The following is a 112,545-nucleotide window of genomic DNA, read 5'->3' on the forward strand; positions in this document are numbered from 1 at the left end:
TCTGAAGGACTGGCGCAGGGTCGCGACCCGCTACGATAGATGCCCAAAAGTCTTCCTCTCCGCCGTCGCACTCGCCGCAACCGTCATGTTCTGGCTATGATCCGAGAACGAGTCCTGACCCTAGCTTGGCCTCGGCAATCTCTTTCTCCACTTCGGCATGATACCGGGGATAGGCCGCAAGGGCCTCTCGCTCCGAATCTCCCAGCTTCCGCTTGAACTCCCGCTTGGGGATGGTCGCGGAAACTTCCTTGGGCACCCTCCGGCGATACTGCCAACTGCCCGCTTTCGTGCGTTCGACGTGCTTCAAAACAAGTCCCATGTGTGCCCCGTGTGTTCCTCGGTGTGTACCGGAAGGAACCGTAATGGCTTGAATTATCGAGAAAAAAGGCCAGGACAAGGGCCAAATGGAGCGGGTGAAGGGAATCGAACCCTCGTCGTAAGCTTGGGAAGCTTCTGCTCTACCATTGAGCTACACCCGCGCGTTGGCCCTGACCTAAGCGAAGCGCGGGCCGAGGTCAAGGCGGTTGCGGCAGGGAAGAAGCGAGGCCTGGCGACCGTCCGGTGGGGCGGGGATTGCGTCAGGTCCCGATCTTCATGGTCAGGATCACCGGGCCGGTCGGATGCCCGGTGGGGGAGCCGCCCGCGGGCTCGACCGAGACGGCCAGCATCCAGCCCGCCGGGGGCGCCGGAGAGGAGACGACGAGCGGCGCCTCCCGCAGCAGGCCCAGCGAGACCGGCGCCTCTCCGGGGGCGATCACCCAAAGCTCGTGCACCTGGCCCTCGACCGCCGGGACGCCCGCCACCCGCGCGACATGCAGCGTGTCGCCAAGGCTGGTCACCTCATAGGCCAGGCGCCTGTCGGCGGTGGCCAGGAGCGCCACCGGCAGCCGTTCGGGCGGGCCGAGCGTCACCAGCGCCGCGATCACCATGACGGCGGCGACGGTCATGCCGGAAAGCCGGCGCAAGAGGGGCAGGCCGCGCTTTGGGCGCAGGGTCGGCGCAGGTGCGGTCAACTCGGCGGCAGGGTCATCCATGCCGCGAGGTTACGGGTTCTGGCCCATGGTGCAAGGCCTGGTTCTGGCGGATGGCATCGTCGATGCATTGCATGCACTCCTCGCCGGGGCCAGCCGACGAGGAGACGCAGTCGAACGAGGAGGGCGAACGAGAAGGGCGAACGAGAAGGGCGAACGAGAAGGGCGAACGAGAAGGGCGAACGAGAAGGGCGAACGAGAAGGGCGAACGAGAAGGGCGAATGCGGAGGGGTCAGCCGCGCCGCCGCCTGCGCCCGCCCTCGTCGCCGCCGGACTTCGGATTGAAGCTGACCTCGGGCAGGCTGACGATGCTGCCCAGGTTCGGGAACGGATCGACCGCATGGGGAATGGCGTTCGCGTTGACGAAATGCTCCTGGAAGCGCGGCTCGATCGCGGTCTCGACCTTGTGGATCTCGTGCACCGTGGCCTCGATCTGGTCGCGCGCCGCGACGCTGCACAGCGCGATCCGCGCCCCGGTCCCGGCCGCGTTGCCCGCGCTGGTGACCTTCTCCAGCGGCACGTCGGGGATCATGCCCAGGATCATGGCATGCTTCGGGCTGATATGCGCGCCGAAGGCCCCCGCCAGCGTCACCCGGTCCACGCTGTCCACGCCCATCTCGTCCATCAGCAGCCGCGCGCCGGCGTAAAGCGCCGATTTCGCCAGCTGGATCGCCCGGATGTCGCCCTGCAGCACGCTGATCCGCGGCCCCCCCTCGGCGCTGCCGTCATGCAGCAGGTAGCCATAGGTCCGGCCATGCGGCTCGCAGCGCGCGCTGCCGGTCTGGTCCGGGCCGCCGATCAGCCCGCCGGGATCGACCAGCCCCGCCGTCCGCATCTCGGCCACCGCCTCGATGATGCCCGAGCCGCAGATGCCGGTGACGCCGGTCGCCTTCGTGGCCTCGGCAAAGGCGGGATCGTCGGACCAGACCTCGGACCCGATCACCCGGAAGCGCGGCTCCTTGGTGACGGGGTCGATCTCGACCCGCTCGATCGCGCCCGGCGCGGCGCGCTGGCCGCTGGAGATCTGCGCCCCCTCGAAGGCCGGGCCGGTGGGCGAGGAACAGGCAAGAACGCGCGTCTCGTTGCCGAGCAGGATCTCGGCATTGGTGCCGACATCGACGATCAGCACCATGTCCCTGGACTTGTTCGGCTCCTCGGACAATGCCACCGCCGCGGCATCCGCGCCGACATGGCCCGCGATGCAGGGCAGGACATAGACCCGGGCGGTGCGGTTCAGGTTCGTGAGGTCCAGGTCGCGGGCATCCAGCGACAGGCTGCCGGAGGTCGCCAGCGCGAAGGGGGCCTGGCCGAGTTCGACCGGATCGACGCCCAGGAACAGGTGGTGCATGACCGGGTTGAAGACGATCACCATCTCGTAGATCGCGGCCGGATCGACGCCCGCCTCCCCGGCGACCGCCTGCGCCAGCGTGTTGATCGCCTCGCGCACGACGCGGGTCATCTCGATGTCGCCGCCGGGGTTCATCATCGCATAGGAGACCCGGCTCATCAGGTCCTCGCCAAAGCGGATCTGCGGGTTCATCAACCCGCTGGAGGCCAGCACCCGCCCGTCGGTCAGGTCGCACAGATGCGCCGCGATGGTGGTCGAGCCGAGGTCGACCGCCATGCCCAGAAGCGGCCCCTCGTGGAAGCCGGGGAAGATGTCCAGCACGCGCGTCGTGCTGTCGTGGTTGCCCTTGTGCAGGACGACCGTCACCTTGAACTCGCCCTTGCGCAGCACGGGTTGCAGGCGGCGCAGGACGGACAGGTCGGCCTCGATCTTCTCGACCTGCCATTGCGCGGCCAGCGCGCGGGCCAGGCGCTCGAAATCGCCGGTCGGCTCGTGCATGTCGGGCTCTTCGACCTCGACATAGACGGCGCGGGTGGCGGGGTCCATGACCATGACCCGCTCGGTCGCCGACTTGCGGATGACCTGCTTGTGGACCTGGCTTTCCGGCGGCACGTCGATCACCACGTCGCCCATCACCTTGGCCTGGCAGCCCAGCCGGCGGCCGTCGATCAGGCCGCGGATGCGCTTGTAGCGGTCCTCGACCGCGTTCCATTCGCTCAGCGCATCCTCGTCGACGGTGACGCCATGCTTGGGAAACTCGCCATAGCCCGGCGTGATCTGGCATTTCGAGCAGATGCCGCGCCCGCCGCAGACCGAATCCAGGTCCACGCCCAGCTGCCGCGCGGCCGTCAGGACCGGGGTGCCCAGGGCGAAACGGCCCCGCTTGCCCGAGGGCGTGAAGATCACCAGTGCATCGTTCGTCTCGGCAGTCATTTCGGGCCCCGTCTGCTAGCGCCAGCCGGTTGTAAACCGGGACGGGCCGGATGCAAGGACCGGAAGCGGCAGGTCCGGCACCTAATCCGGCACGGCAGGTCGTTGACGCGGGGCGCGCGGCCCTCTACCTCGCGCCCATGGCACGCGCACCGCTTCTGCAACTGAACTCCGTCTCGCTGACCTTCGGCGGCAATCCCCTGCTGGACCAGGTCTCGCTGACCGTGCAGCCCGGCGACCGGCTGGCGCTGGTCGGGCGCAACGGCAGCGGAAAGTCGACGCTGATGAAGCTGATGGCCGGGATGGTCGAGCCCGACGCCGGAAGCCGCAGCGTGCCGCCCGGCGTGACCGTGGGCTACATGGAGCAGGACCCGGACCTGTCGCGCTTCGCCACGCTGGGCGATTTCGCGGCCTCGGCCCTGCCGGACGGGCAGGAATACCGGCTTGCCGTGGTGGCCGAGGGGCTGAAGTTCGACCCCGAGACCCCGGTCGCCACCGCATCGGGCGGCGAGCGCCGCCGCGCCGCGCTGGCCAAGCTGCTGGCCGAGGCGCCCGAGCTGATGCTGCTGGACGAGCCGACCAACCACCTCGACATCCAGGCGATCGAATGGCTGGAGGCGGAACTGCGCGGCACCCGCGCCGCCTTCGTCCTGATCAGCCACGACCGCGCCTTCCTGCGGGCGCTGACGAAGGCGACGCTCTGGCTCGACCGCGGCGTCCTGCGCCGGCGCGAGTCCGGTTTCCAGGGCTTCGAGGACTGGCGCGAGACCGTCTGGGCCGAAGAGGACGAGGCCCGCCACAAGCTCGACCGCAAGATCAAGGCCGAGGCGCGATGGGCGGTCGAGGGCATCTCGGCCCGGCGCAAGCGCAACATGGGCCGGGTCCGCGCCCTGCAACAGCTGCGCGCCGACCGGGCGGCGCAGATCCGGCGTCAGGGCACGGCGGCGCTGGCCTTCGACGCGGGCACCACCTCGGGCAAGAAGGTGATCGAGGCCGAGGGGATCTGGAAGACCTATGGCGACAAGACCATCATCCGCGACTTCTCCTTGCGCATCCTGCGCGGCGACCGGGTGGCCTTCGTCGGGCCGAACGGGGTGGGAAAGACCACGCTTCTCAAGCTGTTGACCGGCGAGGTTCAACCGGACCAGGGCCGCGTGACGCTGGGCACTAACCTTGAGATCGCGGTCTTCGACCAGACCCGCGCCCGGCTCGACCCCGAGGCGAGCCTGTGGGACAACCTGACCGGCGATCCGCTGATGCGCGTCTCGGGCGCGGCGGATCAGGTGATGGTGCGCGGCCAGCCCCGGCATGTGGTGGGCTATCTCAAGGACTTCCTCTTCGACGACATCCAGGCCCGCGCCCCGGTCCGCAGCCTGTCGGGGGGCGAGAAGGCGCGGCTCCTCCTGGCCAAGCTGATGGCGCAGCCCTCGAATCTCCTGATCCTGGACGAACCGACGAACGATCTGGACGTGGAGACGCTGGACCTTCTGCAGGACATCCTTGGCGATTATGACGGGACGGTCCTGCTGGTCAGCCACGACCGCGATTTCATCGACCGGGTGGCGACCACCACCGTCGCGCTCGAGGGGCAGGGCAGGGCGACGGTCTACCCCGGCGGCTGGTCCGATTATGCGGCACAGCGCCCCGAGCCAGCGCCCGCCGCCCCCCCGGATCGCCCCGCGCCGCGCCCTGCGGCCGCAGCGAAGGCCGAGGCGGCCAGGGCCCAGGGCCTGAGCTTCACCGAGCGCAAGCGGCTGGAGGAGCTTCCCGCGCTGATCGAGCGGCTGGAGGGCGAGATCGGCAAGCTTTCCAGCCTCCTGGCCGATCCCGAGCTTTTCACCCGCGAGCCGGTCAAGTTCCGCAAGGCGACCGAGGTCCTGGCCGAGCGCCAGACCGCGCTGGAGGCGGCCGAAGGCGAGTGGCTGGATCTTGCCGACCGGGCCTGAGCCCGGGGAACCGGCGAGAACCGGCCGACACCCCTTGAAACGATGCGCCAGATCCCGCGCAAGTTGAACGGGTGACTTCAACGCCGCGTGATCGGGGATTGTCCTCGACCGTCCGGCGTCCCACATCCTGCGCGAGCCGTCCGGACTTCATCGCCCGGACCGCCGGAACAAGGAGACAAAGATGAGATCTATCGCAGCACTTCTGGCCACCGTCGCCATCGCTTCGCCCGCCCTCGCCGGCGGCCCCATCGCCGTCGAGCCCGAGCCCACCGTGGCTCCGGTGGTGACGCCGGTCGTCGCCCCCGGCATCGACTGGTCGGGCGCCTATGCCGGTGTCCAGCTGGGCTATGCCGATGTCGATTCGAACGACGCCGGCCTTGACGGCAACGGTTTCCTCGGCGGTATCCACGGCGGCTACCTCTGGGATTTCGGCAACGTGATCGCCGGCGCGGAAGTCAGCTATGACTCGGCCGACATCGACTTGGGCGACGCCGGCGACACGCTGGACGACATGACCCGCCTGAAGCTGCTTGTCGGCACCGAGATGGGCCGCAGCCTGGTGTACGGCGCGCTTGGCGCAGCCCATGCCAGCGCGACGGATGGTACGACGGGTGCGGACCTGTCGGACACCGGCTGGTTCCTGGGCGCCGGGCTTGACTATGCCGTCTCCGACCGCTGGACCGTCGGCGCCGAGGTCCTGCACCACCAGTTCGACGATTTCGACGGCACGGGCACCGACTTCGACGTGAACACGCTGCAAGCCAAGGTCTCGATGCGCTTCTAAGCCATCCGGCACCGCATCAGGGGCCGCTCCCGGCAGGGGGCGGCCCTTTTCGTTACGCCAGCCGCTCGCGGATGAACTGCAGCGCCACGCCCAGCCCGTCGGGTGCGATCCCGTGGCCGGTGCCCTTCATCACATGGCCCCAGGTCCGGAACCCCGCCGCCACCAGCGCGTCGCCGGCCTTGGCCATGTCGGCAAAAGGCACCACCGGGTCCTGGTCGCCGTGGATCAGAAGGACCGGCGGCTTCACAACCGCTTCTGCCGCCAGCGCCTCGGGCCGCAGCATCCGCCCCGAGATCGCCACCACGCCCGCCACCGCCTCGGGCCGGCGCGGCGCGACCTCCAGGCTCAGCATCGCGCCCTGGCTGAAGCCCACCAGCACCAGCCGGTCGGGGGTCAGCCCCTCCTCGGCCAGGCGCGCGTCGAGGAACCCGTTCAGGTCCCGCGCCGCCGCCCGCAACCCCGCCTCCGCCGCCTCGGGCGAGGAGCCGTCGAGCCAGGGGATCGGGAACCACTGGCAGCCGAAACCGCCGCCCTGGCAGGGCTCGGGCGCGTCGGGGGCCAGGAAGGCCACGCCGGGCAGATGCGGCGCCAGCACATCCGCGAGGCCCAGAAGATCCGCCCCGTCCGCGCCATAGCCGTGCAGGAAGACCACCAGCGCCCCCGCCTTCGCCGGTCCCTTCCGGCCGAACCGCAATTCCCGCATCACATCACCCCTTCGCGTTCCTTCGCCACCCGGTAGTAGGCCCAGAGGATCCGCGCCGCAACCGAGCGCCAGGGCGACCAGTCCTCGGCCATCGCGCGCAAGCCCTTCTCCGAGGGCCGCGCCTCCAGCCCGAACAGCATCCGCGCCGCCTCCTGCAGGGCAAGGTCGCCGGGCGCGAAGACATCCGCCCGGCCCAGCGCGAACATCGCATAGATCTCGGCCGTCCAGACCCCGATCCCCGGCACGGCGACCAGCGTCTTCACGACCTCGGCATCGGGAACGCCGCGCAGGCCGTCGAAATCGATGCCGGCCTGCGCCAATGCCCGGCCATAGCGCGCCTTCTGCCGGCTCAGTCCCGCCGCCCGCAACTCCTCGTCGGTGGCCGCCGCCATGGCCGCCGCATCGGTCAGCCCCGCGCCCTCGAGCCGCCCCCAGATCGCCCGCGCGCTGGCGACCGAAACCTGCTGGCCCACGATCGCCCGCAGAAGCGCCGCGAACCCGTCCGCCTCGCGCCGCAAGGGCAGCGCGCCGACCAGCGGCAAGGCCCGCGCAAAGACGGGCTCCCGCGCCGCGAGCCATTCCGCCCCCTCGGCCACGCAATCCAGCGATGTGATGATCCGGCCCGCCATTTCTTCTGTTCCCAAATATCCCCGCCGGAGGCAACCGCCCTTTCCGCTTGCCGATCCGGTCGGCCGGTTCTACCGATACCGCCATGACCAGCGACTCCACCGCCCGCCGCAACGTCCTCGTCCTCGTCGCCGCCCAGGCCATCCTCGGCGCGCAGCTGCCGATGATCTTCACCATCGCCGGGCTGGCCGGGTCGCTCCTGGCGCCGAACATCTGCTGGGCGACGCTTCCGGTCACCATGATGGTCGTCGGCTCGATGCTGACCGCGACCCCGATCTCGGCCATCATGCAGCGTTTCGGCCGCCGGGCAGGCTTTTTCTTCGGCGCGGCCGGTGGCGCCGCCGGGGCCGCAATCGGGGCCTGGGGCCTGTCGGCCGGCAGTTTCCCGATCTTCTGCATCGGGGCGCTGTTCTCGGGCATCTACATGTCCGCCAACGGTTTTTATCGCTTCGCCGCCGTCGATACCGCGTCCGAGGCTTTCCGGCCCAAGGCGATCAGCTGGGTCATGGCGGGCGGCCTTCTCTCGGCCGTCGTCGGGCCGCAACTGGTGAAGTTCACGGCAGACGAGATGGCGGTGCCCTTCCTGGGCTCCTACCTCGTCGTCATCCTGCTGAATCTCGCCGGCTCCTTCCTGTTCCTCGCCCTCGACATCCCGAAGCCGAGACCCCCGGCCGAGGGCACCCCGATGGGGCGCACGCGCGGAGAGCTTCTGCGCAATCCGACGATCCTGGTCGCGATGATCTGCGCCACGGTCTCCTATGCGCTGATGAACCTGGTGATGACCTCCTCGCCGCTGGCGGTGGTCGGCTGCGGCTTCGACAAGGGCGACGCCGCCGACGTGGTGACCGCGCATGTGCTGGCCATGTATGCGCCCTCGTTCTTCACCGGCCACCTGATCGCCCGCTTCGGGACCGAACGGATCATCGCCCTCGGCCTGACCATCCTGGCCGGGGCCGGGGCCGTCGCCATGGCCGGGGTGCAGCTTGAGAACTTCTTCATCGCGCTGATGCTCCTCGGCCTCGGCTGGAACTTCGGCTTCATCGGCGCGACCACGATGCTGACCTCGGCGCAACGCCCCGAGGAACGCGGCCGGTTGCAGGGGCTGAACGACCTGGTGGTCTTCGGCGGCGTGACGCTGGCGAGCTTCTCCTCGGGCGGGCTGATGAACTGCTCGGGCGGCTCGGTTCAGGCCGGCTGGCAAATGGTCAACCTGGCGATGCTGCCCTTCCTGATCCTCGCCGGCGGGGCGCTGATCTGGCTCTGGCTGCGCCCGCAGGAGTCGCGCCGGGCCTGAGGCCTCGCTCCTCGTCGCATTTCATGCGCTCGTCGCCGCGACGAGACGACGAAGTCGCACGAGGAGCAGCTACCAGCGCCCGGTGAAGGCCTGCCACAGCAGCCGCCCGCGCTTGCGCGCCTCGGACGGATCGGATGAGCCTTGCCCCGCAACCACCTGACGCAAAACGCCTTCCGCCTGCCATCCTGCCAGAAGCGCCGGGGCAACGGCCTTCGGAACCGTCCGCCGCGCCGCCCGCGCCTCGGCCAGCCGTTCCAGCCCTCGCTGCGCCAGATCCTGCACGCCCATCCCCTGCGGCAAGGGCTGCCGCCCGCGCGCCTCCAGCTCCGGGACCGCCCGCAGATACCCCGCCGCCGCCGAGGCCCAGCCATAGGCCCGGACCGCGGTCTCGGCCCCGTCCGGCGCGCCCAGCGCCCGCGCCGCCAGCCACATCAGCCCGGCGCCGGTGTCCTCCAGATATTCCGCCAGCGCCTCCGGCCCCGCATGCGGGTCGCGATGGATGTCCCAGCGCCGGGCGGCGATCAGCCGGTCCAGCACATCGACCGGCAGGCCGAAATCCCGGATCAGCTCGTGCAGCGGCCCCGCCACCTCATGCGCCTTCGCGGCACCCGAGGCCGCGTTCTCCACCACGTCGCGCCACCATTGCAGCCGCATCTCGGCGATCAGCGGCTCTTGCGTCACCCAGGGGGCGCGGGCGACCTCGAGGTTGAAGGCATAAAGCGGCAGAAGCTGCGCGCGGGCGTCAAGGGGGGCGGCCATCACCGCCAGGAAGCGGTCGGGATCGCCGCGTTGCACCAGTCCCGCGCAGGCCTCGATACTCATGTCGGGGTTCCGATGTCGCGGATCAGCTTCCACTGGATCGCATCGAGCAGCGCCTCGAACGAGGCGTCGACGATGTTGGCGCTGACCCCCACCGTCGACCAGCGCCGACCCTGGCCATCCTCGCTGTCGATGATGACCCGCGTCACCGCCTCGGTGCCGCCATTGGTGATGCGGACCTTGAAATCCACCAGCTTCATGTCGTCGATGCAGGCCTGGTAGGGGCCAAGATCCTTCCCCAGCGCCTTCGCCAGCGCGTTGACCGGGCCCCGGTCCTGGCCGGTGTCGTCCATGCTGTCACTGACCGACATGTTCTTGCGGTCGCCGATCTTGACCACCACCACCGCCTCGGAGAGCGAGATCATCCGGTCGTACTTGTTCTTCCGCCGCTCGACCGTCACCCGATACCGCTTGACCTCGAAGAACTCCGGGCAGAGGCCCAGCTCGCGCCGCGCGACCAGCTCGAAGCTCGCCTGCGCGCCGTCATAGGCATAGCCCTGGTCCTCGCGTTCCTTCACCACCTCGATGATGCGGCCGAGGCGCGCATCCTTCGGATCGGCCTCGATCCCGGCGGCGGCCAGCCGGGCGCGCAGGTTCGACAGGCCCGCCTGGTTCGACATCGGGATGACGCGTTCGTTGCCGACCAGCGCGGGGTCGATGTGTTCGTAGGTCGTCGGATCCTTCAGGATCGCGCTCGCATGCAGCCCCGCCTTGTGGGCGAAGGCCGAGGCGCCGATGTAGGGGGCCGACCGCAGGGGAACGCGGTTCAGGATGTCGTCCAGCATCCGGCTGGTCTTCAGGAGGCCCGCCAGCGCCTCGCGGGTGACGCCGGTCTGGAAGCGGCTGGCGTAGGGTTCCTTGAGGAGGAGCGTCGGGATCAGCGTCGTCAGGTTCGCATTGCCGCAGCGTTCGCCCAATCCGTTCAGCGTGCCCTGGATCTGCCGCGCGCCCGCCTCCACGGCGGCCAGCGAGTTGGCGACGGCGTTGCCGGTGTCGTCGTGACAGTGGATGCCAAGCCTTTCGCCGGGGATGCCAGCGGCGATCACCTCGGCGGTGATGCGGCCGACCTCGGCGGGAAGCGTGCCGCCATTGGTGTCGCAGAGGACGACCCAGCGCGCCCCGGCGTCAAGCGCGGCCTGCAGGCAAGAGAGGGCGTAGCCGGGGTTGGCGCGGTAGCCGTCGAAGAAATGTTCCGCGTCGAACAGGGCTTCGCGGCCCCTGGCGACCAGGTGGCGGATCGAGCTGGCGATGGCCTCGCGGTTCTCCTCCAGCGTGACGCCTAGGGCGGTGGTGACATGGAAATCATGGGTCTTGCCGACCAGGCAGACGGCGGGGGTGCCGGCGTTCAGGACCGCCGCCAGCACGTCGTCGTTCTCGGCCGAGCGGCCGACGCGGCGGGTCATTCCGAAGGCGGTGAGGGTGGCGCGGGTCGCCGGAGGGGCGGCGAAGAAGTCGCTGTCGGTCGGGTTCGCGCCGGGCCAGCCGCCCTCGATATGGTCGACCCCGAGCCGGTCGAGGGCCCGGGCGATCTGGGTCTTCTCGGCGGTGGAGAACTGGACGCCCTGGGTCTGCTGGCCGTCGCGCAGCGTGGTGTCGAAGAGGAAGAGGCGGTCGCGGGTCATGGGCGTGTCCACGGTGGACAGGGTTTCGGGGTGAGCGATTTCAACGGGTTGCGCGGGCGCGTTAGGATGGTGTTAACCAGCGCCTGCCCTTGGAAGCAAAATCCTTGAGGAAGGATTTTGGCAAATTTCTTACTCAAGAAATTTGGTGTCGGCGCAGGAATTGTCACGGCAGCGCCTCCAGCTTCGCGGGGTCGAAATCGGGACCGGGGACAAGCTCTACCCCGGCCTTGGACATGCGGACCTCGACCCCGGCGGCGATCAGGGCGGATTTGAGGGCGTCGACGGCGGAGAAGTCCTTGGAGGCCATCGCGGCGGCGCGGAGAGAGGCAAGCTGTTCGGTCTGCACGCTGAGGTCCACCTCGGGGGTCGAGGCCCAGCCCCCCAGCGCATCGGACAACAGGCCCAGCAGGCCGGCAGAGGCTTTGACCCCGGCCCAATCGCCCGCGCCCGCTGCCGCGTGCAGCGCCGCGAGCGCACCGGCGGTATTCAGGTCGTCGGCCAAGGCCTCCACCACGCCGGGCAGCGGATAGGAGGCCGCGACCGCAGCCGTCGCCGCCCGCCACTTGCGCAGCGTCGCCTCGGCCTGCCGCGCCTTCTCGGCGGTCCAGTCCATCGGGCTGCGGTAATGCGTCATCAGCAGCACGAAGCGGATCACCTCGCCCGGGATGCCCTGGTCCAGCAGATCCCGCACGGTGAAGAAATTGCCCAGGCTCTTGGACATCTTCTTGCCCTCGACCTGCAACATCTCGTTGTGCAGCCAGTAATGCGCGAAGTCGCCATGGGGATGGGCGCAGGCCGACTGGGCGATCTCGTTCTCGTGGTGGGGGAATTGCAGGTCCAGCCCGCCGCCGTGGATGTCGAAGCTGTCCCCCAGCAGTTCATGCGCCATGGCCGAGCATTCGATGTGCCAGCCGGGGCGTCCCTTGCCCCAGGGCGAGGCCCAGCCGGGCTCCTCACCCGAAGACGGCTTCCACAGCACGAAATCCATCGGGTCTTCCTTGAACGGCGCGACCTCGACCCTTGCGCCGGCGATCATGTCGTCGACCGAGCGGCCGGAGAGCTTGCCATAGTCCTTGTAGGACCGCACCCGGAACAGCACATGGCCTTCGACGGCATAGGCATGGCCGGAGGCGATCAAGCCCTCGGTCATCGCGATCATCTGGCCGATGAATTCGGTCGCGCGGGGTTCATGCGTTGGCCGCAGGGCCCCCAGCGCATCCATGTCGGCGTGATACCAGGCGATGGTCTCCTCGGTCCGCTCGCGGATCAGTTCCTCCAGCGTGCCGGCGGCCCCCGCCTGCTGCCGCCGAAGGGCCTCGGCGTTGATCTTGTCGTCCACGTCGGTGAAGTTGCGGACATAAGTGACATGCCCCGTGCCGTAGACATGGCGCAAGAGCCGGTAGAGCGTGTCGAAGACCACCACGGGGCGGGCGTTGCCCAGATGCGCGCGGTCATAGACGGTGGGGCCGCAGACATACATCCGCACGTTCCGGTCGTCGATCGGAACGAAATCCTCCTTCCGGCGGGTCTTGGAATTGGTCAGGCGGATGGTCAGCATGTCAGTCGTTCCTGAACGCGCGGCCCTTGGCGCGGGGTTCACTCATCCATGGGAATGACGAAGCGCCCGCGCCCTTGGGTCAGCGGGTAATGCAGCAGATGCGGAGGTTCTGCAACGTCGTCATGCGCCGGGCCTAGCACGGCCGGGCAGCGGCGCGCAAGCCGGAGGGAGGGCAGGCGGGCGGGATCAATTGCCCTGGCGGTTGAATTCGCCGCGGTTGTCGGGGCCGATGCCCAGCCAGCCGGCCACGGTGCGGGCGACATGGTCGGTGATCATCGACTTCTGGGTGATGCCCCTTTGCCGCGCCTGGCGCATCTCCTGGCCTGCGAGGGCGGGAAGCTCGGCCCGGATCGGGCTGGGGGGAACCAGCACCTCGCCGGTGGCGGCGTCGGTGACCTGGGCGATGAAGTCGACGTTGTGGACGCCCCAGTTCTGGCCGCGGGTTTCGGCCTCGAAGGTGAGGGCGTGAAAGCGGGTCACGGTGACGTCGATACGGACCGGCCGCTTGCCGCGCAGGCCCTGGGCGCCACGGGTGACGGCGGCGTCGATGATCGCGGCCACCTGGGCATGGCGGTCGCCCATCGGATCCTCACGCCAGACGATGTCGGCGTCGGGCAGGAGCGTCTTCGCCTCGCTGACCGAAAGCGAGCGAGGCACGGTGACGCGGACATCGGCGAGACGCCAGGACCCGGAGGTGCTGGCGGGCAGCGGGTCGTAATCGGTCTTGAAACTGGCGCCCACGCAGGCGGAGAGCAGAAGTCCGGCGGCCCCGAGAAGGGCGAAGCGGCGGGTGACGAACATGGGCAACACCTTACTGGCAGATTCGACGATCATCGGCGCCCATCCTTAAGAAAGGACGATGGCCGCAACAAGGAGGCGGCGTGTCGGGATCAGGCAGGCGGTTGCGGTTTTGCCGTGATCATGCCTTGTTGCGCGCAAATGGGGGAAGACGAGATGGATCACGAGGACCTGCGGTTGTGGTCGAAGCGGGCGGCGGACTGGGCGGCGGATTACCATGCCGGTCTGCGCGACCGTCCCGTGCGCGCGCCGCTGGTGCCGGGTGCGGTGGCGCGGCAGTTGCCGGGCGCCCCGCCCGAGGCGGCCGAGCCGATGGAGGCGATCTGGGCCGATTTCGAGCGGATCGTGCCGGGGGGCATGACGCATTGGCAGCACCCGGGCTTCTTCGCCTATTTCCCGGCCAATGCCGCGCCGGCCAGCATGCTGGCCGAGCAGCTGGTCAATGCGATGGGCTGCAACGCGCTGATCTGGCAGACTTCTCCGGCCGCGACCGAGGTCGAGCAGGTGATGATGGACTGGCTGCGCCAGGCGGTGGGCCTGCCGGAGGGGTTCGTCGGCACGATCCATGACACGGCGACGGTGGCGACGCTGTCGGCGGTGCTGACGATGCGCGAGCGCGCGCTGGGGTGGAAGGGGCTGGAGGAGGGGCTGTCGGGCGGGCCGGTCCTGCGCTTCTACGCCAGCGCCGAGACGCATTCGAGCGTGGACAAGGCGATCCGGGTGGCGGGGATCGGGCAGCGCAACCTGGTGAAGGTGGCGACCGACGGCGCGCGGGCGATGACCGGGGCGGCCCTGCGCGCGGCGATAAGGGCGGACCGCGAGGCGGGGATGCTGCCCGCCGGGGTGATCCTCTGCGCGGGCGGCACGAGTGTCGGGGCCTTCGACCGGATCGCCGACTGCCTGGCGGTCTGCCGCGAGGAGGGGGTCCCCAGCCATGTCGACGCGGCCTGGTCGGGCTCGGCGATGATCTGCCCGGAGTTCCGCGGGCTTTGGGCCGGGATCGAGGGCGCGGATTCGGTGGTGCTGAACCCGCACAAATGGCTGGGGGTGCAGTTCGACTGCTCGGTCCAGTTCATGCGCGATCCGGGGGCGCAGGTGCGCACGCTGGGCCTGCGGCCGACCTATCTGGAGACGGCGGGGCGGGAGGAGATCGTCAATTTCAACGAATGGACCGTGCCGCTTGGCCGCCGGTTCCGGGCGCTGAAGCTGTGGTTCGTGCTGCGGGCCTATGGGCTGGAGGGGTTGCGCGCGCGGATCCGCAACCATATCGCCTGGGCGGCGGAGGCGCGCGACCGGCTGGCGGCGCTGCCGGGCGTCGAGATCGTGACCGAGCCGCGGCTGTCGCTGTTCAGTTTCGCGCTGGACACGGATGCGGCGACCGAGGCGCTGCTGGCGCGGATCAACGATGACGGACGGATATACCTGACCCAGACCAGGGTCGACGGGCGGTTTGCGATCCGGGTGCAGGTGGGATCGTTTGACTGCACGCGCGAAGATGTCATGCTGATCGCAAAGGTCGTCAACGAGTTGCTTGCCCGATGATTCTCCGTGCCCTTTTCCTCTGGATCGGCCTGGCCGCGGCCGCTGTTGCGCAGGACCTGCCGCAGCCGCTGAGCGACAAGGTCTCGGATTTCGCGGGCGTGCTGGACGCGACGGAGGAGGGGCGGATCGACCGGGCGCTGCAGGCGCTGCGGGACGAGACCGGGGTGCATATGGTCGTCGTGACCATGGCCTCGCTGGACGAGCATGGCGGCGCGGGGCGGCGGCTGGAGGATTACGCCAAGGCGCTGTTCAACGCCTGGGGCGTGGGCGATGCAGAGCGCAACGACGGCATCCTGATGCTGGTCGTCACCGGCCCGCGCGAGGCGCGGATCGCGCTGGGGTCGGGCTATGACGCCGTCTATGACGGGCGCGCGGCGCGGGTCCTGACCACCGCCGTCCTGCCGGAATTCCGCGCGGGCCGGCTGGCGGGCGGGATCGAGGCCGGGATCACCTCGGCCCGCGAGCGGCTGGTGGTGCCCTTCCAGGCGGGGCGTCCGGTCACCCTGAGCGAGGGATTCGAGCCCGAGGGCGGCGCGTTCGGCGCGATCGCCCCCTGGGCCGCCGGTTCGGGCGGGATCGGTGGCCTGCTCTCGCTGGTCCTCTGGCGCGCGCGCGCGCGGCGGACCTGTCCGAAATGCGGCGAGCAGACCCTGACCAGGACGCGCGAGGTGATCACGCCGCCGGGCAAGCAGTCCTCGGGCAGCGGGATCGAGCACATGATCTGCGGAAGCTGCGGCTTTACCGACCGGCGGACCTTCACGATCCGCGCCACCTCGCGCCGGGACAGGTCGCAGTCGGGGCGGAGCGGCGGAGGCGGAGGCGGGCGCAGCGGCGGCTTTGGCGGCGGGCGCTCCTCGGGCGGGGGGGCGAGCGGCAAATGGTAGGTGGTGCAAGGACTTCGGCGCTGATCCTGATGTGCCTTTCCGGGCCGGCGCTGGCGAAAAGCCCGACCGACCTGATGTTCCCCAGCGATGCGCGCTGCTATGCGCGGAGTTATACGGCCGATCATCTGGCCAGGCATCCGGCGCAACGGGTGACGGCGATGGCCCTGCGCCCCGACCGGCAGGCGGCCGCGCCCTTCCTTGGCCTCTGGCTGAGCGTGACCCTGCGCGGCGCACCCGGCGGCACGTTCGAGGCGCTGGCCTCCTGCGAGAACATCGAACACACGCTGTACTGCACGATGGAGGGCGATGCCGGGGCCTTCAGCATCGAGCCGGGCAAGGGCAAGGCGGTGCTGGTCAGCACCGGCAGCCGTGGGATCGGGCTGGAGAACGAGGCGGGCTTCGTCACGCTGGAGCGCGACCGGGGCGACGACCGCAGCTTCCTGCTGCGCCCGGTGCCCTGTCCCTAGCTGGTGGCGGCGAGATAGGCCGCACAGCCGGTGAGGGCGGCGTAGTCGTCCTCGACCACGGTCACGGAAAAATCCGACATCAGAAGGTCGACGCGGCGCGGCTCGCGGAAATGCTGTTCCAGGCCGAAGCGGGGGAAATGCGGGGTCATGGCGCGGGCCATGCCGCCGATCAGGTAGATCCCGCCATAGGGCAGGTGGATCAGCGCCAGATCGGCAAGCATCTGGCCCAGGATATGGACGTAGAGGCGGGCGGCATGGGCCGCGATGGCGTCGCCCTGGTCCAGCGCGGCCAGCACCTCGGAGGAGGAGAGGCTGGAAGGATGGCCGGCGGCATGGGCGGCGAAGGCGTGCAGGTTGGCAAGTCCGCGCCCGGCGAGGACCTCCTCGACCCCGGCATGCGGGGCCTCGCCCCCGGCGCGCAGCTTCGCCTCGACGAAACGGGCGAGGAGGAAGTCCTCCTCGGTGCGGACGGGCATGTTGACATGGCCACATTCCGAGGGCGGCACGACCCGGCCCTGCGGACCGGGGTGGACGGGGGCGGCGTTGACGCCGGTGCCAAGGCCCACCACCAGCATCGGGCCGGTGTCGGCGGGACCGGGGATGACGCGGCGCAGCTTCTCGGCCGGGATATGGCCCAAGGCCTGGCCCTGGGCCTGCAGGTCGTTCAGGATCGCGACGCGTGCGGCCCCGGTCGCGCGGGCAAGCTTGTCCGTATCGATCACCCAGTCGAGATTGGTCATCGTCGCGACCCCGTCCTGCACCGGACCGGCGGCGGCGACGCAGACTCCGGTCACCTTGGCGCCGGTCTGGTCGAGATAGTCGCGCAGGACATGGGCAATATCCTGTCCGCGCGCCTGATAATCGCCATTCGGGAAACGGCGGATCGAGTCGAGGCGGACCTGCCGCCCCTCGGCCAGGGCAACGCGGGTATTGGTGCCGCCGATGTCGGCAAGGATGGCAAGCGTCATCTGGGCGGTCCCCCGGGGTTCTGGACCCCCTGGTGATAGGGGGATTGGCGGTGCTGCGCCAGTGGTGCGGGGCCGGTGGACTGGCCGATGATCAACTCGGCCTCGAGCAGGCGCTCTTGCGGGCCGGTGTCGGGGTGGGCGATGAGGCCGAGCAGCATCTCGGCGGCCAGCCGCCCGGCCTCGCGCACGGAGGAGCGGGTGGCGGTGAAGATCGGCACCTCCTCGCCGTTCTTCAGGTAGGAAAGGTCGTCGTCATGGATGATGATCGAGACGTCGCGGCCTATGACGAGGCCCGCGCCTTCCACCGCGCGGCGGGCGCCCATGCCGGAAAGCATCGAGGAACAGAGAAGCGCGGTCGGCGGCCGGGGCAGGGCGAGCATGGCCTGCGCGGCGCGGAAGCCCGCGATCTCGGTCATCTCGCCCGAGGACATCAGCGCGGGATCGGGGGCGATGCCGCGCGCGGCCAGCGCGTCGAGATAGCCGGTGCGGCGGCGGATGGCGAAGTCCATGAACTCCAGCCCGTTGATCAGGCCGATCCGGGCATGGCCGAGGTCCAGCAGGAATTCGGTGGCGCGCTGGAAGGCGCGGCGGTTGTTCACGTCAAGCCAGGAATAGGCCCGGGTCGCGCCGGTGGCGCGGCCGTGGACGACGAAGGGCAGGCCGATCCGGTGCAGGAGCGGGATGCGGGGGTCGTCCAGCCGGGGGGCGTGGACGATGACGCCGTCGACATTGCCCTTCGCCTTCAGCGCGCGGTAGGTGGCTTCCTCGTCCTCGTCCGGGACGATGCAGAGCAGCATGTCATGGCCGTTGCGGGTGTAGACCTCGCCCGCGCCGGCGATGAAATCGGCGAAGACGGGGTTCACGATCTCATGCCGCGTGGCGATCGGGATGACATGGCCCACGGCCATGGCGCGGCCGGTGGCCAGGCGGATGGCGCGGGTGTTGGGGTGGTAGTCGTGCCGCCGGGCGGCGGCGATCACGCGCTCGCGGGTGGCCTCGTTCACCTCGGGGTAGCCGTTCAGCGCGCGCGACACCGTGGTGGGCGAGAGCCCCAGCCGGGTGGCGAGTTCCTTGAGGTTCATCGGCGCGGGTCCAAAACGGTTTCAATCGCGGCAGAGAGTAGCCGGTCGGGGCGGGGGAGGTCAAAAGGTTAACGCTGCCTGGGGGCGGATTCGACGGCGGTTCGGATTGACTTGCGGGGTGGGATCGGTGAGGGTGGCATATCCAAAGCGGTTTGGGGCGATTCCGGCCGGTCTTGGCAGGCGCCCGCCGGAGCCGCGGGAAATCGGGAGGGATGCAGATGCGGACGGACCTTCTTGCCGGCGCGGCGGTGCTGGCGCTCTCGGCCGGCGGCGCGGTGGCGCAGGAGCTGAAGTTCCCGGTGGGCGAGGGGGCCTTCAACTGGGAAAGCTACCGGGCCTTTGACGCGGCCACGAATCTTGACGGCCAGGTGCTGACCATCTTCGGCCCCTGGCGCGGCGAGGACCAGGTGCTGGTCGAATCCATGCTGGCCTATTTCGAGGCGGCCTCGGGCGTCGAGGTGAACTATTCCTCCTCCGAGGGCTATGAGCAGCAGATCATCATCGACGCCGAGGCGGGCTCGCCCCCCGATGTGGCGATCCTGCCGCAGCCGGGGCTGATCGCGGATCTGGCGGCGAAGGGGCATATCCTGCCCTTGGGCGAGGAGGCGCGGGCCTGGCTGGTCGAGAATTACGGCGCGGGGGAATCCTGGGCCGCGCTGGGAAGCTACCGGGGCAAGGACGGGGCGGATGCGTTCTTCGCCTTTCCCTACAAGGCGGATGTGAAGTCGCTGGTCTGGTATGTGCCGGAGAATTTCGAGGATGCGGGCTATGCGGTCCCGGCCACGATGGAGGAGCTGAAGGCGCTGACCGAGAAGATCGTGGCCGATGGCGGCACGCCCTGGTGCATCGGCCTGGCCTCGGGCGGGGCGACGGGCTGGCCCGCGACCGACTGGGTCGAGGACCTGATGCTGCGCACCCAGGCGCCCGAGGTCTATGACCAGTGGGTGACGAATGCGCTGCCGTTCGACAGCCCGGAAGTCATCGGCGCGATCGAGGAATTTGGCTGGTTCGCCCGGACCGACGCCTTCGTGCAGGGCGGGGCGGCGGCGGTGGCCTCGACCGATTTCCGCGACAGCCCCAAGGGCCTCTTCACCTCGCCGCCCGGCTGCTACATGCACCGGCAGGCGAGTTTCATCCCCTCGTTCTTCCCCGAGGGGACGGAGCTGGGAACGGATGCGGATTTCTTCTACTTCCCGGCCTATGCCGACAAGGACCTGGGCCAGCCGGTGCTGGGGGCGGGGACGCTGGCCTTCATCATGCGCGACAGCGCGGCGGCGCGGGCCTTCATCGACTGGCTGAAGACGCCGATCGCGCATGAGGTCTGGATGGCGCAAAGCGGCTTTGTCACCCCCTACAAGGCGGTGAACACCGATCTCTACGGCTCGGCCGCGCTGAAGAAGCAGGGCGAGATCCTGGCCAATGCCACCACCTTCCGCTTCGACGGGTCCGACCTGATGCCGGGCGCGGTGGGGGCGGGGTCGTTCTGGACCGCGATGGTCGACTACGTCGGCGGCAAATCGGCCGGGGAGATCGCGGCGGCGGTGCAGGCGAGCTGGCCGAAGTGAGGCGCGGAACGCGGGCGGAGGGCTGAATGGAGCAGGCGTTCCTCGCGCTCGCGACCATCGCCGTCGGGGTCGGCGGCTGCGTCGGCTATTTCTGGGCATCGAACCTTGTGCTGGACAAGGTGGTCTTTCCGGCGCGCGGGCCGCAGGCGGGGCGGAACATCGGCCGGGCCAACATGCTGCGGCCCTGGCTGTTCCTGCTGCCCGCCCTGCTCGCGCTGGGGCTTTACCTGGCCTATCCGGTCTTCGCGACGGCCTGGCTGTCGCTGAACCGGAACACGGGGGGCGCGCTGGTCTTTGTCGGCCTGGACAATTACCGCGCGATGTTCGCCGAGGCGAAGTTCTGGGAGAGCCTGCGCAACAACCTGCTGTGGCTGGTCGTGGTCCCGGCGCTGTCCACCGGATTTGGCCTGCTGGCGGCGCAGTTGACCGACCGGATCCGCTGGGGGAACCTTGCGAAATCGCTGATCTTCATGCCGATGGCGATTTCTTTCGTGGGCGCGAGCGTGATCTGGAAACTGATCTACGACACGCGCGAGGCGGGACAGGCGCAGATCGGGCTCTTGAACGCGCTCTGGCTGCGGTTCGAGGGCGGGGTCTGGTCGGTGATCCTGCTGCGGGTGCTGCCGGCGCTGCTGCTGCTGGGTCTGGCGGCTGTGCTGGCCTGGCTGCTTTGGGGGCAGGTCGGGGCGCTGGCGCGGCGAGGGCTGGCGGGCCGGGTGCTGCGGGGGCTGGGCATGGCGCCGGGGATCTGGCTGGTCTGGGTCGCGCTGTCCTGGGCCTGGGGCGCGGCGACGGCGCAGCTGCCCTATGGCCAGCCGCAGTTCTGGTTGCAGATCCCGTTCTGGAACAACTTCTTCCTGATGGCGGTGCTGGTCTGGCTGCAGACCGGATTCGCCATGGTCATCCTCTCGGCCGCGCTGCGCGGCGTGCCGGAGGAAACGGTCGAGGCCGCGATCCTGGACGGGGCGGGTCCGTTCCAGATCTTCTTCCGCATCAAGGTGCCGCAGATCATGGGCACGATCGTGGTGGTCTGGACCACGATCACCATCACCGTGCTGAAGGTCTTCGACATCGTGCGGGCGATGACCGGCGGCCAGCAGGAGACGCAGGTGCTGGCCAACTACATGTACGACAAGCTTTTCGTCGCGGTGGACTGGGGCGTCGGCTCGGCCGCCGCCATGGTCATCCTGGCGCTGGTTGCGCCGATCCTGGTCTGGAACGTCTGGACCGCGCGTCGGGAGATGCGGTGACATGACCTATGTCGCCGGCAGGAAACCCGCGCTGACCTGGGCCGTGCATCTTTCGGTGGGGCTGTTGGTCCTGCTCTGGGTGATCCCGACGCTGGGGCTTCTGGTCTCGTCCTTCCGGTCGGGGGACCAGATCACCGGCTCGGGCTGGTGGCAGGCGCCGTTCACGCAGGAGAGCCAGCTGTCGCCGATCCGGGTGGCGGGCGAGGAGGTCGAGAAGGACGGGGTCTTCGTGATCGAGGGGCGGCTGTTCGCGGGCGCGGCGCGGGTGAGCGCCTGGGGCACCTCGTCGCGCGAGCCGGCGGCCTATGCGCCGGGGGCGACGGCGGACCTGGGCGCGGGGATGGGCCTGAGGGTGGAGGAGGATGGCTTCTATGTCCTGACCTCGGCCAGGACGACCGAGGGGACGCGGCTGCCGCGCATCTTCACCACGGCGGCGACCCCGCCCGAGTTCACGCTGGCGAACTACCGGATGGTGCTGTTCAGCCCGATGGCCGGGCAGTCGATCCTGCAGGCCTTCCTGAACACCGCGACGGTGGCGATCCCGGCGACGGTCATCCCGATCCTGGTCGCGGCCTTTGCGGCCTATGCCCTGGCCTGGATGGAATTTCCGGGCCGGGCGCTGCTGGTGGCGGCGGTGGTCGGGCTGCTGGTGGTGCCGCTGCAGCTGGCGCTGATCCCGCTGTTGCAGGTCCATAACGCGCTGGGGATCGGCAAGGGCTATCTGGGGATCTGGCTGGCCCATACCGGGTTCGGCCTGCCGCTGGCGATCTATCTTCTGCGCAACTACATGGTCGGCCTGCCGCGCGACATCATCGAGAACGCGCGGGTGGACGGGGCGACCGAGTTCCAGATCTTCACGCGGATCGTCCTGCCGCTGTCCTTTCCGGCGCTGGCGAGTTTCGCGATCTTCCAGTTCCTCTGGACCTGGAACGACCTTCTGGTGGCGCTGGTGTTCCTGGGGACGGGCAACGACCAGCAGGTGCTGACCGGGAACATCGTGAACCTGATGGGCAGCCGGGGTGGCGACTGGGAGATCCTGAGCGCCTCGGCCTTCGTCTCGATCGCGGTGCCCCTGGTGGTGTTCTTCTCGATGCAGCGCTTTCTGGTGCGCGGGCTGCTGGCGGGGTCGGTGAAATGACTAGGACGAAAGGCAAGGGGCGGATGGTGCTGGCGGCGGACCCGGACTGGTGGCGCGGCGCGGTGATCTACCAGATCTATCCGCGCAGTTTCCAGGACAGCGATGGCGACGGGGTGGGCGATCTGGCCGGGATCACCGCGCGGCTGGACCATGTGGCGAAGCTGGGGGCGGATGCGATCTGGATCAGCCCGTTCTTCACCAGCCCGATGCAGGATTTCGGCTATGACGTGAGCGATCATTGCGGCGTCGATCCGCTGTTCGGGAGCCTTGCCGATTTCGACGCGCTGGTGGCGCGGGCGCATGGGCTGGGGCTGCGGGTGATGATCGACCTCGTCCTCAGCCACAGTTCGGACCAGCATCCCTGGTTCCGCGAAAGCCGGCAGGACCGCAGCAATCCGCGCGCGGACTGGTATGTCTGGGCGGATCCGAAACCCGACGGGACACCGCCGAACAACTGGCTGTCGATCTTCGGCGGCCCGGCCTGGGACTGGGACCCGAGGCGCGAGCAGTATTACCTGCACAACTTCCTGGCCAGCCAGCCCGACCTGAACTTCCACCATGAACCCGTGCAGGCGGCGCTTCTGGACGTGGCGCGGTTCTGGCTGAAGCGGGGGGTGGACGGGTTCCGGCTGGATACGATCAACTTCTATTTCGCCGACCTGCTTCTGCGTGACAACCCGCCCCTGCCGAAGGAGGAGCGCAATGACAGTATCGCTCCGGGGGTGAATCCCTATAACCACCAGCGCCACCTACACGACAAGAACCAGCCGGAAAACCTTGAATTCCTGCGGAAATTCCGCGCGGTGCTTGATCCTTTCGGTGCCGCCGCCGTGGGCGAGGTCGGTGATGCCCAGCGCGGGCTGGAGATCATGGCGGAATATACCTCGGGCGGCGACAAGGTGCAGATGTGCTATCCGTTCGAGATGCTGCAACCCGCAAGGCTGACCGCGCCCCGGCTGCAGGAGACCTTTGCCCGGATGCGCGCGGCGGCACCCGATGCCTGGCCCTGCTGGTCGTTCTCGAACCATGACACGGTGCGCCATGTCACGCGCTGGAGCCTGACGGCAGCGGCGGCGCGGACCTATGCCACGCTGCTGGTGTGCCTGCGCGGCTCGATCTGCCTTTACCAGGGTGAGGAGCTGGGCCTGCCCGAGGCGGAGCTGAGCCTTGCGGAATTGCGCGATCCCTATGGCATCCGCTTCTGGCCCGAGTTCAGGGGCCGCGATGGCGCGCGGACGCCGATGGTCTGGGTGACGGACAATGGAAATGGCGGCTTCAGCCAGGGTCGGCCCTGGTTGCCGGTCAAGCCGCCGCATCTGCCGCTCTCGGTCGCGGCGCAAGAGCGGGACGGGGCCTCGACCCTTGCGCATTACCGCCGGGCGCTGGCCTTCCGCCGGGCGCATCCGGTGCTGCGGACCGGCGCGATGGAGGAGATCCGGGCTGAGGGAGAGGTGGCAAGCTTCCTGCGTCGCGGCGCGGAGGAGCTGTTCTGCGGCTTCAATCTGGGCAATGCGGTGGCCGAGGTCGCGCTGCCGCCCGGCGACTGGCTGCGGATCGGGGCGGAACTGGGCAGCGAGGGTGCCAGCGGCGGGCGGGCCAGCCTGCCGCCCTGGGGTGTCGTGCTGGCAAAGCGGGTATAGGGGGGGACAGGATGGCCGATCTGGTCCTGAGGAAGGTCGCCAAATCCTATGGCGAGATCCGGGTGTTGCAGGACATCGACCTTGACATCAGGACGGGCGAGCTGATCGTCTTCGTCGGCCCCTCGGGCTGCGGCAAGTCCACGCTCTTGCGGATGATCGCGGGGCTGGAGCGGATCAGCGGCGGCGATCTTCTGATCGACGGGACGCGGATGAACGATGTCCCCCCGGCGCAGCGCGGCATTGCCATGGTGTTCCAGTCCTATGCGCTTTATCCGCACATGACGGTGCGCGACAACATGGGCTTTGCCTTGTCTCTGGCGAAGAAGCCCCGGGCCGAGATCGCGGCGGCGGTGGAGCGGGCCGCACGGATCCTGCAGCTGACACCCTATCTGGACCGGCTGCCCAAGGCGCTGTCGGGCGGGCAGCGGCAGCGGGTGGCGATCGGACGGGCGATCGTGCGCGACCCGAAGGTCTATCTCTTCGACGAGCCGCTCTCGAACCTGGATGCCGCGCTGCGGGTGGCGACGCGGATCGAGATCGCGCAGCTGAAGGAGGCTATGCCGCAGTCGACGATGATTTATGTGACGCATGATCAGGTCGAGGCGATGACACTGGCCAGCCGGATCGTGGTGCTGGCCGACGGCGGAATCGCGCAGGTGGGCAGCCCGCTGGAGCTTTACCAGCGGCCCGAGACCGAGTTCGTGGCGCAATTCATCGGCAGCCCGGCGATGAACCTTCTACCCGGCGAGGTGGCCGCCACCGGGGCCGAGACCACGGTGCGGCTGGAAGGTGGCGGGATCGCGCGCTCGGCGGTGCCGACGGCGGCGGCGGATCTGGGGCTGAAGGTGAATGTCGGCGTGCGGCCCGAGGATTTCCAAGTGACGGAGGGCGAGGCGATCCATGCGGGCGAGGTCGCGGTCACCGAGGCGCTGGGGGAGGTGACGCTGCTGCATTTTCGCAAGAAGGGCGAGCGGGCTGCGGTGGTGGCCAAGCTGCCCGGCATCCGGGCCGGGCTGCGTCACCGGCCGGTGCGGCTGACGGCGGACCCGGCGAAGGTGCACCTTTTCGCCGGGGGCAGGTCGCTTCTCTACCGTTGAACGAGGGCCACGAGGCCGAGCCAGGAAAGGCAAAGGCCGAAGGCAACAAGCAGCGGCACCCAGAGGGTGTAGCGTGGCGAGGGCGCAGGGATGCGGGAGAGGTGTTTCATGCCCGCATTAAGGGCATGGCAAGCTTTCCCGCCCGTTAATGGCCGCCATGGGATTCGAACCTTTGCAGCAAAGCGCGGCCTATGCGGCGGCGGCATCGGCCTGCGGCGCGCGGACCCGCTGGCTTGAGCTTGGCTGCGGCCGCGCGCTGGCGGTGGAGCGCGGGCCGCTGCGGCTGGTCTCACGCGGGCCGGTCTGGGAGGGCGAGCCCGCGCCAGCCGAGCGGCACCGCGCGATCCGGCGGCTGGCGCGCTGGCCGGGGGTGACGCTGGTCACCGCCGGGGAGGAGGTGGCGGGCTTCGGTCTGGTGCCGCTGGTGACGCCGCTGCACCATGCGCTTTGGGATCTGTCCGGCGACCTGCGCGCGGGGCTGGCGGGCAAGTGGCGCAACCGGCTGGTCCGGGCCGAGGCCGCGGTCAGGGTCGGGCGCGCCGGGCGGGCGGCGCTGGAGCGGCTGGTCGCGGCCGAGGCGGCCCAGCGCCGCGCGCGTGGCTATCGTGCGCTGCCCGCGGCCTTCACGCTTGCGCTTGATCCGGCGGCGCTGCGGATCTGGGACTGGCAGGGCGGCGCGGCGATGGCCTTCGTGGTGCAGGGGCAGTCGGCCAGCTATCACCTCGGCTGGACTTCGCCGGAAGGGCGGGCGGCGGGGGTGCACGGGGTGATGCTGCTGCGCGCGGCCGAGGCGCTGGCGGCGGAGGGGGTGCGCTGGCTTGACCTCGGGACGGTGGATACCGGGGCCGCGCCGGGGCTGGCGCGGTTCAAGCTGGGGACCGGGGCCGCACTGAAGCGGCTGGGGGCGACCTGCCTGGTCTTGCCGTGAGGCGCTGGCCGGGGCAGGGTGGCGCTAAACGGGAGAGCGCCATGGTCACGGTGACGGAAGAGATGGTCGCGGCCTACCAGCGCGACGGGGTGGTGCTGGTCAAGGGCCTGTGGGCCGACTGGGTCGAGATGCTGCGGGCCGGGATCGCGCGCAACATGGCGGCGCCGACGCATCAGATGGCGACGCTGAAGCCGGGCGAGCCGGGCTATTTCTTCGACGACTACTGCAACTGGCAGAAGGTCCCCGAATTCGCGGCGGTGATCCGGCAGTCCGGCGTGGCCGAGGTGGCGGCCAGGCTGATGGGCTCGGACCGGGTGCAGATGTTCCACGACCATGTGCTGGTGAAGGAGCCGGGCACGACGAAGCCGACGCCCTGGCATACCGACGGGCCGTATTACTTCGTCGAGGGCAGGCAGACGGTCAGCTTCTGGTCGCCGATGGACCCGGTGAAGGAGGCGGCGCTGCGCTGCGTCGCGGGTTCGCACCTGTGGGAGAAGGACGTGCTGCCGACGCGCTGGATGTCGGAGACGAACTTCTATCCCGGCGAGGACGACTACATGGCCGTCCCGGACCCGGAGGCCGAGGGGATGCGCATCCTGGAATGGGAGATGGAGCCGGGGGATGCGGTGGCCTTCAACTTCCGCACCCTGCATGGCGCGCGCGGCAACACTGCGGCGACGCGGCGGCGGGCCTTTTCCTTGCGGCTGGTGGGCGAGGATGCGCGCTATGTCGAGCGGCCGGGGCCGACCTCGCCGCCGTTTCCGGGGCATGGGATGCAGCCCGGCGAGCGGCTGCGCGAGGACTGGTTCCCGGTGCTGCGGGCGGGCTGAGGCGGCGCGCAACTGCCAAAGTTGCGCGGGTGGATCCTGCGGGAGCCTCCGGCGGGGATATTTTAGCCAGTATGAAAGCGCGAGGTGGCGCTGACCCCCCGCCGCGGGCCCGTCTTGCGGGGGGAGGCGGGGGGCCTTTCACACTGGACGGTCATCGGCGTCCCCGCCTGTACCGTGACTCCAGTCTGGACCCGATTCCTTTCATACTGGTTAAAATATCCCCGCCGGAGGCTCTGACCCTTTTGCCGGGTGCGGGGTCGGCAGAAGGGGGGCTGTCGCCGCTGCCGGGTGGTTGCTATGAAGGCGGCAGGAGATGCCCGCATGACCCAGCCCGAATTCCGCGCCGAAGCCCGGCCGAAACGCTATCCGCCGCCCGAGTTCCCGCCGCGCCGCCCGGCGCTGTTCGCGCGGATGCCGCCGGCGGTCTTTCCTTCGATCCTGGGGCTGCTGGGCCTTGCGCTCGCGGTGCGGCTGGCGCTGGGGCGGCTGGGCCGGGATCCGGGGCCGGGGGACCTGCTGGCGGGGGTTGCCGTGGCGCTCTGGGCCTTTGCGGCTTTCGCCTATGGCATGAAGCTCGTGCGGCGGCCGGGGGTGGTCGTGGAGGAGCTGCGGACCCTGCCGGGACGCTCGGGGCTGGCGGCGTCGACGATGGGGGGCATGGTCGCGGCGGGGCTGGTCGCGGCCTACAGCATACCGGCGGCGGCGGTCCTCCTGGTGCTGGCGCTGGTGTGCCACGGGGTGCTGGCCATCCTCCTTCTGCGCCTTCTGCTGGGCCTGCCGCCCGAGGCGCGGGCGGTGAACCCGACGCTGCACCTGAGCCTGGTGGGCATCATCGTGGGCGCCGCGCCGGCGCTGGCGGTCGGCTGGGGCTGGCTGGCGGAGGCTTTGTTCTGGGTGGCCCTGCCCATCGCGGCCGCGATCTGGGCGCTGAGCCTGCGGCAGTTCCTGGCCGCCGCGCCGCCGGCACCGCTGCGGCCGTTGCTGGCGATCCATCTGGCCCCGGCGGCGCTGCTCGGATCGGTCGCGGGCCTGCTGGCCAAGCCGGAACTCGGCTTCGTCTTCGCCGGGCTTGGCGTGGTCTATGCCATCCTGCTCGTGGTCGCGGGGCGCTGGCTTCTGGCGGCGGGGGTCTCGGCCTTCTGGGGCGCCTTCACCTTTCCGCTTGCCGCGCTTGCGACGGCGCTGATGGTCAATGGCGGGGTCTGGTTCTGGCCGGGGGTCCTGCTGACCGCTTTGGTGTTGGTGGTCATTCCGCTGATCACCTGGTGGGTGTTGAAACGCTGGCCGGGCGGCAGGTTGGCGGCGGCGACGAACGCGGCCGAGGCCTGAGGGGCCGGCCGCCGGGGGGGTCACCCCCGGACCCCGGAGCGTTCGTCCCAAGAGGAACGGGGGCGGTCAGGCGATCAGGCCGACCCAGGCGCGGGCGAGGGCGAGGCCGTGGGCGTCGGCTTGCGCGCCGCGGGTGGCGGCCAGCGCGTCGTGGCGGCTGGCCCAGCCGGGGGAGGTCTTCTCGACGAGGTCCGGGAAGGTGCGCGACCAGTCGCGGACCACGGAGCGGCTGGCCTCGAAATGGAACTGGGTGCCATAGGTCGCGCGGCCGAGGCGGAAGGCCTGATGCGGCGCCACCCGGCTGGTCGCAAGATGCACCGCGCCCTGGGGCAGGGTGAAGGTGTCCGAATGCCACTGGAAGATCGGGAAGGTCTCCGGCACGGCGGAGAGGACCGGGTCGGCGCGCCCGGCCCCGGTCAGGGTGACGTCGGTCCAGCCGAATTCGGGCGCGATGCCGAGGTGGTTCTCGCCGCCGAAGGCGCGGGCGAGGAGCTGGGAGCCGAGGCAGATGCCGAGGACCGGCTTGTCGGCCTGGCTGAAGGCAGCCATGAGGTCGGCGAGCCGAGGCAGGTAGGGATGGGTATGGTCGTCGGTCGCGGCCTGCTCGCCGCCGAAGACGACAAGGGCGTCGGCCTCGATCCTGTCGGGCAGCGGCTGGCCGGACCAGGGTTTCCACAGGTCGATCAGCGCCGCCGCCTCGTGCAGCGCGACGCCGAGCTGGCCGTGGTGGGTGATCCTTGTGTTCTCGATGATGGCGACGCGCATGGGATCCCTCGGGCTGACGGGGGTAATCTGCATGGGGCGCGGGTGCGTGCAAGGGGAGGATTTGCCCTTGCGCACAAGCGCGGGGCGTGAAATGGGGAACCGCCAAACGATGCTTGCTCCCGGAGGGAAAACCCATGGAGATTCGTGAGGCTCTCACCTTTGACGACGTGCTTCTGGTGCCCGGCGCATCGAGCGTCCTGCCGTCGGATGCGGATACCTCGACCTTCGTGACGAAGGCGATCCGGATGAACATCCCGCTGTTGTCGTCCGCGATGGATACGGTCACCGAAGGCCGGATGGCGATCGCGATGGCGCAGGCGGGGGGGATCGGGGTGATCCACCGCAACCTCGACCCCGAGGCGCAGGCGCGGGAAGTCAGCCGGGTGAAGCGGTTCGAGAGCGGCGTGGTCTACCAGCCGATCACGCTGACGCCGGACCAGACGCTGGCGGATGCCAAGGTGCTGATGGAACGCTACTCGGTCACCGGCTTTCCGGTGGTGGACGAGGTGGGCCGGGTCCTGGGGATCGTGACCAACCGCGACATGCGCTTTGCCAGCGACGACAAGACCCCGGTGCGGGTGATGATGACCGGCGAGAACCTGGCGATGCTGCGCGAGCCGGTGGACCGGGCCGAGGCGATTTCGCTGATGAAGGCGCGGCGGATCGAAAAGCTTCTGGTGACCGACGGGCGGGGCAAGCTGACGGGGCTTCTTACGCTGAAGGATACCGAGAAATCGGTGCTGAACCCCAATGCCTGCAAGGATGAGATGGGGCGGCTGCGCGTGGCGGCGGCCTCGACCGTGGGGGATGCGGGGTTCGAGCGGTCGCAGGCGCTGATCGACGCGGGCGTGGATCTGGTGGTGATCGACACGGCGCATGGCCACAGCGAAGGGGTCGCGAAGGCGGTCGAGCGGATCAAGAAGCTGTCGAACACGGTGCAGGTGGTGGCGGGTAACGTCGCCACGGCCGAGGCGACGCGGGCGCTGATCGGGGCGGGCGCGGATGCGGTGAAGGTGGGGATCGGGCCGGGCAGCATCTGCACGACGCGGATCGTGGCGGGCGTGGGCGTGCCGCAGCTGACGGCGATCATGGATTCGGCCCGCGCGGCGGGCGATGTGCCGGTGATCGCGGATGGCGGGATCAAGTTCTCGGGCGATTTCGCCAAGGCGATCGCGGCGGGGGCGTCCTGCGCGATGGTGGGCAGTGCGATCGCGGGCACGGATGAATCCCCCGGCGAGGTGATCCTGTGGCAGGGGCGGTCGTTCAAGGCCTATCGCGGCATGGGCAGCCTTGGCGCCATGGCGCGGGGCTCGGCCGACCGCTATTTCCAGAAGGATGCGGCGTCCGACAAGCTGGTGCCGGAAGGGATCGAGGGGCAGGTGCCCTACAAGGGCAGCGCGGCGGCGGTTATCCACCAGATGGTCGGCGGCCTGCGCGCGGCGATGGGCTATACCGGCTGCGCGACGGTGGCCGAGATGCGCAGCCGTTGCCAGTTCGTGCGGATCACCGGGGCGGGGCTGAAGGAAAGCCATGTCCATGACGTGCAGATCACGCGCGAAAGCCCGAACTACCGCATCGGCTGAGCGGGAGCCTGCCCGGGCGGCAGGCCCGCTCTGGCCGCTGGCCTTGGGCCCGGCGAGGATCTCGTCAAGCCCGGCCCGCAGGCTGCCTAGCCGCCCCAGGTGTCCGAGAGGGTGAAGCCCAGGGGGAAGGGGTCGGTCGGATCGAGGCCGATCTGGCTGATGCCGTAGATCCAGCCCTGGCCCGAGACGCGGTTGCGGGTGGCCTTGTAGGGGCCGACGCGGGTTTCCTCGACGAATTCCGTCACGAACTCGCCGCCGATGATCGAACGCGAGATCACCTTGTCGCCGGGTTGCGCCAGGCCGCGGGCGTGGCGGGTGGCCATGTTGGAATTCGATCCGGTGCCGCAGGGCGAGCGGTCGGCGCGGCCGGGGCGCAGCGTGGTGCAGGTGCGCAGGGCGCCGTCGGGCTCCTCGGCGCGGAACATGACATAGGAGAGGCCGTTCAGCGCCGGAGTGGTCGGGTGGAGCGCGGGTTCGACCGCGGCGATGCGGTTGCGCAGCTCGACCCCGATGGTGGCAAGCTGGCGGGCGTTTTCCGGCGCGATGGCCAGGCCGATGCGGTCCGCGTCGATCAAGGCATAGAAGACGCCGCCGAAGCAGAGGTCATAGGGCACGGCGCCCCATTCGGGCGTGTCGATCACCGCACCTTGTTTCGCGACGAAGGCAGGCGGCATGTCGAGCGTGACCTTGACCACCTTGCCGCCCTGGCAGGTGGCGGTGGCCCGCACCAGCCCGGCGGCGGTGTCGAAGGTGACCTGGCTTTCCGGCTCGGCCATCGGCAGCATTCCGGTTTCCAGAAGCGCGGTGGTGGCGCACATCGCGTTCGAGCCGGACATGGCATGCGCCTGGTCGGGCTGCAGCACGATGAAGCCCACATCGGCCGCCGGGTCGCAGGCGGGGGTCAGGAGGCAGAAGGACCCAGCCGGGCCCGAGCGCGGTTCCGAGCAGAGCCAGCGGCGCAGCGTGTCGTCGACCCGGTTCAGGTGGGCCAGCTTCTCGGCCATGGTCGCGCCGGGGATGTTCAGCACGCCCCCGGTGATGACGCGGCCGATCTCGCCTTCGCAATGGACGTCGACGGTCTGGATCGTGCGGCTGAAACGCATTCTCTCCCCCTCAGAACCTGTTGACCCGGTAGGGCGCGAGATCGACGGCGGGCTTCGCGCCGGTGATCAGCTCTCCCATCAGCCGGGCGGTGGTGGCGGCATGGGTGACGCCAAGATGCCCGTGTCCGGTGGCGTAGAACAGGCCCGGCGTGCGGGCGCTCGCGGAAAGGATCGGCACGGTGTCGGGCAGGGCCGGGCGGTGGCCCATCCATTCGGTGAAGTCCTCGCATGCCAGGTTGGGCAGGGCTTCCTTCGCGCGCTTCACGGTGATCCTCGCGCGGCGGTAGTCGGGGGCTGCGTCGAGGCCCGCCATCTCGACCGTGCCGCCGACGCGGATGCCGCCTGCGGTGGGCGTCACCATGAAGGCACGGGCGGGCCAGATGATCGAATGCCTCATCGTGATGCCGGGGGCCATGATCTGGGTATGGTAGCCGCGCTCGGTCTCGAGCGGGATCGGCTCGCCCAAGGCGCCGGCCAGCCGGGCCGAGAAGGCCCCGGCGGCGATCACCACCTCGTCGGCGGGCAGGCGGCGGCCATCCGCCAGCACCACCTCGCGGATGCGCTCGGAGCGGGTGAAGCCGGTGACCTCGCCACGTTCGATCCGCCCGCCAAGCGCGGTGAAGCGGTCGGCGAGGGCGAGGACCAGCCTGTAGGGGTCCTTCAGCGAGCGGTTCTGCGGGAAGAGGACGGCGAGGCCGATCCGCTCCGACAGTTCCGGCTCCAGCGCCTTGATCGCCTGCCGGCCGATGACCTCATGCGGGAAACCGAAGCGTTCGAGGATCTCGATATGGTCGCGGTCGGCCTTGAACTCGGCCTCGTCGGTGTAGAGGGAGAGACAGCCCTGCTGGCTGATCTGGTCCGAGAGCCCGGTCTCGCGCAAGAGGTCCAGCGTATCGTCCAGCGCGCGGGCGCAGAGGGCGGCGCCCTGCGCCTCCAGCTCCCGCAGCTTCGTGGGCCGCGAGGCGGCGATGAAGCGCAGGAACCAGGGCACCAGCTTCGGCATGTAGCCGGGGCGCACCCGCACCGGGCCTTCGGGATCGAGCATCCAGCCGGGGATCTGCTTCCAGACCGAGGGGCGCGAGGCCGGCATGAACTCGGTCACGGCGATGCTGGCCATGTTGCCGAAGGAGGCGCCCTTGCCGGGCGCGTCGCGGTCGAGGAGGACGACCTGACGGCCGCGCTTGCGCAGGTCGTGCGCGATGGCGGTGCCGATGATGCCCGCCCCGACGACGACGGTCGTCATGGCCTGTTCGCTCCGGCCAGCGTGACCATGGTCTATCTCCAGTTCAGGATCGGCTGCATCGCGGCGGCGAACTCGGCCTTCTCGGCCTCGGTCAGCGGGCCGAAGGGCATGCGGCAGTCGCCGACGGGATTGCCCTGCAACTCGCAGCCATATTTCAGCTTCTGCACGAACTTGCCGGATTCCAGCACGTTCATCGCCGGCCAGAGCGCCTGCATGATCTCTTTCGCGCGGGCGTGGTCGCCCGCCCGGAAGGCCGCATCCATCTCGCAGACCGGCCTGGCCATGCAGTTGGCCGGGCCGCAGATCCAGCTGTCCGCACCCCAGTGCATGAAGTCCCAGGCGATGTCGTCCGAGCCGGAGACGAGCTGGATGCGCCCCGCATAGCGCGTGGAGATGCCGATGGCCCGCTGCATCACGCCCGAGCTTTCCTTGATCCCGATCACGCGCGGATTGTCGGCCAGGGCATCCAGCGCCTCGTATTCGATCTCCACCCCGTCCTTGCCGGGGTAGGAATAGAGGACGATGTTCATCTCCGTGGCGTCGATCACCGCGTTGAAATGGCGGATGATCTCGGCCTGAGTCGGCTTGGTGTAGAAGGGCACGGCAAGGAGGACGGCGTGGTAGCCCATCTCCCGGGCCCGACGGGTGTTCGCGATCACCCCGGCGGTCGAGGGCGCGTTGGTTCCGGCGATCAGCGTCTCGCCCGGCCTGGCGAAATCCTTGACGAAACGCAGAACCTGGTCACGCTCGTCATCGTTCATCAGGTTGTATTCGCCGGATGAGCCGCAGGGCACCCAGCCCGAAACGCCCGCCGCGCGCAGCATGGTCAGGTGGCGCTCGAAAGCGGCGAAGTCGATCTTCCCCCCGGCATCGAAGGGGGTGACGAGTGCAGGCATCACGCCGGACAGTTTCATTCGGAGCCTCCTTCAGGGAATCGATATGTCGTCAGGTTGTCGACAGGATTCTGCCGACACTCTGCCGACAGGTCAAGAAGAACAATCTGTCGACAAGATCGGCGCCGGGGTCTAGGCAGGGCGCAAGGCGAAGGAGCGGGCGATGGACGAGGACGGCGAAGGCAGGCGGGTGCGGGGAACGGGGTCGCGGCTGTGCTACGACACGCTCAGGCACGAGATCCTGTCGCTGGTGCTGCAACCGGGGCAGCTTCTGGACGAGACGACGCTGGCGGAGCGGTTCGCCATGTCGCGCTCGCCGGTGCGCGAGGCGCTGATCCGGCTGGCGGGCGAGGATCTGGTGGTGATGCTGCCCAACCGCTCGACCATCGTGGCGCCGATCGACGTGCAGGCCTTTCCGAAATATGTCGAGGCGCTGGACGTGGCGCAACGGATGAACACCCGGCTGGCGGCGGAACTGCGGTCCGAGGCCGACCTGCAGGCCATCGCGGCGCGGCAGGCGGAGTTCGAGGCGGCGGTGGCGACGGGCGACCATCTGGCGATGTCGGGGGCGAACAAGGCCTTCCACATGGCCATCGCGGTGGCGGGGCGGAACCCCTATCTGGCGGCGTTCTACGAGCGGCTTCTGGATCAGGGGCGGCGGATGCTGCACCTGCATTTCGACTATCTGGAGCGGACGAACGACGGCTATCTGCTGACCGACGAGCATCGACTGATGCTGGAGGCGATCCGCGACCGCGACTCGGACCGGGCCGATGCGCTGGCGCATTCCCATACCCGTCAGTTCCGCGACAATTTCCTGCGCTTCATGCAGGAGAACCATCTGCAGGCCGTGCCGCTGGGGGCGGGGGCATGACGCCGGGGGCGCGGGCCGCTGCGGCGATCGGGGTGCTGGACCGGGTGCTGGCGGGCGAGGCGGCCGAGAAGGCGCTGACCAACTGGGGCCGGGCCAGCCGCTTCGCGGGGTCGGGGGACCGGGCGGCGGTGCGGGATCTGGTCTATGACGCGCTGCGGCAGCGACGCTCGGCGGCGGCGCTTGGCGGGGGCGAGACGGGGCGCGGGCTGGTGCTGGGCCTAATGCGCGCCAGCGGGCAGGAGGCCCTGTTCTCGGGCGAGGGCCATGCACCCGCGCCGCCCGCGGCGAGCGAGGCGGGCCGGGCGCCCGTGGGGGCCGAGGTGCTGGATCTGCCGGACTGGCTTGTGCCCGAGCTGGAACGGTCGCTGGGCGAGAGGCTGGCCCCGGTGGCCGAGGCCTTGCGGGCGCGGGCGCCGGTGTTCCTTCGGGTGAAGCTTGCGCGAGGGACGCTGGTCGGGGCGCAGGCGGCGCTGGCGGGGGAGGGCATCTTGACCCGCCCGCACCCTCTGGCCGACACCTCGCTGGAGGTGGTGGAGGGCGCGCGCCGGGTGCAGGCGTCGGAGGCCTACCGGACCGGGCTGGTCGAGTTGCAGGATGCCTCCTCGCAGGCCGTGGTGGCGGCGCTGCCGCTGGCGGAGGGGATGCGGGTGCTCGACCATTGCGCCGGCGGCGGTGGCAAGACGCTGGCGATGGCGGCGCGGGCGAAGCTGCGGCTTTGGGCGCATGATGCCGCGCCAAGGCGGATGGCCGACCTGCCCGAACGGGCGCAGCGGGCCGGGGTGAAGGTGACGCTGACCGAGCGGCCCGAGGCGAGCGCGCCTTACGATCTGGCGCTGGTCGATGCGCCCTGTTCCGGCTCGGGCAGCTGGCGGCGCGATCCCGAGGGCAAGTGGCGGCTGACGCCGGCGCGGCTGGCGGAGCTGGTGGGGATCCAGGCGGCGATCCTGGACCGGGTCGCGCCGATGGTCGCGCCGGGGGGGTGGCTTGGCTATGCCACCTGCTCGCTGCTGCGGGTGGAGAACGGCGATCAGGCGCAGGCTTTCCTGGAACGGCATCCCGGCTGGCGGCTGGAGGCGGAACGGTCGTTCACCCCCCTGGAGGGGGGCGACGGCTTCCATCTGGCGCTTTTCCGGCGATCCTGACGCTGCCGTCACAGCCTTGACGGGAAACCCGCCACTCACCATGCTCCGGTCAGGCTCTTGTTAAGCTTTGGTTAACCCGTTTTCGCCGATTGTCGCGGGGCAGGACGGCGAGAGGTAAGTGGTGGAGGCGCAGGTGGGGGAATTTCGGCGGCTGGGCCAGTGGACGGCCGGAAGCCTGGCCGTGCTGGTCGCCTCGGGGTTGGCGCTGATCGCGGTCGCGGGCTTCTCGGCGCCGGGCGAGAGTGGCGGGCTGGCGCTGATCGGGCTTACGCTGACGCTGGCAAGCCTGGTCGTGGGCGCGGTGATCTGGCAGCAGACCTCCGACAGCCGGGCCGAGCGCATGCGCGCCTTCAGCCTGGTCGCCGACGATGCCGCCCCCTGTTTCATGACCGATGCCGAGGGCGTGCTCCTGTTTCGCAACCAGGCGGCCGAGGCGGCCTATGGCCCGGATGCGCACAGCCTGCTGGCGGTGCTGGGCAACCGGGTGGTGGATCCGGCGGCGCTGCTTTACCGGCTGCAGAAGCGGGCCGAGGCCGAGGGCGCGGCGCGGCAGGACATCGCGGCGCGGGACGGCGCGTTGCGGATCGGCGTGCACCTGTCGGGTGCAGGCCACTTCTTCTGGCGGATCGACCGTTTCGGCGAGGCGCCGACGATCCTGAACCTGACCGAGCCGGTGGAGCGGCCGAAATGCGGCGGCACGGATCTTGAGGATGTGCCGGTGGCGCTGATGGTCTTCGGGCCGGACGGGGTCTTGCGGGTGGCCAACCGGGCCGCGCGCGACCTGATGTGGCAGGGCGAACTGCGCGCGGCCATGTTCCACGACATCTTCGAGGGGCTGGGCCGCCCGGTCTCGGACTGGCTGGCCGATGTGGCGGCCGGGCGCCATCCCGGCGGGGCCGAGGTCCTGCGGGCGCGGCGGGCCGGCGAGGAAAGTTTTCTGGAGGTCACCCTGCGGCGCTATGTCGATGGCGGTCGGGTCGGCGCGCTGGCGGTGCTGAACGACGCGACGCGGCTGAAGACGCTGGAGGCGCAATTCAACCAGAGCCAGAAGATGCAGGCGATCGGCCAGCTGGCCGGCGGGATCGCGCATGATTTCAACAACCTCCTGACCGCGATCTCGGGCCATTGCGACCTTCTGCTGCTGCGCCATGGCCAGGAGGATCCGGAATATGCCGATCTGGAACAGATCCGGCAGAACGCCAACCGTGCGGCGGCGCTGGTGGGGCAGCTTCTGGCCTTTTCGCGCAAGCAGACGCTGAAGCCCGAGCGGTTGGATCTGCAGGATGTGCTGGCTGACCTGACCCATCTTCTGAACCGGCTGGTGGTGGAGCGGGTGGGCCTGACGCTGGCCCATCGCGGGCAGGAACTGGGCAAGGTCCTGGGCGAGATCCGGGCCGACAAGCGGCAGTTCGAGCAGGTGCTGATCAACCTCGTGGTCAATGCCCGCGACGCGATGCCGAATGGCGGCAGCATCCGCATCGAGACCGAGCCGGTCACCCTGGCCGAGCCGCTGAAGCGCGACCGCGCCTCGGTTCCCGCGGGGGATTACTCGGTGATCCGGGTAAGCGACACCGGCATCGGCATCGCGCCCGAGCAGATCCAGCACATCTTCGAGCCCTTCTACACCACCAAGCGCCTGGGCGAGGGGACCGGGCTGGGCCTCTCGACCGCCTATGGCATCGTCAAGCAGTCAGGCGGATTCATCTTCGTCGATTCGGTGCCGGGGGTGGGCACGACCTTCACGCTTTACTTCCCGGTCAGCGACGGGGGCGAGCACGAGCTTGCGCCCGAGGCCCAGGTCCGTCGCCTGCCCTCGCGCCAGGGCGAGGGGGTGGTGCTGCTGGTCGAGGACGAGGCCCCGGTCCGCGCCTTCGCCAGCCGGGCGCTGCGGCTGCGGGGCTATACGGTGCTGGAGGCCGCGAATGCCGAGGAGGCGCTGAAGACGCTGGAGGACCCGCGGCTGGAGGTCGATGTCTTCGTCACCGATGTGGTGATGCCGGGGCTGGACGGCCCCTCATGGGTGAAGCAGGCGATCGAGCGGCGGCCGAACGTGCGGGTGGTCTTCGTCTCGGGCTATGCCGAGGATGCGCTGAGCGAGGACCAGTCGCGCATCCCCAATTCGGTCTTCCTGCCGAAGCCCTTCAGCCTGAACGAGCTGACCCAGACCGTGCAGGGCCAGTTTCACTGATGGCGCAGAAGCCGCGCGACCTCGGGGGCGAAATAGGTGAGGATGCCATCGCAACCGGCGCGCTTGAAGGCCAGGAGGCTTTCGACCATCGCCTTCTCGCCGTCGATCCAGCCGTTCAGCGCCGCGCCCCGGATCATCGCATACTCGCCCGAGACCTGATAGGCGAAGGTCGGCGCGCCGAAGGTCTGCTTCACCGCCGCGCAGATGTCGAGATAGGGCATCCCCGGCTTCACCATGACCATGTCCGCGCCCTCGGCCAGGTCGCGGGCCACCAGGCGCAGGGCCTCGTCGCGATTGGCGGGGTTCATCTGGTAGGTCTTCTTGTCGCCTTTCAGCGCCCCGGTCGCCCCCACCGCGTCGCGGAACGGGCCGTAGAAGGCAGAGGCGTATTTCGCGGCATAGGAAAGGATCGAGACGTCCTTGTGCCCCGCCCCCTCCAGCGCCTGGCGCATGGCGAGGATCCGGCCGTCCATCATGTCCGAGGGGCCAAGGATGTCCGCCCCCGCCTCGGCCTGCACCAGCGCCATCCTGACCAGCGCCTCGACGGTCTCGTCGTTCAGGATCACCCCGTCCACCACCAGCCCGTCATGGCCATGCGCATTGTAGGGATCGAGCGCGACGTCGGTCATCACCGCGATCTCCGGCACCTGGGCCTTGATCGCCCGGATCGCCCGGTTGGCGAGGTTCTCGGGATTCCAGGCCTCGCGGCAGTCGGCGGTCTTCTTCGCCGGGTCGGTATAGGGAAACAGGCAGATCGCCGGGATGCCGAGATCGGCCGCCGTCGCCGCCGCCTCGACCACCAGATCGACCGAAAGCCGTTCCACCCCCGGCATCGAGGCGACGGGCTCGCGCAGAGTGGTGCCGTCGCGGACGAAGACCGGCCAGATCAGGTCCTTGACGGAAAGCCGGACCTCCTGCGTGAGGTCGCGCAGCGCGGCGGTGCGGCGGGTGCGGCGGAACCGGGCGAGGGGAAACGGGGCTGAGGCGGGCAGCATCGGCTGACTCCTTTGGCGGGATGGCAAGGCAGGGCTTGCGACTTCGGGTTCTGCCTGCCATGGAATTGTCATCGCCTCAAGTGCGCGAATGTCACTGGCAGGCAAGGGAAGGGACTGGCGCGACTCGTGGACGTTCTGGATACGATTTTCGAAGTCATCGACATGCGGTCCTTTTCGAACCTCTGGTTCTGGATCGCGCTGGCGGTCATGTGGTCCTCGACCAGCCACTGGGTGCTGGGAATCCCGCATGACATGATCCAGCGCGCAAGGCGCGAGGGCGGGCAGGCGATGGAGGATGTCGAGGACCTGGCCCGGATCAACGCCGGGCGGCTTTTGAACATCGTCGATCGGGGCGCGCTGGTCCTGACGGCCCTGGGCTGCTTCTGGCTGACCGTCCTGGCGGGGCTCGGCTTCTGGTATGACGTGGAATTCGCCCAGGCGCTGTTCCTTCTGTCCTTTCCGATGTCGCTTGTCGTCTGGCTGAGCATCCGCGCCAGCCGGCGGATCGCCGCCGGCGAGAACCGGGGCGCGGCGCTCTGCCGCCGCCTGACCATCCACCGCCGCTGGACGCAAGGCATCGGCATGGTGGCGATCTTCGTCACGGCGATGTATGGCAGCTGGCAGAACCTGAGCGTTTCCATCCTGCACTGAGTGCCCATGCCAGCCGAACGCATCATCCTGGGCGGAGCGCCCGAGGGGTTTGACGCCCGCCTTCTGGCCCGCGAACTGGCGCGGGGCCGGACGGTGATCCATGTCGCGCGCGACGACAAGCGGATGGAGGCGATGCGCGCCGCCCTGGCGGTGATGGCGCCCGGGGTGGCGGTGCTGGACTTTCCGGCCTGGGACTGCCTGCCCTATGACCGCGTAAGCCCGAACCCCGAGATCAGCGCCCGGCGGATGGCGACGCTTTCGGTGCTGGCCGAGGGGCTGAAGGCGCCGGTCGTGGTCCTGACCACGTTGAACGGCGCGATCCAGAAGGTGCCCACGCGCGAGGTGGTCCATGCCGCATCGTTCCGGGCCACGGTGGGCGAGCGGGTGGACGAGGCGCGGCTGAAGGGGTTCCTCGCGCGGATGGGATTCTCGCCGGTCTCGACGGTGGCGGAGCCCGGCGACTATGCGCTGCGCGGCGGGATCGTGGACATCTACCCGCCGGGTCCGGGCGGGCCGATCCGGCTGGATTTCTTCGGCGACGTGCTGGACGGGGCGCGGCGCTTCGATGCCGAGACGCAGCGCACGATCGAGAAGCTGAAGCGGGTGGATTTCTCGGCCGTGTCGGAGATCGTGCTGGACGAGGCCGCGATTGCCCGCTTTCGGCAGAACTACCGTATCGCCTTCGGCGCGGCGGGGACCGACGATCCGCTGTATGAGGCGGTGAGCGCGGGGCGCAAGCACCAGGGGATGGAGCACTGGCTGCCCTTCTTTCACGCGCGGCTGGAGACGCTGTTCGACTATCTGCCCGAGGCCAGCGTCATGCTGGACGACCAGGTGACGCCGATGCGCCTGGCGCGGTGGGAGACGATCGACGACAGCTATGACGCGCGCCATGAGGCGATGGGGGCCAAGGGGCAGATCGACACGGTCTACAAGCCGGTCCCGCCGGGCGAGCTTTACCTTGACGATGCCGCCTGGGAGGCGGCGGTGGCCGGGCATCGGGTGGTGCAGCTTTCGCCGCTGGCGCAAAGTCCGGGGCCGGGGGTGCTGGACGCGGGCGCGCGGGCGGGGCGGAATTTCGCGCCCGAGCGGCAGCAGGAAAAGATCAACCTTTTCGGTGCCCTGGCGGATCATGTTCGCGCGCTTTCCCGCGAGGCGCAGGTGGTGCTGGCCAGCTGGTCCGATGGCGCGCGCGAGCGGCTGAAGGGGCTTCTGGCGGACAACGGGCTGGCTGGTGCGAGGGAGATCGCGGATTTCCGCGAAGTGCCGGAGGGCAAAGGCGGGCTGTATCTTGTCGTCTGGCCGCTTGAATCCGGCTTCGTCGCGCCGGGGTTGGCGGTGATCAGCGAGCAGGACGTGCTGGGCGACCGGATGGTCGGCAAGCCGCGCCGCAAGCGCAAGGCCGAGAACTTCCTGCGCGAGGTCGATACGCTGTCACCGGGCGATCTGGTGGTGCATGTCGAGCATGGGGTGGGGCGCTATCTGGGGATCGAGACGATCACCGCGCTGGGGGCGCCGCATGCCTGCGTGATGCTGGAATATGCCGAGAACGCAAAGCTTTACCTGCCGGTCGAGAATATCGAGCTTCTCAGCCGCTATGGCCATGAGGAGGGTCTTCTCGACAAGCTGGGTGGCGGGGCCTGGCAGGCGAAGAAGGCCAGGCTCAAGGAGCGGATCAAGGAGATCGCCGACCGGCTGATGCGGATCGCCGCCGAACGCGCGCTGCGCCACGCGCCGATCCTGGAGGCGCCGCATTCGATCTGGGAGGCTTTCGCGGCCCGTTTCCCCTATCAGGAGACCGACGACCAGCTGGCGGCGATTGCCGATGTGGTGGCGGATCTGGAAAAGGGCAGCCCGATGGATCGCCTCGTCGTCGGCGACGTGGGTTTCGGCAAGACCGAGGTGGCGATGCGCGCGGCTTTCGTTGCGGCGCTGTCGGGGATGCAGGTCGCGGTGATCTGCCCGACGACGCTGCTGGCGCGGCAGCATTATCGCAGCTTTGCCGAGCGGTTCCGGGGATTTCCCATATCGGTGAGGCCCTTGTCGCGGTTTGTTTCCACGAAGGATGCGAACGCCACCCGCGCGGGCATGGCCGATGGCAGCGTGGATATCGTCGTCGGCACCCATGCGTTGCTGGCCAAGGGGGTGACGTTCAAGCAGCTGGGCCTCTTGATCATCGACGAGGAGCAGCATTTCGGCGTCGCCCACAAGGAGCGGCTGAAGGAGATGCGCTCGGAGGTCCATGTGCTGACCCTGACCGCCACGCCGATCCCGCGCACGCTGCAATTGTCGCTTACAGGGGTGCGGGACCTGTCGATCATCGCGACGCCCCCCGTCGACCGGCTGGCGATCCGCACCTATGTCTCGGAGTTCGACAGCATCACCATCCGCGAGGCGCTGTTGCGCGAACGCTTCCGGGGCGGGCAGAGCTTTTATGTCGTGCCGCGCATCGCCGACCTGCACGAGGTCGAGGACTTCCTGAAGACCCATGTGCCGGAGGTGTCCTATGTCATCGCCCATGGCCAGATGGCGGCGGGCGAGCTGGACGAGCGGATGAACCAGTTCTATGACGGCAAGCATGACGTGCTTTTGGCGACGACGATCGTTGAAAGCGGGCTGGATATTCCGACCGCGAATACGATGATTGTCCACCGGGCGGATATGTTCGGGCTGAGCCAACTCTATCAGATCCGGGGAAGGGTCGGCCGCTCGAAGACGCGGGCCTATTGCTATCTGACCACGAAGCCCCGCGCGCCGCTGACGCCGCAGGCGGTGAAGCGGCTGCGGCTGCTGGGCAGTCTCGACAGTCTTGGCGCGGGCTTCAACCTCGCCAGCCACGACCTTGACCTGCGGGGGGCCGGGAACCTTTTGGGCGAGGAGCAGTCGGGGCATATCCGCGAGGTGGGTTACGAACTGTATCAGCAGATGCTGGAAGAGACGATCGCGCGGATCAAGTCGGGCGAATTGCAGGGTTTGTCCACGATTTCCGATGATTGGAGCCCGCAGTTGAACCTTGGGGTGCCGGTGATGATCCCCGAGGACTATATTCCCGACCTCGACATCCGGCTGGGTCTGTACCGGCGGCTCTCCTCGCTGACGACGAAGGTCGAGCTGGAGGGGTTCGCGGCCGAGCTGATCGACCGTTTCGGGCCGCTGCCGAAAGAGGTCAACACGCTGATGCTGATCGTGCGGATCAAGGCGATGTGCAAGCGGGCGGGGATCAGCCGGCTGGATGCGGGGCCGAAGGGGGCGACGATTGCCTTCCACAACGACAAGTTCGCCAATCCGGCCGGGCTGGTCGATTTCCTGAAGGCGCAGGGCCCGGCGGCGAAGGTGAATGGCAACCGGATCGTGCTGGCGGGCGAGATGAAGTCCGAGGCCGACCGGATCAAGGGCGCCTTCAACATCGCCCGCGACCTGGCCGAGATCGTGCGGGCCGGGAAGAAGGCCTAGTCCCGCGGCTCGCCCAGGGCCTTCAGCGACAGGAGCAAGGCCAGGCCGATCAGCACCGCGACTCCGACGAGAAGCGGGGTGGCGCTGCCGTCGAAGGCCAGCCCGACCGGGATCGCCAGGAGGACGGAGCCGACCGTCCCCAGCGCCGAGATGACCGAGGCGGCGAGTCCGGCGATATGGCCCACCGGCTCCATCGCCAGGGCGTTGAGGTTGCCCATGGTCAGGCCCATCATCGCGAAAAGGCCAATCGCCCAAAACACTTGCACGGCGAAGGCGAGGTTGCCGTCAAGCATGCCGAGCAGCGCCAGCGCCGCCAGCGTGAGAGCCAGCTGGGCCGCATAGCTGGCCCGGATCACGCGGCGCATGCCGAGGCTCATCACGATCCGGCTGTTCAGGAAGCTGCCGGACATCGAGGTGACGGCGATCAGCGCGAACCAGAGCGGGAAGCTTTCGGCGCGGTGGTGCACGGTCTCGAAGATCGGCTGGATCGAGGAGAGCGTGGCGAAAAGCGCGCCCAGCGTCAGGGCCTGGAGCAGGATCGAGACGAGGACGATACGGTGGCGGCCAAGCTCGCGCGTTGCGGCGACCAGGCTGCCGAGATGCAGCGCCCGGCGGCGGGCGGGGGCCAGCGTCTCGGGCTGGCGCAGGCCGAGCCAGAGCATGGTGAGGCCGGAGAAGGCGATGAGCGCGAGGAAGATCGCCTGCCAGTCCGCCAGCGCGATGATCCCCTGGCCCATCAAGGGCGCGATGGCGGGGACGGCGGTGAAGACCATCATCACGAAGCTCATCAGCCGCGCCATCTCGCGCCCGGCGAAGAGGTCGCGGATCATGGCGAGCGAGACGGTGCGGGGGGCGGCGGCGCCGATGCCCTGGACCAGCCGGGCGACAAGCAGGGTTTCCAGCGAGGGCGCGGCGTAGCAGGCGAGCGCGGCCAGCGCGAAGATGCCCGCGCCCGCCATGATCACCGGCTTGCGCCCGAAACGGTCGGAGAGGGGGCCGGTGAACAGCGTGCCGATCCCCATGCCGAGGACGAAGCTGGTGATGACCAGTTGCGCCGCGTTGGGCGCGCCGGGCGACAGCGTGGCGGCGATCTGCGGCAGGGCGGGCAGCATCGCGTCGATCGACAGCGCGATGGTGGCGAAGAGCATCGCCATCAGCGCGACGAATTCGGTCTGCGACAGGGGCTTGTCCGTCAATTCTCGCGCCCGGCCAGTTCCTCGATCACCTGGCCCCAGAATTCGGGCGGCTGGGCGCCGGTGACGACATATTGCTGGGCAACAAGGAAGGTCGGGACCGAGTTCACCCCCTTGGCGCGGGCATCGGCGTCGCGGGCGGCGATGTCGGAAGCATCGGCGTCGGAGTTCAGCAGGCGCAGGGTTGCCTCGCGGTCCATCCCCGTCTCGGCCGCGATGGCGGCGAGGGTCTCGGCATCGCCGATGTCGCGGCCTTCCACCCAATAGGCGCGCATCAGGGCGGTGACGAGGGCATCCTGGCGGCCCTCGATCCCGGCCCAGTGGATCAGGCGGTGGGCGTTCAGCGTGTTCGGCATCCGCGCGGGCCGGTCCGGGTCGATCTCGACCCCAGCCGCCCGGGCGACCTCGCGCAGGCGTTCGTGCACGGCATCGACGCGCGCCTTGCCGCCGAACTTCTCCTCGAGATAGGCGCGCTTGGCGACGCCTTCGGGTGGCATGTCGGGGTTCAGCTGGAACGGGTGCCACTGGATCTTGAACGGATGCGCAGGGTTGGTGGCAAGCGCCCGGTCCAGGTTGGCCTTGCCGAGATAGCACCAGGGGCAGACGGGATCGGAGAAGATGTCGAGGCGGATCATGGGTTTGACCTGTGGTATTGCGCGGCCAGCGCGCGGCGGACCAGTTTGCCGTTCGCGGTGCGGGGCAGGGTGTCGATATGCTGGTAGTGACGCGGCTGCTTCCAGCGGGCAAGGGCGACTTCCGCGCGCTGGCGCAGACTCGCCTCGTCCAGGGCGCAGGGTCCTTCGTAGAACAGCGCGATGATCCGGGTGCCGGGCTCGGGCTCGACCTCGGTTGCGGCGGCGGCGTGCAGGCCGGGGATGCCCTCGAAGGCGGCCTCGACCTCGGCCGGCGAGACGCGGAAGCCGCCGGCATTCAGGAGGTCGTCGCGGCGGCCGAGATGGGTGATCGCGCCGTCCGCGGCCATCAGGGCCATGTCGCCGGTGCGGAACCAGAGGCCCTGCGGCGGGTCCTCGCCGAGGTAGCGGCGCATGAGGCCGGGATCGGTGGTGGCGACGGAAAGCTCTCCGGGCTGGCCGCGCGGGACAGGCTGGCCGTCGTCGTCCAGCAGCGCCACATGGCGGCCGGGCTGGACATAGCCGGCGGTTCCCGACGGGGCGGGATGGGCGGGCGAGCCGGAGATGTAAGTGGAGATTTCGGTCATCCCCAGCGCCTCGTGGACCTGGGTGCCGGTCGCGGTCGCCCATGCGGCGCGGGTCGCTTCGGGCAGGGCCTCGCCGGCGGAAAGCGCGTGGCGAAGGTGGGGAAGCGCGGGGAAGGGCGCACGCAGCATCTGGCGGAAGACGCCCGGCGCGGCGGCGAAGATCGTGGCGCGGGCGCGGGCCAGAAGGCCGGGCAGGGCGGTGGCGGGGGTGCCGGGGGCGGGAATCAGCGCGGTCGCCCCGACCGTCCAGGGGTCGAGCAGCCCGGTGCCCAGGGTATAGGTCCAGTTCATCGCCCCGGCGTGCAGGAGGCGGTCGCCCTCGCCCAGCCCCTCCCATGCGGCATGCATCGCCTTGCGCGGCAGGATCGCGCGGTGGGCATGGCTGACGGCGGAGGGGCGGCCGGAGGTGCCGGAGGTGAAGATCACATAGGCCTCGCGGCCGGGGTCGCCGGGGGTGGGGTCGTGCGGGGGCAGGCTTTCCCAGAGCGCAAGATCGGGGGAGATGACCGGGGTTTCGCCCTCGGGCAGGGGGATGCCGGGATCGGCGAGGATCAGGCGGGGGGCGACGAGGGCGGCCAGCCTCGTGACCTCGGCCGCGGTCAGGGCGGCGGAGGTGGGGACGGGCACCAGGTCGGCGGCGATGGCGCCGAGGTAGAGGATCGGGAAGGCCGGGCCGTTGCCCAGCCGCATCAGCACCCGGTCGCCGGGTGCAAGGCCCTGCGCCAGAAGATGCGTGGCGCAGCCGAGGACCAGGGCGCGCAGCCGGGCATGGGTGATGGTCTCGTCGCCTTCGGGGTGCAGCAGGACAAGGGCGGCTTTCTCTCCCAGCGCAGCGGCGCGGCCGAGGACATGGCCCGCCAGGTTGAAGGCGGCAGGCGCGGACGGATGGGGGCGGGTGTCGGTGACGGAAAGCATGGGCCAAGGGGTGGCATTTGCGCGGCGCGGTTGCAAGCGGGGGGCGGCTGGACTATCCGGGAAGGATGCAGCCGATGGACCCCAAGACGATGATCCGCGTCGCCCGCGAAGCCGGCGGAGAGGCGCATGTCGAGCCGGTGAACCTTGGCCCGAGGGTGCGCGAGCTGCGCCGCAGCCTGGGCTGGACGCTGGAGGAGGCGGCAGGCCGGGCGGGACTGGCGCGATCCACGCTGTCGAAGATCGAGAACGGGCAGATGAGCCCGACCTATGACGCGCTGAAGAAGCTGGCGCAGGGCCTGGCGATCAGCGTCCCGCAGCTGTTCACCCCGCCGTCCAAGACGCAGGTCCTGGGCCGGATGGCGGTGACCAAGGCGGCCGAGGGCCTGACCCAGGCGACCGCGACCTATGAGCACGAGCTTCTGGCCCCGAACCTGAGCCGGAAGCAGATGCTGCCCTACCGCGCCACGATAAGGGCGCGCTCGTTCGAGGAATTCGACGGCTGGGTGCGCCATGACGGCGAGGAATTCCTGTATGTCCTGACCGGGATCGTGCGGCTTTACACCGAGTTCTACGAGCCGGTGGACCTGCGCCGGGGCGACAGCGCCTATTACGACGCGGCGATGGGACATAATGTGATCAGCCTGTCGGAGGAAGATGCGACGGTGCTCTGGGTCACCTCGCTGGTTTGATCTGCCTCATGGCGGCGGTCTCGGGCAGGATCTAGGCAAGGCGAGGCGAGGCTTCGGGGAGGAAGCGGGTGAGGTTTGCGATCCTGACGGATATCCACGCCAACCGCGAGGCCTTTGCGGCGGTGCTGGAGGATGCGGCCGCGCGCGGGGCGGGGCGGATCGTGGTGCTGGGCGATGTGGTGGGCTACGGGCCCGATCCGGGTTGGTGCTGCGACAAGGTGGCCGAGTTGCAGGGGCGCGGCGCGATCTGCGTCAGGGGCAACCACGACAATGCCGCCGCCGGTGCGCCCGAGCCGATGTCGCCCCTGGCGAAGCGCGCGATGGACTGGACGAAAGAGCGGCTGAGCGCGGACCAGCGCACCTTCCTGGGCCGCCTGCCGCTGGTGGCGGAGGAGGGGGACACGCTGTTCGTCCATGCCTCGGCCAGCAATCCCGAGGCGTTCAGCTATGTCACCTCGGACACCCGCGCTGCGCCCTCGTTCCGGGCCACGGGCGCGCGCCTGATCTTCTGCGGGCATACGCATGTGCCGCTGCTGGCCAGCCGGGATCCGGGCGGCGTGGTGCGCCAGCAGGAGTTCAAGGCGAACCTGCCGATCCCGCTTCTGCGCAGCCGGAGGTGGCTTGCGGTGGTGGGCTCGGTCGGGCAGCCGCGCGACGGGGTGGCGCAGGCGGGATGGGCGCTTCTGGACACCGATACGAACGAACTGACGTTCCGCCGCACGCCCTATGACGTGGCCGGCACGGCCAGGAAGATCCGCGCCGAGGGCCTCCCCGAGGAACTGGCGGCGCGTTTGCTGACAGGGAGTTGAGTGAATGCCAGTGCGGCCGCATACCGGCTTGGAGATCGACGGTTTCACCCTGGGCGAGAAGCTGCATACCGGCGGCTTCGCGACCATCTGGGAGGTGACGCATCCCGACCATGACCTGACTATGGTGATGAAGGTGCCCACGATCCTGGACGGCGACGACGGGCCGACGATCGTGGGCTTCGAGGTCGAGCAGATGATCATGCCGCGCCTCACCGGCCCGCATGTGCCGAAGGTGATCGGGATCGGCGGCTTCGACGTGATGCCCTATATCGTGACCGAGAAGATCGAGGGCGGCAGTTTCCTGGCGGTGTTCCAGCAGGCCCCGCTGCCCCTGTCGGACGTGATCGAGATCGCGGCGCGGATGGTGGCGGCGGTGGCGGACCTGCACCGCCAGCATGTGATCCACCTGGACCTGAAGCCGGAGAACTTCCTGCAGCGCAAGACCGGCGAGATGGTGCTGGTGGACTACGGCCTCAGCCGTCACGACCAGTTGCCCGACCTTCTGGCCGAGGAATTCACCATTCCGATGGGCACATGGCCCTTCATCGCGCCCGAGCAGTACCTGCGCTGCCGCGACGATCCGCGGTCCGACCTCTTTGCGCTTGGCGCGATGCTTTACGCGCTGGCGACGGGACGCAATCCCTGGGGCACGCCGCAAAGCCTGCGCGGGGTGAGAAAGCGGCTCTGGCGCGACCCCGAGCCACCGCGCGCGATCCGGCCCGAGATCCCGGAATGGCTGCAGGAGATCATCCTGCGGGCGCTCTCGGTCGATCCGATGCGGCGGTATCAGACGGCGGCGCAGCTGGCCTTCGACCTGGCGCATCCGCAGCAGGTGACGCTGACCGCGCGGGCGCTGAAGACGCGGCGCGACGGCTGGCTGCAGGTCTGGGACCGCTGGCGCGTGATGCGGAAGCTTCGCCGCTTCGACGCGCCGGTCTCGGTCGCGGCGCAACTGGCGTCGGTGCCGATCATCGTGGTCGCGGTGGACCTTTCCCCCGAGGGCGAGCGCCTGGCCGAGGTGTTGCGCGCGGCGGTCAAGCGGATGCTGACGATCGAGCCCGACGCCCGCATCGCCTGCGTGAACGTGATCAAGACCGCGCGGATCGGCATCGACCAGGGCACCGACGACCAGGGCAACAACCTGCATGTGATGCGGCTGGTGCAGCTGAAGGCCTGGGCGGAAGGGATCGAACTGCCCGACCACCGGCTGACCTATACCGTGCTGGAAGGTCCCGATCCGGGGCTTGCGATCATCGACTATGCGACCGCGAACCATGTCGATCACATCATGATGGGCGCGCGCGGCTATTCGACCACGCGGCGCTATCTGGGATCGGTCTCGGCCAAGGTGGTGGCCGAGGCGCGATGCTCGGTCACCGTGATCCGCCTGCCCGAGGAGCGCGCCGCCGCCTGAGCGTCAGAACATGTCCTGCACGGTGCGCGCCCCGGCCGAGACATCCTCGCCCACGCCGGCGACGGTGTTGCAGCCGGCCAGCGCCAGCAGGGTTGCGAGAAGGGCGAGTTTGCGCATCGGTCCACCTGTAGTTTGCTGCCGGGCGGTCATTCTTCGTACCACCACAGCGCGGGAAGATAGGACGTCCCCCAGTCGCCGTAAAGCTGGACCCGCTCGGGGTGCTTCAGTTCGGCCTTGTGGACGATCAGGTTGCGGTCGGAGAACCAGAAGGGCACGACATAGCGCCCCGCGGTCAGAAGCCGGTCCAGCGCCTGGGCGGCGGTGGCGGCCTCCTCCTGGCTGCGGGCGGCGAGCATCGCGGCGATGACCGCGTCGATCGCGGGCGACTTCACCCCCATCCAGTTGCGCGAGCCTTCGGTATCGGCGGCGGCCGAGGACCAGTAGAGGCTTTGCTCGTTGCCCGGCGACAATGACATGGTGCGGATGATGTAGGTCATGTCGAAGTCGAACGTGTCGGTCCGCGCCTTCATCTGCGCGCTGTCCAGCATGGTGACCCTGGCCGCGATCCCCACGTCCTTCAGCGCCTCGACATAGATCGCGGCGACGCTGGCGACCTCGTCCTGGCCGATGGTCAGGAGGATCTCGAAGGCGAAGGGCGTGCCTTCGGCGTTCTTCAGGACGCCATCATCGCCCACGGTCCAGCCCGCCTCCTCCAGGAGCTTGATCGCCCGGCGCAGGCCGGCGCGATTCTGCGGCGAGCCGTCGGGTTGGGGCAGGGCGTAGCCTTCGACGGTGCCGGGCAGGAGATCGGCCTTGAAGGGTTCCAGCAGCGACAGGACCGCGCCCTCGGCCGGGGCGCCGGGGATCATCGCGAAGGAACTGTTGGCGAAATACGAGGTGATCCGGGGCGCGGCGCCGCCGGTCACGGTCTGGTTGATGAAGTCGAAGTTGAACAGTTCGATCATCGCCTCGCGCACGCGCCAGTCCCGGAACTGCGGCTTGCGGGTGTTCATCACCAGGCCGATGATCCCCGAGGGCCGGTCGTGCGGCACCTCGAGCTTCACCATCTCGCCCGAGGCGAGCGCGGGAAAGTCGTAGCGGCTGGCCCATTTCGCGATGTTGTCCTCGCGATAGGCCGAGATCGCGCCGGTCTTGACCGATTCGAAGACCGCGACCGGGTTCGAGTAATAGTCGTAGCGGATCGTGTCGAAATTCCACTGGCCCCGGTTCACGGCCAGGTCCTTGCCCCACCAGTCGGGATTGCGCCTGTAGGTGACCGAGACGCCGGGATCGACCTGGTCGACGACATAGGGGCCCGAGCCGGTGAGCTTGTCGAGCGACGTCGCCTCGAAATCCTTGCCCGCGAAATCCGCCTTCTTCAGGATCGGCCGCAGCCCCAGGATCAGCGGCAGCTCGCGGTCCTCGGTGTTGAAGGTGAAGCGGATGCTGCGCGGGCCGGTGGCTTCGGCCTTGGCGATCTTCTTCCAGGCGGTGTGGTAGCGCGGATGGCCCAGCGTGCCGAGCGTTTCATAGGACCAGAGCACGTCATCCACCGTCACCGGCGTCCCGTCCGAGAATCGGGCGCCCTCGCGCAGGGTGAATTCCACGAAGCTGCGGGCATCGTCGGTCTCGACCGATTCGGCCAGAAGGCCGTAGAGGGTGAAGGGTTCGTCATAGCTGCGCGCCAGCAGGGTCTCGAAGGTGAAGGGTGCGATCCCCTCGGCCGGAGAGCCGTTGGTGATGAAGGGATTCAGCGTGTCGAAGCCGCCGTTCATCGACAGGGTGATGCTGCCCCCCTTGGGCGCATCGGGGTTGGCCTGCGGCAGCGACACAAAATCCGGGGGAAGCGCGGGCTCGCCATACATAGCTATGCCATGCTGCGGCTCGGCGACGGCCGGGGCGGCGGCCAGGACAAGGCCCAGCGGCAGCGCAAGCCGGCGGAAGATCGGGGTCAGGTCGGGCAGCATCGGGGCGCATCCCTCGTCTAAGCTGTTGTTCTTTGTCCCGAACCCTAAGCGGCCAAACGTGGATATTCAAACTTTTAGCTTGGCCATCGGCGGTTAGGGGACTATATAGGAGTCACTGCTCGATAGGTTTCTTGCCTGTATGAAACCTGCCTCAACGACTTAACGCCGGCCTTGCGCCGGCGTTTTTTTATGCCCGCCGGGTCTGGAACCTTGCCCGCTGGCGGACGTAGTATCTTTGCAGTTGCAGCATGGAGTCTGGGAATGGCGCTGAAGGGCAGGCGGGCGATCGTCACCGGGTCGAATTCGGGAATCGGGCTGGGCGTGGCCGAGGCGCTGGCCGCCGCCGGGGCCGAGGTGATTCTGAACAGCTTCACCGATCGGCCCGAGGATCACGCGCTGGCGGCCGAGCTTGCCGCGCGGCATGGCGTGGCGGCGCGCTATATCGCGGCCGACATGTCGAAGGGGGCGGGCTGCCGGGCGCTGGTCGAGAAGGCGGGCGGCTGCGACATCCTGGTGAACAACGCCGGGATCCAGTTCGTCGCCCCGGTCGATGAGTTCCCGGTCGAGAAATGGGATGCGATCCTGGCGATCAACCTGACCTCGGCCTTCCACACCACCGCCGCCGCCCTGCCGGGGATGAAGGCGAAGGGCTGGGGCCGGATCGTCAACATCGCCAGCGCGCATGGCCTGACCGCCAGCCCGTTCAAATCGGCCTATGTCGCGGCCAAGCACGGCGTCGTGGGCCTGTCCAGGACCGTGGCGCTGGAGGTCGCGGGGCAGGGGATCACCTGCAATGCGATCTGCCCCGGCTATGTGCTGACGCCCCTGGTCGAGGCGCAGATCCCCGAGCAGATGAAGGTGCATGGCATGGACCGCGAGACGGTGATCCGCGAGGTGATGCTGCAGCGCCAGCCCTCGCGCCAGTTCGCCACGGTCGAGCAGATCGGCGGGACGGCGGTCTATCTGTGCAGCGCGGCGGCGGATCAGGTGACGGGGACGACGATCAGCATCGACGGCGGCTGGACCGCATTGTGAGACACGACGCGGCGGAGGCGGGCCAAGATCCGTCGAAGGATCTTGCAGATCTTCTCGAAAAGACATGCGGGCGCCCGGCATGAGGCGCGTCAGCCTGGCGTTGCAGGGCGGCGGCGCGCATGGCGCCTTCACTTGGGGGGTTCTCGACCGGCTTCTGCAGGAGGAGGATCTGGAGATCGCGGCGATCTCGGGCAGTTCGGCCGGAGCCCTGAACGGGGCGGCGCTGAAGGCCGGGATGATCGAGGACGGCCGCGCGGGCGCCAGGGCGCGGCTGGACCGGCTCTGGGACCATATCGCCGGGATCGGCGATTTCCGCATGGCGCCCTGGCTGCAACCCTTCGTCCCGGCGATGCGCTTCTGGCAGACGGCCAGCGCCTCGGTCCTGCCCTTCTCGCCGCAGGCGCTGGCGGCGCAGGTCTGGTCGCCGCATGCCTGGGGCGAGGGCTGGAAGAATCCGCTGGCCCCGGTGGTCTCCGATCTCGACTTCAGCGAGGTCCAGGCCAATGCCGGGCCACGGCTTTTCGTCAGCGCGACCAATGTCAGGACCGGCCGGATCAAGGTCTTCACCGGGGCGGAACTGACGCCCGAGGCGCTCTTGGCCTCGGCCTGCCTACCCACCGCCTTCCAGACGGTCGAGATCGACGGCGAGGCCTATTGGGACGGCGGCTATGCCGGCAATCCGGCGCTGTTTCCGCTGTATGAGCCCGACTTGCCCGACGATCTCCTGGTCGTCTCGATCAACCCGCTGCGTCGCGAGGAGGTGCCGGAGACCGCGCTGGAGATCCAGAACCGGATCAACGAGATCAGCTTCAACTCGGCCTTCCTGGGCGAGTTGCGCGCGATCAACTTCGTCCGCCGCCTGATCCGCGAGGGCAGGATGGAGCGCGGCGTGATGAAGGAGGTCAACGTCCATATGATCGCCGACGACGGGCTGATGAACACGCTTTCGGCGGATTCGAAACTGTCGCCCACCCCGCTTTTGCTGGAGCGGCTGAAGAACGCCGGGCGCAAGGCGGCCGACGGCTTCCTGGGCAACGGCTGGTCGAAGATCGGGCATGACGAGGCCGGGCTCGACATTCCGGGGATGCTTGGCTAGGCGAAGGGCTCTTTCGGCATCGGGTAGACCAGCCCGCCCGAGACGATCAGCTTGGCCGCATCGTCCACGCCCATGTCCATGACGACCAGATCCCGCGTCGGCACGAACAGCAGCATCCCGCTGGTGAAAGGTGTCAGCCCGACAAAGACCGCGGACACATCGGGGCCGATGGCGGCCAGACGCTCGGCCAGCTCGCCCTTGGGGCGGGTGGAAAGGAACCCCAGCGCCCAGGACCCGGCGCGGGGAAATTCGACCAGCACGACCTTGTCGAAACTCTTCTCCTTCTTGTTGAAGAAGGTTTCGGCCACCTGCTTGATCGCGCTGTAGACCGAGCGGATCACCGGCATCCGGTCGACCAGATCCTCGCCCGAGCGGATGACCGAGCGGCCGATCAGCCCCTTGGCCAGCCAGCCGACGATGATGGTGACGATCAGGAAGACAAGGACGCCGACGCCGCGGACGGGGAATTCGTATTCCGGTCCGAACCAGCGGCCGATCAGCACGTCGGGTTGATAATAGGCCGGGATCAGCGGCAGGATCCAGCCGTCGATCCAGCCGATCACCGCCCAGACGAACCAGATCGTCAGCCCGATGGGCAGGACGACGACAAGGCCGGTGAGGAAACTGGCGCGCAGACCGGCAAGAAAGCCGCGGCGGTGGTGGGGCGGATGCGGTTCGGTCACGAGGTCTCTGATCCCTTTCCCGTCAATCTATGGGCTGCCCCCCCGGCCGCGCAATGGCGACAATCGGAAATTCAGGCGGCCCGCGCCAATTCCCGTGCAATCGCCGCGCCAAGCCGGGCGTTGTTCAGCACGAGCGCGATATTGGCCGTCAGCGAGCGGCCCCGGGTCAGCTCGAAGATCCGCTGGAGGAGGAAGGGGGTGACCGCCTTGGCGGCGATGCCCTGCGCCTCGGCCTCGGCCAGCGCGGTCTCGATATGCGGCATGATCTCGGCGCGGGGAATCTCGGCCGCCTCGGGGATCGGATTGGCGACCAGCTGGCCGCCCGGCAGGCCAAGGCGTGCGCGCATCCGGTGGGCGGCGGCGATGCCCGCCGCGTCGTCCATCCGCAGCGGCGCCTTCAGGCCCGAGGCGCGCGACCAGAAGGCGGGGAACTCGTCCTGGCCAAAGGCGATGACCGGAACGCCCAGCGTCTCCAGGTATTCCAGCGTCTTCGGCAGGTCGAGGATCGCCTTCGCCCCGGCGGCAACCACGGTGACCGGCGTTTCCGCCAGTTCGCGCAGGTCGGCCGAGATGTCGAAGCTGGCCTCGGCCCCCCGGTGCACGCCGCCGATGCCGCCGGTGGCGAAGACCTCGATCCCGGCCAGTTGCGCGCAGATCATCGTGGCCGCGACCGTGGTGGCCCCGGTGCCGCCGGTGGCAAGGCAGGCGGCAAGGTCGGCCCGCGAGAGCTTGGCCACATCCCGCGCCTGACCCAGCGCGTCAAGCTGGGGCTCGGTCAGGCCGACGTGGATCTGGCGGTCCATGATGGCGATGGTCGCGGGCGTGGCGCCATGGGCGCGGATCTCGGCCTCCACCCGGCGGGCTGTTTCCACGTTCTGCGGGAATGGCATGCCGTGAGTGATGATCGTGCTTTCCAGCGCAACGATCGGGGCACCCCTGGCGCGGGCCTTGGCGACTTCGGGGGACAGGATCAGGGGCAGGGTCATGCGCCGATATCTCCGGAAACATAGGTTGCAGCGGCGCGCAGCGCCTCGTCCAGCGCGGTATGGCGGTCCGCGCCGCGCCGCTCGGCGACGAGATGCGCGGCCATGAAGGTGTCGCCCGCCCCGGTGACGCGGGTCACGAGGACCGGGGGCGGATGGCCCTCGATCACGCCGCGGTCGCGGGTTCCCTCGGCCGCGGGTTCACCGCCGTTGGTGACCAGCACGCGGCCCGCGCCGCGATCCAGCAGCGCCTCGGCGGCGGCGGATGCGCTGGTGCAGTCGCTGCGGGCCAGGATGTTCGCCTCCTCGAGGTTGACATAAAGCGTGGCCGAAGGATGGGTCAGCAGCGGCAGAAGCCGCCCCGCCTTGCCCGGAGAGGCCGGGGCCACGCGCAGGTCGGCGGCCGAGAACAACGGCGAGGCGGCGATCTCGGCCAGAAGCGCCTCGGTCAGGTTGCCGTCCAGCGCGATCGGGCCGGACCAGGGTGTGGCCTCGGTCCCGAGGCGGCCGTCGGCAAGCGGGCGCAGGATCTTCTCTCCCGCCGCCTCCAGCGAATGGGCGTCGGCCACGGCGGCGATCAGCCCGTTCGCGCCCTCGATCGCCATGTAGCGGTCGGTCGGCAGGTCGTCCGAGCGGTAGACATGCGCCGTCACCAGCCCAAGACGCTCGCAGGAATGGGTCAGTTCCTCCCCCTCGGCATCGCGGCCGATGGCGGTGAGGAGGGCCGGCGTCATCCCGAACCGCCGCAGCGTCATCGCGATGTTCATTGCCACGCCCCCCGGCAGCCGGGTAATCCGTCCAGGCACGTCCGCGCCCAGGCGCATCGCGGTGGGCGAGCGGCCGATGATGTCCCACAGGACCGAGCCGATGCAGAGGATGTCGGGTGTCATGGCCCCTGCATCGCCGAAAGCCGCCCATCGCGCAAGGCCCGGTGCGGAAGGGGTTGCGCCGGCGCGCCGCCCCGTCTATATGCGCGCCACTTCACAGGTGTGGTCGGGGCCGATGCGGGGAGAAATCCCGTGCGGTCCGCCGGTTGCCCCGCAAGGGGTGAAGACGGCCGCGCCGAGGTTCAAACCGGAAAAGGATACAGCATGGCTCTTCCCGAGTTCTCCATGCGTCAGCTGCTGGAAGCTGGCGTTCACTATGGCCACCAGACCGCGCGCTGGAACCCCCGCATGGGCGAGTTCATCTATGGCGACCGCAACGGCATCCACATTCTCGACCTGACCCAGACCGTCCCGATGCTGGACGCGGCGCTGAAGGTCGTGCGCGACACCGTCGCCAAGGGCGGCCGCATCCTGTTCGTCGGCACCAAGCGCCAGGCCCAGAAGCCGATCGCCGAAGCCGCCGAGAAATGCGCGCAATATTACATGAACCACCGCTGGCTGGGCGGCACGCTGACCAACTGGAAGACCGTCTCGCAGTCGATCCAGCGCCTGAAGCACCTGGACGAGGTCCTGGGCGCCGGCGGCGAGGGCCTGACCAAGAAAGAGCGTCTGGGCATGGAGCGTGACCAGGCCAAGCTGCAGGCCAGCCTGGGCGGCATCCGCGAGATGGGCGGCACCCCGGACCTGATCTTCATCATCGACGTGGGCAAGGAAGACCTGGCCGTGCAGGAAGCCCAGAAGCTGGGCATCCCGGTCGTGGCCGTGGTCGACACCAACTGCTCGCCCAAGGGCGTGAACTATGTCATCCCGGGCAACGACGACGCGGCCCGCGCCATCGCGCTGTACTGCGACCTCGTCGCCCGCGCGGCCCTGGACGGCATGTCGGCCCAGATGGGTGCGGCTGGCGTCGACCTGGGCGCGCTGGAAGTGGCTCCGGAAGAAGAAGCGGTCGCCGAAGCCGAGGCCTGAGCCCCGGCTGTCACCAGAGATCACCCGGCGGGTTCCATTCCGCCGGGTCCATCGATTCCAAGGAGTGAAACCATGACGATCACCGCTGCGATGGTGAAGGAACTGCGCGATTCGACCGGCGCAGGCATGATGGACGCCAAGAAGGCGCTCACCGAGACGAACGGCGACATGGAAGCGGCCGTCGACTGGCTGCGCACCAAGGGCCTGGCCAAGGCCGCCAAGAAGGCCGACCGCGTCGCGGCCGAGGGGCTGATCGGCGTGGCCGTCTCGAACGGCAAGGGCGTCGCGATCGAGATCAACTCGGAAACCGACTTCGTCGCCAAGAACGAGGATTTCCAGGCGCTGGTCCGTGACGTGGCCAATGTCGCGCTGACCACCGGCGACTCGGTCGAGGTGGTGAAGGCCGCGCATCTGAACGGCAAGACCGTCGAGACCGTGATCCAGGAAGCCATCGCCCGCATCGGCGAGAACATGACCTTCCGCCGCCTGCACGTGCTGGAAGGCGACACCGTCGTCTCCTACGTCCACAACGCCGCGACCGCCGGCATGGGCAAGATCGGCGTCCTCGTCGCGCTGAAGGGCGATGCCGCCAAGGCCGAGGAGATCGGCAAGCAGTTCGCGATGCACATCGCCGCGACCTCGCCGCTGTCGCTCTCCGAAGCCACCCTCGACCCCTCGGTGGTCGAGCGCGAACTGGCCGTCCAGACCGCCAAGGCGCTGGAGGAGAACGCCGCCTCGGCCAAGCCGAAGCCCGAGCAGGTGATCCACAACAACATCATCCCGGGCCGGATGAAGAAGTTCCTCGCCGAGAACACGCTTCTGGGCCAGGCCTTCGTGATCAACCCTGACCTGACGGTCGAGCAGGCCGCCAAGGATGCAGGTGTCGAGATCACCGGCTATGCCCGCGTCGCGGTCGGCGAAGGCATCGAGAAGAAGCAGGAAGACTTCGCCGCCGAAGTGGCCAAGGTTCTTCAGGGCTGATTTCCTGGACAACGGGGCAGGGGGGCCGGCGCAGCGATGCGCCGGCCCTTCTGTTCCGGCTTGCGGCAAATGCAAACGGCGCGGCCCTGGGGAGGGGCCGCGCCGTCACTGTTCCGCCCGCCCCTTGGGGACGAGGATGGGAAGGGCAGAAACCGCCGCAAGTATGCGGCTACTCTGAAACAATCGATCCGGCAGCTTGGCACATCCGGTAAGTCCTTGTTGCAGCTTACCCAAGGGCAAGCGAGTGCGGAATACCTTACCTAACGCGCCGCGTGGGCAACCTCGGGCAGGCGCTGGAAGATCATGTTGAGAAGCGCGCCCTTTGCCACCGCCTGGGCCGTGGTCTCCACCGCCAGCGCCTCACGCGCAAGGCGCAGGTGCTTTTCCACCATCGCGGGCGAGACGCCCATCAGCAGCGCCACGTCCTGCGTCGTCTTGCCGTCCGCCACCCATTCCAGCGCCTCGCGTTGACGCGGGCTCAGCGCCCGGTGCCGCGAGAGCTGCGGCAGGTGGACGATGGTCAGGTGCATCATGTTGGCCACCGCCAGGATCTCGTCCCGGCGCGACGCGAACAGCGCCTCCACATCGGCCGGCGAGAGCCCCGGATCGGCCAGCAGCCCCAGCGCGCCCTTCGAGCGTGACGAGACGGCGGGAAAGCTGACCGACATCCCGGCCACGATCCCCATGGCTGCATTCTGCCGCACCGCCTCGGCCTCTTCCGCCGAAAGACGCCCGGCGTCGTAGGCTTCTTTCACCCAGGTCCAGGTGCAGATGCCCGAGTTGCGTTCGGCCCAGCGGAAAACCGGGGTCTTGGCATAGAAACCGCCCTGAAAGTAGCGTCGCACATAATCGGCGTCGCAGGTGGTCAGGAACAGCGCATCCTCGGGGTCGCCGATGGTCTTCAGGTGCTTGAACCGGGTGAACCCGTAGTTCACGCGTCCGAAGCCCAGGGTGGCGAACCAGCCGGTCGCCTGCTCCCAGGCATCGTCGATCTTCGTGGAGGCGGCGATCCGGTTCAGGAGTGCAAGTATCTCGCGCATGGTTCTATCCCTGATTGTCCGGCCTGCCGCAGGGGCAACCTTGACCTGGGCGAGAGATAAGGCGGGTTTTCCCGGCTTGTCGAGAGTCCTTGCCGTGGAAAGAGCGTCGTTTCGACCGGATGACGGAAGATTTCATCCTTTTTCCGGACCTCTGGCCCTAAAGCTGCGCGATCAGCCGGGGCAGGGCGGCGTGATGGTCGAAGACCAGCCTCGCCCCCATCTCCTCGGGGACCGCCTTCCGGTAGCCGCCGGAAAAGAGGGCAAGCGGCACGTCGGCCGCCTGCGCGGTCTCGGCATCGATCTCGCTGTCGCCGATGAAAAGCGTTCTTGCAGGACCCAGGGCGGCGATCGCGGCGTGCAGCGGAGCCGGATCGGGCTTGCGCCGGGCCAGGCTGTCGCCCCCGATCACCACGGGGAACAGCTTTGCCAGTCCGAAATGATGCAGGACGGCGCGGGCAGGGGCCTCAGGCTTGTTGGTACAGATGGCCAGCTGATGCCCGGCGGCGGCAAGATCCCCCAGCGCCTCGGCTGCGCCGGGATAAAGCGACGTAAGATCAAAGGCCTGTTCATAGATCTTCATGAAATCCGCGACCAGGTCCCGCTGCAGCGGTCCCTCGCATTCCAGCCCCTGATGCGCCAGCAACCGGCTGACCAGGACGCCCACGCCATTGCCGATGAAGCCGCGCACGGTCGCGAAGGCAAAGCCGGGCAGGCCCCTGGCGGCAAAGACCTCGTTCGCGGCGGCATGGATCTGCGGCGCTGAATCGATCAGCGTGCCATCCAGATCGAAGACAAGGTTCAGCGGCTCAGGCAAGCGCCGCCTCGGCCGCCGCGCGGATTGCCCGGATATTGGCGCCGTAAGCCTCGGGTGCCTCGGCCGAGCCGCCCTTGAACACGGCCGAGCCCGCCACCAGCACATCCGCTCCGGCCTTCGAGACCAGGGGCGCCGTCGCCACCGTGACGCCGCCGTCGATCTCGATATGCACCTCGCGGTCGCCGATCATCTGGCGCAGGCGGGCGATCTTGGCGAGCTGGCTCTCGATGAAGCTCTGGCCGCCGAATCCCGGGTTGACCGTCATCACGCAGACCATGTCCACCATGTCCAGAAGCTCGGCCACCGCCTCGGCCGGGGTGCCGGGGTTCAGGGCAACGCCAGCCTTTTTCCCAAGCCCGCGAATGGCTTGCAAGGTGCGGTGAATGTGCGGTCCGGCTTCGACATGGGCGGTGATCACGTCGGCTCCGGCCTTGGCATAGGCCTCCAGATAGACATCCACCGGCGAGATCATCAGATGCACGTCCATCACGCCCTTGATATGCGGCCGGAGCGCCGCGCACATCGCCGGGCCGAAAGTGAGGTTCGGCACGAAATGGCCGTCCATCACATCGACATGCACCCAATCCGCACCTTGCGCCTCGATCGCGCGGCATTCGGCGCCGAAGTTCGCGAAATCGGCGGCAAGGATGGAGGGGGCGATCTTGATCGAACGGCTGAACATCGGGCAGGCTCCAAACGGCTTTCGGGGGTCATATCGCGGGCGGTCAGGGCTTTCCAGCACCCAATACATTACATAATACTGATTATGCGACTTTGAACTTCGCCGATGCTCCCCGCCCGAACGACAACGGCCCGGTCAAAGGACCGGGCCGCAGCAGTGACATCGGAAGAAATCAGCCGACCAGTTCGAGGCCCGAGAAGAAGAAGGCGATCTCGCGCGCGGCCGAGGCTTCGCTGTCCGAGCCGTGGACCGAGTTCTCGCCCTTGGACAGCGCGAATTCCTTGCGGATCGTGCCGGCGGCGGCAGCGGCCGGATCGGTCGCGCCCATCACTTCGCGGTTCTTCGCGATCGCGCCTTCGCCTTCCAGCACCTGCACCACGACCGGCTCGGAGGCCATGAACGCGCACAGCTCGCCATAGAAGCCGCGCTCCTTGTGCTCGGCGTAGAAGGCGCCGGCCTGCGCCGGGGTCAGGTGGATGCGCTTGCTTGCGACGACGCGCAGGCCCGCGTCCTCGAACTTGGCGACGATCTTGCCGGTCAGGTTGCGCTTGGTCGCGTCGGGCTTGATGATCGAGAGAGTGCGTTCAGTGGCCATCGGGCTCTCCATGCTGTCGGGGCCAGGCGGCCCTTTTCGTGTGGTCGGGCTGCTACCATGCAGGCGCGCCGTTGAAAAGATGCCCTGCGACAGAGCGTCATCTTCCCGGCCGATCAAATCCGAGTGAATTGATCGGAAATTGAAACCGAGGAGAGTCCCATGTTCCGTCCCGCCTGCCTTGCGCTTGCCCTGTCCACCCTCCCTGCCCTGGCCTCGGATCAGCCGATCCCCTTCACCTATCTCGAATTCGAGAACGCGGTGCCGCATATCGACCTTGCCGTCTGCCCGGTGCCGCTGGCCGCGCCCGGCCGCTTCTGCCGGGTGACCACCCATGCCGAACAGATCAACGTCTTCGTCTTCTCCGAGGACGGGGACCAGCCGCTGATCGCCTTCCAGTCCTGGCCCTCCGACCTGCTGGTCGGCCTGATGGACTGATCCCGCCGGTTGACAAGCCGCGCCCCTGCGGCCAAGCAACTGGCATGCTGAAGATCGAGGACATCACCTATAACGTCGAGGGCCGCCCCCTGTTCGAGGGCGCCTCGGCCACCATCCCCACCGGCCACAAGGTCGGCCTTGTCGGGCGCAACGGCGCGGGCAAGACCACGCTTTTCCGGCTGATCCGGGGCGAGCTGGCGCTGGAGGGCGGCACGATCACCCTGCCCCAGCGCGCCCGGATCGGCGGCGTGGCGCAGGAAGTGCCGTCGTCCGAGACCTCGCTTCTGGACACGGTGCTGGCCGCCGACACCGAACGCGCGGCGCTGATGGCCGAGGCGGAAACCGCGCATGATCCGCACCGGATCGCGGAAATCCAGCACCGGCTGGCCGACATCGACGCCTGGTCGGCGGAAGGCCGGGCCTCCAGCATTCTCAAGGGCCTGGGCTTCGACGCCGAGGAGCAGCTGATGCCCTGCTCCGCCTTCTCCGGCGGCTGGCGGATGCGGGTCGCGCTGGCGGGGGTTCTGTTCGCCCAGCCGGATTACCTGCTCCTGGACGAGCCGACCAACTATCTCGACCTCGAAGGCGCGCTCTGGCTGGAGAGCTATCTTCAGAAATACCCGCATACCGTGCTGATCATCAGCCACGACCGCGGCCTTTTGAACCGCGCGGTGCAGGGCATCCTGCATCTCGACAACCGCAAGCTCACCTACTGGCAAGGCGGCTACGACCAGTTCGCCCGCCAGATGGCCGAACGCCGCGCGGTGCTGCAGGCCGAGGCGAAGAAGGTCGAGGCCCGGCGGGCGCATCTGCAAAGCTTCGTCGACCGTTTCAAGGCCAAGGCGTCCAAGGCCGTGCAGGCGCAGTCCCGGGTGAAGATGCTGGAGAAGCTGACCCCGATCACCGCGCCGGAAGAGGCGAAGAAAGTCGTCTTCACCTTCCCGGAACCCGAGGAACTGCCGCCGCCGATCATCAACCTTGACGGCGCGGCGGTGGGCTATGGCGGCGCTCCGGTGCTGCGCCGCCTGTCCCTGCGCATCGACCAGGACGACCGCATCGCTCTGCTTGGCCGCAATGGCGAGGGGAAATCCACACTTTCCAAGCTGTTGGCCTGGAAACTTCAAGCGTCCGAGGGCAAGATTTCGCGCTCGTCCAAGCTGCGGATCGGCTATTTCGCCCAGCACCAGGTGGACGAGCTGCACCTGGACGAGACGCCCCTGCAACATGTCCAGCGCCTGCGCCCCGAGGAAGGCCAGGCGAAACTGCGCGCCCGTCTGGCGGGGTTCGGCCTGATGGCGGATCAGGCGGAAACCGTGGTGGCCCGGCTCTCGGGCGGCCAGAAGGCGCGATTGTCCCTACTGCTGGCAACAATCGACGCGCCGCATCTTCTGATCCTCGACGAGCCGACCAACCACCTCGACATCGAATCCCGCGAGGCGCTGGTCGAGGCGCTGACCGAATATTCCGGCGCGGTCGTGCTGGTTTCCCACGACATGCACCTCCTCGGTCTGGTGGCCGACCGGCTCTGGCTGGTCAAGGGCGGTGCGGTCACGCCCTATACCGAGGATCTGGAAGCCTATCGCCGACAGCTTCTGGCTGGCGAGGACGAGGTGAAAACCGCACCGAAACCCGTTGAAAAACCGAAGAAAGCCAGCCGCGACGAAATGCTCTTGCTTAAGGCCGAGGTCCGCAAATGCGAGGACCGGCTGGAGAAGCTGAACGAGATGCGCGACAAGCTGGCCGCCAAGCTGGCCGACCCCGCGCTTTACGAGGATGCGCGCAAGGGCGAACTTGCGACCTGGAACGCGAAATATGCCGAGTTGATGCAGGCCCTCGACAAGGCCGAGGCGCTCTGGCTGGACGCACAGGAAAAGCTTGAGATGGCAGCGGCTTGACGGCCGTTCCTCGCCCTTGGCCCTTGCGGCCATGTCTCCGGCTTTCCGACGCGGGGGTCGCATCCCGGCCCGAAGGTCTGGCTATGCAAACCTCGGCCATCCGCCTAGCCTGTGGCAAAGCGAGGTGACGATGCCCGAGACCGCCTTCCTGATCACCGCCTTCGCCACGCTCTTCGTGGTGATCGACCCGCCGGGCCTTGTCCCCCTGTTCATCGCGCTGACCCGCGGGATGGCGGCGGAGAACCGTCGGGCGATGGCGCGCCGGGCCTGCCTGATCGCGGCGGCGCTGCTTCTGCTCTTCGGTCTGGCGGGCGAGGCGATCCTGTCCTTCGTCGGCATCTCGATGCCGGCCTTCCGCATCGCCGGCGGCATCCTGCTGTTCCTCACCGCGCTCGACATGCTGTTCGAACGCCGCACCCAGCGGCGCGAGGGGCAGCAGGCGGAGCCGGACCATGACCCTTCGGTCTTCCCGCTGGCGACGCCGCTGATCGCGGGGCCGGGCGCGATTGCCTCGGTGATCCTGCTGGTCGGACAGTCCGGGCCGGGCTGGGCTGGCTCGGTGGCGGTGCTGGGGCTGATGCTGGCGATGATGGCCGTGACCTATGCCTTCCTCCTCGCCTCGCCGCCGCTCGAACGGATGCTGGGCCGGACCGGGACCATCGTGATCACCCGGCTTCTGGGGATGCTGCTTGCCGCGCTGTCGGTGCAGTTCGTGATCGACGGGGTAAAGGGCACGGGGCTGATCGGCTGATCTTTTCCTTGCCGCAACCTGCCCCCATATCTGGCCGAAGCGGAGGCGGAATGGACGGCGAAACCCTTGCCCGCGTGGGCTATCTGGCAATCATCCTGGTCGCGCTTGGCGGCTGGGCCCTGGTCGAGTTCCGCCAGCGCATGGGCCAGGCCCTGCGGATGGCGATGGCCTGGGGGCTGATCTTCGTCGGCGTGGCGGCGGGCTACGGGCTCTGGTCCGACATCCGGCGCGAGGTGCCGCCGATCCAGGCCGTGACGCAGGGCGCCGTCGAGGTGCCGCGCGCGGCCGACGGGCATTACTACCTCACGCTGATGATCAACGGCCGGGCCGTGCATTTCATGGTCGATACCGGCGCAAGCGGTCTCGTCCTCGCCCGGCAGGACGCGGAGGCGCTGGGGATCACCGCCGACAGCCTGACCTTCCTGGGCGAGGCCTTCACCGCCAACGGGGTCGTGCGCACCGCGCAGGTCACCCTGCCCCGGGTCGAGCTTGGCCCCTTCGTCAACCACGACTTCCGCGCCTATGTGACCGAGGGCGAGATGCAGGGCTCGCTGCTGGGAATGGATTACCTCGGCCAGTTCCGCATGGAGTTCACCGGCGACCGGCTGATCCTGCGGCAGTGAGGATCCGGCGCCAAGCCCCTGATCTAACGCAGGAAACGCCCCGCGATCCGTGACAGTTTCCGCGCCCGCCCGGCCATCTCGCGCGTGGCGCGGGCGCGTTTCCGCTCTTCGGGCGAAAGCGCGGCGTCCGTCTTGCCGCCGCGCGCGACATGGTCGATCCCCTTGTTGACCGCCGTGCGGAGGAACATGCGCAGCAAGGGGCCGATCAGACGGTTCCAGTCCATCGCTCAATCCTCGAAAAGTTCGCTCTGTCCTGCCACCGGCCCGTCCTCGTCGTCCGGCGCGGCCGTCTGGCCCGGCAGGGGGCGGCTGTCCAGAAGGCCGGCCGCGCGCAGTTCCTTCAGCCCCGGCAGGTCGCGGGCCGATTCCAGGCCGAAATGGTCCAGGAAAGCCTCGGTGACCACAAAGGTCACCGGCCGGCCGGGGGTCATCCGGCGGCGGCCGAAGCGGATCCATTCCAGTTCGATCAGCTGGTCGATGGTGCCCCGGCTGACCGCGACGCCACGGATCTCCTCGATCTCGGCCCGCGTCACCGGCTGGTGATAGGCGACGATGGCCAGGGTCTCGATCGCCGCGCGGGAAAGCTTCCGCGTCTCGACCGTCTCGCGCCGCATCAGGAAGCCGAGGTCGGGCGCGGTGCGGAAGGCCCAGGCATCGCCCACCTTGACCAGGTTCACCCCCCTGCCCTCATAGCGGCGGCGCAGATGCACCAGCGCCTCGGCCGGGTCGGCGCCATGCGGCATCCGCGCCTCAAGCTCGGCCACGGTCACGGGTTCGGCGCTGGCGAACAGGATCGCCTCGACCATCCGCTCCTGCTCGCCCATCGGCGGAGCGTCGAAAAGGCTCTGTTCCTCGCTCACGCATCCCTCCGGCGCAGTTCGATCGGCGCGAAGGTCTCGCCCTGGCGCAGCACCAGCTGGCCGCGCTTGGCCATCTCCAGCACCGCCGCGAAATGCGCCGCCAGCGCCGAGCGCCGCGCCATCGGCGTCACGTCCCAGCCCTCGGGCAGGAAGCTGGTCAGCATGGCCCAGTCGCCGGTATAGCCGATCAGCCCGCGCATCCGCTCCAGCGCCTGCTCCATCGTGTAGACATGGTCGCGGTCCAGCACGAAGGGGCGGAATTCGTCCTTGGTGCGGATCATCGCATAGGCGCGCATCAGGTCGAGGAGCGTCGCTGTCCATGTCACCTTGCGGTGGTGGGTCAGGTCCTCGGGCAGGCCACGGGCAAAGAAGTCGCGGCCTTTCTGGTCGCGCGCCATCAGCCGGGCGGCGGCATCGCGCATCGCCTGCAGGCGTTCCAGCTGAAAGGCCAGATGCGCCGCCAGGTCCTCGGCACTCGGCCCCGCCTCGCCGGGTTCGGGGGGCAGCAGCAGGCGGGATTTCAGGAAGGCCAGCCAGGCCGCCATCACCAGATAATCCGCCGCCAGCTCAATCCGCAGCGTCCGGGCGCGTTCGACGAAGCCCAGGTATTGCTCGGCCAGTTGCAGGACCGAGATCTTGCGCAGGTCCACCTTCTGCGTCCGCGACAGGGTCAGGAGGAGGTCGAGCGGCCCCTCGAACCCGTCGACATCGACGATCAGCGCCTCGGCGGCCAGCCGGTCCTCGGGAGACAGGCGCTCGGGCTGCTCCCAGTCCTCAGCCATCGGCCAGCGCCTCCAGTGCCGCGGCGAGGCTCACGCCCGCCGAGGGGCGCGCAGCGATGACGGCTCGGGCGCGCGACGTCGCCGCGTCCGTCATCTCGCCGGCGGCGGCGGCGACCGCCTGCATCTCGGCAAGGTCGCCCTTGCAGTGCAGCGCGATGTCGCAGCCCGCCGCGATGGACCGCGCCGTGCGTTCCGCCAGCGTGCCCTGCAGCGCCTGCATGTTCAGGTCGTCGGTCATGAGCAAGCCCTGAAAGCCGATCTCCTTGCGGATGAGGTCGATCATCACCGGCGACTGGGTGGCGGGCCGGCCGGGATCGAGCGCGGCAAAGACCAGATGCGCGGTCATCGCCATCGGCAGGTCGTTCAGGGCCCGGAACGGCGCGAAATCGACTGCACGCAATTCCTCGAGAGAGGCGTCGACCGTCGGCAGGTCGAGATGGGTGTCCAGATGCGAAAGCCCATGCCCCGGCAGGTGCTTCATCACCGGCAGGACCCCCGCCTCCAGCAGCCCGTCGGCCACCGCCCGGCCGATCCGGGCGACGGTTTCGGGATCGGTCCCGTAGCAGCGGTTGCGCAGGAAAGGATGCGTGTCGGGCCGGGCCACGTCGCCGACCGGGGCGCAGTCGGCGTCGATCCCCACGGCGCGCAGTTCCGCCCCGATCACCGCCATCCGCCGGCGCATCTGCCGGGCCGCCGCCTCCAGGCTGCCGGCCGCCAGAACCGTGTCCAGCGGCGGCTCCCACTCGCGCCAATGCGGCGCGCGCAGGCGCTGGACGCGGCCGCCCTCCTGATCGACGAGGATCGGGGCCTCGCGCCCCACCGCCTCGCGCAGGGATGAGGTCAGGCGGCTAACCTGTTCCGGAGACTCGATATTTCGTGCGAACAGGATGAAGCCGAACGGATCCGCCTCGCGGAAGAAGGCGCGCTCGGCATCCAGAAGTTCCGCCCCGGCACAGCCGAAGATCGCCGCCCCGCGCCCCACGCTCATCGTTGCGGGACCGGGATGCAGGTCGCTCCCTGCGTGACGAAGGCCGAGCAGAAGCGGCGCGCGTCGGCCTCGTCCTCGAAGCCATGCGCGCGCAGGCGATAGAAGGTGCGCCCGCCGCTTTCGGCCGGTTGCAGCACCATGCCCTTGCCCCCCATCAGTTCGCCGAATAGCCCCGCGAGGCGCGCCCATTCCATCCGCGCCTCGTCGGCGGTGTCGAAGGCGCCGAACTGCACCAACCGGGTTCCGGCCGAGATCGTCGCGGGGTCCACCTCGTTCGGTGCCGCCATGGCCGCGGTCGCCTCGGCGGCCACCGGCGCGGGCTCGGTCACGGCGGCCGCGCTGCCGGGGCGCGCCCTGGGGCGCGGCGAGACCGCGATCCCGCCCAGCGGAACGGGATCCTGCACCACATCCGGCAAGGGTGCGGGCGGCTCCGCCGCTTCGGACGGGAACTCACCCAGCGCCTCGGCCAGGGCCGCATCCACCGCGATCTCGGTCGGGCTGGCACTTTCCACGGTCGGCGCGGCGGCCAGGGCCAGATCGGTGGCCGGCGGCGGCGCGGCCGATGGCAATTCGGGAACCTGCGGCTCGAGTCCCGAAAGGCCGGGGACATCCTCTTCGGCCAGATCCACCGGGCGCGGCGCCAGGATCAGCTTGTCCGGGGGCGGCGCGGCGATGCCCACGGCCGCGACGGCATTCACCGCCAGCCCCTGGTGATCGGCGATCTCGCCGCCCGGATCCTCGGGCGCGATGCGCATCGGCCCCTCCAGCGCCTGGATCACCGGCACGCCGCGCACGTCGCGCACCGCCAGCCTGTAGCCCCAGACCGCAAGGCCCACGACCAGTGCCAGCGAGGTCAGCCCGCCCGCCAGCCGCACGAACCGCTGCGCTTTCGGCCGCACGCCATCGCGGGCCGTATAGCCGCTGCCGAGACCGTCGAAGTCCGCATCCGCCATCTGCTGCCCCTGCCCTGCGGGGCGGTTGGTCCACCCCTGCATTCACGCCTGCTCCGGGGGCGCCATTGCCTAGCGCATTTCCTCGACCGGAGTGACACCAAGGATACCAAGGCCAGCGCAAATGACAACGCCCACGGCCCGGGCAAGGGCTATTTTTGCCGCAGAGATTGCGGTATCCCCCTGGATGAACCGCAAGCTGTCGTCATCATTGCCCTTGTTCCACAGCCCATGGAAGTCCGAGGCCAGTTCGTAGAGGTAGAAGGCCACCCGGTGCGGCTCGTGTCCTCTGGCGGCGATTTCCACCAGGCGCGGCCATTCGCCCAGCTTGCGGATGACCGCAAGCTCCGCCTCATGCCCGAGATGGCCCAGATGCGCGGCGGACAGCGTGGCATCGCCCACCTCCAGCCCCGCGTCGCGCGCCTTGCGCAGGATGCTGTTCACCCGGGCATTGGCATATTGCACATAGAAGACCGGGTTGTCCTTCGACTGCTCCGTCACCTTGTCGAAGTCGAAGTCCAGCGCCACGTCGTTCTTGCGGGTGAGCATGACGAAGCGGACGACATCCGGCCCCACCTCGTCGATCAGGTCGCGCAGGGTGACGAAAGTCCCCGCCCGCTTCGACATCTTGACGATCTGCCCGCCCTTCAACAGCTTGACCAGCTGGATCAGCTTGATGTCCAGCGCGACCCGGTTTTCGGACAGGGCCGAGACCACGGCCTTCAGCCGCTTGACATAGCCCGAATGGTCCGCGCCGAAGATGTTGATCAGCTCGTCGAAGCCGCGCTGCACCTTGTTGTAGTGATAGGCGATGTCGGGCGCGAAATAGGTCCAGGAGCCGTCCGACTTCTTCACCGGCCGATCCACGTCATCCCCGAAGGAAGTCGAGCGGAACAGCGTCTGCTCGCGCGGCTCCCAGTCCTCGGGCGTCTTGCCCTTCGGCGGCTCCAGCACGCCGTCGTAGATCAGCCCGAGGCCGCGAAGGCGTTCGATCGCCGCCTCGATCTGCCCGGTGCCATAGAGCGCCTTCTCGCTGGAATAGACGTCCATCGTCACCCCCAGCGCCTTCAGATCGTCGCGGATGACCGCCATCATCATGTCGGTCGCGAACAGGCGCACATCCGCCAGCCATTCGCTTTCCGGCTTGTTCAGAAGGCTGTCGCCGTATTTCGCCTTCAGCGCCTCGCCCACCGGGATCAGGTAGTCGCCGGGATAAAGCCCCTCGGCGATCTCGGGCGACAGGCCATGCGCCTCGCGGTAACGCTCATAGGCCGAGCGGGCCAGCACGTCGACCTGCCCGCCGCCGTCGTTGATGTAATACTCCCGCGTCACCTCCCAGCCCGCAAAGCCCAGGAGCGCGGCCAGCGCATCGCCCACCACCGCGCCGCGCGCATGCGCCACATGCATCGGCCCGGTCGGGTTGGCGCTGACGAACTCCACGTTGACCTTGCGGCCCTGCCCGAGATCCGAGCGGCCATAGTCTGTCCCGCGCTCCAGCACCTCGCGCACCAGCCCCTGCCAGGCCGCCGGCTCCAGCCGCAGGTTCAGGAACCCCGGCCCGGCCACATCGGCCCCCGCCACGCGCGGATCCTCCATCAGCCGCGCCGCCAGCGCATCGGCGATCGCGCGCGGCTGCATCCCCGCCGGTTTCGCCAGAACCATGGCCGCATTCGTCGCCATGTCGCCATGTCCCGCGTCACGCGGCGGCTCGACCGCGACGGCCGACAGGTCCAGCCCCGCAGGCAGCGCGCCCTCGGCCATCAGGGCCTGCAATTCGGCCACCACAAGCTCACGGATATCGGCGAACAGGTTCATTTGATCACATCCTCTGATCCGCAAGGCCATGCCAGAGGCCATGCCAGAGGTCAAGGATGGGCGCGGGATCAGCCCTGCCGCCAGTCCTCCAGCGCCGCATTCTCCTCGCTCGAACCCCGGCCGGCAAAGGGCGACACCACCCCCCGGGTCCGGAAGTAATATGTCTCCCGCGCGCCGAAATAGAAGGCGACGATCGCGCCCAGCAACCACCACAGGGGCTCGGGCACCGCGTTGAGCCCGACCATCCGCTTCGCGAAAGCCTCCGGGTCGACCATCGCATAGGCGAAAAGCCCCAGGGTCCCGAAGGCCAGGCAGGGACGCGGCAGCCGGTTCAGCCCGTTCACCATCCGGTCGAACCAGCTGAGCGCGGGATGCTGGTATTCCTCGCCCAGCTGCCGCAGCGCCGCCATCTGCGCCTCGGCCGAAAGCTCCATCCGCCGGGTGGAGGAGGGAACGAAAACCTCGGCCACCCCCTTCGCCGCCTCTCCCAGCGCGGTGACCGCCCCCGGCCCGCCGATCAACTTGCCGATCACTCCCATGCCGCCACCCGTGCCGCATGTTGCGCCGCCGTCAGGTGATAGCGCGGCGAGATGAACTCCTCGGCCCGCCTGATCCAGCCGCCCTTGCCGCCGTCGCGGCTGCGGGCGTATTTCCGGCTCGCCGGGCGCTTGTCCGCCAGCGCGTAATAGTAGTTCCGCCGCGCGATCCCGTAGGCATCGACAAGATGCGAGGGCGCCGCGTCCTGCGCCATCTGCGCCGCACGGATGGTCTGCGGCCCGATCTGGCCATCCGGGTCGCAGGGAAAGCCCATGTCGGTCAGAAGCCGCTGCAGGATCTGCACCGCATTCGCGCCCGCGTTCACCTGCATGTCGAAGACGCTGGCCTGCAGCGCCTCGGGCAGGGCCGCGATGCCGGGGCGCTTGTGGTAATGCTCCAGGTAGATCTCCACCGCCTGCGCGCGTGTGAGGGCGCGCACGTCGGTCAGGTCGATCCGGCCGTCCCGGTTCACGTCGATCCCCAGCCGCCGCAGCGTATGGATCGTGACGCCATGGTTCGTGGCCCCGCCCGGATCATCCGGGTCGTCCACGAAACCGCCCTCGCGGGCGACGATTTCCTCGGCAATCTGGCGGACATTCGGCATGGGCACCCCCTTTTCCGGGGGAAGCCTGACCTCGGGGCGTTAACGCCGCCCTGCCCGGCCGTGCGCTGGTCAGCTTTCGGGCTGCTCCGCAGGATCGACGTAGACGCCCTGCTCCTTCAGCGCGTCGACCACTTCCTTCGGCATGTAGGTCTCGTCATGCTTGGCCAGGACTTCGGTCGCGACGAAGGTCTCGCCTTCCATCTTGCCCAGGGCGACGACGCCCTGCCCCTCGGCAAAGAGGTCGGGCAGGATCCCGGTATAGCGCACCGGCACCGTCGCATTGGTGTCCGTCACCGCAAAGGCGACCTCGGTGCCCGCGCCGCGCTTCAGCGAGCCCTCCTCCACCAGCCCGCCGATACGGAAGGTCTCGCCCTCGCGCGGGGGCTCCTCCATCACCTGGGTGGGCGAGCGGAAGAAGTTGATCCCGTCCTGCATCGCATAGCCGACCAGCCCGGTCGCGCCGATCAGCGCCACCGCCGCCAACGCGATGATCTGGATCCGGCGCTGCTTCTTCAGCCCCTTCAAGCCGCGGAATTCCCTGCTCATGCCTGCACCTCTTCGCACGGCCCCTGCCTACACGCCTTCACTTGGGCGCGCCTTGACCCTTATCAAGCCCCCGCGCGTCGATTGGCTGCGCCACTCCTCGCTTGTCCCGGCGAGAAGGAGACGCAGTCGAGCGGCGATCCCTCACGGAAAGACCGGCGCCAGCATCAGCCCTTCGGTCTCGGGCAGGCCCAGCATCAGGTTCGCGTTCTGGATCGCCTGCCCCGACGAGCCCTTGGTCAGGTTGTCCAGCACCGCGACGACCACCGCGCGCCCCGCAATCCGGTCGCCGATCACCCCCAGGTGGCAGAAGTTCGACCCCGCGATGTCGCGGGTCGAGGGCAGCGCGCCGAAGGGAAGGACCTTCAGGAACGGCTCGTTTTCATAAGCCTTTCCAAGCACATGATGCACGGTCTTTGCGTCACCCCTGACATAGACCGTGGCCAGGATTCCCCGGTTCATCGGCAGCAGATGCGGCGTGAACTGCACCTGCACCGGACGGCCCGCGATCTTCGAGAACTCCTGGTCGAACTCGCCCAGATGCCGGTGCTTGCCGCCCGCCGAATAGGTATGCGTTCCCCCGGACAATTCCGCGTGAAGCAGGTTCTCCTTCAACGACCGCCCCGCGCCCGAGACGCCGGCCTTCAGGTCGATCAGGATCTCGTCCAGGTCGATGCAGCCCGCCGCGATCAATGGCCGCAGCGCGAATTGCCCGGTCGCCGCGTTGCAGCCCGTCCCCGCCACCAGCCGCGCCGTCCGGATCTCGTCGCGGTAGAATTCGGTGAGGCCGTAGACCGCCTCCTTCTGGACCTCGACCGCCGTATGCGGCTGGCCATACCACTTTTCATATTCCGCCGGGTCGCGCAGCCGGAAGTCGGCCGACAGGTCCACGATCTTCAGGTTGCGCGGAAGCTTCGCCACCACCTCCTGCGTCGTCGCATGAGGAAGCGCGCAGAAGCAGAGGTCAACATTGGAAAAATCGATCTCGTCGATCTTCACCAGCTTGGGCAGGTCCAGATGCCGAAGGAAGGGAAAGACCTCCGCCATGCCCATCCCCGCCTTGCGGTCGGCCGAGAGCGCGACGATCCGCATCGAGGGATGCGTCGCGATCAGGCGGACAAGCTCGGCCCCCGTATAGCCCGAGGCCCCGAGGATGGCGATGCGATGGGTCATGGTCCTGCTCCGGCGGAATGAAACGGCCCCTCTTTGCGCCGATGGGGGGCGCAATGCAAGACCGCATGGCTTGCCGCTGCCCAAGCGCCTTGCTACCCATGCCCGGACGCCCCCTGAAAGGCCCGACGATGCGGCTTGCCCCTCTCCTCCTCCTGCCCCTTCTGGCGGCCTGCGCCAGAGAGCCCGCGCCTGCGGCGCCCTACCCTTTCACCGGCAGTTGGGATTGCGGCGTCGCGACCTTCCGCTTCACCAACACCAGCTACTTCAACGGCTCGCGAACCTACCCGATCCGCGCCGTCACGCGCGAGGGCGACAGTTACACCCTCTACATCCAGGGCGGCACGCGCATCGTCCTTGCCCTCGTCACCGATACCGGCCTGACCTGGGTCTCGGCCGCCTCGGGCGACCAGCTCAACTGCCGCCGCGTGAACTGACTTCCGTTCGCGCGCCCGACCGGCTAATCCGCAACGACCAACAACGGAGCATCCCATGAACAGCGACATCACCCGCCACGGCATCGGCCCCCGCATGTCCGAAGGCGTGGCCTACAACGGCATCCTCTGGCTTGCCGGCCAGGTCGGCCAGCCCGGCGCATCGGTGGCCGAGCAGACCCGCCAGTGCCTGGCCGAAGTCGACCGCATCCTCGCCGCCGCGGGGACGGACAAGACCCGCATCCTCTCGGCGCAGATCTGGCTGGCCGACATCTCGACCTTCGCCGAGATGAATGCGGTCTGGGACGCCTGGGTGCCGCAGGGCCACACCCCGGCCCGCGCCACCGGCGAGGCGAAGCTTGCCACCCCCGACTACAAGGTCGAGGTCATCGTGACCGCCGCGCTGAAGTAATCGGCCCCGATCGGTCGGGGATTCCCGACCCTTCACCCGATTGGAGTATGCGCCCCCTCGGCCCCCGCGCTAGCACAAGGGGAAGGGGGCGCCCTGCCCCCGGAACCCTTGATTTTCCGAGGCTTGCAGATGAACCCTCTCCTGACCCGCAGTTTCCTTGTCGGCGTCCTGATCCTCTCCACCGCCTATGGTGCCTCGGCGCTGACCGTGAAACGGACAAACCAGCTGATCGACGGCGCCTATGTCCCGGTGCTGATCGTCAGGCACAATGGCGAGATCCATGTCCATCGCGTCGGCGAGGATGGGCTGACCCGCACGATCCTGTTCAACCGCGCCAAGGCTTTGGCCTGGGCGCGGGCGAAATACGGCGTCGACGGCACCGACCTGACCGCCGGTGGCCATGATGGCGACGACGACATGGGCTCGACCGGCTGACCTCAGCCGCGCAGGAACCGGACCAGCGCGGCGGTCGAGCCGTCCTTGCCTTCAGTCCCGGCCTTGCCCTCCAGCACCGGCTGCAGGGCAAGCGCCAGTTCCTTGCCCAGTTCCACGCCCCACTGGTCGAAGGAGTTGATCCCCAGGACCACCCCTTCGACGAACACCCGGTGCTCGTAAAGCGCGATGATCTGGCCCAGGGTGAACGGCGTCAGCTGGTCATAGGCCAGCACCGTCGAAGGCCGGTTGCCCGGGAACACCCGATGCCGCGCCTGCCGTTCCAGTTCGGGCCCGGTCAGCCCCTTCTTCGCCATGATCCCCCGCGCCTCCTCCAGCGTGCGGCCGCGCAAGAGCGCTTCGGCCTGCGCCAGGCAGTTCGCGACCAGGAGGAGATGCTGATGCGCCAGATCCGGCTCATGCCCGCGCCGCGCCACCAGGAACTCGCAAGGCACCACCCGCGTGCCCTGATGGATCAGCTGGTAAAAGGCGTGCTGGCCGTTGGTCCCCGGCTCACCCCAGACCACCGGCCCGGATTGGGTGGCAAGGTCGCTGCCATCCACTGCCACCCGCTTGCCGTTGCTCTCCATCTCCAGTTGCTGCAGATAGGCGGGAAGCCGCGCAAGCCGTTGATCATAGGGCAGAACCGCGCGCGTCGCATGGCCGCAGATCTGGTTGTGCCAGATCCCGACCAAAGCCAGCAGCACCGGCATGTTCTGCGGGAAGGGCGCGCCCATGAAATGCGCGTCCATCGCCCGGCCGCCGGCAAGGAAGTCGTCGAACCGCTCGGGACCGATGGCGATCATCAGACTCAGACCGATCGGCCCCCAGACCGAGTAGCGCCCGCCGACCCAATCCTCGAATCCGAAAACCCGATCCGGGTCAATGCCATAGGCGGCGGTCTTGTCCCCGGCCGTGCTGACGGCGGCGAACTGCGTGGCGGGATTGGCGACCTTCTCCGCCATCCAGCGCCGTGCCGTGTCGGCATTGGTCATGGTCTCGATCGTGGTGAAGGTCTTGGACGCCACGATCACCAGCGTCGTCTCGGGGTTCAGCCCCCGCAGCGTGTCATGGACATGCGCGCCATCGACGTTCGAGACGAAATGGCAGCGCGGCCCGTCGGCATAGGGCTGCAGCGCCAGCCAGGCCATCGCCGGTCCAAGGTCCGAGCCGCCGATGCCGATGTTCACGACATCGGTGATCCGGCCGCCCTGCCCGGTGAACACCCCCTCGCGCACCTGGCGCGCGAAGGCGGCGCAGGCGGCGCGGATACGGCGCACCTCGGGCAGGACGTCCTGGTCATCCACCCGGATCACCGCACCCTCGCCCGCCCGCAGCGCCACATGCAGGACGGCGCGGCCCTCGGTATCGTTGATCTTCTCGCCGGAAAACATCGCCGCGCGCTTTTCCGCCAGGCCCGCATCCTCGGCCAGCCGGATCAGTGCCCTGCGCGTCTCGGCGTCGATATTGGTCTTGGCATAATCGAAGCGCATCCCATCGGCCTCGACCGCGAAATCACCGGCGCGGGATCCGTCAAAGAGATCAAGGATATGCCGGCCCTTGTTCAACCCGTGCAGCCGGCGCAGTTCCGCCCATTTGTCCATGGCTCACTCCGCCCAGTGCACGGTTGCGGCATCCAGGACGGCGCGCACCGGCGCCTCCTGCGGGGTCAACGACTGCGCCCGTTCCAGCGCCTCGCGCTTCTCGCTGCCGGTGATCAGGAGATGGATGTTGAACGCCCCCTTCAGCACCGGCGCGGTCAGCGTCACGCGCGGCTCGCCCGCCGCCTCGGCCCGCATCGGCAGCAGAAGCGGCGCATTCGCCGCCAGCGCCTCGTCCAGCCGGTCGGCGCCGGGGAACAGGCTTGCCACATGCATGTCCGTCCCCATGCCCAGAAGCAGGACCGAGATCGGCAGATGCGGCCGGATCCCGTCCTCCAGCGCGGGCAGCATCTCCTCGGGCGTCTCGGCCGGGGCGTAAAGCGGGATCAGCCGCGCCTGCGCCGCCCGGCCGCGGACAAGCCGTTCGCGCACCAGCCGCGTGTTCGATCTGTCGCTGGTTTCGGGCACCCAGCGTTCGTCGGTCGGCAGAACCGCGACATTCGCCCAGTCGATGTCCACCCCCGAAAGCGTGTCGAACACCGGCCCCGGAGTCGTGCCCCCGGGAACCGCCAGCGTGGCCTGGCCATCGCGGCGCAGGAAATCCGCCAATTGCCCGGCCAGCACATTCGCCAGTCCCAGCATCAGCATCTCGCGGTCCGGATAGGTCTCCAGCTGCATCAGCGTATCTCCCGCCAGCGACGCCCGTCGCGGTGCATCAGCATCAACGCATCTTCCGGCCCCGAGGATCCGGGATCGTAAAGCTGCGGCCGGTCGTCGCGCGATTCCCAGCCCTCGATGATCGGATCGGTCCAGGCCCAGGCGGCCTCGACCTCGTCACCGCGCATGAACAGCGTCTGGTTGCCCCGGATCACATCCATGATCAGCCGTTCATAGGCGTCCGGCACATCCTCGGACACCTCGGCCAGCGCATCGGCGAAGGACATGTCCAAGGGCACCTGCATCAACCGCATCCCGCCCGGCCCCGGCTCCTTGATCATCACCCACAGGTGCATGCCCTCGTCGGGTTGCAGCCGGATGACCAGGACATTCTCGTGCCAGCCCTTCGCATCGTCGAAGATCGCATGCGGCGGTTGCTTGAAGGTGACCGCGATCTCGCTGGCTCGTGCCCGCAGCCGCTTGCCGGTGCGCAGGTAGAACGGCACCCCCTGCCAGCGCCAGTTCGAGATCGCGACCTTCAGCGCGACATAGCTTTCCGTCCGGCTGGCGGAATTCTCGGCATGCTCGGCATAGCCCGGCGCGCCGCCCCCCGCCGCATACTGGCCGCGCACGATGTCCTGCGGCAGCACCGGCTTCAGCGCGCGGATCACCTTCAGCTTCTCGTCGCGCACCGCATCGGGGTCGAAGTGCCAGGGCGGCTCCATCGCGATCAGGCACAGAAGCTGCATCAGGTGGTTCTGCACCATGTCCCGCATCGCGCCCGACTTGTCGTAATAGGCCCCGCGCCCGTCCACGCCCACGGTTTCGGCCACGGTGATCTGGACGTGGTCGATGTATTCGGCCTTCCACAAGGGCTCGAACAGGATGTTGGCGAAGCGCACCGCCATCAGGTTCTGCACCGTCTCCTTCCCGAGGTAATGGTCGATCCGGTAGATCTGCGCCTCGGTGAAATGCCGCGCCAGCACCTCGTTCAGTGCGCGCGCACTGGTCAGGTCGCGGCCGAAGGGCTTTTCCACCACGATCCGGCTCCAGGCATCCGCGATCCCGTGGTCCGACAGCCGCTGCGCGATATCGCCGAACAGGCCCGGCGCGACCGAGAAATAGAAGGCCCGGACCACATTCTCGCGCATCAGCTCCTTCAGCCGCTCCCAGCCGGTCGTCCCCCTGGCGTCGATCGGAACATAGGTCAGCCGCTCCAGGAAGCCCGCGATCGCCGTCTTGTCCTGCTTCTCCTTCGGGACGAATTCCGCGATGGCCTCGGCCACCTGGGCGCGCCATTCGGCATCGGTCAGCTCACCCCGTGCGGCGCCGATGATCCGGCTGTCCTCGGGCATCTGTCCGGCGAGGAAGCGGCGGTACAGCCCCGGCAGCACCTTGCGCCGCGCCAGATCGCCGGTGCCGCCGAAGATCACCAGATCGAACACATCCACCGGAATCACGCGCGAAACCATGGGCAACTCCCTCCAACGCTTTGTTAGCGCTAACGGGCGCGTTCTACCGCCTGCGCCCGCCCATGTCCAGCGTCGCCGTATCAGGCCCGGAGGCCCGTCTCCTCCAGCAGGCCCTTGCGCTTGGCCTCGTAGTAATAGCCGCGCGCATACCAGCCCACCGCGGCGTCCTGGTTGCCATCCGCCACCAGCCAGGCCCCGCGCAGATAGCGTCCGGCATATTTCAGATTGGTCTCGGCATCCAGAAGCCCCTCGGGCGCGCCGCGATAGCCCATGGTCCGCGCCGTCTGCGGCATGATCTGCATCAGCCCGTAATAGGGCCCGTTGCGCGCTGCCGGGTTGTAGCCGCTTTCGCGCTGGATCACCCGGTGCAGAAGCTCTTCGGGGATCTCGTGCACATGGGCGTATTTGCGCACCAATGCCTTCATCTCGGGCGTGGCCCCGGGCTGCATCGTTGCGCGCGAGACGGCGGGCCCGGGCTTGCGGCCGCAGGCGGCAAGTGCTGCTCCGGCGGCAAGGACAAGGATCTGTCGGCGGCTGAAGGACATGGGGGCTCCGCTGGGTTTTTGCCGCAAAGCGTTAAAGACGGCCGCGCCTTGCCGCAAGTCCCGGCCGCATCCGTCGGCGGCCCTTTGCGCGGATCCGAAGAAATTGACCGGGCAAGGCGCGAAATTCCTGATGGATTATGCGCGCTTTGGCATAGTCTCGTGAAAAAGGCCGGGGGGAATCAAACCGATGCAGATGTCCGACACGCGCGAGATTGCCGCGCCGCCCGACATGGTCTGGCGCGCCATCCTCGACCCCGAGGTGCTGCGCGCCTGCATTCCCGGCTGCGAAAGCCTCTCGGGCAGCGTGGCCGAGGGATATCAGGCCGTGGTCAAGCAGAAGGTCGGGCCGGTCAGCGCCACCTTCACCGGCACCGTCCAGCTTTCCGACATCGTGGAAGGCCGGTCCCTGCGCATCTCGGGCGAGGGCAAGGGCGGCGTCGCGGGCTTCGCCAAGGGCGGCGCCGACATGGTGCTGGAACCGGCCGGGGACGGCACCCGGCTGACCTATACCGTCGATGCCTCGGTCGGCGGCAAGATCGCCCAGCTTGGCAGCCGGATCATCGACGGCTTCGCCCGCAAGCTGGCCGATGAGTTCTTCACCCGCTTCCAGGACGCGGTCGAGGGCCCCGACGAGGCCCCGCCCGCGGACGAGGCGGAAGAGGCCCCGAAGAAGGGCTGGTTCAAGCGTCTGACCGGGGGCTGAGGCCCCCCAACCCAGGAAATCCAAGGGAGGAGTGGAATGACCAAAGTCAGCATGACCGTGAACGGCCGCGCCGTCTCGGCCGAGGCAGAGGGGCGGACCCTTCTGGTGAACTACCTGCGCGAGGGGTTGGGTCTGACCGGCACCCATGTCGGCTGCGACACCAGCCAGTGCGGCGCCTGCGTGGTGCATGTGAACGGCCAGGCGGTGAAAAGCTGCACCGTATTCGCCCAGGACGTCGCCGGGGCCGAGGTGCGCACGATCGAGGGCATGGCCAATGCCGACGGCTCGCTCTCGACGCTGCAGCAGGCCTTCCAGGATCATCACGGGTTGCAATGCGGCTATTGCACGCCGGGCATGGTGATGTCCTCGGCCGCGCTTCTGGCCGAGAACCCGACCCCGACCGAGGCCGAGGTGCGTCACCATCTCGAAGGCAACATCTGCCGCTGCACGGGCTACCACAACATCGTCAAGGCGGTGCTGGCGGCCTCGGGGCAGGACGTCACCAAGATCGCAGCCGAATAACAAAATCAGGGAGGACGACATGCCGAAGGACGGAGGCATCGGCGCCAGCACCAAGCGGCGCGAAGACGTGCGGTTCCTGACCGGAAAGGGCCGTTACACCGACGACATCAACATCCGGGGCCAGCTTTACGCCCAGTTCATCCGCAGCCAGGTCGCCCACGGCACGATCCGCAAGATCGACACCCGCGACGCCGAGGCAATGCCGGGCGTGGTCAAGGTGTTCACCTCGGCCGATTTCGCCGGTGTGGGCGGCATCCCGACCGGCTGGCAGGTCACCAGCCGTGACGGCAAGGTGATGCTGGAACCGAAGCACCCCGTCCTGGCCGAGGGCAAGGTCCGCCATGTCGGCGATCCGATCGCCGTGGTGGTGGCCGAGACGCTGGAACAGGCCCGCGACGCCGCCGAGGCGGTGGAGATCGACATCGACGAACTGCCCGCCGTGATGGACATGAAGGCCGCCGTCAAGGGCGGGCCCCTGGTACATGACGAGATCGGCTCGAACCTCTGCTACGACTGGGGCTTCGTCGAGGAGAACCGCGCCGCCGTGGACGAGGCCTTCAAGAAGGCCGCCCATGTCACCACCCTCGATCTCGTGAACAACCGGCTGATCGCCAACCCGATGGAGCCCCGCGTCGCCGTCGGCGATTACGAGGATCACTCGGGCCAGCACACGCTGTACACGACCAGCCAGAACCCGCATGTGATCCGCCTGCTGATGGGCGCCTTCGTGCTGTCGATCCCCGAGCACAAGCTGCGCGTGGTCGCCCCCGATGTCGGCGGCGGCTTCGGCTCGAAGATCTACCACTACGCCGAAGAGGCCTTCGTCACCAAGGCCGCCCAGATCCTGAAGCGTCCGGTCAAATGGACCTCCTCCCGGTCCGAGGCCTTCATCTCGGACGCGCAGGGCCGGGACCACCAGACCCGGATCCAGCTCGCGCTCGACGCCGACCACAACTTCATGGCGCTGCGCTGCGAGACCTATGCCAACATGGGCGCCTATCTTTCCACCTTCGCGCCCTGCATCCCGACCTGGCTGCACGGCACGCTGCTGGCCGGGAACTACAAGACGCCGCTCGTCTACACCAACGTCAAGGCGGTCTTCACCAACACCGTCCCCGTCGACGCCTATCGCGGCGCCGGGCGGCCCGAGGCGACCTTCCAGCTGGAGCGCGTGATCGACAAGGCCGCGCGCGAGCTTGGGGTTTCCCCGGTGGACCTGCGCCGGAAGAACTTCATCAAGCCCGACCAGTATCCCTACCAGACCCCGGTCGCGGTGGTCTACGACACCGGCAACTACGACGCGACGCTGGACAAGCTGCTCCAGCTCTCCGACTACGCCGGGTTCGAGGCCCGCGCGGCGGAATCGAAGGCCCGCGGCAGGCTGCGCGGCTTCGGCCTTGCCCATTACATCGAGGCCTGCGGCATCGCGCCCTCGAATCTGGTCGGCCAACTCGGCGCCCGCGCCGGTCTGTATGAATCGGCGACCGTCCGGGTGAACGCCACCGGCTCGATCACCGTCTTCACCGGCAGCCACAGCCACGGCCAGGGGCACGAGACCACCTTCGCCCAGGTGATCTCCGACATGATCGGCATCGACGCCTCCCAGGTGGAGATCGTCCATGGCGACACCTCGAATACGCCGATGGGCATGGGCACCTATGGCTCGCGCAGCCTGGCGGTCGGCGGCTCGGCCATGGTCAAGGCGACCAACAAGATCATCAACAAGGCCAAGAAGATCGCGGCCCACCTGATGGAGGCGTCCGAGGCCGATATCGAACTGAAGGACGGCAAGTTCACCGTCGCGGGGACCGACAAGGAGAAAACCTGGGTCGACATCACCCTCGCGGCCTACGTTCCCCACAACTACCCGCTGGAAAGCATCGAGCCGGGGCTCGAGGAAACCGCCTTCTACGATCCCTCGAACTTCACCTATCCCGCCGGCGCCTATGGCTGCGAGCTGGAGGTGGACCCCGAGACCGGAAAGGTCGAGATCCTGGCCTTCACCGCCGCCGACGACTTCGGCAATGTGGTCAACCCGATGATCGTCGAGGGCCAGGTCCACGGCGGCCTTGCGCAGGGCATCGGCCAGGCGATGCTGGAGCATTGCGTCTTCGACGAGAACGGCCAGCTTCTGTCCGGCTCGTTCATGGACTACGCCATGCCCCGCGCCGACGACGTGCCGTTCTATTCGGTGGACCACAGCTGCGCCACGCCCTGCACCCATAACCCCCTGGGGGTGAAGGGCTGCGGCGAGGCCGGGGCCATCGGCTCGCCCCCCGCGGTGGTCAATGCGGTGATCGACGCATTGCACCGCGGCGGCTTTACCAACGTCACCCATATCGACATGCCGGTCAGCCCCTCGCGGGTCTGGCAGGCGATGCACGGCTGAGGGAGGGACCCCATGCACAACTTCGACTTCGTCAAACCCTCGACCATCGCCGACGCGGTGCAGGCCCTGTCGCATGAGGGCGCGCAGGCGCTCTCGGGCGGCCAGACCCTGATCCCGACGATGAAGCAACGCCTCGCCGCACCCGCAACCCTGGTCAGCCTGACCGCCATCCCCGAGCTGCAGGGCGTCTGCCTCGGCGACGGCGGCCTGCACATCGGTGCGGCCACCCCCCACGCGGTGGTCGCGCGCGAGGCGGCGGCGCATTACCCGGCGCTGGCGAAACTCGCCGCCGGCATCGGCGACCCGGCGGTCCGGAACCGGGGCACCATTGGCGGCAGCCTCGCCAACAATGATCCGGCCGCCTGCTACCCCTCGGCTACCCTTGCCTCGGGGGCGACCATCGTCACCAACAGCCGCAAGATCGCGGCCGACGACTACTTCCAGGGCCTGTTCTCCACCGCGCTGCATGATGGCGAAATCATCACCTCGGTCGTGTTCCCGATCCCGGAAAAGGCGGCCTATGTGAAGTTCGACCAGCCCGCCAGCCGCTTTGCCCTGACCGGCGTCTTCGTCGCGAAATACGCAAGCGGCGTGCGGGTGGCGGTCACCGGGGCGTCGCAGGATGGCGTCTTCCGCTGGAAGGATGCCGAGGCCGCGCTGTCGGCCGACTTCTCCCCCGCCGCGATCAAGGGCCTCGCGATGGAAAGCGGCGCGATGATCCACGACCTGCACGGGACCCAGGCCTATCGCGCCAACCTGGTCAAGGTGCTGACCGGCCGCGCCGTCGCCGCCGCGCTGGCCTGACCCTTATCCCGCGCCCGGGGCTATCTTCAGGCGCGGGCTGCCTCGGCCCGCTGCGCCGCCAGCGCGCGCTGGAAGGCCGGACGCGCCTCGCCCCGCGCGACATAGTTGGCGAGGTTCGGCCAATCCTCGACAATCCCGGTTCCGCCCAGCCGGCGCAGCACGCTGACCATCAGCAGGTCCCCGGCCGAGAACCCAGCCTCCAGCCAAACCCCCTGCCCCAGCCGGTCGGCAAGCCGCCCCAGCACCGCCCGGATGCGCGCCGCCAGCATCTCCTGCCGCTCGGCGAACCAGGGCCGCTCCCGTTCCAGCACCCGCGCCAGGCTGAACTCGAAGATCGGCGGCTCGACCGTGTTCAGGGCGGCGAACATCCACGTCACCGCCCGCGCCCTGGCCTCCGGCCCGGTCGGAAGCAGGACCGGATGCTCCTGTCCCAGATGCCAGAGGATCGCGCCGGACTCGAACAGGACCAGCCCCTCCGCCGCATAGGTCGGGATCTGCCCGAAGGGATTTCGCGCCAGATGCCGGGGCGACTTCAACTCGGCGAAGTCCAGCAGTTCCACCGCATAGGGCTGCCCGGCCTCCTCCAGCGCCCAGCGGACCCGCAGGTCGCGCGCCAACCCCCTGCCCCCATCGGGCGAACGGCGGAATCCGGTGATCGTCGGAAGACCGGCCATGTTGCCCCCCCAATATCAGACCAAATGGTATGTTTCTCTTGCCCGGCCGGCAAGTCCTTCCACGGTCTTGCGCGGTGTCATGCCGGGGTCATGGAAATCCGGCATCAGGAGACTCGGCAAACTTCACGGCACCGTCACTAGCTGGGGGGTTGCCATGGCAAGAACGCCAGATATAGTTCCCGCAACCGGGGCGGACTCCCCCGCCCCCCATGGCCTCCGGGTCAGCGGGCAAAGCGTGGAGTCTTTGACGGAATGGACGGCGATTTCAGAACCCAGTTCGTGCGCGATCCCGCGGCGCTGAAGCATTACCCCGCTTTGGTGCTGAACGCCGACTACCGCCCGCTCAGCTACTACCCGCTCAGCCTCTGGCCCTGGCAAGAGGCGATCAAGGCCGCCGTGCTGGAGCGGGTGCAGATCGTCGCCGAATACGACCATGTGGTGCGAAGCCAGCGCCACGAATTCAGGATACCCTCGGTCGTCGTCCTCAAGGAATATGTCAAACCCCAGAAGCGCGTGGCCTTCACGCGCTTCAATCTTTTCCTGCGGGACGAATTCTGCTGCCAGTACTGCGGCGCGCGGGGCGATCTTACCTTCGACCATGTCGTCCCGCGCTCGCGCGGCGGCATCACCAGCTGGGAGAATGTCGTCGCCGCCTGCTCTCCGTGCAACCTGCGCAAGGGCTCCCGGACGCTGCGCCAGTCCGGCCTCCACCTCCGCCGCCCCCCTCGGACCCCCACCGCCGAGGAGATGCAGGCCCACGGCCGCCGCTTCCCGCCGAACCACCTGCACGTCAGCTGGATGGACTACCTCTATTGGGACGCCGAGCTGGAGGCCTGAGCTTCTCCGACGATTGTTCGTCATGTCGCGGATCGCGCTGTCCGACCGATCCGGCTCCCCCCGATCAAGGGTGTCTGCCCGCGCCACGGGGCCGAACCCGCCCCGGATCTGTCAGCCGCCGACGATCCCGGTGACGGCGCTGTTGACCCCCGACACCACCGTGCCGGTATTGACCGCGCCCAGAACCGTGGTCGAAACATTTCCCATCGACCCGTTCAGCCCGTTGAAGCTGGTATCGACCGATCCGATGACCGAGGTCATGTTGCTGGCCATATCGGCCACAAGAGCCGCCTGATCGGTGGTGCCGCCGAGCTGCCGGATGCTGGCCGAAACCGCGCCCGAGCTGCCGGAGATCGCCTCGGACAGGTCCTGGTTGACGCCAAGCGTGATCGTGCCCGTGTTCACCGCGCCCAGCACGGTCGTGGACATATCGCCAATGTCGACAGTCATGTCGCCGATGGCCTGCACGTCGCCCGCAACCTCGGACGTGGCGGCCGCGACGCCGGTCAGCGTATTGGTGACCGATCCGTCGATGCGGTTCAGGATCGTGCCTGTCTGCGGGTCGATCCAGGCCTCGTTCTCTGCGATATTCACGAAGGTGCCGGCAAGCGGCGCCATGGTCCCCATTTCGGCCGTGGCGTTCAGCACGCGCTCCAGAACGGAGAGGCTGGTGACGGGAAGGGGCTCCTCCTCGGGGTCGGTGGGCGGGGGCGAGACCGTCTCGCCCGCGCCAAGCGGCGTCGTCGACAGCCCGTTCGAGAAGGAGTCCAGCTCGGCAAGGGTCGGCGTCAGCGTGCCTGTAAAGGAGATGCCCGCCGTGCTGTCCATGCCCACCGAGCCGCTGAACAGCTGGCCGGTGAATTCATCGCTGCCGACGAAGAAGAAATAGGCATCTCCTTTGGCATCGGCCCCCGCCGTCAGCACGCGCCCGGCGCCGAGCGATTGCACGACAGTCCCATCCGCCTCGAACAGGGTCATCTCATGGGGATAGCTGGCGCTATTGGCGCCCGCATTGGGGGTGAAGCCGATATAGCGGTCGGAATTCGCACCCCAATCCACCTCTCCATCGCTGAATGGAATTTTATAGGCGGTTCCAGGGACTTTGCTGTAGATGTCGCAGGTTGTCGTGTTCTGGCAATTCGAAACATTCCATTGCGTATCGGCAACCTGATACCGACCGAACTGCAGGTCCGAAAACGCTGCCTGTGCCGCGCCCCCAAGCAGCAGAAGTGCCGCGGTGGACCAGGCGGTCGCGCGCAGCAATCCGGGAACGATTTTAAGCATTTACCATCCTTGAGGTACGTGGTGCCGGAACGGGACAGGCATCAGTTTCATGGCCCAGATTTCATATCGGGACGGTTTGGGTCAACAGCGAATTCGGATCCATTCGGCACATGGGCAGAAAGAGATGATCGAAGGGAAGGATAAATCGCGTCGAATGGAAGGGACATATCGAAAGTGGGTTTCATTCGATAGGCATGGCAGTCGAGGGATTGTTCCGGCAGCGTAATCCACCTGGCATTCGGCATTTATTCCAAGGTCGCAAGAATCGCCGCGATGGCAATACGAACGGCGGCGCGCAGCCGCCTCGGTTCGGCATGTAGATCGACCGCTCTCTTGCCGGGACGGCGCTCCGCCGGATCCCGCGCGGCGCAAGGGGCCGTCCCTGCGCGGTCGGGATCCACGCCTGGACAGTCCTCGGCTTCAGGTCACCACATCCGGGTTTTCCCGCCCGGTATGGGCCGCGATCCCCGCCAGCCGATGCGCCGCCCGGATCACCGGGGCCAGCGCCTCCTGCGGATCCAGATCCAGCCCCCCGGGACCGGGGGCGTAGCGTTCCAGATAGACCCGCAGCGTCGCGCCCTCGGTCCCGGTGCCGGAAAGCCGGTACACGATCCGGCTGCCGTCCCGGAACATGACCCGAACCCCCTGCCGCTCGCTCAGGCTGCCGTCCACTGGGTCGGTATAGGCGAAGTCGTCGGCCTCCGCGATCGCCAGCCCCTCCACCCCCCGCCCCGGCAGGCCGGGAAGCGCGGCGCGCAAGGCGGCCATCAGCGCCTCGGCCCGCGCGGGCTCGATCGCCTCGAAATCGTGGCGGCTGTAGTAGTTCCGGCCGAACCTTTGCCAATGGTCCCGCAGGATCGCCGCCACCGTCTGCCCCCGCGCGGCCAGCATGTTCAGCCACATGAGCACCGCCCAGAGCCCGTCCTTCTCGCGGACATGGTCCGAGCCGGTCCCGAAGCTCTCCTCGCCGCAGATCGTCGCCTTCCCCGCGTCGAGAAGGTTGCCGAAGAACTTCCACCCCGTCGGCGTCTCGTAGGCCGGGATCCCCAGCGCCGCAGCCACCCGATCGACGGCGGCGGAGGTCGGCATCGACCGCGCCACCCCCTTCAGCCCCCCGGCATAGCCCGGCGCCAGATGCGCGTTCGCGGCCAGCACCGCCAGGCTGTCCGAGGGCGAGACATAGATCCCGCGCCCGACCACCATGTTCCGGTCGCCGTCGCCGTCCGAGGCCGCGCCGAAATCGGGGGCGCCGGCGGTGAACATTTCCTCCATCAGGGCGCGGGCCCAGGTCGGGTTCGGATCGGGATGCATCCCGCCGAAGTCCGGCAGCGGGGTCGCGTTGACCACCGTCCCCCTGGCCGCGCCCAGCCGGTTCTCCAGGATCTCCACCGCATAGGGGCCGGTGACGGCGCACATGGAATCCATCCGCATCCGGAAGCCGGAGGCGAACAGCGCCCGGATCGCGGCAAAGTCGAACAGCCCCTCCATCAGCGCGGCGTAATCGGCCACCGGGTCCACGACATCGACCACCATCCCGCCCAGCCGGTGCCGGCCGGGGCGCGAAAGGTCGACATCCTGCGCCTCGAGCATCCGGTATTCGGCCAGTTCCAGCGTCCGGCGATACATTGCCTCGGTCACCGCCTCGGGCGCGGGGCCGCCGTTCGGCATGTTGAACTTGACCCCGAAATCCTCGTCCGGGCCGCCGGGGTTGTGCGAGGCGGACATGATGATCCCGCCATCGGTCCGGTTCAGCCGGATCAGGTGGCTGGCGGCGGGAGTCGAGAGGATCGCCCCCTGCCCCACGATCATCCGAACAGCCCCGTTCGCGGCCGCCATCCGCAGGATGACCTGCGCCGCGCGGTCGTTGAAATAACGCCCGTCGCCGCCCAGGACGAAGGTCTTGCCCTGGCAGCCTACCACGTCGAAGACCGACTGGACGAAATTCTCCAGATAGTGCCGCCCCATGAAGACCGCCGTCTTCTTGCGCAGTCCGCTGGTCCCCGGCTTCTGCCCCTGGATCGGGGCGGTCTGCACCGTGGTGATCTGGCTCATGGCGGGTCTCCCTTCGATGTGCCGGTCAGCGACCGGAAGAGCAGGACCGACTGGGCCGGCACCTCGCGCAGCGTCGAGGCGGTGCCGTCGGGCAGGAATTCGGGCCGGGTGGTGTCGAGCAGAAGTTCCCAGGCCGGGACCGTCCCCGGCAACCGCAGCGCGGCGGCGGCCCCCGTGTTGAAAACGGCGAAGACGGCATCCGGTTTCGGATCGCCCCCTTCGGCCTGCATCCGCAACTCGACGCAGAGGCAGCGGAAGGCGGGATCGTGCCAGTCCCCGGACTGCGGCGTGTGGCCGTCGGGGTGGTGCCAGATCACATCCGGCAGGCCGTCGCACTGGCGCTTGCGGGCATGCAGGAAACGGCGCTGGCGCAGGATCGGCAGGGCGCGGCGCAGGGCGACAAGGCGGGCGACGAAATCCGTCAGCGCCCGGTCGGCGCGGGCCCAGTCGAGCCAGCTGGTCTCGTTGTCCTGGGCATAGGCATTGTTGTTGCCGCCCTGGCTGTGGCCGATCTCGTCGCCGGCCAGAAGCATCGGCACCCCTTGCGAAAACATCAGCGTGGCCAGCAGGTTGCGCTTGCGCAAGGCACGGGCGGCCAGCACCTTGGGATCCTTCGTCGGCCCTTCGACGCCGAGGTTGTCGGAATGGCTCTCGTGATGGCCGTCGCGGTTCTCCTCGCCATTGGCGAAATTGCGCCGGACCGTGTAGCTGACCAGATCCTCGAGCGTGAAGCCGTCATGGCTGGTCACGAAATTGACCGAGGACGAGGCGGCGCGGCCGGAATGGTCGAAGCGTTCGGCGCTGCCGAGGATCCGGGCCGAGAGATCGGGCGTGAGGCCGGCATCCCCCTTCCAGAAGCGGCGCACCCCGTCGCGGAAGCGGTCGTTCCATTCGTGGAACGGATGCGGATAGGCCCCCAGCTGATAGCCGCCCGGACCGATGTCCCAGGGCTCGGCGATCAGCTTGACGCGGGAAAGGACCGGGTCCTGCCGGATCGCGTCGAAGAAGCCGCCGTTCGGGTCGAAGCCCTGTGCCTCGCGCCCCAGGACGGTGGCAAGGTCGAAGCGGAAGCCGTCGACATGGACCTCCTCGACCCAGTAGCGCAAGCTGTCCATCACCATGCGCAACACCATCGGATGGGTCAGGTTCAGCGTGTTGCCGGTGCCGGTGTCGTTGACGTAATGCCGCCCGCCGTCGCAAAGCCGGTAATAGCTCGCGTTGTCGAGCCCCCGGAACGACAGGGTCGGGCCCCATTCGTCGCCCTCGGCGCTGTGGTTGTAAACCACGTCGAGGATGACCTCGATCCCCGCGGCGTGAAAGCGGCGGACCATGGTCTGGAACTCCCACAGCGCGCCTTTCGACATGTAGCGGGGCTCGGGGGCGAAGAATCCCAGCGTGTTGTAGCCCCAGTGGTTGCGAAGGCCCCGCGCGACCAGGAAGCGGTCGTCGACGAAGGCATGGACCGGCAGAAGCTCGATCGCGGTGATGCCAAGGCGGTGCAGATGTTCGATCACCGGGTCGGAGGCGAGGCCCAGGTAGGTGCCGCGCAGGCCCTTGTCGACATGCGGGTGCAGTTCGGTCATCGACTTGACATGCGCCTCGTAGATCACCGTATCGGTGCGCGGGATGCGCGGCGGCTGGTCGTTGCCCCAGCTGAAGGAGGGATCCACCACCACCGCCTTCGGCACGGCGAAGGCGCTGTCGCGGCTGTCATAGCTGAGGTCGCCGCGCGGGCTGCCGATCCGGTAGCCCATCAGCGCGTCGGACCATTTCAGCCGCCCTTCCAGCGCGCGGGCATAAGGGTCCAGCAGCAGCTTGTGCGGGTTGAAGCGGTGGCCCTGTTCCGGCGCATAGGGCCCATGGGCGCGATAGCCGTACACCGCGCCGGGCGTCAGCCCGCCGACATGGATATGCCAGATGTCCCCTTCCCGCTCCACGATCGGCAGGCGGCACAGCTCCTTGCGGCCGTCATGGGTGAAAAGGCACAGTTCGATCCGCTCGGCATTGGCGGAAAAGACCGCGAAGTTCACCCCGTCGCCGGTGAGGCTGGCCCCCATCGGCCAGGGGCGACCGGGGCCGACCGCATGGCCCGAAAGCCATGCCGGGGGCGGGGCGGTCTGCGGCGTCACCCGGCCAGCCTTTCGTAAAGCCCGGCATAGGCGGCCGCGCTCGCCTCCCAGCCGACGGGATGGGCCATGGCATTGGCGCGCAGCTTCGCCCAGAGCTTCGGCTGGCGGTATAGCGCCTGCAGCCGCTCCAGCGCCTGGCCGAAGGCCATTGCGTCGACCGGGTGGAAGGTCACCCCCGTCGCCGCCCCGGCCGCCAGCGTTGCCGGGCTGGCCCCGATCACCGTATCCGCAAGCCCCCCCACCTGGCTGACCACCGGCAGCGCGCCATAGCGCAGGCCATACATCTGGGTCAGGCCGCAGGGCTCGAACCGGCTGGGGACGAGGACGGCGTCGGCGCCCGAGAACAGGCGGTGGCTCAGCGCCTCGTCATAGCCGATGCGGACGGCGACCCGACCGGGAAAGCGCGCCGCAAGGTTGCGCATCGCCGCCTCCATCCCCGGCTCGCCCGAGCCGAGGACGATCAGCCCGCCACCGCCAAGGATGAAATCGGGGATCACCGCGGGAAGAAGGTCGACGCCCTTCTGGTCGGTGAGCCGGCTGATGACGATGGCCAGCGGGCCGGGAACCTCCAGCCCGAATTCCTGGCACAGCCGCGCCCGGGCGGCGGCCTTGCCGGCCATGGTCTTCGGGCCGAAGCCCGGCTCCTCGCGCGCGGGATTCCAGATCGTCGTGTCCACCCCGTTCAGGATGCCCGAGACCACCCGCCCGCGCGCCGCCAGCACCCCTTCCAGCCCCATGCCGAACTCGGGCCGCATCAACTCGGCCGCATAGCTGGGCGAGACGGTGGTGATCCAGTCGGCGGTCATCAGCCCGGCCTTCAGGCTGGAGATCCCGCCGTAGTATTCCAGCGCCTCGGGGTGGAAGGCATGGGCGGGCAGGCGCAGGATCCCCAGCATGTGGCCCGGCGCCCAGCCCTGGAAGGCGATGTTGTGGATGGTCATCACCGACTTCACCCCGCCCGCGCCGTAATAGGCCAGATAGGCCGGGGCCAGCCCCGCCTGCCAGTCATGGGCGTGCAGCATGTCGGGCTTCCAGCCCGCCAGCCCCTCGCGCGCGATGCGGGCGGCGATCCAGCTCAGCGCGGCGAAGCGGATCGCATTGTCGGGAAATTCGCCCTGCGGCCCGGCATAGGGCCCGCCCTCGCGATCATAGAGATGCGGCGCATCAAGGAGGAGGACCGAAATCCCCCCCACCTCGCCGGCAAGGACCCGTCCCTGCCCGCCCCAGAGATCGCCCTCCTCCCAGACCACCGGCCAGCCCTCGGCCCCTGCCCGCAGGCTGCGATAGGCGGGCAGGAGAACCCGCATCTCCCAGCCTTTGGCCGCAAGCGCCTCGGGCAGCGCGCCCACCACATCGGCCAGCCCGCCGGTCTTGACCAGCGGCACACATTCCGACGCCACCGAAAGCACCCGCCCGCCCATGACAAACCGCTCCCGTCTTGCTCTTTTCAAAAATACTCCACGGGGGTCCGGGGGTGTGAAACCCCCGGGGCTCCGCCCGGGCGCAACCCGTCAGGATCCCGTCACGACAATGCCCGTGCCCGCGCGTCAAGCATGTCCTGCGTGATCAGCACGATCCCCCCGTCCGAGCGGCGGAACCACTTCGCATCCTCTGCCGGATCCTCGCCGATGACCAGCCCCTCGGGGATCACCACGCCCCGGTCGATCACGCAATTCTTCAGCTGCGCCTTGCGGTTGACGGTGACCTGCGGCAGCGCCACCACATGTTCCAGGCTGGAGAAGCTGTGCGTCCGGACCCCGGTGAACAGCAGCGAATTGCGCACCTCGGAACCCGAGACGATGCAATCGCCCGCGATCAGCGACGAGACCGCCATCCCGCGCCGTCCGTCCTCGTCATGGATGAACTTCGCCGGCGGCACGATCTCGGCATAGGTCCAGATCGGCCAGCTCCGGTCGTAGATGTCCAGCTTCGGCACGAAATCCGTCAGGTCGATATTCGCCTGCCAGAAGGCGTCGATCGTGCCGACGTCGCGCCAGTAGGGCTCGGTCTCGAGGCCCGAGGTCACGCAGCTGTCGGCAAAGCGGTGCGCGACGGCCTTGCCCTCCCGCACGATGCGGGGGATCAGGTCGAAGCCGAAATCGTGGCTGGAGGCGTCATCCCCCATGTCCTGCCGCAGCAGGTCGCGCAGGAAGGCCCAGTCGAAGACGTAGATCCCCATGCTGGCGAGCGAATGGTCCGGATCGCCGGGAAGCGCGGGCGGGTCCTTCGGCTTTTCCAGGAAATCGGTGATCCGCATCGCCTTGTCGACATGCATCACCCCGAAGGCGCTGGCTTCCCGGCGCGGGACCGTCAGGCAGCCGATGGTCACGTCAGCCCCGGCCTCGGCATGCTGGCGCAGCATCACCTCGTAGTCCATCTTGTAGATGTGGTCGCCCGCCAGGATGATGACGTATTTCACCCCGTAACTGTCGATGATGTCGATGTTCTGCGCCACGGCGTCGGCGGTGCCGCGATACCAGTTCACCTCGTCCATCCGCTGCGAGGCGGGCAGGATGTCCAGGTATTCGTTCCGTTCCGCCCGGAAGAAGCCCCAGCCGCGCTGGACATGGCGGATCAGGGAATGGGCCTTGTACTGCGTCGCGATCGCCATCTTGCGGATACCCGAGTTCAGCGCGTTCGACAGCGCGAAGTCGATGATCCGGGTCTTGCCGCCGAAATAGACCGCCGGTTTCGCGCGCCGGTCGGTCAGCTCCTTCAGGCGGCTGCCACGCCCCCCGGCCAGGACGAAGGCCATGGCCTGGGATGAAAGGCGCTGGTTCGGTCTTGGGTGCATTCTCGTCCTCCCCTCGGGCGGCTTGCCCGGCAATCGTCAATCCTGCTGCAGATAGATCGCGGACAGCGGCGGCAGCACCAGCTGGGCCGACTGGGTCTGGCCGTGCCACGGCACCCGCTCGGCGCCGATCCCGCCAAGGTTGCCGCGGTTGCCGCCGCCATAGGCTGCGGCATCGGTGTTCAGGATCTCGCGCCAATGGCCCGGTTCGGGCAGGCCCAGCCGGTAGCTGCGCTGGACCGGCGTCATGTTGACCACCGCGACCACCGGCCTGTCCCCGGCCCGGCCCCGGCGGACCCAGGCGAAGACCCCCGTCTCGGCATCGTGGCCTTCGAGCCAGTCGAAACCCTCGGGCCGGCAGTCGTTCACATGCAGCGCCGGGATCTCGCGGTACAGCCGGTTCAGGTCGCGCACCAGCGCCTGCACGCCGCGATGCTCGGCCAGGGCGAGCTGGTGCCAGTCCAGGCTGTGCTGGTGGTTCCACTCGGCCCCTTGCGCGAATTCCTGGCCCATGAACAGCAGCTTCTTGCCGGGATGCGCCCACATGAACCCATAGAAGGCGCGCAGGTTGGCGAATTTTTCCCAAGGGGAGCCCGGCATCTTGGCCAGCATGGAACCCTTGCCATGCACCACCTCGTCATGGCTGATCGGCAGGATGTAGTTTTCCGACCAGGCATAGACCAGGCCAAAGGTCATCTGGCCGTGGTGGTAGCGGCGATAGAGCGGGTCCTTCTGCATGTAGCCAAGCGTGTCGTTCATCCAGCCCATGTTCCACTTGAATCCGAAGCCGAGGCCGCCCCAGTCCACGGGCCGCGAGACACCCGGGAAGGCGGTGGATTCCTCGGCCACGGTCATGATGCCGGGACATTCGCCATAGGCGGTGGCGTTCATCTGCCGCAGGACCTCGATCGCCTCGTAGTTCTCGCGCCCGCCATCCCGGTTCGGGACCCATTCGCCCGGCTCGCGGCTGTAGTCGCGGTATAGCATCGAGGCGACGGCATCCACGCGAAGGCCGTCGATGTGGTATTCCTCCAGCCAATAGAGGGCGTTGGAGACCAGGTAGTTCTTCACCTCCACCCGGCCATAGTTGTAGATCAGGGTGTTCCAGTCCTGATGGAACCCCTCGCGCGGGTCTTCGTGTTCGTAAAGCGCGGTGCCGTCGAAGCGGCCGAGGCCATGCGCATCGGTCGGGAAATGCGCCGGAACCCAGTCGAGGATGACCCCCAGGCCGCGGCGATGGGCGGCATCGACGAAGGCTCGAAACTCCTCGGGCGTGCCGTGCCGGATCGTGGGGGCGAAGAGGCCGACCGGCTGGTAGCCCCAGGACCCGTCGAAAGGATATTCGCTGATCGGCAGGCATTCGATATGGGTGAAACCCATGTCGGCGGCGTAGTCCACCAGCTGCCCGGCCAGTTCCAGATAGCTGAGCATCCGGTTGCCGGGCGCGCGCCGCCAAGAGCCCAGATGCACCTCGTAGACCGAGATCGGCGCGTCGATCGCCTGTTTCGCGGCCCGCGCGGCCATCCAGTCCGCATCCTGCCAATCGCCCCGGATTTCCCTTACAACGCTTGCATTTGCGGGCGGATGTTCCGAGCCGAAGCCGACCGGGTCGGCCTTGAGCGGCAGGATCGTCCCGTCCTGCCCCCGGATCTCGTACTTGTAGACCGTGCCCTGGTGCAGGCCGGGCAGGAAGATCTCCCACACCCCGGTCGCACCCCGCCGGCGCATCGGATTGCGGCGCCCGTCCCAGAGGTTGAAGTCGCCCACCACCGAAACCCGTTCGGCATTCGGGGCCCAGACCGCGAAATGGACGCCCGCCGCCCCCTCATGCGTCATCGGATGCGCGCCGAGCGCCTGCCAGAGGCGGCGGTGCGTGCCTTCGCCCAGGAAATGTTCGTCCATTTCGCCCAGCACCGGACCGAAGCGATAGGGATCGTCGAATTCCCATGTGTTGCCATGGCCTTGCGCGCGGAACCTGTAGCTGTCCCGCCGGGGCATCGGCTGGGTGAACAGCCCGGGGACGCCGGGATAGGGCGCGGCCTCGGCGGCGGAATGTCCGGTCAAGAGCCAGAGCCGCTCCGCCCCCGGCACGAAGGCCCGGACCTCCCAGCCCTTCGCCACCTCGTGCGGCCCGAGCACCGCGAAGGGATCGCCGTGCCGTCCCGCGGCGATCGCCTCGGCCGCGCCCCGCTCCAGTGTCGTTCCGGCCATGCCCCCTCCTGCAAGCGCCTCAGAGCGCGGATGTCGTCTGCCAGATCTCGTCCATGTAGCCACGGATCGTGCGGTCCGAGGAGAAGAAACCGCTGCGGGCCGTGTTCAATGCCGCCATCTTCCACCAGCGCGCGGGATCGGCATAGGCGCGATCCACCTCGGCCTGCATCGCGTGATAGGCCGCGAAATCCGAGGCGACGAGGAAATAGTCATGGTGCCAGACGCGATGGACCAGGCCATGGTACCGCTCCGGCTCGCCGGGAGAGAAGCGGCCCTCGGCGATCATCTGCAGCACGTCCAGCAAGGGCTGGCTCGCCTGGATCGCCTTGCGGGCATGTTCGGGATCCGCACGCCGGTGGACGACCTCTTCGGCGGTCAGGCCGAACAGGAAGAAGTTACCGGCCCCGACCTCGTGCAGGATCTCGACATTCGCGCCGTCCAGCGTGCCGATGGTCACCGCGCCGTTCATCATGAACTTCATGTTGCCGGTGCCCGAGGCCTCTTTCCCCGCGGTCGAGATCTGTTCCGAAAGGTCGGCAGCCGGGATCAGCCTCTCGGCCATGGTGACGTTGTAGTTCGGCGGATAGATCACCCGCAGCAGCCCGTTCGTCACCGGATCCGCGTTAAGAACCTCGGCCACATCGTTGATCAGGCGGATGATTTCCTTGGCGACTTCATAGCCGGGCGCCGCCTTGCCGCCGAAGATCTTCACGCGCGGGATCCAGCCGGCCTCGGGGTTGGCGCGGATCGCGTGCCAGTGGGCGACGGTCTGCAGGATGTTCAGAAGCTGGCGCTTGTATTCGTGGATGCGCTTGATCTGGACGTCGAAGATCGCCTGCGGGTCCAGCGCCAGGCCGGTCTCGCGCCCGATCCAGTTCGCGAGCGCGACCTTGTTCTCGTGCTTGGCCGCCGCGAAATCGGCGCGGAAACCTGCGTCCTCGACATGCGGCTCCAGCTCGCGCAGGCGGCCGAGGTCGGCCTCCCAGCCCTCGCCGATGGTGCGGGTGATCAGCCCGGCCAGCGGGCGGTTCGCCATCCGCAGCCAGCGCCGCGGGGTCACGCCGTTGGTCTGGTTGACGATCCGGCCCGGATGCATCGCGTCCAGTTCGGGAAAGAGCGTGGTCTTGACCAGTTGCGAATGCAGCGCCGAGACGCCATTGACCTTGTGGCTCATGATGAAGGCCAACTCGCCCATCCGCACCTCACCGTGCTTCAGGATGCCCAGGTAATGCGGCCGGTCCGGCCAGTTGCGGCGGTGCCAGCCGTCGATCCGCTCGACGATCTGCAAATGGCGCGGCAGGATCGTGCCGAAGGTCGAGGTTGTCCATTTCTCCAGCGCCTCGGGCAGGAGCGTGTGGTTGGTGAAGCCCAGGCATCCCCGCGCGATCTCCAGCGCCGTGTCGAAGGGCAGGCCATGGACATCCGACAAGAGCCGGATCAGTTCGGGCCCCGCGATCGCGGGATGGGTGTCGTTCATCTGGATCGCGACATGGGCCGGCAGGGTGCCGAGGTCGCGGTGGTTGGCAAGATGGCGGCGCAGGATATCCTGCAGCGCGGCCGAGGTCATGAAGAACTCCTGCTTCAGGCGCAGCTCCTTGCCCTGATGCGTTGTGTCGTCGGGATAAAGCACGCGCGACAGCGTGCGGGCCAGGGTCTCGGGTTCGGCCGCGGCGGTGTAGTCGCCCCGGTTGAACCGCGCGAGGTCGAAATCCGCCGTCCCCTTCGCCGCCCAGAGCCGCAGCGTATTGGCCCATCTTCCCTGCCAGCCGATGACCGGCGTGTCATGCGCCTCGGCCGTCACGGTTTCCTCGGGAAACCAGACCTCGCGGCCGTCGCGGATTTCGACCCGGCCCTTGAAGCCCACGGTATAGGCGCTTTCCGGGCGGGTGAATTCCCAGGGATCGACATGGGCCAGCCAGTCCTCGGCGGTCTCGACCTGGCGGCCATGCTCGAAATGCTGGCGGAAGAGGCCGTTCTCGTAGCGGATGCCATAGCCATAGGCCGGGCAGCCGATGGTCGCCATCGATTCCATGAAACAGGCGGCAAGCCGCCCCAGCCCGCCGTTCCCCAGTGCCGCGTCGGGCTCGTCGTCGATCAGCGCGCGCAGATCGAGTCCGAGCCCCGCCATCGCCTCGGCGGCGATGTCGTAGAGGCCGAGGTTGATCATCGCATCCTCAAGCACCCGGCCGATCAGGTATTCCATCGACAGATAGCAGACGCGCTTGCGGTCATCGGCCCAGGTGCGGCGGGTCGCGGCGAACCAGGGGACCACGATGCGGTCGCGGATCGCATGGCTGAGGGCGAGCCGCCAGTCCTGCAGGCTGGCGTGGGGGGCGTCCTTGCCCTGGGTGAAGGTCAGATGGCGCAGGACATCGGCCTGCAGAAGGTTCGGGGTCACGCTGGGCTCATGGTCTTGTCCGGCCCGCCAAGGCTAGGCTGTGCCGGGCCGGCGTCAAGCAGGGCTTGGGTCAAGATATGGTCACTTTCAACCAGGGGCCGGGAGTTCAAACCGCTTTGGCCGTGGTGCCACCGGCGGGCCCCCCTGTCAAAGAAAAAGGCGGCCGGTCAGGACGGGCGGGCCGGGCTGTCGGATTTCTTCTCCCAGCGGCCCGAGTCCTCGGACCAGTATTGCGCGGCATGGCCGGCGGCGGTGACCGCGCGCCATTGCTGCCGCGCCGCCTGCAGCCGGGCCTGATCGCTGCCGTCGAACAGGATCCAGACCCGCTCCATCGCCACGATCTCGGCATCGGTCGCTTCCGCCCCGTCGACCAGCGCCAGCACCCGCGCCCCGTTCACCGCCTGGCCGAGACCCAGAAGCACCGGCTGGTCGGCATCCTGCGGCCCCCCCTCCAGCCCATGCGGCAGGAAGCTGCCGTCGCCCCCCTTCAGCCAGAGCGCGGCGTCCAGCCGGTCCAGCGCCTCGCGGTCGGTGCCGCGCACCATCACCCGCCAGCCCTGGCCGAGCGCCCTGGGCGCGTTCACCGCCAGGGTATCGGCGGGGGTCGAACGGGTCAGATGGTAGAACATCACCGTGCCCATTGCCCGTGGCCTTCCGGGTCCGCTCATCGCTTGTCTTCGACCGCTCTTCGCCGGTCGCGCCCGCCCGCGAGGACCGACGCGACGCGAGGGAGGAGCATCACCTCTCGAACCTGTCGCGGATCAGCCGGTCCAGCGCCATGACGCCCCAGCCGGTCGCCCCTTTCGGCGCCAGCGTGGTGTCGGCCTTCAGCAGCGCGGTCCCCGCGATGTCGAGGTGGCACCAGGGGACGTCCGGCTTGACGAAGCGGGCCAGGAACTGCGCGGCGGTGATCGCGCCGCCGTCGCGGCCGCCGACGTTCATCATGTCGGCCACGCGGGACTTCAGCTTCTGGTCATAGGCCTCGCCCATCGGCATCCGCCAGGCGCCCTCGCCCTCTGCCTTGGCGGCGGCGAGGAAGGCGTTGCACAGGGCGTCATCGTTGGAAAAGACGCCGGTGTTCTCATGCCCCAGCGCGATGATGATCGCGCCGGTCAGCGTGGCGAGGTTGATCATGCCGGTCGGCTTGAAGCGTTCCTGCGCGTACCAGAGCACATCGGCCAGCACGAGGCGGCCCTCGGCGTCGGTGTTGATGACCTCGATCGTGTCGCCCTTCATCGACTTCACCACGTCGCCGGGGCGTTGGGCGCGGCCGTCGGGCATGTTCTCGACCAGACCGACCAGCCCCACGACATTGGCCCTGGCCTTGCGCAAGGCCAGCGTCCGCATGACCCCGGCGACGGTGCCCGCGCCGCCCATGTCCATGGTCATGTCCTCCATCCCGGCGGCGGGCTTGATCGAGATGCCGCCGGTGTCGAAGACCACGCCCTTGCCGATCAGCGCGAAGGGGGCCTCGTCCCCGCCGCCCTGCCATTGCATCACCACGACCTTCGAGGGGCTTTCCGACCCCTGCCCCACGCCAAGGAGCGCGCCCATGCCCAGGCGGCGCAGTTCCTCCTCCTCCAGGATCTCGACCTGCAGGCCCAGCTCCTGCATCCCGGCCAGGCGCGCGGCGAAATCGGAGGTGGTCAGCACGTTGGCGGGCTCGTTCACCAGGTCGCGGGTGAAGAACACGCCCTCGGCCACCGCCGCCATCGGCGCGGCGGCGCGGGCCACGGCTTCGGGGTTGGCGACGGCCACGGTCACCGCGCCCTTCGCCTTCTTCTCGCCGGTCTTGTGGGTGTCGAAATCATAGGCCCGCAGCGCGAGACCGAAGGCGATCTCGGCCGCGCGGGGATGGCCTTCGGCCAGGACCAGCGTCGGGGCCGCGCCATGCGCCCGCCCGACCGCCGCGCCTGCCTTGCGGGCCTGGGTCACATCGGCGCGCTTGGGGAGGCGCAGGATCTGCACCGCCTCGGCCTGCAGGCCCGCGGGCCAGGCCAGCTCCATCGCCTCGCCCGGCTTGAGCTTGCCGAAGGCGTCCGAGGCGACGGCCCGCGCCAGCGCGCCGCGCGCCAGCCGGTCAAGCTTGCGGAAGGCGGCCGAGGGCGGCTGGTCGGGTTCGGCCAATAGGGCGATGCGGCCCGGGGTGGTGGCCAGCGCGTCGAGGTCGGGGGCAAGGAACTGGATCGGCAGGGGCTGGGGCATCATTGTCTCGCGTGCTTGGGGATTTGCCGCATTGGGCAAGCCTTCGCCGGGACGCTACATCCGGGCCGGGCGATTGGCCAGATAGCAGTTTTCGCCGTCCGCGAATTCCGTTAGGGTCATCGCAAGATCTTGTGGGGGCCGACGGGCGCGTGTCCAGATTCGACAGATACCTGCTGTCGCAGCTGCTTCAGCTGTTCGGCTTCTTCGCGCTGGTTCTGGTGGCCGTCTACTGGGTCAACCGGGCGGTGGGCCTGTTCGACCAGCTGATCGGCGACGGCCAGTCGGCGCTGGTGTTCCTGGAGTTCTCGCTTCTGACCCTGCCCAATGCGGTGCGCCTGGTGCTGCCGGTGGCGGCCTTTGCCGCGACGGTCTATGCGGTCAACCGGCTGATGCAGGAAAGCGAGCTTGTGGTGATGCAGGCCACCGGCTTTTCGGCATTCCGGCTGGCGCGGCCCGTCCTCTATTTCGGGATCTGCGTCATGGCGATGCAACTGGTCCTGACCAATGTGCTGGTTCCCGCCAGCCAGCGCCTGCTTGCGGACCGCAGCGCCGAGATCTCGCAGAACGTCACCGCCCGATTCCTGAACGCCGGCCAGTTCATGCATCCCGGCGCAGGCCTGGCGCTTTACATCCGCGAGATCACGCCGACCGGCGAACTGCTGGACCTGTTCCTCTCGGACGAGCGCGCGCGTGGCGAGCGGGTGGTCCATACCGCGCGCAAGGCCTTTCTCGTCCGGGGCGAAGCCGCGCCGAAGCTGGTGATGGTCGAAGGCGCGACCCAGACGCTGGACCGGGCAAGCGGGCGGCTGTCGATCACGCGCTTTGCCGATTTCACGCTGGATCTTGCCGGGTTGGTCAACCTGGATGCGGTGGGCAAGATCGCGACCGACACGCTCTCGACCCCGACCCTTCTGGCTGCGGACCCCGAGCTGGCGCAATCGGTCCGCGTGACCCCGGCCGAGATGCTGGAGGAGGGCCATTCCCGCCTTGCCGGGCCGCTTCTGGCGATCGCCGCGCCGCTCCTGGGCTTTGCCGCGCTGATGCTGGGCGGGTTCTCGCGCTTCGGGCTCTGGCGGCAGATGGCGCTGGCGGTGGGGCTGATCATCGGGCTGCAACTCGCCTGGACCTGGGCGGGCAGCCTGGCGCTGCAATCCGCGGCGGTATGGCCGGCGCTTTACGCCGCGCCGCTGGGCGGCATGGCGCTGGCCTGGGGGCTTCTGTGGTGGGGCCAGCAGCCGCGCCGGTTGCGGCGGGGGGCCCCGGCATGACGCTTAGCCTCTATATCGCGCGGCGCTTCGCGGGCATGGTCGGGCGGGTCTTCCTGATCTTCTTCGGCATCCTGATGCTGATCGACATGATCGAGCAGTTGCGCCGCTTCTCGGACGCCGGGGTCGGGCTTGGCCAGGCGGCGCTGCTGTCGCTGCTGAACGTCCCCGAGACGCTGTACCGGATCCTGCCGCTGATCATGATCATGGCCGCGATCGCGATGTTCCTGGGCTTGGCGCGGTCGTCCGAACTGGTGGTGGTGCGGGCGGCGGGGCGGTCGGGCCTGCGCTTCCTCGTCACGCCGCTGGTGGTCTCGATCCTGCTGGGGGCGCTGGTGGTGGCGCTGTTCAACCCGCTCGTCGCCGCCACCTCCAAGGCCTATGACCAGCGCCGCGCGGCGCTGTCGCGGGGCGGCGACTCGGTGCTGTCGGTCTCGGATTCCGGGCTCTGGCTGCGGCAGGGGGGCGAGGACGGGCAGACGGTGATCCAGGCCGCCCGCGCCAACCCGGACGGAACGCAGCTGTTCGGCGTGACCTTCCTTTCGTTCGACGCGGCAGGCCTGCCCGCCCGCCGGATCGAATCCGAGAGCGCGCGGCTGACCGAGGGCGCCTGGGAACTGTCGGGGGCCAAGACCTGGGACCTCACCCAGCCCAACCCCGAGCTTGCCGCCAGCCGCGACGAGGGGCCGGTCGCCCTGCCCTCGGACCTGACGGCCGAGCGGATCCGCGACAGTTTCGGCACCCCCTCGGCCATCGCCTTCTGGGACCTGCCGGGCTATATCGCCGATCTGGAGGGCGCGGGCTTCTCGGCCCGGTCCTACCGGCTGTGGTTCCAGATGGAACTGGCCCAGCCGCTTTTGATGGCGGCGATGGTGCTGGTTGCCGCCGGCTTCACCATGCGCCATGTCCGCTTCGGCGGCACCGGCAGGATGGTCCTGATGGCGATGCTGGCGGGCTTCGGCATCTTCTTCCTGCGCAACTTCGCGCAGGCCCTGGGCGACAGCGGCCAGATTCCGATCACGCTTGCCGCCTGGAGCCCGCCGGTCGCGGCGGTGATGTTCTCGCTCGGCCTGCTTCTGCACCTGGAGGACGGCTGACATGGCGCGCATCCTGCTGGCCCTCTGCCTGGCCCTGGCCATCGCCCTGCCCGCCCGCGCGCAGGACCGGGCGACGCTGGTCTCGGACAGCCTCCAGATCACCGGCGACACCCGGCTGATCGCCTCCGGCAATGTCGAGGTCTTCTACCAGGGCCGCCGCCTGAAGGCCGCGCGCATCACCTTCGACCAGGCGATCGACCGGCTGGAGATCGCCGGCCCCATCATCCTGACCGAGGACTCGGGCGAGGTGATCATCCTGGCCTCGCAGGCCGATCTTGCCGCCGACATGGCCGAGGGCATCCTGACCAGCGCGCGGCTGGTGCTGAACCGGCAGTTGCAGCTGGCGGCCAATACCATGACCCGCGTCTCGGGCCGCTATACGCAGCTTGATACCGTGGCGGCCTCGTCCTGCAAGGTCTGCGCCGGCGACCCCACGCCCCTGTGGGAGATCCGCGCCCGCCGCGTCACGCATGACGAGATCGCCCGGCAGATCTATTTCGACAACGCCCAGTTCCGCCTGGCCGGGGTGCCGGTCTTCTACATCCCCCGGCTGCGGATGCCCGACCCCAGCCTCGAACGCGCGACCGGCTTCCTGATGCCGTCGATCCGCACCACCTCGGACCTCGGGACCGGGATCAAGCTGCCGTATTTCATCGCGCTGACCCCCGCGTCGGACCTGACGCTGACGCCCTACGTCACCGCCCGCGACAGCCAGACGCTGGAGTTGCGCTACCGTCACGCCTTCTCCACCGGCTGGATCGAGCTGAACGGCGCGATCACCAGCGACCAGCTGATCCCGGGCGACCCGCGCGGCTATCTCTTCGTCGACGGCGCCTTCCGCCTGCCGTTGAACTTCGGCCTGACGATCAAGGGCCAGACCGTCACCGACCCGGCCTATCTTCTGGACTACGGCATCAGCGACACCGACCGGCTCGACAGCCGGATCGAGGCCAGCCGCACCCGCCGGAACGAACATATCTCGGCCCGGATCATCAGCTTCCAGACGCTGCGCGACGACGAGGACAACACCACGATCCCCTCGGTCGTGGCGGACCTGACCTTCCACCGCCGCTTCTCGCTGGGGGCGCTGGGCGGCGAGGGCGGCCTGCGGCTGCAGACGCACAACCACTGGCGCAGTTCGACCGATCCCCTGGACGGCTCGGACAGCGACGACATCGCCGACGGCCGCGACCTGGGCCGGATCTCGGCCCGGATCGACTGGCGGAAAAGCTTCATCCTGCCCCTCGGGATCGAGGCCACCATCCTGGGCGAGGCTTCGGCCGACAGCTACTCGATCGCCCAGGACAACCTCTATGGCGGCACCACCCGCACCCATGGCAACGCCGGGGTGGAGTTTCGCTGGCCCTGGGTCAAGGCCGGTGCCTCGGGCGCCACCCATGTGATCGAGCCGGTGGCGCAATTCATCTGGGCCTCCTCGGATGCGGAAAGCCTGCCGAACGAGGATTCGGTGCTGGTCGAATTCGACGAGGGCAGCCTTTTCGCGCTGGACCGCTTTCCCGGCGCGGATGCGGTGGAACGCGGGCCGCGCGCCAACCTCGGGATCAGCTGGACCCGCCATGACCCGGCAGGCTGGTCGATGGGCGTGACCCTGGGCCGCGTCTTCCGCGAGGCGGATCTGGGACAGTTCGGTCCCGGCTCGGGCCTGGACGGGCGCCGTTCGGACTGGCTGGCGGCGGTCAACTTCGACCTGGCCGACGGGATCGCCCTGACCGCGCGCACCGTCTTCGACGACGATTTCGACCTCACCAAGGGCGAGGCGCGGGTCGCCTACAGCGGCGAGAAGACGGCGCTCGCCTCCTCGCTGATCTGGGCGGTGGCCGACACGACCGAGAACCGCCCCGATCCCACGCAGGAAATCACCTTCGACGCGCGCCGCAAGCTGAACCCGAACTGGACGGCCAAGCTTTCCGGCCGCTACGACTTCGTCGCCGACCAGGGCACCGTGGCCGGCATGGGGCTGGAGTTCCTGAACGAGTGCGTGCGCTTCGACGTTTCCCTCTCGCGTCGCTTCACGTCATCCACTAGTGTGTCGCCGACGACGGATTTCTCCCTGTCGCTGGATCTGGTCGGGTTCGGCAGCGGCGTGACCGGGGGACCGGCGCGGACGTGCCGGAAGTGACCGGAACGGCAGGGCGGCGGGCAGAGACCCGCGAGGGAACAGGAAGAACGGCTGAGGCGATGGCATTTTCGGTTCTGAAACGGCAGGCGGTGGCGCTTGCCTGCACGGTGGCCCTGGCTGGCCCCGCCCTGGCGCAAGATCTTTTCGCGCCCCGGCTTTATGTGAACGACCGCGTGATCACCGAATACGAGATCTCGCAGCGGGCCATGTTCCTGCAACTCCTGCGCGCGCCCGGCAACCCCGAGGACGAGGCGCTGAAGGCCCTGATCGAGGACCGCCTGCGCCAGACCGAGGCCGAGCGTCTGGACCTGGCCGTCTCGGAAGAGGAAGTCCGCCAGGGGATGGAGGAATTCGCCTCGCGCGCCAACCTGACCGCCGAGGCGCTGGTCGGCGAACTGGCCAAGGCCGGCCTCTCGGCCGAGACCTTCCGCGACTTCGTGACCTCGGGCCTGCTCTGGCGCAAGGCGGTGCGCGCCCGCTTTGCCGGCCGTGTCCCGGTCAGCGAGAACGACATCGACCGCGCACTCGAGGCCGAGACCCGGCGCAAGGCGCTGCAGGTCCTGGTCTCCGAACTGGTGATCCCCGCCCAGCCGGGCAGCGAGGCCGACGCCATGGCGCTGGCCAACCAACTGTCCGACACCATCACCAGCGAAGGTGGCTTCGCGGCCGCCGCGCGGCAACACTCCGCCTCGCCCACGGCGGCGAACGGTGGGCGGCTGGACTGGATGCCGCTTGCCAACCTGCCAGGCGCGATCGGCGCGGCGGTGCTGGCGCTGGGCCCGGGCGAGGTTTCGGACCCGGTCGCGGTCCCCGGTGCGGTGGTGCTGTTCCAACTGCGCGAGGTCGCGGTCGACCAGAGCGCCGAGCCGGTCGCCGTCACCGTGGAATGGGCGGATTTCCTGATCCCCGACAGCGCCGGGGAAGTGGCCCGCATCCGCGCCAATGCGGATGAGTGCAACGACCTGAACGCGCTTGCCAAGGGCCTGCCGGCGGACCGCCTGACGATCACCAAACAGCCCGCCAGCGAGGTTCCGGGCGATGTCGGGCTGGAGCTTGCCCGCCTCGATCCCGGCGAAAGTTCGGTCGCGCTGGCCCGGAATGGCTATCGCCGCCTGATCATGCTGTGCGGCCGCGAGGTCACCCGCGAGGAACCGATCAGCCGCGACCAGGTCCGCGAGGCGGTGACGAACCAGAAGCTGGAAGGCCTGGCCGAGGGCTATCTGGAAGAGCTGCGCGCCGCCGCCTTCATCCGCGAACCGTGAGCGCGCCCACCGTCCTGACCTGCGGCGATCCCTCCGGAATCGGTCCGGAGATCGCCGCGAAGGCCTGGGCCAAAGGCGAAAGGTTCCTCTGGCTTGGCGATCCCCGGCACCTGCCCGCCGGGGTCGACTGGCGCGAGGTCGGGGAAGGTGATGCGCCCGGCGATGGCCCGCTCGCCGTCCTGCGCCAGGATTTTCCCGCCGAAGCACCGCCCGGCCAGCCGGACCCGGCCAATGCCCCGGCCGTGGTCGCGGTGATCGAACGCGCGGTGCGGCTGGTGCAGGCAGGCAAGGCCGGGGCGATCTGCACCGCGCCGATCCACAAGAAGGCGCTGAAGGACGGCGCGGGCTTCGCCTTCCCCGGCCATACCGAATTTCTGGCCCATCTGGCGGGGGTGGAGCGGGTGGTGATGATGCTGGCCTCTCCCGGCCTGCGCGTGGTGCCCGCGACGATCCACATCCCGCTCTCCGCGGTGCCGCGCAGCCTGACCCCGGCGCTGCTGGAGGAGACGATCCGGATCACCCGCGCGGGCCTGGTCCGGGATTTCGGCCTTGTCCGACCGCGGATCGCGGTGGCCGGGCTGAACCCCCATGCCGGTGAAGGCGGTGCGATGGGGCGGGAGGAGCTGGACTGGATGGCCCCGCTGGTGGCGCGGCTTGCCGCCGAGGGCATGGCCATCCGCGGCCCCCTGCCCGCCGACACGATGTTCCATGCTGCCGCGCGGGCGGGCTACGACGTGGCGGTCTGCGCCTATCACGACCAGGCGCTGATCCCGATCAAGACCATCGACTTCGCGGGCGGGGTGAACGTCACGCTGGGCCTGCCCTTCGTCCGCACCTCGCCGGACCATGGCACCGCCTTCGACATCGCCGGGCGCGGGGTGGCGGACCCCTCCAGCCTGATCGCGGCGCTGCGGATGGCGCGAGAGATGGCGGCGGCGCGCGGGTGTTGAGTGCGGGACCGGGGGCCAGCCCCCGGACCCCCGGGATATTTGCACCAGTATGAAAGCTGGAGGGAAGTATTGGGAACGATCGACGGCCTGCCACCCCTGCGCGAGGTGATCCGGGCGCATGAGCTGGTGGCGAAGAAGCAGCTGGGGCAGAACTTCCTGCTCGACCTCAACCTGACCGCCAAGATCGCCCGGTCGGCGGGGGATCTGTCGGCTTGCGACGTGCTGGAGGTCGGCCCCGGCCCCGGCGGTTTGACCCGGGGCCTTCTGGCCGAGGGCGCGCGGCGGGTGGTGGCGGTCGAGAAGGATGCCCGCGCCCTGCCCGCCCTGGCCGAGATCGCGGCCGCCTATCCCGGCCGGCTGGAGGTGCTGCATGGCGACGCGCTGGAGCTTGACCTGGCCGCGCATCTGGCGCCTCCGGTCAAGATCGTGGCCAACCTGCCCTACAATGTCGGCACCGAGCTTCTGATCCGCTGGCTCTCGCCCCTCGTCTGGCCGCCGATCTGGTCCAGCCTGACGCTGATGTTCCAGAAGGAGGTCGCCGAACGGATCGTGGCCAGGCCGCGCACCGAGCATTACGGACGGCTGGCGCTGCTGGCCCAGTGGCGCTGCGACGCGCGGATCGTGATGACGCTGCCGCCCGAGGCCTTCACGCCCGCGCCCAAGGTGCATTCGGCGGTAGTGCAGTTGACCGCCCTGCCCGGCCCACGTTTTCCCTGCGATTTCGCGGTGTTGCAGCGCATCACCGCCATGGCCTTCAACCAGCGCCGCAAGATGTTGCGCTCCAGTCTCAGGGGGCTTGGGCCCGACATCGAGGCGAAGCTGGAAGCGGTGGGCATTCCGCCCACCGCGAGGGCCGAGGAAATCGGCCTTGAAGCCTTCTGTGCGCTGGCCCGGGCGGTTCAGGCCGCCGCCTGACGCAGCGCCAGCACGCGCGCCATGGTCTCGCCCATGGCGCTGGGGTTCGGGGCCACGGTGATCCCGGCGGCGGTCAGGATGTCGACCTTCTCCTGCGCCGATTCCCCGAAGGCCGAGATGATCGCCCCGGCATGGCCCATCTTGCGCCCCTTCGGCGCCGAAAGACCGGCGATATAGGCGACGACCGGCTTCTTCATATGCTCCTGCGCATAGGCCGCGGCTTCGGCCTCCTGCGGGCCGCCGATCTCGCCGATCATCATCACGGCATCGGTTTCCGGATCGTTTTCAAAGAGATGCAGGATGTCCTTGAAGCTGGAGCCGTTGATCGGATCGCCGCCGATCCCCACGCTGGTCGAGACGCCGATCCCCAGCGATTTCAGCTGGCTCGCCGCCTCATAGCCCAAGGTCCCCGAGCGCCCGACGATCCCGACCCGCCCCGCCATGTAGATATGCGGCGGCATGATCCCCATGAAGCCCTTGCCGGGCGAGATGATGCCGGCGCAGTTCGGGCCGATCAGCCGCATCTTCCGCATCTCGGGATAGCGGCGCAGGAAGCGCTTGACCCGCATCATGTCCTGGCTCGGGATGCCGTCGGTGACGCAGACCGCGGTGCGGATCCCGGCGTCCGCGGCTTCCATGATCGCATCGGCCGCGAAGGGCGGCGGGACGAAGACCAGGCTCGCCTCGGCGCCGGTCGCTTCCACGGCTTCGCGGACGGTGTTGAAGAGCGGCCGGTCCATGTGGCTGTCGCCGCCGCGCCCCGGCGTGACCCCGCCCACGACATTGGTGCCGTGCTTGATCATGTCGGCGGTGTGGAAGGCGCCGATGCGGCCGGTCATGCCCTGGACGATGACCTTGGTCTTTTCGGTGATGAGAATGGCCATGGTTTCCTCCTTCAGGCGGCTTGGCGGGGACGCGACGCGACGGCCTTGGCGGCCGCCTCGGCAAGGGTGTCGGCCGAGATCAGCGGCAGGCCGGACTGGTCGATGATCCGCCGCCCTTCCTCGACATTGGTGCCGGCAAGGCGCACGACGACCGGGATCGTCAGGCCCAGCTGGCGGTAGGCGGTCACGACGCCCTCGGCCACCCAGTCGCAGCGGTTGATGCCGGCGAAGATGTTCACCAGGACCACGCCCACGTTGCGGTCGGCAAGTACGGTCTGGAACGCCTTGACCACCCGCTCGGGGCTGGCGCCGCCGCCGATGTCCAGGAAGTTTGCGGGCTCGCCGCCCGCGAGCTTGATCATGTCCATCGTCGCCATCGCCAGGCCGGCGCCGTTGATGATGCAGCCGATGTCGCCGGTCAGGCCGACATAGGACAGGCCGTGGTCGCCGGCGGTCGATTCACGCGGGTCCTCCTGGCTGCGGTCGCGCAGTTCGGCCACCTGAGGACGGCGGAACAAGGCGTTGGTATCGAAGGACATTTTCGCATCCAGCGCCACCAGGTCGCCCGAGCCGGTGATGACCAGCGGGTTGATCTCGACCATGACCGCGTCGAGGTCGCGATAGGCGCGGTAGCAGGCCCGCAGGATCGAGACCATCTGCGCGATCTGCCCGCCCTTCAGGCCCAGCTGGAAGGCCAGCTCGCGGGCCTGGAACTCGGTCAGGCCGACGGCCGGGTCGATCGTCATGCGGCGCAGGGACTCGGGATCGGTCTCGGCCAGGTCCTCGATCTCCATCCCGCCCTGGGCCGAGGCGACGATCATGATGCGCTCGGACTTCCGGTCCAGGACGAAGCCCAGGTAGATCTCCTGCGCGATGTCCGAGGCGGCCTCGATCCACAGCCGGTAGACGCCCTTGCCGTTGGCGTCGGTCTGCTTGGTGACAAGCTGCTTGCCGAAGAGGCTTGCGGCGAAGGTCGCCACCTCATGCTCGTCGCGGCAGAGCTTGACCCCGCCCGCGGCACCCCGGCCGCCGGAGTGGATCTGCGCCTTGACCACCCAGGCATTGCCGCCCAGTTCGCGGGCGCGGTAGCCTGCCTGTTCGGGGCTGTAGGCCAGCCCGCCGCGCGGCACCGGCACGCCGAAGCTGGCAAGGATTTCCTTGGCCTGATATTCGTGAATGTCCATGAGCTTCCTCCCGTAAGCCTTTGTAGGGTGGGCAATTTGCCCACCTCGCTATTCAGCGGCGATGGCCTCGGCGATCACCAGGACGTTCTTCGCCATGCGCTCGCTGGCGGCGTCGATCATCTTGCCGTCAAGGCTTGCGGCACCCTTGCCCGCGGCCTCGGCGGCCTTCAGTTCGGCGATGATCCGGCGCGCCTTGGTCACCTCGGCCTCGGTCGGGCTGAAGACCTCGTTCGCCAGGTCCACCTGGCTGGGATGGATCGCCCATTTCCCCTCGCAGCCCAGGGCGGCGGCGCGGCGGGCGCCGGCCTTGTAGCCCTCGGGGTCCGAGAAATCGCCGAACGGGCCGTCGATGGCGCGGAGTCCGTAGGCGCGGCAGGCCGTCGTCATCCGGGCGATGGCGGCATGCCACTGGTCGCCGGGATAATCCGGGTTCAGCCCGCCGATGTTCACCGTCCGCGCCCGCATCGAGGCCGCGAAATCGGCCACGCCGAAATGCATCGCCTCAAGCCTGCTGCCGGGTTGGGTGGCCGACTGGGCGATCGCCTCGACATTGGCCATGCCAAGCGCGGTCTCGATCAGCGCCTCCAGCATCACCTTCGAGCGGTAACCCTTTGCCATCTCGATCTGGTTGACCATCGCCTCGACCATGTAGAGGTCGGCCGGCACGCCCACCTTGGGCACCAGGAGCGTGTGGACCTTGTCGCCCGCCTGCTCCATCACATCGACCACGTCGCGGTACATGTAATGCGTGTCGAGGCCGTTGATCCGCACGCTGACCGTCTTGCCCTTGGCCGCCCAGTCGATGTCGTTCAGCGCCTGGATGCAGTTCTTGCGGGCCTGTTCCTTTTCGGGGGGCGCGACTGCATCCTCCAGATCCAGGAAGACGTAGTCGGCGGCGCTCTCGGCGGCCTTTTCGATCATCGTCGGGTTCGACGAGGGGACCGCAAGTTCGGACCTTTGCAGCCGCTGCCGGCGCAGCGGGTGAAGAGTGTGGCTCATTTCCTTGATTTCCTTCCCTTTTATTCTGCCGCGATCCGGTTCGCGCGAACCGTTCGCCCTTGTGCGTACCAGGCCTGCGCCGCCGCGACGCCCGATCCGAACTCCACTGCCGCGCCCGCCTCGGCCAGCGCCATCTCGGCGACCGACAGTGCGGTCAGGCACATCGCCTCGTTCAGGTCGCCCAGATGGCCGATCCGGAAGACCTTGCCCCCCAGCCGCGCCAGGCCCGAGCCGAACGAGGTGTTGTACCGTTCAAAGCCGATGCGGATCACGTCGCGCGCGTCCACACCCTCGGGCACCCGGATCGCGGTGACGGTGTTCGAGGCGATCGAGGAATGCTCGGCGCAGGTCTCCAGCCCCCAGGCCGCGACGCCGCGGCGGATGCCCTCGGCCAGGCGCGCATGGCGGGCAAAGACGTTCTCCAGCCCCTCGGCCAGGATCCGGTCCAGCGCCGCGCGCATCCCGTGCAACAGCTGCGCCGGCGGGGTGTAGGGGAAATAGCCGGTGTCGGCCAGCATGGCATAGTCCTTCAGGTCGAAGAACGCCCGCTTCGAGGTCGCCTGGGCCGAGGCCGCCAGCGCCTTTGGCGACACCGCCAGCACGCCGAAGCCCGCCGGGCACATCAGCCCCTTCTGGCTGCCGGTCACCGCAAGGTCGACGCCCCAGGCATCCATCTTGAACTCGATCGAGCCGATCGAGGACACGCCGTCGACGAACAGCAGCGCGTCGTGGAAGCTGTCGTCCAGCACCTTGCGCACCGCGGCCACATCGCTGGTCACGCCGGTCGCGGTCTCGTTATGGGTGACGAAGACCGCCTTGATCCTGCCCTTGCGGTCGGCGGCCAGGCGGCGGGCGAACTCGTTCACCGGCGTCGCGGCGCCCCAGGCGAGGTCGACCAGCTCCACGTCGAGGCCCAGCTTGGTGGCCATCTCGGCCCAGAGGGTCGAGAAATGCCCGTGCCGCGCCATCAGCACCTTGTCGCCGGGGTTCAGCGTGTTGGTGATCGCCGCCTCCCAGGCGCCGGTGCCGGAGCCCGGATACAGGATCACGCGCCCGGTCTCGGTCTGGCAGACCTTCTTCAGATCGGCCAGGATCCCCAGGACGAAGGCGCCGAATTCCGGTCCGCGCTGGTCCTCCATCGGCACGTTCATCGCGCGCCGCACGACCTCCGGCACATTGGTCGGGCCTGGAATGAATAGCGTGTTGATACCTGTGCGCATTGCGTCCTCCCTCGATTGAAGGAAGGCTGTCACCTTGGCGAAGCTCTTGAAAGTCAAAGCGGGTTTCGCTGTGAATGCGAGAATTTACAACTCTGTTATTTTGTAATATTGTAAATCATACAAAACCAGAATGTGTGCGACGGTATGCAGAAAACCTTCATCGGGCCCCATCTCCGCCGCCTCCGGCTGGAGCGCGGCGAAACCCAGGGCGGCATGGCGCGCAAGCTGGGGATCAGCGCCTCATACGTCAATTTGCTGGAAAACAACGAAAGATCGGTCTCGGTCCAGGTTCTGCTGCGCCTCTTCGAAGCCTATGGCGTCGACTGGCGCGAGATCATGGACGAGGACGGGGCCAGCCAGCTTGCCGACCTGCGCGCGGCCCTTCAGGATCCGATCTTCGACACCCGGCCCGACCTGCCGCAACTGCGCGCGGCGCTGGTGCATGCGCCCGATCTCGCGGCGGCCTTCCTGCGCCTCCATCGGTCCTGGCAGGCCGCGAATGATCAGCTTCTCGCCCGCAACGAGGGCGACGGCGGCACCATCGCCGCCAGCCCCGAGGCCGCCGTCCACACCGTCTTCCGCCGCCACCGCAACCATTTCCGCGAACTGGAGGAGGCCGCCGAACGCTTCTGGCCCGCCCCGGTCGAGCGCGACGAGATCTATACCACCCTGAAGCACCGCCTGCGCGAGGGCCTGGGGATCTCGGTCCGGCTGGTCCGGGTCGAGGACCTGCCCGGCACGCTGCGGCAGTATGACGAGGCCCGGCGCGAGATCCTGTTGTCCGAGGCGCTGGACCACACCAACCGCACCTTCCAGCTGGTCCACATGTGCGGCCTTCTCGAACAGCGCGAGCTTCTGGACCTGCTGGTCGGCCGCTCGGGCATCGCCGACCCGCGCGGGGTGGCGCGGCTGCGGGTGGAGCTGGCGAACTACTTCGCCGCCGCCGTGCTGATGCCCTATGCCGCCTTCCTGGCCGAGGCGCGGGCGACGAAATACGACCTGGACCATATCGCCACCCGCTTCGGCGTCAGCTTCGAGCAGGCCTGCCACCGCGCCACCACCCTGCAACGCGAGGGGGCGCAG

Annotated in this window: 101 protein-coding genes, 1 tRNA gene and 1 pseudogene (1 of these 103 only partly in view); 47 read left to right on the top strand and 56 right to left on the bottom strand. The window is 68.6% G+C overall.

Going from position 1 to position 112,545, the window contains the following annotated elements:
• Window positions 1–100, top strand: a pseudogene (locus tag ACE3UA_RS07845) (IS5/IS1182 family transposase); the annotation flags it as partial.
• Window positions 101–405: 305 nt separating this feature from the next.
• On the opposite strand, the gene ACE3UA_RS07850 reads toward ACE3UA_RS07845, so the two are convergent.
• From ACE3UA_RS07850 to ACE3UA_RS07860, 3 genes are all read right to left on the bottom strand, one after another.
• Window positions 406–479 (bottom strand) — tRNA-Gly (locus tag ACE3UA_RS07850).
• A 99-nt stretch (window positions 480–578) separates the two neighbouring features.
• Window positions 579–1,034 carry an anti-sigma factor domain-containing protein gene (locus ACE3UA_RS07855; protein ID WP_374643865.1) on the bottom strand — a complete coding sequence of 152 codons (456 nt, stop codon included), beginning with the start codon at window positions 1,032–1,034 and terminating at the stop codon, window positions 579–581.
• A 229-nt stretch (window positions 1,035–1,263) separates the two neighbouring features.
• Window positions 1,264–3,312, bottom strand: a complete 2,049-nt coding sequence (locus ACE3UA_RS07860; RefSeq protein ID WP_374643866.1) for an ASKHA domain-containing protein — start codon at window positions 3,310–3,312, stop codon at window positions 1,264–1,266.
• 137 nt (window positions 3,313–3,449) lie between these two features.
• Between ACE3UA_RS07860 and ACE3UA_RS07865 the strand changes: the two genes are divergently transcribed.
• Together ACE3UA_RS07865 and ACE3UA_RS07870 are read left to right on the top strand one after the other, a co-directional pair.
• Window positions 3,450–5,255 carry an ABC-F family ATP-binding cassette domain-containing protein gene (locus tag ACE3UA_RS07865; protein ID WP_374643867.1) on the top strand — a complete coding sequence of 602 codons (1,806 nt, stop codon included), beginning with the start codon at window positions 3,450–3,452 and terminating at the stop codon, window positions 5,253–5,255.
• A gap of 181 nt (window positions 5,256–5,436) precedes the next feature.
• On the top strand, window positions 5,437–6,039 hold the full coding sequence (locus ACE3UA_RS07870) for an outer membrane protein (protein WP_374643868.1): 603 nt from the start codon (window positions 5,437–5,439) through the stop codon (window positions 6,037–6,039).
• Window positions 6,040–6,091: 52 nt separating this feature from the next.
• Here the strand turns inward: ACE3UA_RS07870 and ACE3UA_RS07875 are convergent, their stop codons facing one another.
• Entirely contained in the window at window positions 6,092–6,745 is a 654-nt protein-coding gene (locus ACE3UA_RS07875; protein WP_374643869.1) for an alpha/beta hydrolase, read from the bottom strand.
• Window positions 6,742–7,371 carry a DNA-3-methyladenine glycosylase gene (locus ACE3UA_RS07880; RefSeq protein WP_374643870.1) on the bottom strand — a complete coding sequence of 210 codons (630 nt, stop codon included), beginning with the start codon at window positions 7,369–7,371 and terminating at the stop codon, window positions 6,742–6,744. Before ACE3UA_RS07880 ends, ACE3UA_RS07875 begins: the two co-directional genes overlap by 4 nt.
• Before the next feature lie 83 nt (window positions 7,372–7,454).
• Between ACE3UA_RS07880 and ACE3UA_RS07885 the strand changes: the two genes are divergently transcribed.
• A complete protein-coding gene (locus ACE3UA_RS07885; protein WP_374643871.1) occupies window positions 7,455–8,663 on the top strand; it encodes an MFS transporter in 1,209 nt (402 codons plus the stop codon).
• A 69-nt stretch (window positions 8,664–8,732) separates the two neighbouring features.
• On the opposite strand, the gene ACE3UA_RS07890 is transcribed toward ACE3UA_RS07885, so the two are convergent.
• The 4 genes from ACE3UA_RS07890 to ACE3UA_RS07905 form a co-directional block, all read right to left on the bottom strand.
• Window positions 8,733–9,485: a squalene/phytoene synthase family protein gene (locus ACE3UA_RS07890; RefSeq protein ID WP_374643872.1), complete on the bottom strand. Its 753-nt coding sequence runs from the start codon at window positions 9,483–9,485 to the stop codon at window positions 8,733–8,735.
• Window positions 9,482–11,104, bottom strand: coding sequence for a citramalate synthase (gene cimA / locus ACE3UA_RS07895; protein ID WP_374643873.1), 1,623 nt, complete (start codon window positions 11,102–11,104; stop codon window positions 9,482–9,484). The genes ACE3UA_RS07890 and cimA overlap by 4 nt, the downstream gene beginning before the upstream one ends.
• 163 nt (window positions 11,105–11,267) lie before the next feature.
• Entirely contained in the window at window positions 11,268–12,662 is a 1,395-nt protein-coding gene (cysS, locus tag ACE3UA_RS07900; protein ID WP_374643874.1) for a cysteine--tRNA ligase, read from the bottom strand.
• 186 nt (window positions 12,663–12,848) lie between these two features.
• On the bottom strand, window positions 12,849–13,496 hold the full coding sequence (locus ACE3UA_RS07905; RefSeq protein ID WP_374643875.1) for a DUF6778 family protein: 648 nt from the start codon (window positions 13,494–13,496) through the stop codon (window positions 12,849–12,851).
• Window positions 13,497–13,616: 120 nt separating this feature from the next.
• Between ACE3UA_RS07905 and ACE3UA_RS07910 the strand changes: the two genes are divergently transcribed.
• The 3 genes from ACE3UA_RS07910 to ACE3UA_RS07920 are packed head-to-tail and all read left to right on the top strand — an operon-like array spanning window position 13,617 to window position 16,353.
• Complete coding sequence (locus ACE3UA_RS07910) at window positions 13,617–15,002, top strand: aspartate aminotransferase family protein (RefSeq protein WP_374643876.1); 1,386 nt, start codon at window positions 13,617–13,619, stop codon at window positions 15,000–15,002.
• The gene (locus ACE3UA_RS07915; protein ID WP_374643877.1) at window positions 14,999–15,886 is read left to right on the top strand and encodes a TPM domain-containing protein; all 888 of its coding nucleotides are present in this window, start codon (window positions 14,999–15,001) and stop codon (window positions 15,884–15,886) included. The genes ACE3UA_RS07910 and ACE3UA_RS07915 overlap by 4 nt, the downstream gene beginning before the upstream one ends.
• On the top strand, window positions 15,880–16,353 hold the full coding sequence (locus ACE3UA_RS07920; RefSeq protein WP_374643878.1) for a hypothetical protein: 474 nt from the start codon (window positions 15,880–15,882) through the stop codon (window positions 16,351–16,353). Before ACE3UA_RS07915 ends, ACE3UA_RS07920 begins: the two co-directional genes overlap by 7 nt.
• Here the strand turns inward: ACE3UA_RS07920 and ACE3UA_RS07925 are convergent.
• The gene (locus ACE3UA_RS07925) at window positions 16,350–17,321 is read right to left on the bottom strand and encodes an ROK family protein (protein ID WP_374643879.1); all 972 of its coding nucleotides are present in this window, start codon (window positions 17,319–17,321) and stop codon (window positions 16,350–16,352) included. The two genes, ACE3UA_RS07920 and ACE3UA_RS07925, sit on opposite strands and share 4 nt — an antisense overlap.
• Window positions 17,318–18,403, bottom strand: coding sequence for a LacI family DNA-binding transcriptional regulator (locus tag ACE3UA_RS07930; RefSeq protein ID WP_374643880.1), 1,086 nt, complete (start codon window positions 18,401–18,403; stop codon window positions 17,318–17,320). Before ACE3UA_RS07930 ends, ACE3UA_RS07925 begins: the two co-directional genes overlap by 4 nt.
• 218 nt (window positions 18,404–18,621) lie before the next feature.
• Between ACE3UA_RS07930 and ACE3UA_RS07935 the strand changes: the two genes are divergently transcribed.
• From ACE3UA_RS07935 to ACE3UA_RS07970, 8 genes are all read left to right on the top strand, one after another.
• Window positions 18,622–19,968: an ABC transporter substrate-binding protein gene (locus ACE3UA_RS07935; protein WP_374643881.1), complete on the top strand. Its 1,347-nt coding sequence runs from the start codon at window positions 18,622–18,624 to the stop codon at window positions 19,966–19,968.
• A gap of 26 nt (window positions 19,969–19,994) precedes the next feature.
• Window positions 19,995–21,218: a carbohydrate ABC transporter permease gene (locus ACE3UA_RS07940; protein WP_374643882.1), complete on the top strand. Its 1,224-nt coding sequence runs from the start codon at window positions 19,995–19,997 to the stop codon at window positions 21,216–21,218.
• A 1-nt stretch (window position 21,219) separates the two neighbouring features.
• Window positions 21,220–22,356, top strand: coding sequence for a carbohydrate ABC transporter permease (locus ACE3UA_RS07945; protein WP_374643883.1), 1,137 nt, complete (start codon window positions 21,220–21,222; stop codon window positions 22,354–22,356).
• Window positions 22,353–23,996, top strand: a complete 1,644-nt coding sequence (locus ACE3UA_RS07950) for an alpha-amylase family glycosyl hydrolase (RefSeq protein WP_374643884.1) — start codon at window positions 22,353–22,355, stop codon at window positions 23,994–23,996. The genes ACE3UA_RS07945 and ACE3UA_RS07950 overlap by 4 nt, the downstream gene beginning before the upstream one ends.
• Window positions 23,997–24,007: 11 nt before the next feature.
• Complete coding sequence (locus ACE3UA_RS07955; protein WP_374643885.1) at window positions 24,008–25,093, top strand: ABC transporter ATP-binding protein; 1,086 nt, start codon at window positions 24,008–24,010, stop codon at window positions 25,091–25,093.
• Between the two features lie 157 nt (window positions 25,094–25,250).
• Complete coding sequence (locus ACE3UA_RS07960) at window positions 25,251–26,021, top strand: GNAT family N-acetyltransferase (RefSeq protein ID WP_374643886.1); 771 nt, start codon at window positions 25,251–25,253, stop codon at window positions 26,019–26,021.
• Window positions 26,022–26,062: 41 nt separating this feature from the next.
• Window positions 26,063–26,851 carry a phytanoyl-CoA dioxygenase family protein gene (locus ACE3UA_RS07965; protein WP_374643887.1) on the top strand — a complete coding sequence of 263 codons (789 nt, stop codon included), beginning with the start codon at window positions 26,063–26,065 and terminating at the stop codon, window positions 26,849–26,851.
• Window positions 26,852–27,172: 321 nt separating this feature from the next.
• Window positions 27,173–28,180: a tellurium resistance protein gene (locus ACE3UA_RS07970; RefSeq protein WP_374643888.1), complete on the top strand. Its 1,008-nt coding sequence runs from the start codon at window positions 27,173–27,175 to the stop codon at window positions 28,178–28,180.
• 66 nt (window positions 28,181–28,246) lie between these two features.
• Here ACE3UA_RS07970 and ACE3UA_RS07975 read toward each other — a convergent pair whose 3' ends face one another.
• Window positions 28,247–28,945, bottom strand: a complete 699-nt coding sequence (locus ACE3UA_RS07975; protein ID WP_374643889.1) for a type 1 glutamine amidotransferase — start codon at window positions 28,943–28,945, stop codon at window positions 28,247–28,249.
• A gap of 134 nt (window positions 28,946–29,079) precedes the next feature.
• On the opposite strand from ACE3UA_RS07975, the gene guaB reads away from it, so the two are divergent.
• The gene (gene guaB / locus ACE3UA_RS07980) at window positions 29,080–30,528 is read left to right on the top strand and encodes an IMP dehydrogenase (protein ID WP_374643890.1); all 1,449 of its coding nucleotides are present in this window, start codon (window positions 29,080–29,082) and stop codon (window positions 30,526–30,528) included.
• A gap of 86 nt (window positions 30,529–30,614) precedes the next feature.
• Here the strand turns inward: guaB and ACE3UA_RS07985 are convergent, their stop codons facing one another.
• From ACE3UA_RS07985 to ACE3UA_RS07995, 3 genes are read right to left on the bottom strand one after another with little or no spacing between them, the layout of a single operon-like run.
• A complete protein-coding gene (locus ACE3UA_RS07985; protein ID WP_374643891.1) occupies window positions 30,615–31,631 on the bottom strand; it encodes a proline racemase family protein in 1,017 nt (338 codons plus the stop codon).
• Between the two features lie 10 nt (window positions 31,632–31,641).
• The gene (locus ACE3UA_RS07990; RefSeq protein WP_374643892.1) at window positions 31,642–32,874 is read right to left on the bottom strand and encodes an NAD(P)/FAD-dependent oxidoreductase; all 1,233 of its coding nucleotides are present in this window, start codon (window positions 32,872–32,874) and stop codon (window positions 31,642–31,644) included.
• A gap of 32 nt (window positions 32,875–32,906) precedes the next feature.
• Entirely contained in the window at window positions 32,907–33,788 is an 882-nt protein-coding gene (locus ACE3UA_RS07995; protein WP_374643893.1) for a dihydrodipicolinate synthase family protein, read from the bottom strand.
• Window positions 33,789–33,930: 142 nt separating this feature from the next.
• Between ACE3UA_RS07995 and ACE3UA_RS08000 the strand changes: the two genes are divergently transcribed.
• The 3 genes from ACE3UA_RS08000 (at window position 33,931) to ACE3UA_RS08010 (ending at window position 37,971) form a co-directional block, all read left to right on the top strand.
• Window positions 33,931–34,641, top strand: a complete 711-nt coding sequence (locus ACE3UA_RS08000) for a GntR family transcriptional regulator (RefSeq protein ID WP_374643894.1) — start codon at window positions 33,931–33,933, stop codon at window positions 34,639–34,641.
• Complete coding sequence (locus ACE3UA_RS08005) at window positions 34,638–35,783, top strand: RsmB/NOP family class I SAM-dependent RNA methyltransferase (protein WP_374643895.1); 1,146 nt, start codon at window positions 34,638–34,640, stop codon at window positions 35,781–35,783. Before ACE3UA_RS08000 ends, ACE3UA_RS08005 begins: the two co-directional genes overlap by 4 nt.
• Window positions 35,784–35,982: 199 nt before the next feature.
• Window positions 35,983–37,971 (top strand): ATP-binding protein, encoded by a 1,989-nt coding sequence (locus tag ACE3UA_RS08010; protein ID WP_374644087.1) that lies wholly within the window; start codon window positions 35,983–35,985, stop codon window positions 37,969–37,971.
• Here the strand turns inward: ACE3UA_RS08010 and hemB are convergent.
• Window positions 37,965–38,966: a porphobilinogen synthase gene (gene hemB / locus ACE3UA_RS08015; protein WP_374643896.1), complete on the bottom strand. Its 1,002-nt coding sequence runs from the start codon at window positions 38,964–38,966 to the stop codon at window positions 37,965–37,967. The two genes, ACE3UA_RS08010 and hemB, sit on opposite strands and share 7 nt — an antisense overlap.
• A 162-nt stretch (window positions 38,967–39,128) precedes the next feature.
• Between hemB and ACE3UA_RS08020 the strand changes: the two genes are divergently transcribed.
• Both ACE3UA_RS08020 and mfd read left to right on the top strand, forming a co-directional pair.
• A complete protein-coding gene (locus tag ACE3UA_RS08020; RefSeq protein ID WP_374643897.1) occupies window positions 39,129–39,617 on the top strand; it encodes a component of SufBCD complex in 489 nt (162 codons plus the stop codon).
• A gap of 6 nt (window positions 39,618–39,623) precedes the next feature.
• Window positions 39,624–43,070, top strand: a complete 3,447-nt coding sequence (gene mfd / locus ACE3UA_RS08025) for a transcription-repair coupling factor (protein ID WP_374643898.1) — start codon at window positions 39,624–39,626, stop codon at window positions 43,068–43,070.
• On the opposite strand, the gene ACE3UA_RS08030 is transcribed toward mfd, so the two are convergent.
• The 3 genes from ACE3UA_RS08030 to ACE3UA_RS08040 are packed head-to-tail and all read right to left on the bottom strand — an operon-like array spanning window position 43,067 to window position 46,397.
• Window positions 43,067–44,266: a Bcr/CflA family efflux MFS transporter gene (locus tag ACE3UA_RS08030; RefSeq protein WP_374643899.1), complete on the bottom strand. Its 1,200-nt coding sequence runs from the start codon at window positions 44,264–44,266 to the stop codon at window positions 43,067–43,069. The genes mfd and ACE3UA_RS08030 overlap by 4 nt on opposite strands.
• The gene (locus tag ACE3UA_RS08035; RefSeq protein ID WP_374643900.1) at window positions 44,263–44,898 is read right to left on the bottom strand and encodes a DsbA family oxidoreductase; all 636 of its coding nucleotides are present in this window, start codon (window positions 44,896–44,898) and stop codon (window positions 44,263–44,265) included. Before ACE3UA_RS08035 ends, ACE3UA_RS08030 begins: the two co-directional genes overlap by 4 nt.
• Window positions 44,895–46,397: a class I adenylate-forming enzyme family protein gene (locus tag ACE3UA_RS08040; RefSeq protein ID WP_374643901.1), complete on the bottom strand. Its 1,503-nt coding sequence runs from the start codon at window positions 46,395–46,397 to the stop codon at window positions 44,895–44,897. The genes ACE3UA_RS08035 and ACE3UA_RS08040 overlap by 4 nt, the downstream gene beginning before the upstream one ends.
• Window positions 46,398–46,462: 65 nt before the next feature.
• On the opposite strand from ACE3UA_RS08040, the gene ACE3UA_RS08045 reads away from it, so the two are divergent.
• The 3 genes from ACE3UA_RS08045 to ACE3UA_RS08055 all read left to right on the top strand — a co-directional run bounded on the left by ACE3UA_RS08045 (window position 46,463) and on the right by ACE3UA_RS08055 (window position 49,309).
• On the top strand, window positions 46,463–47,086 hold the full coding sequence (locus tag ACE3UA_RS08045; protein WP_374644089.1) for a helix-turn-helix domain-containing protein: 624 nt from the start codon (window positions 46,463–46,465) through the stop codon (window positions 47,084–47,086).
• Between the two features lie 68 nt (window positions 47,087–47,154).
• Complete coding sequence (locus tag ACE3UA_RS08050; RefSeq protein ID WP_374643902.1) at window positions 47,155–47,895, top strand: metallophosphoesterase; 741 nt, start codon at window positions 47,155–47,157, stop codon at window positions 47,893–47,895.
• A gap of 4 nt (window positions 47,896–47,899) precedes the next feature.
• A complete protein-coding gene (locus tag ACE3UA_RS08055) occupies window positions 47,900–49,309 on the top strand; it encodes a protein kinase (RefSeq protein ID WP_374643903.1) in 1,410 nt (469 codons plus the stop codon).
• Between the two features lie 3 nt (window positions 49,310–49,312).
• Here ACE3UA_RS08055 and ACE3UA_RS08060 read toward each other — a convergent pair whose 3' ends face one another.
• Together ACE3UA_RS08060 and ACE3UA_RS08065 are read right to left on the bottom strand one after the other, a co-directional pair.
• Window positions 49,313–49,426 carry an entericidin EcnA/B family protein gene (locus ACE3UA_RS08060; protein ID WP_287865365.1) on the bottom strand — a complete coding sequence of 38 codons (114 nt, stop codon included), beginning with the start codon at window positions 49,424–49,426 and terminating at the stop codon, window positions 49,313–49,315.
• A gap of 29 nt (window positions 49,427–49,455) precedes the next feature.
• Complete coding sequence (locus ACE3UA_RS08065; RefSeq protein ID WP_374643904.1) at window positions 49,456–51,276, bottom strand: extracellular solute-binding protein; 1,821 nt, start codon at window positions 51,274–51,276, stop codon at window positions 49,456–49,458.
• 261 nt (window positions 51,277–51,537) lie between these two features.
• Here ACE3UA_RS08065 and ACE3UA_RS08070 point away from each other — a divergent pair, with 261 nt between their 5' ends.
• Window positions 51,538–52,311: a 3-hydroxybutyrate dehydrogenase gene (locus ACE3UA_RS08070; RefSeq protein WP_374643905.1), complete on the top strand. Its 774-nt coding sequence runs from the start codon at window positions 51,538–51,540 to the stop codon at window positions 52,309–52,311.
• A gap of 79 nt (window positions 52,312–52,390) precedes the next feature.
• Window positions 52,391–53,407 carry a patatin-like phospholipase family protein gene (locus ACE3UA_RS08075; RefSeq protein ID WP_374643906.1) on the top strand — a complete coding sequence of 339 codons (1,017 nt, stop codon included), beginning with the start codon at window positions 52,391–52,393 and terminating at the stop codon, window positions 53,405–53,407.
• Here the strand turns inward: ACE3UA_RS08075 and ACE3UA_RS08080 are convergent.
• From ACE3UA_RS08080 to ACE3UA_RS08090, 3 genes are all read right to left on the bottom strand, one after another.
• A complete protein-coding gene (locus tag ACE3UA_RS08080) occupies window positions 53,404–54,090 on the bottom strand; it encodes a DUF502 domain-containing protein (protein ID WP_374643907.1) in 687 nt (228 codons plus the stop codon). The genes ACE3UA_RS08075 and ACE3UA_RS08080 overlap by 4 nt on opposite strands.
• A 71-nt stretch (window positions 54,091–54,161) precedes the next feature.
• A complete protein-coding gene (locus ACE3UA_RS08085; RefSeq protein WP_374643908.1) occupies window positions 54,162–55,076 on the bottom strand; it encodes a pseudouridine-5'-phosphate glycosidase in 915 nt (304 codons plus the stop codon).
• Complete coding sequence (locus ACE3UA_RS08090) at window positions 55,073–55,963, bottom strand: PfkB family carbohydrate kinase (protein WP_374643909.1); 891 nt, start codon at window positions 55,961–55,963, stop codon at window positions 55,073–55,075. The genes ACE3UA_RS08085 and ACE3UA_RS08090 overlap by 4 nt, the downstream gene beginning before the upstream one ends.
• A gap of 201 nt (window positions 55,964–56,164) precedes the next feature.
• Between ACE3UA_RS08090 and rpsB the strand changes: the two genes are divergently transcribed.
• The gene (gene rpsB / locus ACE3UA_RS08095; protein ID WP_197641583.1) at window positions 56,165–56,929 is read left to right on the top strand and encodes a 30S ribosomal protein S2; all 765 of its coding nucleotides are present in this window, start codon (window positions 56,165–56,167) and stop codon (window positions 56,927–56,929) included.
• Between the two features lie 72 nt (window positions 56,930–57,001).
• Window positions 57,002–57,910 (top strand): translation elongation factor Ts, encoded by a 909-nt coding sequence (tsf, locus tag ACE3UA_RS08100; RefSeq protein ID WP_374643910.1) that lies wholly within the window; start codon window positions 57,002–57,004, stop codon window positions 57,908–57,910.
• 260 nt (window positions 57,911–58,170) lie between these two features.
• Here the strand turns inward: tsf and ACE3UA_RS08105 are convergent, their stop codons facing one another.
• From ACE3UA_RS08105 to ndk, 4 genes are all read right to left on the bottom strand, one after another.
• Entirely contained in the window at window positions 58,171–58,950 is a 780-nt protein-coding gene (locus ACE3UA_RS08105) for a helix-turn-helix transcriptional regulator (protein ID WP_374643911.1), read from the bottom strand.
• Window positions 58,951–59,107: 157 nt separating this feature from the next.
• Window positions 59,108–59,764: a phosphoglycolate phosphatase gene (gph, locus tag ACE3UA_RS08110; RefSeq protein WP_374643912.1), complete on the bottom strand. Its 657-nt coding sequence runs from the start codon at window positions 59,762–59,764 to the stop codon at window positions 59,108–59,110.
• Complete coding sequence (gene rpe, locus ACE3UA_RS08115; RefSeq protein ID WP_374643913.1) at window positions 59,757–60,446, bottom strand: ribulose-phosphate 3-epimerase; 690 nt, start codon at window positions 60,444–60,446, stop codon at window positions 59,757–59,759. The genes gph and rpe overlap by 8 nt, the downstream gene beginning before the upstream one ends.
• 172 nt (window positions 60,447–60,618) lie before the next feature.
• Window positions 60,619–61,041, bottom strand: coding sequence for a nucleoside-diphosphate kinase (ndk, locus tag ACE3UA_RS08120; RefSeq protein WP_374643914.1), 423 nt, complete (start codon window positions 61,039–61,041; stop codon window positions 60,619–60,621).
• Between the two features lie 159 nt (window positions 61,042–61,200).
• Here ndk and ACE3UA_RS08125 point away from each other — a divergent pair, with 159 nt between their 5' ends.
• The 4 genes from ACE3UA_RS08125 to ACE3UA_RS08140 all read left to right on the top strand — a co-directional run bounded on the left by ACE3UA_RS08125 (window position 61,201) and on the right by ACE3UA_RS08140 (window position 64,745).
• Complete coding sequence (locus ACE3UA_RS08125) at window positions 61,201–61,476, top strand: hypothetical protein (RefSeq protein WP_374643915.1); 276 nt, start codon at window positions 61,201–61,203, stop codon at window positions 61,474–61,476.
• Between the two features lie 44 nt (window positions 61,477–61,520).
• Complete coding sequence (locus ACE3UA_RS08130; protein ID WP_374643916.1) at window positions 61,521–63,371, top strand: ABC-F family ATP-binding cassette domain-containing protein; 1,851 nt, start codon at window positions 61,521–61,523, stop codon at window positions 63,369–63,371.
• 130 nt (window positions 63,372–63,501) lie between these two features.
• Window positions 63,502–64,122 carry a MarC family protein gene (locus ACE3UA_RS08135; protein ID WP_374643917.1) on the top strand — a complete coding sequence of 207 codons (621 nt, stop codon included), beginning with the start codon at window positions 63,502–63,504 and terminating at the stop codon, window positions 64,120–64,122.
• A 50-nt stretch (window positions 64,123–64,172) separates the two neighbouring features.
• Window positions 64,173–64,745 (top strand): TIGR02281 family clan AA aspartic protease, encoded by a 573-nt coding sequence (locus tag ACE3UA_RS08140; protein WP_374643918.1) that lies wholly within the window; start codon window positions 64,173–64,175, stop codon window positions 64,743–64,745.
• A gap of 23 nt (window positions 64,746–64,768) precedes the next feature.
• On the opposite strand, the gene ACE3UA_RS08145 is transcribed toward ACE3UA_RS08140, so the two are convergent.
• The 10 genes from ACE3UA_RS08145 to argC all read right to left on the bottom strand — a co-directional run bounded on the left by ACE3UA_RS08145 (window position 64,769) and on the right by argC (window position 72,997).
• Window positions 64,769–64,969, bottom strand: coding sequence for a hypothetical protein (locus ACE3UA_RS08145; protein WP_374643919.1), 201 nt, complete (start codon window positions 64,967–64,969; stop codon window positions 64,769–64,771).
• A gap of 3 nt (window positions 64,970–64,972) precedes the next feature.
• On the bottom strand, window positions 64,973–65,569 hold the full coding sequence (gene scpB, locus ACE3UA_RS08150; protein ID WP_374644091.1) for an SMC-Scp complex subunit ScpB: 597 nt from the start codon (window positions 65,567–65,569) through the stop codon (window positions 64,973–64,975).
• Between the two features lie 32 nt (window positions 65,570–65,601).
• On the bottom strand, window positions 65,602–66,387 hold the full coding sequence (locus ACE3UA_RS08155; protein ID WP_374643920.1) for a ScpA family protein: 786 nt from the start codon (window positions 66,385–66,387) through the stop codon (window positions 65,602–65,604).
• Window positions 66,380–67,375 (bottom strand): beta-N-acetylhexosaminidase, encoded by a 996-nt coding sequence (gene nagZ, locus ACE3UA_RS08160; RefSeq protein ID WP_374643922.1) that lies wholly within the window; start codon window positions 67,373–67,375, stop codon window positions 66,380–66,382. The genes ACE3UA_RS08155 and nagZ overlap by 8 nt, the downstream gene beginning before the upstream one ends.
• Entirely contained in the window at window positions 67,372–68,328 is a 957-nt protein-coding gene (locus tag ACE3UA_RS08165) for an SPOR domain-containing protein (protein WP_374643924.1), read from the bottom strand. Before ACE3UA_RS08165 ends, nagZ begins: the two co-directional genes overlap by 4 nt.
• A gap of 69 nt (window positions 68,329–68,397) precedes the next feature.
• The gene (gene argS, locus ACE3UA_RS08170) at window positions 68,398–70,140 is read right to left on the bottom strand and encodes an arginine--tRNA ligase (RefSeq protein WP_374643925.1); all 1,743 of its coding nucleotides are present in this window, start codon (window positions 70,138–70,140) and stop codon (window positions 68,398–68,400) included.
• A 68-nt stretch (window positions 70,141–70,208) separates the two neighbouring features.
• On the bottom strand, window positions 70,209–70,679 hold the full coding sequence (locus tag ACE3UA_RS08175) for a holin family protein (protein ID WP_374643927.1): 471 nt from the start codon (window positions 70,677–70,679) through the stop codon (window positions 70,209–70,211).
• On the bottom strand, window positions 70,670–71,281 hold the full coding sequence (locus tag ACE3UA_RS08180) for a holin-associated N-acetylmuramidase (protein ID WP_374643929.1): 612 nt from the start codon (window positions 71,279–71,281) through the stop codon (window positions 70,670–70,672). Before ACE3UA_RS08180 ends, ACE3UA_RS08175 begins: the two co-directional genes overlap by 10 nt.
• Window positions 71,282–71,350: 69 nt before the next feature.
• Window positions 71,351–71,806 carry a cytochrome c maturation protein CcmE gene (gene ccmE / locus ACE3UA_RS08185; protein WP_374644093.1) on the bottom strand — a complete coding sequence of 152 codons (456 nt, stop codon included), beginning with the start codon at window positions 71,804–71,806 and terminating at the stop codon, window positions 71,351–71,353.
• A gap of 162 nt (window positions 71,807–71,968) precedes the next feature.
• On the bottom strand, window positions 71,969–72,997 hold the full coding sequence (argC, locus tag ACE3UA_RS08190; RefSeq protein ID WP_374643931.1) for an N-acetyl-gamma-glutamyl-phosphate reductase: 1,029 nt from the start codon (window positions 72,995–72,997) through the stop codon (window positions 71,969–71,971).
• 128 nt (window positions 72,998–73,125) lie between these two features.
• Between argC and ACE3UA_RS08195 the strand changes: the two genes are divergently transcribed.
• From ACE3UA_RS08195 to ACE3UA_RS08205, 3 genes are all read left to right on the top strand, one after another.
• The gene (locus ACE3UA_RS08195) at window positions 73,126–73,431 is read left to right on the top strand and encodes a hypothetical protein (RefSeq protein ID WP_374643933.1); all 306 of its coding nucleotides are present in this window, start codon (window positions 73,126–73,128) and stop codon (window positions 73,429–73,431) included.
• A gap of 55 nt (window positions 73,432–73,486) precedes the next feature.
• A complete protein-coding gene (locus ACE3UA_RS08200; protein WP_374643935.1) occupies window positions 73,487–73,840 on the top strand; it encodes a RidA family protein in 354 nt (117 codons plus the stop codon).
• A 129-nt stretch (window positions 73,841–73,969) separates the two neighbouring features.
• On the top strand, window positions 73,970–74,275 hold the full coding sequence (locus ACE3UA_RS08205; protein WP_374643937.1) for a hypothetical protein: 306 nt from the start codon (window positions 73,970–73,972) through the stop codon (window positions 74,273–74,275).
• 2 nt (window positions 74,276–74,277) lie between these two features.
• On the opposite strand, the gene pgi is transcribed toward ACE3UA_RS08205, so the two are convergent.
• The 4 genes from pgi to ACE3UA_RS08225 form a co-directional block, all read right to left on the bottom strand.
• Complete coding sequence (gene pgi / locus ACE3UA_RS08210; RefSeq protein WP_374643939.1) at window positions 74,278–75,876, bottom strand: glucose-6-phosphate isomerase; 1,599 nt, start codon at window positions 75,874–75,876, stop codon at window positions 74,278–74,280.
• 3 nt (window positions 75,877–75,879) lie between these two features.
• On the bottom strand, window positions 75,880–76,551 hold the full coding sequence (gene pgl, locus ACE3UA_RS08215; protein ID WP_374643941.1) for a 6-phosphogluconolactonase: 672 nt from the start codon (window positions 76,549–76,551) through the stop codon (window positions 75,880–75,882).
• Complete coding sequence (gene zwf / locus ACE3UA_RS08220) at window positions 76,551–78,002, bottom strand: glucose-6-phosphate dehydrogenase (RefSeq protein ID WP_374643943.1); 1,452 nt, start codon at window positions 78,000–78,002, stop codon at window positions 76,551–76,553. Before zwf ends, pgl begins: the two co-directional genes overlap by 1 nt.
• A gap of 80 nt (window positions 78,003–78,082) precedes the next feature.
• Window positions 78,083–78,547, bottom strand: coding sequence for a transglycosylase SLT domain-containing protein (locus ACE3UA_RS08225; RefSeq protein ID WP_374643945.1), 465 nt, complete (start codon window positions 78,545–78,547; stop codon window positions 78,083–78,085).
• A 187-nt stretch (window positions 78,548–78,734) separates the two neighbouring features.
• Between ACE3UA_RS08225 and ACE3UA_RS08230 the strand changes: the two genes are divergently transcribed.
• From ACE3UA_RS08230 to ACE3UA_RS08245, 4 genes are read left to right on the top strand one after another with little or no spacing between them, the layout of a single operon-like run.
• Complete coding sequence (locus ACE3UA_RS08230; RefSeq protein WP_374643947.1) at window positions 78,735–79,250, top strand: CoxG family protein; 516 nt, start codon at window positions 78,735–78,737, stop codon at window positions 79,248–79,250.
• A 36-nt stretch (window positions 79,251–79,286) separates the two neighbouring features.
• A complete protein-coding gene (locus ACE3UA_RS08235) occupies window positions 79,287–79,772 on the top strand; it encodes a (2Fe-2S)-binding protein (protein WP_374643949.1) in 486 nt (161 codons plus the stop codon).
• 19 nt (window positions 79,773–79,791) lie between these two features.
• On the top strand, window positions 79,792–82,161 hold the full coding sequence (locus tag ACE3UA_RS08240) for a xanthine dehydrogenase family protein molybdopterin-binding subunit (protein WP_374643951.1): 2,370 nt from the start codon (window positions 79,792–79,794) through the stop codon (window positions 82,159–82,161).
• A 12-nt stretch (window positions 82,162–82,173) separates the two neighbouring features.
• On the top strand, window positions 82,174–82,965 hold the full coding sequence (locus ACE3UA_RS08245; RefSeq protein WP_374643953.1) for a xanthine dehydrogenase family protein subunit M: 792 nt from the start codon (window positions 82,174–82,176) through the stop codon (window positions 82,963–82,965).
• A 26-nt stretch (window positions 82,966–82,991) separates the two neighbouring features.
• Here the strand turns inward: ACE3UA_RS08245 and ACE3UA_RS08250 are convergent, their stop codons facing one another.
• Window positions 82,992–83,639, bottom strand: coding sequence for a glutathione S-transferase family protein (locus tag ACE3UA_RS08250; RefSeq protein ID WP_374643955.1), 648 nt, complete (start codon window positions 83,637–83,639; stop codon window positions 82,992–82,994).
• A 252-nt stretch (window positions 83,640–83,891) separates the two neighbouring features.
• Between ACE3UA_RS08250 and ACE3UA_RS08255 the strand changes: the two genes are divergently transcribed.
• Window positions 83,892–84,476 (top strand): HNH endonuclease, encoded by a 585-nt coding sequence (locus tag ACE3UA_RS08255; protein ID WP_197641552.1) that lies wholly within the window; start codon window positions 83,892–83,894, stop codon window positions 84,474–84,476.
• Window positions 84,477–84,587: 111 nt separating this feature from the next.
• Here ACE3UA_RS08255 and ACE3UA_RS08260 read toward each other — a convergent pair whose 3' ends face one another.
• The 9 genes from ACE3UA_RS08260 to ACE3UA_RS08300 form a co-directional block, all read right to left on the bottom strand.
• The gene (locus ACE3UA_RS08260; protein WP_374643957.1) at window positions 84,588–85,760 is read right to left on the bottom strand and encodes a hypothetical protein; all 1,173 of its coding nucleotides are present in this window, start codon (window positions 85,758–85,760) and stop codon (window positions 84,588–84,590) included.
• A gap of 420 nt (window positions 85,761–86,180) precedes the next feature.
• A complete protein-coding gene (locus tag ACE3UA_RS08265) occupies window positions 86,181–87,812 on the bottom strand; it encodes an alpha-D-glucose phosphate-specific phosphoglucomutase (protein WP_374643959.1) in 1,632 nt (543 codons plus the stop codon).
• Window positions 87,809–89,941: a glycogen debranching protein GlgX gene (gene glgX / locus ACE3UA_RS08270; RefSeq protein ID WP_374643961.1), complete on the bottom strand. Its 2,133-nt coding sequence runs from the start codon at window positions 89,939–89,941 to the stop codon at window positions 87,809–87,811. The genes ACE3UA_RS08265 and glgX overlap by 4 nt, the downstream gene beginning before the upstream one ends.
• Window positions 89,938–91,362: a glycogen synthase GlgA gene (glgA, locus tag ACE3UA_RS08275; protein ID WP_374643963.1), complete on the bottom strand. Its 1,425-nt coding sequence runs from the start codon at window positions 91,360–91,362 to the stop codon at window positions 89,938–89,940. Before glgA ends, glgX begins: the two co-directional genes overlap by 4 nt.
• 101 nt (window positions 91,363–91,463) lie before the next feature.
• Window positions 91,464–92,735 carry a glucose-1-phosphate adenylyltransferase gene (glgC, locus tag ACE3UA_RS08280; protein WP_374643965.1) on the bottom strand — a complete coding sequence of 424 codons (1,272 nt, stop codon included), beginning with the start codon at window positions 92,733–92,735 and terminating at the stop codon, window positions 91,464–91,466.
• A 36-nt stretch (window positions 92,736–92,771) separates the two neighbouring features.
• Window positions 92,772–94,943, bottom strand: a complete 2,172-nt coding sequence (glgB, locus tag ACE3UA_RS08285) for a 1,4-alpha-glucan branching protein GlgB (RefSeq protein ID WP_374643967.1) — start codon at window positions 94,941–94,943, stop codon at window positions 92,772–92,774.
• A gap of 19 nt (window positions 94,944–94,962) precedes the next feature.
• Entirely contained in the window at window positions 94,963–97,341 is a 2,379-nt protein-coding gene (locus ACE3UA_RS08290; protein ID WP_374643969.1) for a glycogen/starch/alpha-glucan phosphorylase, read from the bottom strand.
• A 167-nt stretch (window positions 97,342–97,508) separates the two neighbouring features.
• Entirely contained in the window at window positions 97,509–97,982 is a 474-nt protein-coding gene (locus tag ACE3UA_RS08295) for a DNA polymerase III subunit chi (RefSeq protein WP_374644095.1), read from the bottom strand.
• Window positions 97,983–98,079: 97 nt separating this feature from the next.
• On the bottom strand, window positions 98,080–99,546 hold the full coding sequence (locus ACE3UA_RS08300; RefSeq protein WP_374643971.1) for a leucyl aminopeptidase: 1,467 nt from the start codon (window positions 99,544–99,546) through the stop codon (window positions 98,080–98,082).
• A 149-nt stretch (window positions 99,547–99,695) separates the two neighbouring features.
• Between ACE3UA_RS08300 and lptF the strand changes: the two genes are divergently transcribed.
• From lptF to rsmA, 6 genes are all read left to right on the top strand, one after another.
• Window positions 99,696–100,814, top strand: coding sequence for an LPS export ABC transporter permease LptF (gene lptF / locus ACE3UA_RS08305; RefSeq protein ID WP_374643973.1), 1,119 nt, complete (start codon window positions 99,696–99,698; stop codon window positions 100,812–100,814).
• Window positions 100,811–101,908: an LPS export ABC transporter permease LptG gene (lptG, locus tag ACE3UA_RS08310; RefSeq protein WP_374643975.1), complete on the top strand. Its 1,098-nt coding sequence runs from the start codon at window positions 100,811–100,813 to the stop codon at window positions 101,906–101,908. Before lptF ends, lptG begins: the two co-directional genes overlap by 4 nt.
• A 1-nt stretch (window position 101,909) precedes the next feature.
• Complete coding sequence (locus ACE3UA_RS08315; protein WP_374643977.1) at window positions 101,910–104,048, top strand: LPS-assembly protein LptD; 2,139 nt, start codon at window positions 101,910–101,912, stop codon at window positions 104,046–104,048.
• A gap of 59 nt (window positions 104,049–104,107) precedes the next feature.
• On the top strand, window positions 104,108–105,310 hold the full coding sequence (locus ACE3UA_RS08320) for a peptidylprolyl isomerase (RefSeq protein ID WP_374643979.1): 1,203 nt from the start codon (window positions 104,108–104,110) through the stop codon (window positions 105,308–105,310).
• Entirely contained in the window at window positions 105,307–106,260 is a 954-nt protein-coding gene (gene pdxA / locus ACE3UA_RS08325; protein WP_374643981.1) for a 4-hydroxythreonine-4-phosphate dehydrogenase PdxA, read from the top strand. Before ACE3UA_RS08320 ends, pdxA begins: the two co-directional genes overlap by 4 nt.
• A gap of 69 nt (window positions 106,261–106,329) precedes the next feature.
• Window positions 106,330–107,175 (top strand): 16S rRNA (adenine(1518)-N(6)/adenine(1519)-N(6))-dimethyltransferase RsmA, encoded by an 846-nt coding sequence (gene rsmA, locus ACE3UA_RS08330; protein WP_374643983.1) that lies wholly within the window; start codon window positions 106,330–106,332, stop codon window positions 107,173–107,175.
• Here rsmA and sucD read toward each other — a convergent pair.
• The 4 genes from sucD to ACE3UA_RS08350 are packed head-to-tail and all read right to left on the bottom strand — an operon-like array spanning window position 107,160 to window position 111,462.
• On the bottom strand, window positions 107,160–108,059 hold the full coding sequence (sucD, locus tag ACE3UA_RS08335; RefSeq protein ID WP_374643985.1) for a succinate--CoA ligase subunit alpha: 900 nt from the start codon (window positions 108,057–108,059) through the stop codon (window positions 107,160–107,162). The genes rsmA and sucD overlap by 16 nt on opposite strands.
• A gap of 11 nt (window positions 108,060–108,070) precedes the next feature.
• Window positions 108,071–109,243, bottom strand: a complete 1,173-nt coding sequence (locus ACE3UA_RS08340; protein WP_374643987.1) for a malate--CoA ligase subunit beta — start codon at window positions 109,241–109,243, stop codon at window positions 108,071–108,073.
• A 48-nt stretch (window positions 109,244–109,291) separates the two neighbouring features.
• The gene (locus ACE3UA_RS08345; protein WP_374643989.1) at window positions 109,292–110,242 is read right to left on the bottom strand and encodes a CoA ester lyase; all 951 of its coding nucleotides are present in this window, start codon (window positions 110,240–110,242) and stop codon (window positions 109,292–109,294) included.
• A 20-nt stretch (window positions 110,243–110,262) separates the two neighbouring features.
• Window positions 110,263–111,462 carry an alanine--glyoxylate aminotransferase family protein gene (locus ACE3UA_RS08350; protein ID WP_374643991.1) on the bottom strand — a complete coding sequence of 400 codons (1,200 nt, stop codon included), beginning with the start codon at window positions 111,460–111,462 and terminating at the stop codon, window positions 110,263–110,265.
• A gap of 144 nt (window positions 111,463–111,606) precedes the next feature.
• Here ACE3UA_RS08350 and ACE3UA_RS08355 point away from each other — a divergent pair, with 144 nt between their 5' ends.
• Window positions 111,607–112,545, top strand: partial view of a short-chain fatty acyl-CoA regulator family protein gene (locus tag ACE3UA_RS08355; protein WP_374643993.1) — the 5' portion only. 453 nt of this gene lie beyond the right edge of the window; the window shows 939 of its 1,392 coding nt (coding positions 1–939); it begins with the start codon at window positions 111,607–111,609; the stop codon falls past the right edge of the window.

This window comes from Tabrizicola sp. (genome assembly GCF_041919135.1).
In the GTDB taxonomy this organism is placed as follows: domain Bacteria; phylum Pseudomonadota; class Alphaproteobacteria; order Rhodobacterales; family Rhodobacteraceae; genus Tabrizicola.

Coding starts and splice junctions, on each gene's coding strand:
- mfd (WP_374643898.1), top strand. CDS start 39,624: ATGCCAGCCGAACGCATCATCCTGGGCGGAGCGCCCGAGGGGTTTGAC.
- ACE3UA_RS07990 (WP_374643892.1), bottom strand. CDS start 32,874: ATGACGACCGTCGTCGTCGGGGCGGGCATCATCGGCACCGCCATCGCG.
- ACE3UA_RS08065 (WP_374643904.1), bottom strand. CDS start 51,276: ATGCTGCCCGACCTGACCCCGATCTTCCGCCGGCTTGCGCTGCCGCTG.
- lptG (WP_374643975.1), top strand. CDS start 100,811: ATGACGCTTAGCCTCTATATCGCGCGGCGCTTCGCGGGCATGGTCGGG.
- ACE3UA_RS08000 (WP_374643894.1), top strand. CDS start 33,931: ATGGACGAGGACGGCGAAGGCAGGCGGGTGCGGGGAACGGGGTCGCGG.
- glgB (WP_374643967.1), bottom strand. CDS start 94,943: ATGGCCGGAACGACACTGGAGCGGGGCGCGGCCGAGGCGATCGCCGCG.
- ACE3UA_RS08245 (WP_374643953.1), top strand. CDS start 82,174: ATGCACAACTTCGACTTCGTCAAACCCTCGACCATCGCCGACGCGGTG.
- ACE3UA_RS08125 (WP_374643915.1), top strand. CDS start 61,201: ATGTTCCGTCCCGCCTGCCTTGCGCTTGCCCTGTCCACCCTCCCTGCC.
- ACE3UA_RS08165 (WP_374643924.1), bottom strand. CDS start 68,328: ATGGCGGATGCGGACTTCGACGGTCTCGGCAGCGGCTATACGGCCCGC.
- cimA (WP_374643873.1), bottom strand. CDS start 11,104: ATGACCCGCGACCGCCTCTTCCTCTTCGACACCACGCTGCGCGACGGC.
- pgi (WP_374643939.1), bottom strand. CDS start 75,876: ATGGACAAATGGGCGGAACTGCGCCGGCTGCACGGGTTGAACAAGGGC.
- ACE3UA_RS08350 (WP_374643991.1), bottom strand. CDS start 111,462: ATGCGCACAGGTATCAACACGCTATTCATTCCAGGCCCGACCAATGTG.
- rpe (WP_374643913.1), bottom strand. CDS start 60,446: ATGTTCAGCCGTTCGATCAAGATCGCCCCCTCCATCCTTGCCGCCGAT.
- ACE3UA_RS08060 (WP_287865365.1), bottom strand. CDS start 49,426: ATGCGCAAACTCGCCCTTCTCGCAACCCTGCTGGCGCTGGCCGGCTGC.
- ACE3UA_RS08195 (WP_374643933.1), top strand. CDS start 73,126: ATGCGGCTTGCCCCTCTCCTCCTCCTGCCCCTTCTGGCGGCCTGCGCC.
- ACE3UA_RS07965 (WP_374643887.1), top strand. CDS start 26,063: ATGGTCACGGTGACGGAAGAGATGGTCGCGGCCTACCAGCGCGACGGG.
- ACE3UA_RS08225 (WP_374643945.1), bottom strand. CDS start 78,547: ATGTCCTTCAGCCGCCGACAGATCCTTGTCCTTGCCGCCGGAGCAGCA.
- scpB (WP_374644091.1), bottom strand. CDS start 65,569: ATGGGCGAGCAGGAGCGGATGGTCGAGGCGATCCTGTTCGCCAGCGCC.
- ACE3UA_RS08235 (WP_374643949.1), top strand. CDS start 79,287: ATGACCAAAGTCAGCATGACCGTGAACGGCCGCGCCGTCTCGGCCGAG.
- sucD (WP_374643985.1), bottom strand. CDS start 108,059: ATGGCCATTCTCATCACCGAAAAGACCAAGGTCATCGTCCAGGGCATG.
- ACE3UA_RS08105 (WP_374643911.1), bottom strand. CDS start 58,950: ATGCGCGAGATACTTGCACTCCTGAACCGGATCGCCGCCTCCACGAAG.
- ACE3UA_RS08260 (WP_374643957.1), bottom strand. CDS start 85,760: ATGCTTAAAATCGTTCCCGGATTGCTGCGCGCGACCGCCTGGTCCACC.
- ACE3UA_RS08340 (WP_374643987.1), bottom strand. CDS start 109,243: ATGGACATTCACGAATATCAGGCCAAGGAAATCCTTGCCAGCTTCGGC.
- ACE3UA_RS07910 (WP_374643876.1), top strand. CDS start 13,617: ATGGATCACGAGGACCTGCGGTTGTGGTCGAAGCGGGCGGCGGACTGG.
- ACE3UA_RS07920 (WP_374643878.1), top strand. CDS start 15,880: ATGGTAGGTGGTGCAAGGACTTCGGCGCTGATCCTGATGTGCCTTTCC.
- ACE3UA_RS08255 (WP_197641552.1), top strand. CDS start 83,892: ATGGACGGCGATTTCAGAACCCAGTTCGTGCGCGATCCCGCGGCGCTG.
- ACE3UA_RS08130 (WP_374643916.1), top strand. CDS start 61,521: ATGCTGAAGATCGAGGACATCACCTATAACGTCGAGGGCCGCCCCCTG.
- ACE3UA_RS07970 (WP_374643888.1), top strand. CDS start 27,173: ATGACCCAGCCCGAATTCCGCGCCGAAGCCCGGCCGAAACGCTATCCG.
- ACE3UA_RS08140 (WP_374643918.1), top strand. CDS start 64,173: ATGGACGGCGAAACCCTTGCCCGCGTGGGCTATCTGGCAATCATCCTG.
- ACE3UA_RS08135 (WP_374643917.1), top strand. CDS start 63,502: ATGCCCGAGACCGCCTTCCTGATCACCGCCTTCGCCACGCTCTTCGTG.
- nagZ (WP_374643922.1), bottom strand. CDS start 67,375: ATGAGCGTGGGGCGCGGGGCGGCGATCTTCGGCTGTGCCGGGGCGGAA.
- ACE3UA_RS08005 (WP_374643895.1), top strand. CDS start 34,638: ATGACGCCGGGGGCGCGGGCCGCTGCGGCGATCGGGGTGCTGGACCGG.
- ACE3UA_RS08315 (WP_374643977.1), top strand. CDS start 101,910: ATGGCGCGCATCCTGCTGGCCCTCTGCCTGGCCCTGGCCATCGCCCTG.
- ACE3UA_RS08250 (WP_374643955.1), bottom strand. CDS start 83,639: ATGGCCGGTCTTCCGACGATCACCGGATTCCGCCGTTCGCCCGATGGG.
- ACE3UA_RS08070 (WP_374643905.1), top strand. CDS start 51,538: ATGGCGCTGAAGGGCAGGCGGGCGATCGTCACCGGGTCGAATTCGGGA.
- argS (WP_374643925.1), bottom strand. CDS start 70,140: ATGAACCTGTTCGCCGATATCCGTGAGCTTGTGGTGGCCGAATTGCAG.
- ACE3UA_RS07955 (WP_374643885.1), top strand. CDS start 24,008: ATGGCCGATCTGGTCCTGAGGAAGGTCGCCAAATCCTATGGCGAGATC.
- ACE3UA_RS07885 (WP_374643871.1), top strand. CDS start 7,455: ATGACCAGCGACTCCACCGCCCGCCGCAACGTCCTCGTCCTCGTCGCC.
- ACE3UA_RS07890 (WP_374643872.1), bottom strand. CDS start 9,485: ATGAGTATCGAGGCCTGCGCGGGACTGGTGCAACGCGGCGATCCCGAC.
- ACE3UA_RS07855 (WP_374643865.1), bottom strand. CDS start 1,034: ATGGATGACCCTGCCGCCGAGTTGACCGCACCTGCGCCGACCCTGCGC.
- ACE3UA_RS08040 (WP_374643901.1), bottom strand. CDS start 46,397: ATGCTTTCCGTCACCGACACCCGCCCCCATCCGTCCGCGCCTGCCGCC.
- ACE3UA_RS07915 (WP_374643877.1), top strand. CDS start 14,999: ATGATTCTCCGTGCCCTTTTCCTCTGGATCGGCCTGGCCGCGGCCGCT.
- ACE3UA_RS08300 (WP_374643971.1), bottom strand. CDS start 99,546: ATGCCCCAGCCCCTGCCGATCCAGTTCCTTGCCCCCGACCTCGACGCG.
- ACE3UA_RS07940 (WP_374643882.1), top strand. CDS start 19,995: ATGGAGCAGGCGTTCCTCGCGCTCGCGACCATCGCCGTCGGGGTCGGC.
- ACE3UA_RS08265 (WP_374643959.1), bottom strand. CDS start 87,812: ATGAGCCAGATCACCACGGTGCAGACCGCCCCGATCCAGGGGCAGAAG.
- pgl (WP_374643941.1), bottom strand. CDS start 76,551: ATGCAGCTGGAGACCTATCCGGACCGCGAGATGCTGATGCTGGGACTG.
- hemB (WP_374643896.1), bottom strand. CDS start 38,966: ATGCTGCCCGCCTCAGCCCCGTTTCCCCTCGCCCGGTTCCGCCGCACC.
- ACE3UA_RS08055 (WP_374643903.1), top strand. CDS start 47,900: ATGCCAGTGCGGCCGCATACCGGCTTGGAGATCGACGGTTTCACCCTG.
- ACE3UA_RS07905 (WP_374643875.1), bottom strand. CDS start 13,496: ATGATCGTCGAATCTGCCAGTAAGGTGTTGCCCATGTTCGTCACCCGC.
- ACE3UA_RS08145 (WP_374643919.1), bottom strand. CDS start 64,969: ATGGACTGGAACCGTCTGATCGGCCCCTTGCTGCGCATGTTCCTCCGC.
- ACE3UA_RS08090 (WP_374643909.1), bottom strand. CDS start 55,963: ATGACACCCGACATCCTCTGCATCGGCTCGGTCCTGTGGGACATCATC.
- ACE3UA_RS07935 (WP_374643881.1), top strand. CDS start 18,622: ATGCGGACGGACCTTCTTGCCGGCGCGGCGGTGCTGGCGCTCTCGGCC.
- glgA (WP_374643963.1), bottom strand. CDS start 91,362: ATGGGCGGGCGGGTGCTTTCGGTGGCGTCGGAATGTGTGCCGCTGGTC.
- ACE3UA_RS08175 (WP_374643927.1), bottom strand. CDS start 70,679: ATGGGAGTGATCGGCAAGTTGATCGGCGGGCCGGGGGCGGTCACCGCG.
- ACE3UA_RS08045 (WP_374644089.1), top strand. CDS start 46,463: ATGCAGCCGATGGACCCCAAGACGATGATCCGCGTCGCCCGCGAAGCC.
- ndk (WP_374643914.1), bottom strand. CDS start 61,041: ATGGCCACTGAACGCACTCTCTCGATCATCAAGCCCGACGCGACCAAG.
- ACE3UA_RS08240 (WP_374643951.1), top strand. CDS start 79,792: ATGCCGAAGGACGGAGGCATCGGCGCCAGCACCAAGCGGCGCGAAGAC.
- ACE3UA_RS08020 (WP_374643897.1), top strand. CDS start 39,129: ATGCGGTCCTTTTCGAACCTCTGGTTCTGGATCGCGCTGGCGGTCATG.
- ACE3UA_RS07985 (WP_374643891.1), bottom strand. CDS start 31,631: ATGCGTTTCAGCCGCACGATCCAGACCGTCGACGTCCATTGCGAAGGC.
- cysS (WP_374643874.1), bottom strand. CDS start 12,662: ATGCTGACCATCCGCCTGACCAATTCCAAGACCCGCCGGAAGGAGGAT.
- ACE3UA_RS08155 (WP_374643920.1), bottom strand. CDS start 66,387: ATGGCTGAGGACTGGGAGCAGCCCGAGCGCCTGTCTCCCGAGGACCGG.
- ACE3UA_RS07870 (WP_374643868.1), top strand. CDS start 5,437: ATGAGATCTATCGCAGCACTTCTGGCCACCGTCGCCATCGCTTCGCCC.
- ACE3UA_RS07865 (WP_374643867.1), top strand. CDS start 3,450: ATGGCACGCGCACCGCTTCTGCAACTGAACTCCGTCTCGCTGACCTTC.
- ACE3UA_RS07975 (WP_374643889.1), bottom strand. CDS start 28,945: ATGCGCGTCGCCATCATCGAGAACACAAGGATCACCCACCACGGCCAG.
- ACE3UA_RS08320 (WP_374643979.1), top strand. CDS start 104,108: ATGGCATTTTCGGTTCTGAAACGGCAGGCGGTGGCGCTTGCCTGCACG.
- ACE3UA_RS08345 (WP_374643989.1), bottom strand. CDS start 110,242: ATGAGCCACACTCTTCACCCGCTGCGCCGGCAGCGGCTGCAAAGGTCC.
- guaB (WP_374643890.1), top strand. CDS start 29,080: ATGGAGATTCGTGAGGCTCTCACCTTTGACGACGTGCTTCTGGTGCCC.
- ACE3UA_RS08180 (WP_374643929.1), bottom strand. CDS start 71,281: ATGCCGAATGTCCGCCAGATTGCCGAGGAAATCGTCGCCCGCGAGGGC.
- ACE3UA_RS07950 (WP_374643884.1), top strand. CDS start 22,353: ATGACTAGGACGAAAGGCAAGGGGCGGATGGTGCTGGCGGCGGACCCG.
- zwf (WP_374643943.1), bottom strand. CDS start 78,002: ATGGTTTCGCGCGTGATTCCGGTGGATGTGTTCGATCTGGTGATCTTC.
- argC (WP_374643931.1), bottom strand. CDS start 72,997: ATGACCCATCGCATCGCCATCCTCGGGGCCTCGGGCTATACGGGGGCC.
- ACE3UA_RS07995 (WP_374643893.1), bottom strand. CDS start 33,788: ATGAAACTGTCCGGCGTGATGCCTGCACTCGTCACCCCCTTCGATGCC.
- ACE3UA_RS07925 (WP_374643879.1), bottom strand. CDS start 17,321: ATGACGCTTGCCATCCTTGCCGACATCGGCGGCACCAATACCCGCGTT.
- ACE3UA_RS08200 (WP_374643935.1), top strand. CDS start 73,487: ATGAACAGCGACATCACCCGCCACGGCATCGGCCCCCGCATGTCCGAA.
- ACE3UA_RS07860 (WP_374643866.1), bottom strand. CDS start 3,312: ATGACTGCCGAGACGAACGATGCACTGGTGATCTTCACGCCCTCGGGC.
- ACE3UA_RS08035 (WP_374643900.1), bottom strand. CDS start 44,898: ATGATCCGCCTCGACATCTTCTCCGATCCCGTCTGCCCCTGGTGCTAT.
- rpsB (WP_197641583.1), top strand. CDS start 56,165: ATGGCTCTTCCCGAGTTCTCCATGCGTCAGCTGCTGGAAGCTGGCGTT.
- ACE3UA_RS07945 (WP_374643883.1), top strand. CDS start 21,220: ATGACCTATGTCGCCGGCAGGAAACCCGCGCTGACCTGGGCCGTGCAT.
- ACE3UA_RS08295 (WP_374644095.1), bottom strand. CDS start 97,982: ATGGGCACGGTGATGTTCTACCATCTGACCCGTTCGACCCCCGCCGAT.
- ACE3UA_RS07930 (WP_374643880.1), bottom strand. CDS start 18,403: ATGAACCTCAAGGAACTCGCCACCCGGCTGGGGCTCTCGCCCACCACG.
- tsf (WP_374643910.1), top strand. CDS start 57,002: ATGACGATCACCGCTGCGATGGTGAAGGAACTGCGCGATTCGACCGGC.
- ACE3UA_RS08205 (WP_374643937.1), top strand. CDS start 73,970: ATGAACCCTCTCCTGACCCGCAGTTTCCTTGTCGGCGTCCTGATCCTC.
- ACE3UA_RS07960 (WP_374643886.1), top strand. CDS start 25,251: ATGGGATTCGAACCTTTGCAGCAAAGCGCGGCCTATGCGGCGGCGGCA.
- ACE3UA_RS07880 (WP_374643870.1), bottom strand. CDS start 7,371: ATGGCGGGCCGGATCATCACATCGCTGGATTGCGTGGCCGAGGGGGCG.
- ACE3UA_RS08075 (WP_374643906.1), top strand. CDS start 52,391: ATGAGGCGCGTCAGCCTGGCGTTGCAGGGCGGCGGCGCGCATGGCGCC.
- glgC (WP_374643965.1), bottom strand. CDS start 92,735: ATGCACCCAAGACCGAACCAGCGCCTTTCATCCCAGGCCATGGCCTTC.
- ACE3UA_RS08085 (WP_374643908.1), bottom strand. CDS start 55,076: ATGACCCTGCCCCTGATCCTGTCCCCCGAAGTCGCCAAGGCCCGCGCC.
- ACE3UA_RS08230 (WP_374643947.1), top strand. CDS start 78,735: ATGCAGATGTCCGACACGCGCGAGATTGCCGCGCCGCCCGACATGGTC.